Origin of the sequence: Amycolatopsis sp. WAC 04197, from assembly GCF_003947475.1 — a bacterium.
Lineage (GTDB): Bacteria > Actinomycetota > Actinomycetes > Mycobacteriales > Pseudonocardiaceae > Amycolatopsis > Amycolatopsis japonica.
Window position 1 is genome coordinate 1 of sequence record NZ_QHJK01000014.1, and the last position, 114,801, is coordinate 114,801.

Annotated in this window: 103 protein-coding genes and 1 riboswitch (1 of these 104 only partly in view); of the genes, 46 read left to right on the forward strand and 57 right to left on the reverse strand. The window is 69.4% G+C overall.

All coding sequences use genetic code 11. From position 1 onward, the window contains the following. Positions 1-557 precede the first annotated feature (557 nt). The 4 genes from DMC64_RS37385 to DMC64_RS37400 form a co-directional block, all read right to left on the reverse strand. Positions 558-1,310: a 16S rRNA (uracil(1498)-N(3))-methyltransferase gene (locus tag DMC64_RS37385; RefSeq protein WP_125737391.1), complete on the reverse strand. Its 753-nt coding sequence runs from the start codon at positions 1,308-1,310 to the stop codon at positions 558-560. A 3-nt stretch (positions 1,311-1,313) separates the two neighbouring features. Next, positions 1,314-2,477: a molecular chaperone DnaJ gene (dnaJ, locus tag DMC64_RS37390; protein WP_037342822.1), complete on the reverse strand. Its 1,164-nt coding sequence runs from the start codon at positions 2,475-2,477 to the stop codon at positions 1,314-1,316. 42 nt (positions 2,478-2,519) lie between these two features. Next, complete coding sequence (hrcA, locus tag DMC64_RS37395; protein WP_125737392.1) at positions 2,520-3,545, reverse strand: heat-inducible transcriptional repressor HrcA; 1,026 nt, start codon at positions 3,543-3,545, stop codon at positions 2,520-2,522. Between the two features lie 80 nt (positions 3,546-3,625). After that, entirely contained in the window at positions 3,626-4,234 is a 609-nt protein-coding gene (locus tag DMC64_RS37400) for a DUF1707 domain-containing protein (protein WP_125737393.1), read from the reverse strand. A gap of 189 nt (positions 4,235-4,423) precedes the next feature. Here DMC64_RS37400 and DMC64_RS37405 point away from each other — a divergent pair, with 189 nt between their 5' ends. Next, a complete protein-coding gene (locus DMC64_RS37405; RefSeq protein ID WP_125737394.1) occupies positions 4,424-5,650 on the forward strand; it encodes a lipase family protein in 1,227 nt (408 codons plus the stop codon). An 87-nt stretch (positions 5,651-5,737) separates the two neighbouring features. On the opposite strand, the gene DMC64_RS37410 is transcribed toward DMC64_RS37405, so the two are convergent. Continuing rightward, on the reverse strand, positions 5,738-7,234 hold the full coding sequence (locus tag DMC64_RS37410) for a CoA-acylating methylmalonate-semialdehyde dehydrogenase (protein ID WP_125737395.1): 1,497 nt from the start codon (positions 7,232-7,234) through the stop codon (positions 5,738-5,740). A 143-nt stretch (positions 7,235-7,377) separates the two neighbouring features. Between DMC64_RS37410 and DMC64_RS37415 the strand changes: the two genes are divergently transcribed. Beyond that, positions 7,378-9,000, forward strand: coding sequence for a PucR family transcriptional regulator ligand-binding domain-containing protein (locus DMC64_RS37415; RefSeq protein ID WP_125737396.1), 1,623 nt, complete (start codon positions 7,378-7,380; stop codon positions 8,998-9,000). 59 nt (positions 9,001-9,059) lie between these two features. After that, positions 9,060-9,425, forward strand: a complete 366-nt coding sequence (locus DMC64_RS37420) for an SSI family serine proteinase inhibitor (protein ID WP_125737397.1) — start codon at positions 9,060-9,062, stop codon at positions 9,423-9,425. A 120-nt stretch (positions 9,426-9,545) separates the two neighbouring features. Here the strand turns inward: DMC64_RS37420 and DMC64_RS37425 are convergent, their stop codons facing one another. The 3 genes from DMC64_RS37425 to DMC64_RS37435 form a co-directional block, all read right to left on the reverse strand. Continuing rightward, on the reverse strand, positions 9,546-11,108 hold the full coding sequence (locus DMC64_RS37425) for a DUF4153 domain-containing protein (protein ID WP_125737398.1): 1,563 nt from the start codon (positions 11,106-11,108) through the stop codon (positions 9,546-9,548). Positions 11,109-11,178: 70 nt separating this feature from the next. Then, the gene (locus tag DMC64_RS37430; RefSeq protein ID WP_037342812.1) at positions 11,179-12,204 is read right to left on the reverse strand and encodes a HAMP domain-containing sensor histidine kinase; all 1,026 of its coding nucleotides are present in this window, start codon (positions 12,202-12,204) and stop codon (positions 11,179-11,181) included. Continuing rightward, entirely contained in the window at positions 12,201-12,884 is a 684-nt protein-coding gene (locus tag DMC64_RS37435; protein WP_305019782.1) for a response regulator transcription factor, read from the reverse strand. Before DMC64_RS37435 ends, DMC64_RS37430 begins: the two co-directional genes overlap by 4 nt. A gap of 241 nt (positions 12,885-13,125) precedes the next feature. Here DMC64_RS37435 and DMC64_RS37440 point away from each other — a divergent pair, with 241 nt between their 5' ends. The 4 genes from DMC64_RS37440 to DMC64_RS37455 are packed head-to-tail and all read left to right on the forward strand — an operon-like array spanning position 13,126 to position 17,875. Continuing rightward, complete coding sequence (locus DMC64_RS37440; RefSeq protein WP_125737399.1) at positions 13,126-14,697, forward strand: NCS1 family nucleobase:cation symporter-1; 1,572 nt, start codon at positions 13,126-13,128, stop codon at positions 14,695-14,697. Next, positions 14,648-15,490 (forward strand): nitrilase-related carbon-nitrogen hydrolase, encoded by an 843-nt coding sequence (locus DMC64_RS37445; RefSeq protein WP_073846488.1) that lies wholly within the window; start codon positions 14,648-14,650, stop codon positions 15,488-15,490. The genes DMC64_RS37440 and DMC64_RS37445 overlap by 50 nt, the downstream gene beginning before the upstream one ends. Beyond that, positions 15,490-16,875, forward strand: a complete 1,386-nt coding sequence (hydA, locus tag DMC64_RS37450) for a dihydropyrimidinase (RefSeq protein WP_125737401.1) — start codon at positions 15,490-15,492, stop codon at positions 16,873-16,875. Before DMC64_RS37445 ends, hydA begins: the two co-directional genes overlap by 1 nt. A gap of 10 nt (positions 16,876-16,885) precedes the next feature. Continuing rightward, positions 16,886-17,875 carry a TIGR03842 family LLM class F420-dependent oxidoreductase gene (locus DMC64_RS37455; protein WP_063274641.1) on the forward strand — a complete coding sequence of 330 codons (990 nt, stop codon included), beginning with the start codon at positions 16,886-16,888 and terminating at the stop codon, positions 17,873-17,875. A gap of 60 nt (positions 17,876-17,935) precedes the next feature. Here DMC64_RS37455 and DMC64_RS37460 read toward each other — a convergent pair whose 3' ends face one another. Next, positions 17,936-19,426, reverse strand: a complete 1,491-nt coding sequence (locus DMC64_RS37460; protein ID WP_125737402.1) for an FAD-dependent monooxygenase — start codon at positions 19,424-19,426, stop codon at positions 17,936-17,938. Between the two features lie 174 nt (positions 19,427-19,600). On the opposite strand from DMC64_RS37460, the gene DMC64_RS37465 reads away from it, so the two are divergent. Next, positions 19,601-21,064, forward strand: a complete 1,464-nt coding sequence (locus DMC64_RS37465; protein ID WP_125737403.1) for an alpha/beta hydrolase — start codon at positions 19,601-19,603, stop codon at positions 21,062-21,064. Positions 21,065-21,208: 144 nt separating this feature from the next. Here DMC64_RS37465 and DMC64_RS37470 read toward each other — a convergent pair whose 3' ends face one another. The 3 genes from DMC64_RS37470 to DMC64_RS37480 are packed head-to-tail and all read right to left on the reverse strand — an operon-like array spanning position 21,209 to position 23,725. Then, positions 21,209-22,444 carry a serine hydrolase gene (locus tag DMC64_RS37470; protein ID WP_125737404.1) on the reverse strand — a complete coding sequence of 412 codons (1,236 nt, stop codon included), beginning with the start codon at positions 22,442-22,444 and terminating at the stop codon, positions 21,209-21,211. 10 nt (positions 22,445-22,454) lie between these two features. Beyond that, the gene (locus DMC64_RS37475; protein WP_199755220.1) at positions 22,455-23,255 is read right to left on the reverse strand and encodes a siderophore-interacting protein; all 801 of its coding nucleotides are present in this window, start codon (positions 23,253-23,255) and stop codon (positions 22,455-22,457) included. 29 nt (positions 23,256-23,284) lie between these two features. Beyond that, the gene (locus DMC64_RS37480; protein WP_125737405.1) at positions 23,285-23,725 is read right to left on the reverse strand and encodes an SgcJ/EcaC family oxidoreductase; all 441 of its coding nucleotides are present in this window, start codon (positions 23,723-23,725) and stop codon (positions 23,285-23,287) included. 112 nt (positions 23,726-23,837) lie between these two features. Here DMC64_RS37480 and DMC64_RS37485 point away from each other — a divergent pair, with 112 nt between their 5' ends. Beyond that, positions 23,838-24,512, forward strand: a complete 675-nt coding sequence (locus DMC64_RS37485) for a TetR/AcrR family transcriptional regulator (RefSeq protein WP_125737406.1) — start codon at positions 23,838-23,840, stop codon at positions 24,510-24,512. Positions 24,513-24,515: 3 nt separating this feature from the next. Here DMC64_RS37485 and DMC64_RS37490 read toward each other — a convergent pair whose 3' ends face one another. Genes DMC64_RS37490 through DMC64_RS37510 form a run of 5 tightly spaced genes read right to left on the reverse strand, consistent with a single transcriptional unit; the run spans position 24,516 to position 29,428 of the window. Further along, positions 24,516-25,538, reverse strand: coding sequence for a GNAT family N-acetyltransferase (locus tag DMC64_RS37490; protein ID WP_125737407.1), 1,023 nt, complete (start codon positions 25,536-25,538; stop codon positions 24,516-24,518). Next, positions 25,532-26,575 (reverse strand): GNAT family N-acetyltransferase, encoded by a 1,044-nt coding sequence (locus DMC64_RS37495; protein WP_125737408.1) that lies wholly within the window; start codon positions 26,573-26,575, stop codon positions 25,532-25,534. Before DMC64_RS37495 ends, DMC64_RS37490 begins: the two co-directional genes overlap by 7 nt. Further along, positions 26,572-27,675 carry a hypothetical protein gene (locus DMC64_RS37500; RefSeq protein ID WP_125737409.1) on the reverse strand — a complete coding sequence of 368 codons (1,104 nt, stop codon included), beginning with the start codon at positions 27,673-27,675 and terminating at the stop codon, positions 26,572-26,574. The genes DMC64_RS37495 and DMC64_RS37500 overlap by 4 nt, the downstream gene beginning before the upstream one ends. Beyond that, positions 27,669-28,706, reverse strand: coding sequence for a GNAT family N-acetyltransferase (locus DMC64_RS37505; RefSeq protein WP_125737410.1), 1,038 nt, complete (start codon positions 28,704-28,706; stop codon positions 27,669-27,671). The genes DMC64_RS37500 and DMC64_RS37505 overlap by 7 nt, the downstream gene beginning before the upstream one ends. Then, the gene (locus tag DMC64_RS37510; RefSeq protein WP_125737546.1) at positions 28,703-29,428 is read right to left on the reverse strand and encodes a hypothetical protein; all 726 of its coding nucleotides are present in this window, start codon (positions 29,426-29,428) and stop codon (positions 28,703-28,705) included. Before DMC64_RS37510 ends, DMC64_RS37505 begins: the two co-directional genes overlap by 4 nt. A gap of 322 nt (positions 29,429-29,750) precedes the next feature. On the opposite strand from DMC64_RS37510, the gene DMC64_RS43715 reads away from it, so the two are divergent. From DMC64_RS43715 to DMC64_RS37530, 4 genes are read left to right on the forward strand one after another with little or no spacing between them, the layout of a single operon-like run. Continuing rightward, positions 29,751-31,985 (forward strand): glycosyltransferase, encoded by a 2,235-nt coding sequence (locus DMC64_RS43715; RefSeq protein WP_125737411.1) that lies wholly within the window; start codon positions 29,751-29,753, stop codon positions 31,983-31,985. Next, entirely contained in the window at positions 31,982-33,259 is a 1,278-nt protein-coding gene (locus DMC64_RS37520) for a hypothetical protein (RefSeq protein ID WP_125737412.1), read from the forward strand. Before DMC64_RS43715 ends, DMC64_RS37520 begins: the two co-directional genes overlap by 4 nt. Before the next feature lie 21 nt (positions 33,260-33,280). Then, positions 33,281-35,083, forward strand: coding sequence for a carbamoyltransferase C-terminal domain-containing protein (locus tag DMC64_RS37525; RefSeq protein ID WP_125737413.1), 1,803 nt, complete (start codon positions 33,281-33,283; stop codon positions 35,081-35,083). Continuing rightward, positions 35,080-35,772 carry a hypothetical protein gene (locus DMC64_RS37530; RefSeq protein ID WP_125737414.1) on the forward strand — a complete coding sequence of 231 codons (693 nt, stop codon included), beginning with the start codon at positions 35,080-35,082 and terminating at the stop codon, positions 35,770-35,772. The genes DMC64_RS37525 and DMC64_RS37530 overlap by 4 nt, the downstream gene beginning before the upstream one ends. Here the strand turns inward: DMC64_RS37530 and hemW are convergent. The 3 genes from hemW to DMC64_RS37545 form a co-directional block, all read right to left on the reverse strand. Then, positions 35,765-36,979 carry a radical SAM family heme chaperone HemW gene (hemW, locus tag DMC64_RS37535; protein ID WP_125737415.1) on the reverse strand — a complete coding sequence of 405 codons (1,215 nt, stop codon included), beginning with the start codon at positions 36,977-36,979 and terminating at the stop codon, positions 35,765-35,767. The two genes, DMC64_RS37530 and hemW, sit on opposite strands and share 8 nt — an antisense overlap. Positions 36,980-37,043: 64 nt before the next feature. Beyond that, complete coding sequence (locus DMC64_RS37540) at positions 37,044-37,400, reverse strand: hypothetical protein (RefSeq protein WP_125737416.1); 357 nt, start codon at positions 37,398-37,400, stop codon at positions 37,044-37,046. Between the two features lie 85 nt (positions 37,401-37,485). Beyond that, complete coding sequence (locus DMC64_RS37545; RefSeq protein WP_125737417.1) at positions 37,486-37,899, reverse strand: VOC family protein; 414 nt, start codon at positions 37,897-37,899, stop codon at positions 37,486-37,488. An 81-nt stretch (positions 37,900-37,980) separates the two neighbouring features. Between DMC64_RS37545 and DMC64_RS37550 the strand changes: the two genes are divergently transcribed. The 10 genes from DMC64_RS37550 to DMC64_RS37590 all read left to right on the forward strand — a co-directional run bounded on the left by DMC64_RS37550 (position 37,981) and on the right by DMC64_RS37590 (position 45,960). Continuing rightward, positions 37,981-38,553 (forward strand): TetR/AcrR family transcriptional regulator, encoded by a 573-nt coding sequence (locus DMC64_RS37550; protein WP_063272848.1) that lies wholly within the window; start codon positions 37,981-37,983, stop codon positions 38,551-38,553. 153 nt (positions 38,554-38,706) lie between these two features. Next, positions 38,707-38,793, forward strand: coding sequence for a putative leader peptide (locus tag DMC64_RS43720; protein ID WP_350573702.1), 87 nt, complete (start codon positions 38,707-38,709; stop codon positions 38,791-38,793). A 36-nt stretch (positions 38,794-38,829) separates the two neighbouring features. Next, positions 38,830-40,524 (forward strand): nitrite/sulfite reductase, encoded by a 1,695-nt coding sequence (locus DMC64_RS37555; protein WP_125737418.1) that lies wholly within the window; start codon positions 38,830-38,832, stop codon positions 40,522-40,524. Further along, positions 40,521-40,673, forward strand: coding sequence for a hypothetical protein (locus tag DMC64_RS37560; RefSeq protein WP_034316341.1), 153 nt, complete (start codon positions 40,521-40,523; stop codon positions 40,671-40,673). The genes DMC64_RS37555 and DMC64_RS37560 overlap by 4 nt, the downstream gene beginning before the upstream one ends. Continuing rightward, the gene (locus tag DMC64_RS37565; RefSeq protein WP_125737419.1) at positions 40,670-41,365 is read left to right on the forward strand and encodes a phosphoadenylyl-sulfate reductase; all 696 of its coding nucleotides are present in this window, start codon (positions 40,670-40,672) and stop codon (positions 41,363-41,365) included. The genes DMC64_RS37560 and DMC64_RS37565 overlap by 4 nt, the downstream gene beginning before the upstream one ends. 11 nt (positions 41,366-41,376) lie before the next feature. After that, positions 41,377-42,297 carry a sulfate adenylyltransferase subunit CysD gene (cysD, locus tag DMC64_RS37570; protein ID WP_037342770.1) on the forward strand — a complete coding sequence of 307 codons (921 nt, stop codon included), beginning with the start codon at positions 41,377-41,379 and terminating at the stop codon, positions 42,295-42,297. Then, entirely contained in the window at positions 42,297-43,559 is a 1,263-nt protein-coding gene (locus DMC64_RS37575; RefSeq protein ID WP_038517152.1) for a sulfate adenylyltransferase subunit 1, read from the forward strand. Before cysD ends, DMC64_RS37575 begins: the two co-directional genes overlap by 1 nt. After that, positions 43,556-44,305 (forward strand): sirohydrochlorin chelatase, encoded by a 750-nt coding sequence (locus DMC64_RS37580; RefSeq protein WP_125737420.1) that lies wholly within the window; start codon positions 43,556-43,558, stop codon positions 44,303-44,305. Before DMC64_RS37575 ends, DMC64_RS37580 begins: the two co-directional genes overlap by 4 nt. A 179-nt stretch (positions 44,306-44,484) precedes the next feature. Next, positions 44,485-45,108, forward strand: a complete 624-nt coding sequence (locus tag DMC64_RS37585) for a hypothetical protein (protein ID WP_037342765.1) — start codon at positions 44,485-44,487, stop codon at positions 45,106-45,108. A gap of 78 nt (positions 45,109-45,186) precedes the next feature. Continuing rightward, entirely contained in the window at positions 45,187-45,960 is a 774-nt protein-coding gene (locus DMC64_RS37590; protein ID WP_125737421.1) for an enoyl-CoA hydratase family protein, read from the forward strand. An 8-nt stretch (positions 45,961-45,968) separates the two neighbouring features. Here the strand turns inward: DMC64_RS37590 and DMC64_RS37595 are convergent, their stop codons facing one another. From DMC64_RS37595 to DMC64_RS37605, 3 genes are read right to left on the reverse strand one after another with little or no spacing between them, the layout of a single operon-like run. Further along, the gene (locus DMC64_RS37595) at positions 45,969-46,325 is read right to left on the reverse strand and encodes a barstar family protein (protein ID WP_125737422.1); all 357 of its coding nucleotides are present in this window, start codon (positions 46,323-46,325) and stop codon (positions 45,969-45,971) included. Further along, positions 46,322-46,801: a ribonuclease domain-containing protein gene (locus DMC64_RS37600; RefSeq protein ID WP_125737423.1), complete on the reverse strand. Its 480-nt coding sequence runs from the start codon at positions 46,799-46,801 to the stop codon at positions 46,322-46,324. Before DMC64_RS37600 ends, DMC64_RS37595 begins: the two co-directional genes overlap by 4 nt. 11 nt (positions 46,802-46,812) lie before the next feature. Continuing rightward, the gene (locus DMC64_RS37605) at positions 46,813-47,016 is read right to left on the reverse strand and encodes a CDP-alcohol phosphatidyltransferase family protein (protein WP_038517165.1); all 204 of its coding nucleotides are present in this window, start codon (positions 47,014-47,016) and stop codon (positions 46,813-46,815) included. A 59-nt stretch (positions 47,017-47,075) separates the two neighbouring features. Between DMC64_RS37605 and DMC64_RS37610 the strand changes: the two genes are divergently transcribed. From DMC64_RS37610 to DMC64_RS37620, 3 genes are all read left to right on the forward strand, one after another. Further along, positions 47,076-48,041, forward strand: a complete 966-nt coding sequence (locus DMC64_RS37610; protein ID WP_037342758.1) for a zinc-binding dehydrogenase — start codon at positions 47,076-47,078, stop codon at positions 48,039-48,041. Positions 48,042-48,224: 183 nt separating this feature from the next. Further along, the gene (locus tag DMC64_RS37615; RefSeq protein WP_037342756.1) at positions 48,225-49,268 is read left to right on the forward strand and encodes an alpha/beta hydrolase; all 1,044 of its coding nucleotides are present in this window, start codon (positions 48,225-48,227) and stop codon (positions 49,266-49,268) included. Positions 49,269-49,347: 79 nt separating this feature from the next. Then, the gene (locus DMC64_RS37620; protein WP_125737424.1) at positions 49,348-50,823 is read left to right on the forward strand and encodes an amino acid permease; all 1,476 of its coding nucleotides are present in this window, start codon (positions 49,348-49,350) and stop codon (positions 50,821-50,823) included. Here the strand turns inward: DMC64_RS37620 and DMC64_RS37625 are convergent. Further along, on the reverse strand, positions 50,798-51,850 hold the full coding sequence (locus DMC64_RS37625) for a nitronate monooxygenase family protein (RefSeq protein ID WP_125737425.1): 1,053 nt from the start codon (positions 51,848-51,850) through the stop codon (positions 50,798-50,800). The two genes, DMC64_RS37620 and DMC64_RS37625, sit on opposite strands and share 26 nt — an antisense overlap. A gap of 152 nt (positions 51,851-52,002) precedes the next feature. On the opposite strand from DMC64_RS37625, the gene DMC64_RS37630 reads away from it, so the two are divergent. Both DMC64_RS37630 and DMC64_RS37635 read left to right on the forward strand, forming a co-directional pair. Further along, positions 52,003-53,766: a family 20 glycosylhydrolase gene (locus tag DMC64_RS37630; protein ID WP_199755221.1), complete on the forward strand. Its 1,764-nt coding sequence runs from the start codon at positions 52,003-52,005 to the stop codon at positions 53,764-53,766. Positions 53,767-53,824: 58 nt separating this feature from the next. Then, positions 53,825-54,271 (forward strand): pyridoxamine 5'-phosphate oxidase, encoded by a 447-nt coding sequence (locus tag DMC64_RS37635; protein WP_125737426.1) that lies wholly within the window; start codon positions 53,825-53,827, stop codon positions 54,269-54,271. A gap of 50 nt (positions 54,272-54,321) precedes the next feature. On the opposite strand, the gene lepA is transcribed toward DMC64_RS37635, so the two are convergent. Then, a complete protein-coding gene (gene lepA / locus DMC64_RS37640; RefSeq protein ID WP_125737427.1) occupies positions 54,322-56,163 on the reverse strand; it encodes a translation elongation factor 4 in 1,842 nt (613 codons plus the stop codon). A 113-nt stretch (positions 56,164-56,276) separates the two neighbouring features. Between lepA and DMC64_RS37645 the strand changes: the two genes are divergently transcribed. Beyond that, positions 56,277-56,864, forward strand: a complete 588-nt coding sequence (locus tag DMC64_RS37645) for a class I SAM-dependent methyltransferase (protein ID WP_125737428.1) — start codon at positions 56,277-56,279, stop codon at positions 56,862-56,864. Here DMC64_RS37645 and DMC64_RS37650 read toward each other — a convergent pair. Together DMC64_RS37650 and DMC64_RS37655 are read right to left on the reverse strand one after the other, a co-directional pair. Further along, the gene (locus DMC64_RS37650) at positions 56,861-57,235 is read right to left on the reverse strand and encodes a VOC family protein (RefSeq protein WP_125737429.1); all 375 of its coding nucleotides are present in this window, start codon (positions 57,233-57,235) and stop codon (positions 56,861-56,863) included. The two genes, DMC64_RS37645 and DMC64_RS37650, sit on opposite strands and share 4 nt — an antisense overlap. A 23-nt stretch (positions 57,236-57,258) precedes the next feature. Further along, positions 57,259-58,164, reverse strand: a complete 906-nt coding sequence (locus DMC64_RS37655) for an EamA family transporter (RefSeq protein WP_125737430.1) — start codon at positions 58,162-58,164, stop codon at positions 57,259-57,261. A gap of 333 nt (positions 58,165-58,497) precedes the next feature. On the opposite strand from DMC64_RS37655, the gene rpsT reads away from it, so the two are divergent. After that, positions 58,498-58,758 carry a 30S ribosomal protein S20 gene (gene rpsT, locus DMC64_RS37660; RefSeq protein ID WP_005158599.1) on the forward strand — a complete coding sequence of 87 codons (261 nt, stop codon included), beginning with the start codon at positions 58,498-58,500 and terminating at the stop codon, positions 58,756-58,758. A 52-nt stretch (positions 58,759-58,810) separates the two neighbouring features. Here the strand turns inward: rpsT and holA are convergent, their stop codons facing one another. Continuing rightward, positions 58,811-59,794: a DNA polymerase III subunit delta gene (gene holA, locus DMC64_RS37665; RefSeq protein WP_016332404.1), complete on the reverse strand. Its 984-nt coding sequence runs from the start codon at positions 59,792-59,794 to the stop codon at positions 58,811-58,813. A gap of 135 nt (positions 59,795-59,929) precedes the next feature. Next, a riboswitch (SAM riboswitch) is annotated at positions 59,930-60,063 on the forward strand. A gap of 13 nt (positions 60,064-60,076) precedes the next feature. Between holA and thrC the strand changes: the two genes are divergently transcribed. Next, on the forward strand, positions 60,077-61,342 hold the full coding sequence (gene thrC, locus DMC64_RS37670) for a threonine synthase (protein WP_005158594.1): 1,266 nt from the start codon (positions 60,077-60,079) through the stop codon (positions 61,340-61,342). Between the two features lie 35 nt (positions 61,343-61,377). Here the strand turns inward: thrC and DMC64_RS37675 are convergent, their stop codons facing one another. From DMC64_RS37675 to nadD, 7 genes are all read right to left on the reverse strand, one after another. Continuing rightward, complete coding sequence (locus tag DMC64_RS37675; RefSeq protein ID WP_125737431.1) at positions 61,378-63,783, reverse strand: ComEC/Rec2 family competence protein; 2,406 nt, start codon at positions 63,781-63,783, stop codon at positions 61,378-61,380. Next, on the reverse strand, positions 63,780-64,502 hold the full coding sequence (locus DMC64_RS37680) for a ComEA family DNA-binding protein (RefSeq protein ID WP_037342737.1): 723 nt from the start codon (positions 64,500-64,502) through the stop codon (positions 63,780-63,782). Before DMC64_RS37680 ends, DMC64_RS37675 begins: the two co-directional genes overlap by 4 nt. A gap of 146 nt (positions 64,503-64,648) precedes the next feature. Then, a complete protein-coding gene (locus DMC64_RS37685; RefSeq protein ID WP_125737432.1) occupies positions 64,649-65,494 on the reverse strand; it encodes a DegV family protein in 846 nt (281 codons plus the stop codon). A gap of 10 nt (positions 65,495-65,504) precedes the next feature. After that, positions 65,505-66,233 carry a diglucosylglycerate octanoyltransferase gene (gene octT / locus DMC64_RS37690; RefSeq protein ID WP_037342735.1) on the reverse strand — a complete coding sequence of 243 codons (729 nt, stop codon included), beginning with the start codon at positions 66,231-66,233 and terminating at the stop codon, positions 65,505-65,507. A gap of 3 nt (positions 66,234-66,236) precedes the next feature. After that, a complete protein-coding gene (locus tag DMC64_RS37695) occupies positions 66,237-66,851 on the reverse strand; it encodes a histidine phosphatase family protein (protein ID WP_037342734.1) in 615 nt (204 codons plus the stop codon). Next, positions 66,848-67,252, reverse strand: a complete 405-nt coding sequence (gene rsfS / locus DMC64_RS37700) for a ribosome silencing factor (protein WP_037342733.1) — start codon at positions 67,250-67,252, stop codon at positions 66,848-66,850. Before rsfS ends, DMC64_RS37695 begins: the two co-directional genes overlap by 4 nt. A 22-nt stretch (positions 67,253-67,274) precedes the next feature. Further along, entirely contained in the window at positions 67,275-67,907 is a 633-nt protein-coding gene (nadD, locus tag DMC64_RS37705) for a nicotinate-nucleotide adenylyltransferase (protein WP_125737433.1), read from the reverse strand. A 161-nt stretch (positions 67,908-68,068) separates the two neighbouring features. On the opposite strand from nadD, the gene DMC64_RS37710 reads away from it, so the two are divergent. From DMC64_RS37710 to argS, 3 genes are all read left to right on the forward strand, one after another. After that, positions 68,069-70,174 (forward strand): RecQ family ATP-dependent DNA helicase, encoded by a 2,106-nt coding sequence (locus DMC64_RS37710; protein WP_125737434.1) that lies wholly within the window; start codon positions 68,069-68,071, stop codon positions 70,172-70,174. Positions 70,175-70,265: 91 nt separating this feature from the next. Continuing rightward, positions 70,266-71,552: an MFS transporter gene (locus DMC64_RS37715; RefSeq protein WP_038517199.1), complete on the forward strand. Its 1,287-nt coding sequence runs from the start codon at positions 70,266-70,268 to the stop codon at positions 71,550-71,552. Positions 71,553-71,622: 70 nt separating this feature from the next. Continuing rightward, positions 71,623-73,347 (forward strand): arginine--tRNA ligase, encoded by a 1,725-nt coding sequence (gene argS, locus DMC64_RS37720; RefSeq protein ID WP_125737435.1) that lies wholly within the window; start codon positions 71,623-71,625, stop codon positions 73,345-73,347. Here the strand turns inward: argS and DMC64_RS37725 are convergent. Continuing rightward, on the reverse strand, positions 73,342-74,616 hold the full coding sequence (locus DMC64_RS37725) for an NAD(P)/FAD-dependent oxidoreductase (protein WP_125737436.1): 1,275 nt from the start codon (positions 74,614-74,616) through the stop codon (positions 73,342-73,344). The genes argS and DMC64_RS37725 overlap by 6 nt on opposite strands. Before the next feature lie 92 nt (positions 74,617-74,708). On the opposite strand from DMC64_RS37725, the gene DMC64_RS37730 reads away from it, so the two are divergent. Then, a complete protein-coding gene (locus tag DMC64_RS37730; protein ID WP_125737437.1) occupies positions 74,709-75,338 on the forward strand; it encodes a TetR/AcrR family transcriptional regulator in 630 nt (209 codons plus the stop codon). A 15-nt stretch (positions 75,339-75,353) separates the two neighbouring features. Here the strand turns inward: DMC64_RS37730 and proB are convergent, their stop codons facing one another. From proB to DMC64_RS37755, 5 genes are all read right to left on the reverse strand, one after another. Beyond that, entirely contained in the window at positions 75,354-76,463 is a 1,110-nt protein-coding gene (proB, locus tag DMC64_RS37735; protein ID WP_125737438.1) for a glutamate 5-kinase, read from the reverse strand. Further along, entirely contained in the window at positions 76,460-77,923 is a 1,464-nt protein-coding gene (obgE, locus tag DMC64_RS37740) for a GTPase ObgE (protein ID WP_037342724.1), read from the reverse strand. Before obgE ends, proB begins: the two co-directional genes overlap by 4 nt. 113 nt (positions 77,924-78,036) lie before the next feature. Then, complete coding sequence (gene rpmA, locus DMC64_RS37745) at positions 78,037-78,294, reverse strand: 50S ribosomal protein L27 (RefSeq protein WP_007034782.1); 258 nt, start codon at positions 78,292-78,294, stop codon at positions 78,037-78,039. 38 nt (positions 78,295-78,332) lie between these two features. After that, positions 78,333-78,647: a 50S ribosomal protein L21 gene (gene rplU / locus DMC64_RS37750; RefSeq protein WP_005158538.1), complete on the reverse strand. Its 315-nt coding sequence runs from the start codon at positions 78,645-78,647 to the stop codon at positions 78,333-78,335. A gap of 173 nt (positions 78,648-78,820) precedes the next feature. Next, positions 78,821-81,877, reverse strand: a complete 3,057-nt coding sequence (locus DMC64_RS37755; RefSeq protein WP_125737439.1) for a translation initiation factor IF-2 N-terminal domain-containing protein — start codon at positions 81,875-81,877, stop codon at positions 78,821-78,823. 524 nt (positions 81,878-82,401) lie between these two features. Here DMC64_RS37755 and DMC64_RS37760 point away from each other — a divergent pair. Further along, entirely contained in the window at positions 82,402-83,832 is a 1,431-nt protein-coding gene (locus DMC64_RS37760; RefSeq protein ID WP_125737440.1) for a S8 family serine peptidase, read from the forward strand. A gap of 6 nt (positions 83,833-83,838) precedes the next feature. Here the strand turns inward: DMC64_RS37760 and DMC64_RS37765 are convergent, their stop codons facing one another. Genes DMC64_RS37765 through DMC64_RS37775 form a run of 3 tightly spaced genes read right to left on the reverse strand, consistent with a single transcriptional unit; the run spans position 83,839 to position 86,397 of the window. Continuing rightward, complete coding sequence (locus DMC64_RS37765; RefSeq protein ID WP_125737441.1) at positions 83,839-84,666, reverse strand: ABC transporter permease; 828 nt, start codon at positions 84,664-84,666, stop codon at positions 83,839-83,841. 1 nt (position 84,667) lies between these two features. Further along, positions 84,668-85,483, reverse strand: coding sequence for an ABC transporter permease (locus tag DMC64_RS37770; RefSeq protein ID WP_016332383.1), 816 nt, complete (start codon positions 85,481-85,483; stop codon positions 84,668-84,670). Continuing rightward, positions 85,483-86,397, reverse strand: a complete 915-nt coding sequence (locus DMC64_RS37775) for an ABC transporter ATP-binding protein (protein WP_125737548.1) — start codon at positions 86,395-86,397, stop codon at positions 85,483-85,485. The genes DMC64_RS37770 and DMC64_RS37775 overlap by 1 nt, the downstream gene beginning before the upstream one ends. 118 nt (positions 86,398-86,515) lie before the next feature. Here DMC64_RS37775 and DMC64_RS37780 point away from each other — a divergent pair, with 118 nt between their 5' ends. Continuing rightward, positions 86,516-87,526: a M14 family zinc carboxypeptidase gene (locus DMC64_RS37780; RefSeq protein ID WP_125737442.1), complete on the forward strand. Its 1,011-nt coding sequence runs from the start codon at positions 86,516-86,518 to the stop codon at positions 87,524-87,526. Between the two features lie 59 nt (positions 87,527-87,585). Here the strand turns inward: DMC64_RS37780 and DMC64_RS37785 are convergent, their stop codons facing one another. The 4 genes from DMC64_RS37785 to DMC64_RS37800 all read right to left on the reverse strand — a co-directional run bounded on the left by DMC64_RS37785 (position 87,586) and on the right by DMC64_RS37800 (position 92,679). Beyond that, the gene (locus tag DMC64_RS37785) at positions 87,586-90,930 is read right to left on the reverse strand and encodes a phosphodiester glycosidase family protein (RefSeq protein ID WP_125737549.1); all 3,345 of its coding nucleotides are present in this window, start codon (positions 90,928-90,930) and stop codon (positions 87,586-87,588) included. A 127-nt stretch (positions 90,931-91,057) separates the two neighbouring features. Further along, on the reverse strand, positions 91,058-91,801 hold the full coding sequence (locus DMC64_RS37790; RefSeq protein ID WP_125737443.1) for a maleylpyruvate isomerase family mycothiol-dependent enzyme: 744 nt from the start codon (positions 91,799-91,801) through the stop codon (positions 91,058-91,060). A 55-nt stretch (positions 91,802-91,856) separates the two neighbouring features. Then, positions 91,857-92,267, reverse strand: a complete 411-nt coding sequence (ndk, locus tag DMC64_RS37795) for a nucleoside-diphosphate kinase (RefSeq protein WP_005158515.1) — start codon at positions 92,265-92,267, stop codon at positions 91,857-91,859. A 64-nt stretch (positions 92,268-92,331) separates the two neighbouring features. Then, positions 92,332-92,679 carry a helix-turn-helix domain-containing protein gene (locus DMC64_RS37800; RefSeq protein WP_125737444.1) on the reverse strand — a complete coding sequence of 116 codons (348 nt, stop codon included), beginning with the start codon at positions 92,677-92,679 and terminating at the stop codon, positions 92,332-92,334. 112 nt (positions 92,680-92,791) lie between these two features. Here DMC64_RS37800 and DMC64_RS37805 point away from each other — a divergent pair, with 112 nt between their 5' ends. Continuing rightward, positions 92,792-93,685 carry an NAD(P)-dependent oxidoreductase gene (locus DMC64_RS37805; RefSeq protein WP_125737445.1) on the forward strand — a complete coding sequence of 298 codons (894 nt, stop codon included), beginning with the start codon at positions 92,792-92,794 and terminating at the stop codon, positions 93,683-93,685. Here DMC64_RS37805 and DMC64_RS37810 read toward each other — a convergent pair. Then, positions 93,639-95,195, reverse strand: a complete 1,557-nt coding sequence (locus DMC64_RS37810) for an alkaline phosphatase (RefSeq protein ID WP_125737446.1) — start codon at positions 95,193-95,195, stop codon at positions 93,639-93,641. The two genes, DMC64_RS37805 and DMC64_RS37810, sit on opposite strands and share 47 nt — an antisense overlap. A 274-nt stretch (positions 95,196-95,469) precedes the next feature. Between DMC64_RS37810 and DMC64_RS37815 the strand changes: the two genes are divergently transcribed. Beyond that, positions 95,470-96,714, forward strand: coding sequence for an HNH endonuclease signature motif containing protein (locus DMC64_RS37815; RefSeq protein ID WP_125737447.1), 1,245 nt, complete (start codon positions 95,470-95,472; stop codon positions 96,712-96,714). A 54-nt stretch (positions 96,715-96,768) separates the two neighbouring features. Here DMC64_RS37815 and DMC64_RS37820 read toward each other — a convergent pair whose 3' ends face one another. Genes DMC64_RS37820 through DMC64_RS37830 form a run of 3 tightly spaced genes read right to left on the reverse strand, consistent with a single transcriptional unit; the run spans position 96,769 to position 101,114 of the window. After that, a complete protein-coding gene (locus tag DMC64_RS37820; RefSeq protein ID WP_125737448.1) occupies positions 96,769-98,988 on the reverse strand; it encodes a P-loop NTPase fold protein in 2,220 nt (739 codons plus the stop codon). A gap of 54 nt (positions 98,989-99,042) precedes the next feature. After that, positions 99,043-99,441, reverse strand: coding sequence for a DUF4233 domain-containing protein (locus DMC64_RS37825; protein WP_034316250.1), 399 nt, complete (start codon positions 99,439-99,441; stop codon positions 99,043-99,045). Beyond that, entirely contained in the window at positions 99,438-101,114 is a 1,677-nt protein-coding gene (locus tag DMC64_RS37830) for a folylpolyglutamate synthase/dihydrofolate synthase family protein (RefSeq protein ID WP_125737449.1), read from the reverse strand. The genes DMC64_RS37825 and DMC64_RS37830 overlap by 4 nt, the downstream gene beginning before the upstream one ends. A gap of 70 nt (positions 101,115-101,184) precedes the next feature. Here DMC64_RS37830 and DMC64_RS37835 point away from each other — a divergent pair, with 70 nt between their 5' ends. Next, positions 101,185-101,814, forward strand: a complete 630-nt coding sequence (locus tag DMC64_RS37835; RefSeq protein WP_125737450.1) for a bifunctional 2-polyprenyl-6-hydroxyphenol methylase/3-demethylubiquinol 3-O-methyltransferase UbiG — start codon at positions 101,185-101,187, stop codon at positions 101,812-101,814. 107 nt (positions 101,815-101,921) lie between these two features. After that, entirely contained in the window at positions 101,922-102,797 is an 876-nt protein-coding gene (locus DMC64_RS37840; RefSeq protein WP_125737451.1) for an SGNH/GDSL hydrolase family protein, read from the forward strand. Positions 102,798-102,858: 61 nt separating this feature from the next. Here DMC64_RS37840 and DMC64_RS37845 read toward each other — a convergent pair whose 3' ends face one another. Then, on the reverse strand, positions 102,859-105,492 hold the full coding sequence (locus DMC64_RS37845) for a valine--tRNA ligase (protein ID WP_125737452.1): 2,634 nt from the start codon (positions 105,490-105,492) through the stop codon (positions 102,859-102,861). A 107-nt stretch (positions 105,493-105,599) separates the two neighbouring features. On the opposite strand from DMC64_RS37845, the gene DMC64_RS37850 reads away from it, so the two are divergent. From DMC64_RS37850 to DMC64_RS37865, 4 genes are all read left to right on the forward strand, one after another. Then, entirely contained in the window at positions 105,600-106,577 is a 978-nt protein-coding gene (locus DMC64_RS37850; protein WP_233629965.1) for a hypothetical protein, read from the forward strand. Positions 106,578-106,607: 30 nt separating this feature from the next. Then, entirely contained in the window at positions 106,608-106,925 is a 318-nt protein-coding gene (locus tag DMC64_RS37855) for a hypothetical protein (RefSeq protein ID WP_073846441.1), read from the forward strand. A 43-nt stretch (positions 106,926-106,968) separates the two neighbouring features. After that, entirely contained in the window at positions 106,969-109,281 is a 2,313-nt protein-coding gene (locus tag DMC64_RS37860) for an FdhF/YdeP family oxidoreductase (protein WP_125737453.1), read from the forward strand. 81 nt (positions 109,282-109,362) lie between these two features. Further along, positions 109,363-110,250: a hypothetical protein gene (locus DMC64_RS37865; protein WP_125737454.1), complete on the forward strand. Its 888-nt coding sequence runs from the start codon at positions 109,363-109,365 to the stop codon at positions 110,248-110,250. A gap of 6 nt (positions 110,251-110,256) precedes the next feature. On the opposite strand, the gene DMC64_RS37870 is transcribed toward DMC64_RS37865, so the two are convergent. Genes DMC64_RS37870 through DMC64_RS37880 form a run of 4 tightly spaced genes read right to left on the reverse strand, consistent with a single transcriptional unit; the run spans position 110,257 to position 113,954 of the window. Continuing rightward, a complete protein-coding gene (locus DMC64_RS37870; protein ID WP_125737455.1) occupies positions 110,257-111,660 on the reverse strand; it encodes an LCP family protein in 1,404 nt (467 codons plus the stop codon). A 48-nt stretch (positions 111,661-111,708) separates the two neighbouring features. Beyond that, positions 111,709-112,452, reverse strand: coding sequence for an SDR family NAD(P)-dependent oxidoreductase (locus DMC64_RS37875; protein ID WP_125737456.1), 744 nt, complete (start codon positions 112,450-112,452; stop codon positions 111,709-111,711). A 15-nt stretch (positions 112,453-112,467) separates the two neighbouring features. Next, positions 112,468-112,596 carry a hypothetical protein gene (locus DMC64_RS43590; protein WP_255355414.1) on the reverse strand — a complete coding sequence of 43 codons (129 nt, stop codon included), beginning with the start codon at positions 112,594-112,596 and terminating at the stop codon, positions 112,468-112,470. Beyond that, positions 112,593-113,954, reverse strand: coding sequence for an OFA family MFS transporter (locus DMC64_RS37880; RefSeq protein ID WP_125737457.1), 1,362 nt, complete (start codon positions 113,952-113,954; stop codon positions 112,593-112,595). The genes DMC64_RS43590 and DMC64_RS37880 overlap by 4 nt, the downstream gene beginning before the upstream one ends. Before the next feature lie 101 nt (positions 113,955-114,055). Here DMC64_RS37880 and fdhD point away from each other — a divergent pair, with 101 nt between their 5' ends. Further along, positions 114,056-114,801: the 5' portion of a formate dehydrogenase accessory sulfurtransferase FdhD gene (gene fdhD, locus DMC64_RS37885; protein WP_125737458.1), read on the forward strand. Its footprint extends 88 nt past the window's final position; 746 of the gene's 834 nt are visible here — the first part of the coding sequence; it begins with the start codon at positions 114,056-114,058; the stop codon falls past the right edge of the window.

Sequence of the window (114,801 nt, forward strand, 5' to 3'; positions counted from 1 at the left end):
CGCGTCGCCACCGAACTCAACGGACGCCCCCGCCAAACCCTCGGCTGGCACACACCCACCGAAGCCCTCGAAGCACTACTGTTCAACCAACAAACAATGCGTGTTGCAACCACCACGTGAATCCGCCCCTCCTTGAGGGACCCAGAGTCCCTCAAGGAGGCCTTCACGGACCTCGGACCCGCGATCGCCGCAGCCAAGGTCCAGTAGGTACTGAAGGCACCTTCGCCCTAACCCGACCCACCGTTGCCCCGGAGGCTCGGCCCCGGGGCAACACGCGAAACCGCGCGGCGGCGCGGATCTCGGGGCGCGGCAAGAGCGAAGTACTTGCGAAGGGGCTCGAAATGAAGATGCCGCGGCGCGGTGGGCCCTGGGGGTCGGCCCACCGCCGCCGCGGCTCCGCCGGACCGAGGGGGGAGGTGCCCGGCGGGGATTCACGCGCGCGACCGGGCTTCATCCCCAGTGGCGCGCCGAAACCGTGTGTTGCGCGTCAGTTAACGAGAGTAACGGCTGTTTGCGTGATCGCGCCATAACTCGCCGCAAATTAGTGGGGTGTTTTTTCACTTCCAGCGGTCGGTGAGAACCCCCAGCGCGCCGAGTGCCACGGCGGCGGCGGTGGAGGTGCGCAAAACGGTGGGGCCCAACCGGATGGCGGTGGCGCCGGCGTCGGTGAGGGTGTTCAGTTCTTCGTCGGTGATGCCGCCCTCGGGGCCGACGACGAGAAGGATGTCTCCTTGTGCCGGGAGTTCGATCTCGGTGAGGCGGGTGGTGATGCCGGATTCGAGGACGAGTGCGCGGGAAACGGTCTGCGCGAGTTCGGCGAGTTCGCGGGTGGTGGCGGGTTCGGCGACTTCGGGGACGTGGGCGCGGCGGGCTTGTTTGGCGGCGGCGCGCGCGGTGGTGCGCCAGCGGGTGAGGGCTTTGTCGCCACGGGCGCCTTCTTCCCAGCGGGCGACGCTGCGGGCGGCGCGCCAGGGGACGATGGCGTCGGCGCCGGCTTCGGTGGCGAGTTCGACGGCGAGTTCGCCGCGGTCGCCTTTGGCGAGGGCCTGGGCGACGATGACGCGCAGCGCGGGCGGCTCCTCGATCCAGTGTTCTTCGATGGCGAGGGTGAGCGCCGCGTCCCTGCCCGCCTGGACGGCTTCGACGACGCAGCGCGCCATGCCGCCTTCGCCGTCGGAGAGCACGAGACGTTCGCCGACGCGCAGACGGCGGACGGTGGCGGCGTGCCGGGCTTCCTCGCCGTCGAGGGTGGTGCGCCCGGAACCGGGCAGCGCGGCGGTGAGGAAGACCGGCAGTGTCGTCTCGGGCACGGGTTACCGGTGGTTCTTGGTGCGCAGCTTGGAGAACAGCCCGCCGGGCTTGGAGCCGTTCGAGGACAGCGAAGGCACGTCTTCGCCGCGCTGCTGGGCGAGTTCGACGAGGAGGTCGCGCTGGGCGTCGTCGAGTTTGGTCGGCACGACGACGTCGATGTGGACGTGCAGGTCGCCGCGGCCGTCGACGCGGCCGGAGGACCGCAGCCGGGGCATGCCCTTGGCGGTGAGCACGAGTTCGGTGGCGGGCTGAGTGCCCGGCTCGATGTCGAGTTCGTAGTCGCCGTCGACGAGGGTCTCGATGGGCACCGTGGCGCCGAGGGCGGCGGTGGTCATCGGGATCCGGAAGTTGCAGTGCAGATCGTTGCCCTGCCGGACGAACACCTCGTGCGGCGCCTCGTCGATCTCGACGTAGAGGTCGCCTGCCGGGCCGCCACCGGGGCCGACCTCGCCCTGGCCGGACAGGCGGATGCGCATACCGTCGCCGACGCCCGGCGGGATCTTGGCGGTGACGTTGCGGCGGGCGCGGACCCGGCCGTCGCCGCCGCACTGGCGGCAGGGGTCCGGGATGACCTCGCCGAAGCCGCGGCAGACCGGGCAGGGGCGGGCGGTGACGACCTGGCCGAGGAACGACCGCTGCACGGACTGGACCTCGCCCGCGCCGCCGCAGGTGTCGCAGGTCTTGGTGCCGGTGCCTTCGGCCGCGCCGGCGCCGCGGCACAGGTCGCAGACGATGGCGGTGTCGACGGTGATCTCGCGGTCGACGCCGGTGGCGCACTCCTCGAGGGTCAGGCCGAGGCGGATGAGCGCGTCGGAGCCGGGCTGCACGCGGCTGCGCGGCCCACGACCGCGGCCGCCGCCACCACCGGCGGCGCCGAAGAAGGCGTCCATGATGTCGCCGAGGCCGCCGAAGCCCGAGAACGGGTCTCCGCCGCCACCGCGGGCGCCGCCGTCCATCGGGTCGCCGCCGAGGTCGACGACCTTGCGCTTCTGCGGATCCGACAGCACCTCGTACGCGGTGGTCACCTCGCCGAAACGGTGCTGGGCGTCCTCCGACGGGTTGACGTCGGGGTGCAGTTCACGGGCCAGTTTGCGGTACGCGCGCTTGATCTCCTGATCCGTCGCGTTCTTCGCCACCCCGAGAATGCCGTAATAGTCCCTCGCCACCGTCTTCGCCTTCTCCTTCTGACTTCGACCTCACCGCCGCGTTCAGCGACCGGAGAGGATCTGCCCCACGTAGTTCGCCACCGCGCGCACCGCGGCGATGGTGTTCGGGTAGTCCATCCTGGTCGGCCCGACGACGCCCATCCCGCCCAGCAGCATGTCGTCCATGCCGTAGCCGATGGAGACCACCGAGGTGCTGCGCATCTGCTCGTCCTCATTTTCCTCACCGATGCGCACGCTGATCGCACCGGGGTTGCGGGCGGCCGCGAGGAGCTTGAGGACGATGACCTGCTCCTCGAGCGCCTCCAGCACCTGCCGCAGCGATCCGGGGAAGTCCGCGACGTTGCGGGTGAGGTTCGCCGTTCCACCGAGCACCAGCCGCTCCTCGGGGTGCTCGACCAGCGATTCCACCAGCACGGTACAGACGCGGGTGAGGCTGTCGCGCAGTTCGCCCGGCGACTTCTCGGGCAGTTCGGCGACCGCCGCCGCGGCATCGGAGAGACGACGGCCGGCCAGTGCCCCGTTGAGCACCGTGCGCAGCCTGCCGACGTTCTCCTCGGTGATGACGTCCCCGAGGTCGACGGTGCGCTGGTCGACGCGGCCGGAATCGGTGATCAGCACGAGCATCAGCCGGGCCGGGGTGAGCGGCACCACTTCCAGGTGCCGGACGGCGGAGTTGGTCATCATCGGGTACTGGATGACCGCGACCTGCCTGGTCAGCTGCGCGAGCAGCCGGACGGAACGGCGCAGGACGTCGTCCACATCGGTTCCGCTGTCGAGGAACGCGGTGATGGCCCGGCGCTCCGCCGAACTGAGCGGTTTGACCTCGGCGATCCGGTCGACGAACAGCCGGTACCCCTTGTCCGTGGGGATCCGGCCCGCACTGGTGTGGGGCTGTGTGATGTAGCCCTCTTCTTCCAGCGCCGCCATGTCGTTACGCACGGTGGCGCTGGACACACCGAGGTTGTGCCGGTCGACGATCGCCTTGGATCCGACGGGCTCCTGGTTGGACACGTAATCGGCGACGATCGCGCGCAGCACTTCGAAGCGGCGCTCTTCCGCGTTGGCCACCTGCACCTCCCTCGCTCGTCCTCACAACGAGTTTACGGAAGGCGGAGTGCCCGGCGAGCCACCGGACTTCTTTGGGCCCCTCAGCCGCGCCCCCGGAAGGAGCGCCGCCGCGGCTCCAACGGCCTCCGGATCACCTTCACCGAACCCCACCAGGCGAAACCCGTGACACGCAGCACCGGCGCGCCCGGCTCCGGACGCCGCCGCCCGGTCCCGCGGCCGGTGCCGAATCCGCCCATCAGGCCGAGTCCCCGGACGTCGAGGGCGAAGTCCTCGGGCACGACGATCTTGACGCCGCCCATCACCGCCACCGCCCTGATCGTGCAGGAGCCGGCGGCGATCCGGGCCCGCCGCAGATCGAGGCGCACACTGCCCCAGAACGCGCGGCTGACATGGCGCGGCGGAAGCGGTCCGTCGAATCGTCGCGTGGTGCCGGACATGACGGCGAACGAGCGTCGCCCGCCTTGCTCCTCATCGCCGGTGTGGGACAGGGCGAGCGCCCCGCCCGGCGACAGATCCGCGACGACGGGTTCGAATTCCGCGAAGGTCTTGGCCGCGTAGACCGCGTCCAGTCTCGTTTCCAGTTCACCGGCGGTGATCCGCCCCGAGCCCATGGCTTCGTACAGCAGTCGCGCGACGTTCTCACGATCGGAATCGGCCACCCGCATCGCCGACCGCTTCGGTTCTGACATGACCGCGACGATAACCGTGATCGGCGAATTGCGGAAATGACCCGGCCGCCGCACGGAAAGGCATGAGTGAAATCGGTTTCGCCACCCTGACGGGAATGACAATTCGACGACCGGCCATTGACCGCGCCGTACCGGAAGGTCTTCCATCTAGCTCACTTGCGGAAGTTCCGACTCAGTGTGGAGCGCACTATGACTTCTTCCTTCCGTCATGTCCTGATCGCCGCCATGACCGTGACTTTGGTCGCGGTGGGCGCGCCGGCCGCGAGCGCGGACTCCGATTCGGTATACGTTTCCTCTTCACCGCTTCCCGCCGGCCAGAACGGTGACGTGCTCAAATCGCAGCCCTCGACCTACAACGGGGCGAAATCGACCCGGATCCAATATCTTTCCCGGGACAACAAGGACAAGCAGGTGGCCGTGAGCGGTACCGTCCTGGTGCCGAACAATCCGTGGAACGGTCCCGGCGAACGGCCGATCGTGGCCTATGCGCCGTTCACCTTCGGCATGGGCCCGGACTGCGCCCCCTCGAAAACCCTCGCGGGTGAGGGCTCCTCGGATCTGGTCTCCGGTTTCCAAGGCGGTTTCGTCAACGCGTTGCTGGGCGCCGGATTCGCCGTGGCGCAGACCGACTACATCGGACCGTGGGTGGAAGGCAGCGGCGACCACCCGTACGTCGTCCGGCTGTCCGAGGCGCACACCGTGCTCGACGTCATCCGCGCCGCGCAGCGCCTGCCCGGAACGGGTCTTCCCGCCGACGGCCCGGTCGGTATCGCCGGCTACTCCGAGGGCGGCAGTGCCGCCGCGGCCGCCGCCGAACTCGCCGCCACCTACGCGCCCGAACTGAACGTCAAGGGCGTCTATTCCGGCGCGGCGCCCGCGGACAAGGCCGCGCTGTCCAAGTCGCTCGACGGCGGGATGTACGCCGGGTTCCTCGGTTACGCGCTGATCGGCATCAATCAGGCCTATCCCGAGGCCAGGTTGATGGACCTGGCCAACCCGGCCGGGGCCGATCTGTTCCTGAAGGCCCGGCAGACCTGCACGCTGAACGCGGTCTTCCAGTTCATGTACAAGCAGACCAGCTCGCTGACGAAGGAGGGCAAGCCGGTGTCCGCCTACCTGTCCCAGCCGCCGTTCGACGCGATCGTGGCGGAGAACCGGATCGGCACCGTCAAGCCCGCGATGCCGGTGCTGGTCGAACACAGCCCGATGGACGACGTCATCCCGGCGGCCGTCGGCAAGCAGATGGCGAAGGACTGGTGCGGCAAGGGCGCCAACGTCCAGTGGAAGGACCTGCCGACGTTCACGCCGTTCTTCTCCCACGCGCTGGGCATGACGACCGCGTCGGCCGACGCCGCCGAGTGGCTGAAGGGCGCTTTCAACGGTCAAGCGGGCAACGGCAACTGCGGCCGGTTCTGATCAGACCCGAAGTACATGAAGGCCCCCTTCCTTGCGCCTGGCGCAAGGAAGGGGGCCTTCATGTACTTCAAGAACGCGGCGCTGTCGTCAGCTGTTGCGCGGGAACCCGAGGTTCACCCCGCCCTGCGAAGGATCGGGCCACCGCGAGGTGACGACCTTCGTCCGCGTGAAGAAGTGGAACCCTTCCGGCCCGTAGGCGTGGCTGTCCCCGAACAGCGAGTCCTTCCACCCGCCGAACGAGTAGTAGCCGACCGGCACCGGGATCGGCACGTTCACGCCGACCATCCCGACCTCGACCTCGTTCTGGAACCGCCGCGCGGCCCGCCCGTCGTTGGTGAAGATCGCGGTGCCGTTGCCGTAGGGGTTGGCGTTGATCAGCTCCAGCGCCGCGTCGTAGCCCTCGGCCCGCGCGACCGCCAGCACCGGACCGAAGATCTCGTCGGTGTACACGGACATGTCCGGGGTGACCTGGTCGAACAGCGTCGGGCCGAGCCAGAAGCCGCCGTCCTCGCCGTCGACCTCGATACCGCGGCCGTCGACGACGAGCCGGGCGCCCGCTTCGACCCCGGCCTCCACATAGGACTCGACGCGTTCGTGGTGGGCGGCGGTGACGAGCGGCCCCATCTCCGAGGTGGGCCGCATCCCGTCGCCGACGCGCAGCCGCTTGATCCGCTCGGCGATCTTCGCGACCAGTTCGTCGCCGACCGGGTCGACCGCGACCACGACCGACACCGCCATGCACCGCTCCCCCGCCGAGCCGAAGCCCGCCGAGACGGCCGCGTCGGCGGCGAGGTCGAGGTCCGCGTCCGGGAGGACGACCATGTGGTTCTTCGCGCCGCCGAGCGCCTGCACGCGTTTCCCGTGCCTGGTCCCGGTTTCGTAGACGTACTTCGCGATCGGCGTCGACCCGACGAACGAGATCGCCTTGACGTCGCGGTGTTCCAGCAGGCCGTCGACGGCCACCTTGTCGCCGTGCAGGACGTTGAGGACGCCGTCGGGCAGGCCCGCCTCGGCGAACAGTTCCGCGATGAACACGGCCGCGGACGGGTCCTTCTCGCTCGGCTTGAGCACGACGGTGTTGCCGCAGGCGAGCGCGTTCGGCACGAACCACAGCGGGACCATCGCCGGGAAGTTGAACGGCGAGATCACGCCGACCACGCCCAGCGGCTGCGAGATCGAGTACACGTCGACACCGGTCGAGGCGTTCTCGCTGAACCCGCCCTTGAGCATCTGCGCCGCGCCACAGGCGTACTCGACGTTCTCGATCGCGCGCGCGACTTCGCCCGCCGCGTCGGATTCGACCTTGCCGTGTTCGCTGGTGACGATCTTCGCCAGTTCGTGACGCCGCGCCGAAAGCAGCTCACGGAAGGCGAACAGCACCCGGGTCCGCCCCGCCAGCGAAGTCCCGCGCCAGCCCGGCAGCGCCCGGGACGCGGCCGCGACGGCGGCGTCGACGTCGTCCTGCGCCGCGAAGGCGACCTTCGCCCGCACCTGGCCGGTGGCCGGATCGAACACGTCACCCGATCGTTCGCTCACGCCTTCGCTCGGTTTGCCGTCGATCCAGTGGTTGATGCGGTCGGTCACGGGTTCCGCCTTCCTGGTCCTGATACCTGCTCCCGGTCGAGTCTGGGTGCGCGCGCCACACCGACGCCATCGTCAACGTGTACGGACTCCCGGTCCCGCCCGTACAGTCTGTCTCCAGCGTTGTCGAACCGGGTGGGAGGCCGATGTACCCGACCGTCGCCGAGGTGCTCGCGCTGCCGGTGCTGCGTCAGGGCAGGCCCCATGTGGTGGCGGGGGCGGCGGGGCTGGACGCGCCGGTCCGCTGGGCGCACGTCGCCGAGGTCGCGGACATCGCCCCGTTGCTGCGGGGCGGGGAACTCGTGCTCACCACCGGGGTCGCGCTGCCCGACGACGGCGCCGCGCTGGCCAGGTACGTCGGTGACCTGGCGGGGATCGGGGTCTCCGGGATCGTCGTCGAACTGGTCCGACATTGGAGCGAGAAGCTGCCGCCCGCGCTGGTCGACGCCGCGGACCGCCACGGTGTTCCGCTGATCACCCTTTCGCGCGAGACGCGGTTCGTGTCGGTCACCGAAGCGGTGAACGGGCTGATCGTCGACGCCCAGGTCGACGAACTACGCGCGGCCGAGCGGGTCCACGAGACCTTCACCGCGCTCACGATCGCCGGGGCCGAGCCGGGGGAAATCCTGCGCGAGGTCGCGAGGCTCACCGAACATCCCGTCGTACTGGAGACGCTCTCGCACGAGGTCCTCGCCTATGACACGGCGGGGACCGATCCCGGCGAACTGCTGCCCGGCTGGCCGTCCCGGTCGCGCCCGGTGCAGGTCGGCGAGCGGACCGGCTACCACCAGGGCGCGGGCTGGCTGATCACCGTGGTCGGCGCGCGCGGGCACGACTGGGGACGGCTGGTCGTCGTCTGCGGGGATCCGCCGCCGCACCGGCACGTCGTGGTCGCCGAACGGGCGGCGTCCGCGCTCGCGGTGCACCGGCTGGTCGCCAAGGACACCGACAGCCTCGAACGCCAGGCGCACCGCGCGATCCTGACCGAACTGCTGGCGAACCCGGTGCCGCCCGCCGAACTGACCGCGCGAGCCTCCGCGCTGGGTGTCCCGCTGACCGGACGGCTGCTGGTCGGGGTCGCCGTGCGGCCCCGGATCACCGTGACCGCCAAGACCGCGCAGTCCACTCCGGTGCTGCTGCGCGAACTCGCCGAGGCGACCGTGCTCGCCGCGCGGCACGCCAAGGTGTCCGCGCTGGTGGCCACCGACGACACCCAGGTGCGCGCGTTGATCGCGCTCTCGCCGGAGGCGGGGGTCGACGCGGTCCTGCGACGGCTGGCCAACGACGTCCACGAGGCTCGCGCCGGCGCGCCCGCCGTGGTCGCGGTCGGGACCACGGGCAGCGGGCCCGCCGAGGCGCGGCGGACACTCGTCGAAGCCGCGCAGGTCGCCGCCGCGGCGCTCGCCGAGAACGTCGAACGCGTGCTCCACCGGCTCGACGACGTCCGGTTGCGCGGACTGCTGCATCTGCTGGCCGGCGACGAACGGATCACCGCGTTCGCCGCGCGGGAGCTCGGCCCGCTGCTGAGCCGGGACGCCGCGCAGGGCAGCAGACTCGTTCAGGCGTTGAGGCATTACTGCGAGCACGGCGGCAACAAGTCCGCGGCTGCCGCCGCCGCGCACACCTCCCGTACCGCGTACTACCAGCAGCTGGCCCGGATCGAGCAGGTCCTGGGCGTGCGGCTCGAAGATCCGGAGTCGATGCTCTCGCTTTATGTCGCTTTGCTCGCCCACGACATTCGAAAAGCGGACGACCACACGTCCGGGTGAGCAAATCTCACCCGAGCGTGGAACACAGTGATCGGGCCACGTCAGCCGATAGGGTTGATATGGCTTTCTTCGAACCGATCGGCGCCTGCGTGCTCGCGCTGGCCTGTATGGCCCCGGCGCAACCCGCCGAATCCACGTTTCAGCTGACCAGCCACGACACCAGGGGCCGGATCGGCACCGTCTCGCTCACCTGCGGGCCCACCGGGGGCTCCCACCCCACGCGCGGGAACGCCTGCGGCAAACTGTCCGAAGTGGACGGAAAGTTCGAGAAGCTCCGTCCGGAACCGCGGGCCTGCACCCTCGAATACTCGCCGGTGGACGTCTCCGCGGTCGGCAAATGGCGCGGCGAACCGGTCACCTTCCGCACCTCGTACGCCAACCGGTGCGTCGCCGACGCCGAGTCGGCCGGCGTCTTCACCTTCTGACCACGGCACTTCCGACGAGGTGACCGCCGGACCTCCCCCTCGGTGGCCCGGCGGCGCCGTTCACCGCCGCCTTGATCGCCCTCACCCCCAAAGAGGGCGATCAAGGCCGTGGGTCACCACTCAAGGACGGATCACGTACCGGCAGCCGGTCCCGTCCTTCGCGGTGACGGGGGTCTGACGCGCGAGGGACCGGCTCAGGTTCCATTCGCGCCAATCATCTTCCGGGATTTCCCGCACGACCGGTCCGAGCACACAGGACCGCAGCGGCTCGGGGAGCCGGTCGGCCGACGGCACCACGTCGGCGGAAAACCGTGACAGGTAAGTGGTGTCGAGTGTCTTGCCGTGCGCGAGCCGGTCGATGTTGCGGTCGGCGATGAACCGTTCCGGATCGAGCACGGCCAGCCCCAGCAGTGCCGCGACGGCCGCTCCGATGGCCGCGCGCGGCAGCCAGGCCGACCGCAGCGGGATCAAGGACGCGAGCACCAGCACGAAGATCAGGCCGATCCAGAGCTCGCAGACCTCGACCAGCAGCCGCAGCACGGTGAACCCGTACGCCTGCTGGTATGTCCACATGCGACTCAACGCCGACGCGACCAGCACCAGGCTGAGCACGCTCAACGCGCCGAGCAACCCGCGCTGCCAGGCACGATCGGCCACCGAAGTCTTCGGCGCCCAGCGCAGCGCGGCGGCGACCAGCAGCAGGGTCAGCACGGTGATGGCGGAGAGCTGCCAGAACCCGCTCCTGGCGTACTCGGCCGCCGTCAGGCCGCTCGTGGCCAGCAGGTATTCGGTGCCGCCGAACAACACGACCAAGCGGACCACGACGAAACTCGTGAACAGCAGCACCAGCACACCCAGCGGCAGCGTCCATTCGAGCCGGTGCGCCAGCCGTTTGCGCGGCGCGTCTTCGGCGACGGGCAGCGGGGGCGCCGCCAGCAGGTAACACGCCCCGGTGACGGCGAACGCGGCCACCACGAACAGGAAACCCCAGCGCACGAAGGTTCCGGGGTTCAGTTCGGGGATCACCGCGTCGACGACGCTCGCGAACGCGGCGTCCGCGCCCCGCAACAGCGGGACGAACACCAGCAGCAGCAAGGCGCTCGCCAGTACCGGCACGAGGAACCTCGGCCGTGTCCGGCCTTCCTGTTTCTTGCCGAGCTTCGTGAGCCCGCGCCCGACCCACGGGATCGAAAGCAGCGCTTCGATGGGGACCGCGAAGACGTCGTAGAAGATCGTGTTCACGGTGCGTTTCCCGACCACGGCGAGGGATCCCGCGACGAAGGCCGCCAGCACGCACAACACGTTCAGCCACACCGACGCGCGGAACATCCCGACCGCGAGCAGGCCGAGGGCGGCCACCGCCCACACCGCGTTGACCGGCCCGAAATGCCGCTCGGCGTCACCACGGGCGCGCTTGTCGGCGAAGTAGACGGCCACCGCGAAGGCGAGCCCGGCCACGAACCAGCCCGCCCCGGGGTCGTCCGGCATGACGACCGCGGTGACGAGCCCGGCCGCGACCGCCGCGGGCAGCACGGAGGCGGGCAGCGGGACGATCGCCGACTTCGGCGGCACCCGCGGTCGCATCAGCACCGGCACGGGCGGCACCGGCGGGGCGGGCGGCAGGGTGGTCGTCGCCGAGGGCGGCGACGTGTGCGCCTGCTTCTCCTCTTGCTCTTCGCTCATCGAATCCTCCAGTTTGCGAAAGCACATCACGTTGGCCGTGCGCGGCCGCCCGAAAGAAGCGACCGGGGAACTAGGGAACGGGGATCACGACGCGGATGACACAGCCCGGCCGTCCTTCGGGGGTGACGACGGCGATGCTGCCGTCGTGCAGGTCCACCACCCACCGCGCGATCGCGAGCCCGAGGCCGGTGCCCCCGCCGCCGGCCCGCTCACCGCGGGTGAACCGCTCGAACACGCTGTCCCGCTCCCCAAGCGGGATTCCGGGGCCTTCGTCCTCCACCTCGATGACGACGTCGGCCTCGCGGGCCTCCGCCCGCACCCGGACCTCTCCCCCGGCGGGTCCGTGCCGGACGGCGTTGTCGAGCAGGTTGACCACGACCTGGTAGAGCCGGCCGCGGTCGGCGACGGCGGTCGCGCCGGGCGGCTGGACGTCGACGGAGAACCGCACGCCGCGGCCGGTGACCCCGGCTTCGGTGGCGACCTCCTCCAAGAGCAGTTCGAGATCGAACTCCTCCAGCTGCAACGGGAAGGCGCCCGCGTCGATCCGGGAGAGATCCAGCAGTTCCGAGACAAGCCTGCCGAGCCGTTCGGTCTGCTGCAGCGCGGTCTTCAGCGTCGCCGGATCGGGTTCGGCGACCCCGTCGACCAGGTTCTCCAGCACCCCGTTCAGCGCGGTGATCGGAGTGCGGAGCTCGTGGGAGACGTTCGCGATCAGCTCGCGGCGGCGCTGATCCGAGGCGTCCAGGTCGGCGGCCATCTGGTTGAAGGCGTGCGACAGCTCGCCGACCTCGTCGCGGGCGGTCGCGCGGACCCGCCGGGTGTAGTCGCCCTTGGCCATCGCGCGGGCCGCGGCGGTCATCTCCCGCAGCGGCCTGGTCATCCCGTGCGCCAGGATCTGCGAGGTGACCACGGCCAGCACCATGGCCGCGATCGTGGTCCGCGGCGGCAGCCAGCCGATCTGCCAGTTGAAGAAGGCGAACGCGATCCCGCCCGACGACACCAGCAGGATCGCGAGCTTGAGCTTGATCGAGCGGACCGGGTCGAGCGGTCTCGGGAGCGCGTCGACCACGCGGCCGAGCAGCGGGCGGAGCTTCACGATCCCACCTCCAGGGCGTATCCCACGCCGTGCACGGTGCGGATGAGGTCGGCGCCCAGTTTGCGGCGCAGCGCCTTGATATGGCTGTCGACCGCGCGGGTGCCCGAACCGGTGCCCGCGACGTCCCAGTCCCACACCTCGCTGAGCAGCCGTTCCCTCGGCTGCACCGCCCTCGGGCGTTTCGCGAAGTGGACGAGGAGGTCGAACTCGATCGGCGTCAGCTGGGCCTGGGTGCCCGCCCGCGTGACCCGCCGCTGGTCGACGTCGATTTCGAGGTCGCCGAGCACGATCTTCGTGCCCGCTTCCTCGCCCTCGGCGCGCGCGGACCGTTCGACACGGCGCAGCAGCGCGTGCACCCGCGCCGAGAGCACCCGCATCGAGAACGGTTTGGTGAGGTAGTCGTCCGCGCCGACGCCGAGACCGATCAGCATGTCCGTCTCATCCGAGCGGGCGGTCAGCATGAGCACCGGGACCGGGCGGCGGGCCTGGATCCGGCGGCAGACCTCCAGCCCGTCGAAGCCCGGCAGCATCACGTCGAGCACCACCAGGTCCGGCTCCCGTTCGGCGTCGGCCTCGACACCGGAAGGGCCGTCGTGCGCCAGGTCGACCGAGAATCCTTCGGCCCGCAAACGCGCGGCGATGCTCTCCGCGATGGTCACGTCGTCCTCGACGACCAGCACCCGGCGTCCTCCCAGTTCCATGGGGATGACTGTAGGCATCGGCCGTGGAGACCATCCGGGTGAGCTGTGGAGATCCTGTGGAGATGTTTCGGCCGGTTTGCCGGATTGCTACGTCCGCGTGTGTGACGCAGGTCATGCACCAGTGGCCTTCGAACGCAATCGACAGTCTGCGTTCCGACACCCTCAACAGTGAACAGTCTGCCAGTCCCACCCGCGCGGCACGGGCGAGCACGATTCCGCAATGGAGCCGACGGCACGCGGTACGCAGCACGTGCATCCTGATGGCCGGGTGGAACTCGGCGAGGTCGAGTCCTTGAAGGACAGCCGCTTCTACAACGAAGAACTCGCCCCGGTCCCGGTCGAAAAGCGGACTTGGACCACGTACACCTACTTCGCGCTGTGGATGGGCATGGCGCACAACATCCCGTCCTACGCGCTCGCGGCGTCGCTGATCGCGCTCGGCATGGACTGGGTGCAGGCGCTGCTCACCATCACCATCGGCAACCTGATCGTGCTGATCCCGATGCTGCTCAACAGCCACGCCGGGACGAAGTACGGCATCCCGTTCCCGGTGTTCGCCCGTGCCTTCTTCGGGATGCGCGGCGCGAATCTGGCGGCGTTGCTGCGGGCGTTCATCGCGTGCGGCTGGTTCGGCATCCAGACCTGGGTCGGCGGCGAAGCGATCTACATCATCGTCGGACGGCTGGCGGGGTCCGGCTGGAAGGACTCCGCCGTCGTCCTCGGCCAGCACTGGACACTGTGGCTTTCGTTCGGCCTCTTCTGGCTGTTCCAGATGCTCATCATCTGGCGCGGGATGGAGGCGGTCCGCCGGTTCGAGAACTGGACGGCTCCGCTGGTGTCGGTCGGTTTCCTGATCCTGCTGGGCTACGTGCTGGTCAAGGCGGGCGGGCTCGGCCCGATCCTGTCCGAACCCGGGAAACTCGGCTGGGGGCCGGACTTCTGGAAGGTGTTCGCCCCGTCGCTGATGGCGATGATCGCGTTCTGGTCGACGCTTTCGCTGAACATGCCGGACTTCACCCGGTTCGGCGGCAGCCAGGGCAAGCAGGTCCGCGGCCAGATCCTCGGCCTGCCGACCACGATGACCTTCATCGCGATCGTCGCCATCCTGACCACCTCGGGCGGCAGCGTCCTCTACGGCGAGCAGATCTGGGATCCGGCGAAACTGGCCGACCGGTTCGATTCCCCGGTCGTCGTGGTGGTCGCGCTGATCGCGCTGGTACTGGCGACCGTGTCGGCGAACCTCGCGGCCAACGTGGTCAGCCCGTCCTACGACTTCTCCAACGCCTTCCCGAAGAAGATCACCTTCGCGGTCGGCGGGCTGATCACCGGCATCATCGGCATCGTCATCCAGCCGTGGCGGCTCTACTCCGACCCGAACATCTACATCTTCGCGTGGCTCGGCTTCTACGGCGGCCTGCTCGGCGCCGTCGCCGGGGTGATGGTCGCCGGCTACTGGGTCGTCTACCGCACCAAGCTGCGCCTGCGGGATCTGTACACCGAACGCGGCATCTACTGGTTCAACGGCGGCTGGAACTGGCGTGCGCTCGTCGCGACGCTGGTCGGCGCCGTGCTCGCGGTCGGCGGCGCGTACGGCGGGCCGTTCCCCGCCGACGGGCTGATCCCGTTCCTGAAACCCCTCTACGACTACAACTGGGTCGTCGGCCTGGCGGGCGCCTTCGTCGTCTACCTGCTGCTGTCCCTGCCCGAACGCAAGCGCACCACCGAGATCGAGGAGGATGCAAGTGAGCGACGTGGTCCGAGCCGGATTGATCCAGCAGCGGTGGACGGGTGACAAGGAGTCCATGATCGCGAACGCGGTCGATGCCATCGGCAAGGCCGCTTCGCAGGGCGCACAGGTCGTCTGCCTGCAGGAGTTGTTCTACGGCCCGTACTTCTGCCAGGTGCAGGACACCGACTATTACTCCTACACCGAAGGCATCCCCGACGGGCCGACGACGAAACTCATGCAGGAGGTCGCCGAACGCCACGGTGTCGTACTGGTCGTGCCGATGTACGAGGTCGAGCAGCCCGGCGTGTACTACAACACCGCCGCGGTGATCGACGCCGACGGCACCTACCTCGGCAAGCACCGCAAGAACCACATCCCGCAGGTGAAGGGCTTCTGGGAGAAGTTCTACTTCCGGCCCGGGAACATGGGCTACCCGGTGTTCGACACCGCCGTCGGCCGTATCGGCGTCTACATCTGTTACGAACGGCACTTCCCGGAGGGCTGGCGGGCGCTGGGCCTGGCCGGGGCGAAGATCGTGTTCAACCCGTCGGCGACCAGCCGCGGCCTGTCGGAGTACCTGTGGCGGCTGGAGCAGCCCGCGGCCGCGGTCGCGAACGAGTACTACGTCGGCACGATCAACCGTGTCGGGGTGGAACCCTTGGGCGACAACGACTTCTACGGCCAGTCGTATTTCGCGGACCCGCGCGGCCAGCTCGTCGGCGAAGCCGCGTCCGACACCGAGGAGGAGATCGTCGTCCGCGATCTCGACATGGGCAAACTCGCCGAGGTGCGGGATCTGTGGGCCTTCTACCGGGACCGGCGTCCCGACAGCTACGGACCCCTCGCGGAGGCGTGATGACCACCCTCATCAGCGGCGGGCAGGTGCTGTCCACGATGGGCGCTTCGGCGGCGGACGTCCTCGTCGACGGCGAGACGATCTCGGCCGTCGGCGCCCCCGGGACGCTCGGGCCGGCCGACTCGGTGATCGACGCCACCGGGAAGTACGTCATGCCCGGCGGGATCGACGCGCACACCCATATGGAGATGCCGTTCGGCGGAACGCATTCCGTCGACACCTTCGGCACCGGGACGACGGCGGCGGCGTGGGGCGGGACGACCACGATCATCGACTTCGCCGTCCAGGCCAAGGGCACCTCACTGCTGTCCACTATGGACAAATGGCACGAGAAGGCCGACGGCAACTGCGCCATCGACTACGGCTTCCACATGATCGTCTCCGACGTCAACGATTCGTCGTTGAAGGAGATGCAGGCCTGTGTCGACGGCGGGGTGGGCAGCTTCAAGATGTTCATGGCCTATCCCGGGGTCTTCTACTCCACGGACGGCGAGATCCTGCTGGCCATGCAGAAGGCGCGCGAGATCGGCGCGACGATCATGATGCACGCGGAGAACGGCATCGCGATCGACCAGCTGGCCGCGCAGGCGTTCGCGGCCGGGAAGATCGACCCGGTGCAGCACGGGCTCACCCGCCCGCCGGAGCTGGAGGGCGAGGCGACCTCGCGCGCGATCCAGCTGGCCAAGGTGACCGGGGCGCCGCTGTACATCGTGCATCTCTCGGCGTCGCAGGCGCTGGCGGCGGTCGCGGAGGCGCGGAACGACGGGCAGAACGTCTTCGCGGAGACGTGTCCTCAGTACCTGTATCTGTCCATCGAGGACTTGGCGAAACCCGATTTCGAGGGCTCGAAGTACGTCGCCTCTCCCCCGCTGCGCGAGAAGTCGCATCAGGCGGATCTGTGGCGCGGGCTGCGGACCAACGATCTGTCGGTGGTGTCGACGGATCACTGTCCCTTCTGTTTCAAGGACCAGAAGGAACTCGGCCGTGGCGACTTCCGCGCGATCCCCAACGGGATCCCCGGCGTCGAACACCGGATGGACCTGCTGCACCAAGGGGTCGTGGCGGGCGAGCTCACGCTCGGACGCTGGGTCGAGACCTGTTCGACCACGCCGGCGCGCATGTTCGGGCTGTACCCGCGCAAGGGGGTGATCGCGGCGGGGTCCGACGCGGACATCGTCGTCTACGACCCGGCGGCGAAGCAGACCCTGTCGGTCGAGACGCATCACATGAACGTGGACTACTCGGCCTACGAGGGCATGGAGATCACCGGCAAGGTCGACACCGTGCTCTCGCGCGGGCGCGTGGTGGTGTCGCCGTCCGGTTTCTCGGGCAGTACGACGCACGGGAAATTCCTCTCGCGCGACCTGAACCAGTACCTGAACTGAGGCGGTGGCCGTGGATTTCGGGATTGTTCTCCAGACCGATCCGCCCGCGCGCGACCTCGTGCGGCTGATGAAGGCCGCCGAGGACCAGGGGTTCCGCTACGGCTGGACCTTCGACTCGTGTGTGCTGTGGCAGGAACCGTTCGTCATCTACTCGCAGATCCTCGCGGCGACGTCGTCGATGATCGTGGGCCCGATGGTGACCAGCCCGGCCACGCGGGACTGGTCGGTGATGGCGTCGACCTTCGCCACGCTCAACGACATGTACGGCAACCGGACGGTGTGCGGGATCGGCCGCGGCGACTCGGCGCACCGGGTGGTCGGCATGCCACCGTCCACTTTGGCCACCGTGCGCGACTGCATGCACGTGGTCAAGGAGCTGGCCGAAGGACGCGAGGTCCTGTTGCGGGACAAGCCGGTGCAGATCCCGTGGATCCGCAACGGCAGGCTTGAGATGTGGATGGCGGGTTACGGGCCGAAGGCGCTGAAGACGGTCGGCGAACACGCTGACGGCTTCATCCTGCAGTGCGCCGATCCCGCTATCGCCCGGTGGACCATCGGTTCCGTCCGCGAGGCCGCTCGCGCGGCGGGACGGGATCCGGCCGGGATCACGATCTGCCTCGCGGCCCCGGCGTACGTCGGCGACGATCTGGCGCATCAGCGGGAGCAGCTGCGCTGGTTCGGCGGGATGGTCGGCAACCATGTCGCGGATCTCGTGGCGCGGTACGGCGATTCCGGGCCGGTGCCGCACGAGCTCACCGACTACATCCGTGAGCGGCAGGGCTACGACTACTCGCACCACGGGCGGGCGGGGAACCCGTCGACCGACTTCGTCCCGGACGAGATCGTGGACCGGTTCTGCCTGCTCGGGCCGTCGTCGGCGCACGTCGAACGGCTGGAGGAGCTGGCTTCGCTCGGTGTCGACCAGTTCTCGCTGTACCTCATGCACGACCAGCGCGAGGAAACCCTGAAGCGCTACGGCTCGGAGGTCATCAACCGCTGACACCCGCATTTCGTCCTCTGAATGCGTTCTCCCGCATTCAGAGGACGAAATGCGTGGGGGTCAGGCGCCGAACCAGGCGGCGAAGGACTCACGCAGGCCTTCGGCGTCGTCGCCCGCCCAGGCGACGTAGCCGTCCGGGCGGATCAGGAGGACGTCGGCGGGCCTGTCCTCGGCCTTCGCGGTGTGGACGTCGGCGCGGCCTTGCGCGAGTTCACGCAGATCGGGCCGTCCCGCGAGGTCGAGCAGCACCGGCCGCGCCCCGCGCAGCAGCTCGGCGACGCTGGTCGCCCCGTCGTCGGTCTCCAGCGCGAGATCCGGGACGAACATGCCGGCGAGCGCGTGCGAGGAACCCGGCATCGGGTAGCGCGTGTCGGTCCCGGCGACGTGGGAGGCCAGCCGTCGCGCGGCCGACTCGTCGTCCAGCAGTTCCTGGAAGACCGCGCGGAGCGCTTCGGCGGCTTCGTCGTGCCCCCGCCGCAACCCCACCTGCGCCCGGGACTGCAGCAGCGCACGCGCACCGGCGGCGTGCCGTTCCGCGTGATAGGTGTCCAGCAGTCCTTCCGGTGCCCGGCCCTGGATCTCGGCGGCCAGCTTCCAGGCCAGGTTGACCGAGTCGGACATGCCGACGTTGATCGCCGTGCCGGTGGAGGGCAGCAGGTGGGCCGCGTCGCCCGCCAGCAGGATCCGGCCTTCGCGGTAGCGCTCGGCCTGGCGGGCGGAGAACTGGTAGCGCGAGAGGCGGACCGGCTCGCCCAGCGGGACGTCCCCGCCGAGCACGCGGCGGATGCTGTCCCCGAGTTCGGCCAGGGTCATCGGCACGTCGTCGTCGATCTCGCCGGGATCGTCCTCCGTGGTCTGGATGAACACGATCCCCGGCGTCAGCGATCCGAGCGCGAACACGCCGGTGTCGGTGCGGGTGAAGCCCGCCTTGATCCGGCCCAGCTCCGGCGTCTCGATGTCGCCGTTGTCGTGCACGGTCAGTCCCTCGGGGATCTTGACCTGCCCGATCCGGTTCACCTCGGGATAGGTGGTGCCGGGGAAGCCGATCCCCGCCATCGCCCGGACAGGGCTGCGCCCGCCGTCGCACCCCACCAGATACGGGGCGGTGACCTCGTACGTCCCGTCCGGGCCGCGCACCTCGGCGGTCACCGACACGTCGTCCTGACGCACCCCGACGACCTCGTGCCCGCGACGCACTTCCGCGCCGAGCTCCGTGGCGTGCTCCTCCAGCAGCCGCTCCAGAGACTGCTGCCGTACCGAAAGCGCCTTCAGCGGCGGCTCGTCGAACCGCGTGAGGTCGACGTGGACCCCACCGAAGGGAAAGCGGTGCGGCGGCACGGGATCGGTGACGAGCCCCCGCACCTTCTCCAGCAGGCCTCGATGGTGCAGCAGGTCCAGGATCTGCCCGCTGAGGCCGTGGGCCTTCGGAGTCTTCCCCTGTTCCGGCCGCCGTTCCAGGACCAGCGGGCGCGCACCGGCCAGCCGCAGTTCGGCGGCCAGCATCAGACCGGTCGGGCCGGCACCCACGATGATCACGTCGACGTCCGTCAAATCTTCACTCCTGTTCGGCCTGTACTGGCTACGGCCGAGGATTCTGCGGTATCACCGGGGTCTTGCCGCAAGCCCCCGGGTGCGCTATATGTTGAACATGGAGGGGCGTACCCCACCATCTTTCCGGGTACAGGCACCAGGGATCGCGCGCCCGCGAGGCGAGACGCTGGCCCGATGACCAGAATCCGCGTCGCCGCCGCGCTCACACTTTCCGCACTCGCCGCCCTCACGATCACGCCCGCGGTTTCGGCCGCGCCGAGAGGTCTCGCGTGGGGCGCCTGTCCGTCCGGCTCGCCCCCGGGCTACGACTGCGCCGAGATCGAGGTCCCGTTGTCCTATCAGGACCCTGACGGCTCGCGGATCACCATCGCGCTCGGCCGTCTCCCGGCGACGGACCGGAAGCGCAAACGCGGCACCCTCTTCACCAACCCCGGCGGCCCCGGGAACCAGGGCCGCTTCAGCAGGTTCCAGACGCCGTCCCTGCACCGGCAATTCGACATCGTCGGCTTCGACCCGCGCGGAGTCGGCGCCAGCACACCGGTCCGCTGCTTCACCAGCGACGCGGAAACCGCTCCCCTCAAACGCATCCTGGGTACCTTCCCGATCACCGCCGAGCAGGAGACCCGGCATTTCGCCGACGCCCGCGAGGTCACCGCCTCCTGCGGCCGCAACGCCGGGCCGCTGCTGAACCACCTGTCGACCGCGAACGTCGCCAGGGACCTCGACCGGATGCGCCAAGCCGTCGGCGAGCCCCGGCTGCGTTACTACGGGCTTTCCTACGGCACCTACGTCGGCGAGGTGTACGCCAACCTGTTCCCGCATCGTGTCGGCGCCTTGGCACTGGACGCCGTCGACGATCCGATCGCCTGGTCGACCGGGTACCGCCCGGAGGACGCGAACGTCCCGTTCAGCACCAGGCTCGGCGGTTTCCGGGACGCGGACCGCGCGCTGCAAGCCTTCCTCGACACGTGCGCGGCCGACGTCCGGTGCGCGTTCCGCGAGCCGGGGGTTGATCTGCGGGCCAAGTACGACGCGCTCCTCGACCGGCTCGAAGCCACACCGGGACCGATCACCTACCAGGAGGTCGTCCGGCGGACCCACAACGCGCTGACCGACGAGGCGAATTCCCCGGCGCTGGCCGAATTTCTCCAGTCCGCGACGAAACCGGTCGCGGCCAAGGCCATCGCGACCCCGTTCGATTCCGCGATGGGTGGCGGCGGGACGATCTGCGCAGACACCACGAACCCGCGTGACCCGGCCGCCTGGCCCCGCGCCGCCCGCGCGGCCGACCGGGAAGGCCGCGGTTTCGGTTCGTACGACACGTATCTCTCCCTGCCGTGCGCCTTCTGGCCCGCCACCGACGACGCGCGGTACACGGGACCGTGGAACCGGCCGACCGCGCCGATCCTGTTGCTGGCCAACGGCAAGGGCGATCCGGAAACCCCGTACGCCGGGGCGAAGCGCACCCAACGCATCCTCGGCGACGCCCGGCTCCTGACGCTGGACGCGTGGGGGCACGGCGCCTTGAACCGCAGCGCCTGTGTCGACGCGGCCGTCGACGCCTACCTGACCCTCGGACGCCTTCCGGCACGCGGCGCCGTCTGCGCCCCGGATCACGCGCCTTTCGACGCCAGGTAGGGCCAGGGCGGTGTCCTCTTACAGTCCGCAGGAGGCGGAAGCGTCGCGAGGGCAGGTGAGGGGTCGGTACGGGTGGTCGTGAGTGTTTCGGGTCGTTCTAACGACACTCGCCACTCACGACCCCCTGGACCGACGGGCTCCCCCTCAGTCGACCAAGGCCTGATACACCAGGTTCCTCAATTCGACGCGGATCGGGTACGTCGACGACGGCAGCAACTGGGTGAAGAAGAGGACCGTGATGTCCTCGTCCGGATCGACCCAGAACGCCGTGCTCGCCGCGCCGCCCCAGGCGAACTCGCCCGCGCTGGCGAGGGTCTTGGCCTTCACCGGGTCGTCGAGGACGGAGAAACCCAGCCCGAAGCCGAAACCGTCGTACGGCGCCTCGGAGAACCCGGTCCGGCCGCAGGTCTCCAGATCCACGCCGCCGGGCAGGTGGTTGGTCGCCATGAGCCGGAGCGTGCGCGGGCCGAGCAGGCGGACACCGTCGAGTTCGCCGCCGCGCACCAGCATCTGGGCGAACCGGTGGAAGTCACCCGCCGTGGAGACCAGCCCTCCGCCTCCCGAGAAACACGTGGGCGCGACCCGGCCGAGTGCGCCCATCTCGTCGTGACGGAACGGCTCCTTGGTGACCGGATGCGGCACGTAGAGCGCGGCCAGCCGGTCGAGATCGCCGGCGGCGGCCTGGAACCCCGTCTCGTGCATGCCGAGCGGGGTGAAGATCCGCTCGGCGAAGAAGACGTCGAGCGGCTGACCGGAGACGACCTCGATCAGTCTGCCGAGGATGTCCGTCGCGACCGAATAATTCCATTCCGAACCCGGCTCGAACAGCAGCGGCAGCCGCGCGATCGCCTCGGAGACACCGGCCAGGTCGAGCCCTGGCGCGGTGCCGAAGTCGAAGCCGGCGTCGCGGTAGGCCGCGTCGACCGGATGCGTGCGGTGGAACCCGTAGGTGAGCCCCGCGGTGTGGGTGAGCAGATGCCAGAGGCGAATCGGTTCGGTGGCGGGCACGGTCGCCTGCTTCACCGACGAGCCTCCGGCGAAGACGCGCGGCTCCGAGAACTCCGGCAGCCAGCGGGAGATCGGATCCTTGAGATCGATGAGCCCCGCTTCGACGAGCATCATCGCGGCGACCGACGTGACCGGCTTGGTCATCGAGTAGATGCGCCAGATCGTGTCGGTCTCGACCGGCAGCCCGGCCTCGAGGTCGCGCTGCCCGTTCGCCGCGAGATGCGCGACCTTCCCGTTCCTGGTCACCACGGCCAGATACCCGGGAAGCCGGTTCCGCTCCAGGTATCCGTCGAAATGCTTGTCGATCCGGCGCAGCCGCTCCGCGTCGAAACCCACCTCGGCCGGGTCGACGTCCACCTTCAGCTCGATCATGCGACCGAGGCTACGCGTTCCGCTCGGCCTGTTTCTCCAGCCGCCACGCCTCGTCGGTCTTCCCGATCCGCCAGTATCCGGAGATCGACAGCAGGTCGCGCCGCATCCCCCGGTCGTCCAGCAGATGACGCCGCAGCTCCCGGACGAACCCGGCCTCGCCGTGGACGAACGCCTGCACGACACCATCGCGCCACTCGAGCGCGCGGACGGCGGCCGCGAGGTCGTCGCCCCGGCTCCGGTGCAGCCAGGTGATCCGCGCGTCGCCCTTGGTGGTCAGCGACTGCTCTTCGCCCGCGTCCTCCACGAGGATGAACGCGTGCACGGGAACACCCGCCGGCATCGCCTCGAGCGAAGCGGCGATCGCCGGCAGGGCGCTCTCGTCACCGGCGAGCAGATGCCAGTCCGCCTCCTCGCCCGGCGCGTACGCCCCGCCGGGTCCGGAGATCAGCAGTTCGTCGCCGGGCTTCGCGGCGGCGGCCCACGGTCCGGCGACCCCCTCGTCACCGTGGTGGACGAAGTCGAGCACCAGTTCGCCGAGATTCGGGTCGAAGGCCCGGACGGTGTAGGAGCGCATCCGCGGCCACTGCTCACGCGGCAGCTCTTCGCGGATCCGCGCCAGATCGAACGGCTCGGGATAGGTGACGCCGGGCACCCGGAAGTGCACCTTGACGTAGGCGTCGGTGAAGTCGTTGGGCCGGAACGAAGCGATCCCTTCGCCCCCGGCGACGATCCGGACCATGTGCGGGGTGATCCGCTCGGTGCGCAGCACCCGCAACCGGGTCGTCGACACCGCTCTCCTCGCCTCGGCCATCCACACTCCCTTTTAAGACTTAGGTGAACCTAACCGAGCGTACGCCTCTCCCCGCCCGCCGGGGCGCCCGCGGCCGGATCGCTCACCCGGGTGTTCTGGAAGGACGCGACCCGCCAGCCGCCGGGCTCCTCGACGAGGACGTACGTCAGCGTCGATTCCCGGCCCGGCTCGGGTGCCCCGCCCGAGAGCGACGATCCGCCGCCGGACACGACGATCGCGACGTCCGGCCGGACGAACCGGACCTTCGGCTCACCGCCGCCCGAGACCAGTTTCGATCCCCGGAGCGGTCCCTCGAACAGGGCACGGTGCGCGCTTTCGATGATCGCGCGGCCCGGCATGTTCATCCCGAAGAAGGTCACGTAGTCGGCGTCTTCGGTGAAATGCGAGGCATACGCGGCCGCGTCGCCCTTGTTCCACGCGTCGGCGAGCTCGCCCAGCACGGCCAGCACTTCATTCTTTCGTTCGGTCATGGCTTCCTCCAGTTAGACGAACACCGTTCGTTTGACGAACACTGTTCTACAGACGAACGGCGTTCGCGTCAAGTAGAGTTCCCGGCGAACCCCGGATCAGGAGGCGAACGAAGTGAGCAGGCCCCGGCGTCGCGCCGAGAAACCCGTGCTGTCCCAGGAGCTCGTGGTGAAGACGGCACTGGACCTCCTCGCCCGCGAAGGGCTGGAGGCGGTGAGCATGCGGTGTGTGGCCAAGGCGCTGGAGACCGGCCCGGCGTCGCTCTACGCCCATGTGGCGAACAAGGAAGAGCTCCACGAGCTGATGGTCGACCACGTCCTCGCCTTCGGCCCGTTCCCCGAACCCGACCCGGATCGCTGGGTCGAACAGGCGAAGGATCTGCTGCGCGACAACGTGCGCGCGCTGACATCGGTCCCCGGGATCGCCAAGATCGCGTGGGCCATCCCCGTCCCGGTCGGCGCGAACGCCCTTCAACAGGCCGAAGCGATGCTCGCGGTCCTGCGCGCGGGCGGTCTCGATCTCAAGCGGGCACTGTTCGCCGCCGACGCTTTATGGCTCTACGCCAAGGCTTTCGCCTACGAAGGCGCCGGCTGGCAACACGGCGACATCGACCTCGCGGAGCAGGAACAGCGCGGCAGGCGGATGGTCGAGTACATGACGTCGTTCCCGCCCGGCGCCTTCCCGAATCTGCTGGGTGCGGGCGAGTACTTCACCGCGGAGACCGCGCAGGAGCGGTTCGAGTTCGCGATCGACCTCTTCCTGCGCGGCTTGGCCTCCGCCGCCTCGTGAGGCTCAGAGCAACGCGACCGCGGCCGCGTACTGCGGCACCAGACGCGCCCCCAGCGATGCCTTCATCTCGGACATCTTCTTGCCGAACACCACCTGCGGCCGCCCGGCTTCGAGCGCCCAGCGCACCGCTTCGCCGTAGAAGTGGAAGTAAAGATCGGGCCGTCCGCCGAGTTCCCGCGGCAGCGCCGCCCAGTGCCGGGCGATCGGCAGCGTCGGATGGTCGAGCAGGGTCGCGACGGCGACCGCCCGGCCGGTGGCGGTCTCGCGGTACTCGATGACGTGCACGTCCGGTTGCCGCAGCAGTCTGCCGAGATAGCCCACGAACGCCGGCAGCGGCACGATCGGCACGTCGTGATGTTTGGTTTCGTTGTACCGCAGCAGTTCCGCGATCTCGACGGGATCGGCCTCGGCGCCCGGGCGCACGCGCACCGTGAGCGACGGATCGGCGTCGAAAGTGCGGAAGATCTTGCGCAGGTTCTGTTTGCGTTTCCTGGCCAGCGAGTGCATCCAGTCGTCCCGGCTCGAGAACGGCGTGACGTCGAGTACGGCGACGTCCTCCGTGCGGCGCACCATCTTCGGCCCGCCGCGGACACTGTCCACTCCGGACTCGCCGACCTGGCGCACCAGCAGCGCGCGCAGGCCGAACCCGAGTTCCTCGCGCATGGCGGGGACGAAGGTGTCCAGCAGCCTGCCGACGCCGCCGTCTTCGTCCTCGCCGTCGAACCACCAGCCCGGCATCGCTCCCGCGCCCGGGGAGCGGACGTCGAGCCCGCCGAGCCGCCCCCGTCCCGCCGTGCGGGCGAACCGGTGCCGCCGGGTGAGCCCGGTGACCCACGCCGAACTGACCACGCCCCGCGGTTCGCCGTCTTCGAGCAGGACCGTGACGGGCTGTTCGGTGCGCGCCGCCCACGCCTGGGCGGTGAGCACCTCCCAGCTCCAGTCCGCGCGCAGCCCCGCCTTGCCCCGCAACGACTTCCAGTACGCGGGCTCCGGGTCACGGCGGGGGTCCAGCACCTCGATCACCATCGCGTCACCGGTCTCGGCACGATGACCCCGAGCAGCGGGACCGGCTGGAAACCGAGCGTCGCCTTGAGGTCGGTCAGGCCCCGGCCCATCGAAAGGGATTTCCGGTTGCCCTCGATCATGTAGCGCACGTTCCGGACGACCGCCTCGAAGTAGAGGTGCTTCGGACGTCCCTCCTCCGGGGCGAGCGCGGCCCAATGCTGGTGCAGCGGCGCGACGGGGTGGTCGAGCACGTTGGTGAACGCGAGCAGCCTGCCTTCGCCGTCATGGTAGGTCGAGGTGATGACATCCGGCCTGCGCACAAGTTCACCGAGGTATTCGGCGGTGACCGGACCGCGCCGGTCGAATTTCACCGGCCCCATCCGCTCGCGGTGCTCCCGCAGCATGGTGGCCAGTTCCAGCGCGTCGAGGTCGGTGCGGGCGGCTTCGGTGCGGACCACGACGTCCGGGTCGGCGGCGATCTTCTTCGACTGGCCGCGCAGGCTCAGCCGCCTGCTGCGGCGCAGGGACGCCAGCCAGCCGTCGACGTCGACGAACCGGTTCTCCAGCACCGACGTCGGCATCGTGTCGCGAACGGGCCTGCCCCGTCCGGTCAGCATGTCGAGCGACTCCGGCGGGACGGTGCGGTAGACGACGCCGAGGCAGCCCGGCCCGGTGAAGCGGCCGACGGCCCGCTCGAACCGGCGCATGATCTCCCGCCGGTCGGCCGCGTCGAGGCCGTCGGCGAACAACCACGGCGGATATCCGGAAAGCCACGCGTGTTGCACCTCGACCCAGCGCGGACCCAGCCGCGCGATACCGCGCACGGCACCGGGACCCGCCGGGGAGATCGGGGTGCACAGCATCGCCAGCACGGCGGCGACGATCTCGCCGCCGTCGCTGATCACGGTGAGCGCGGTGGGGCTGGGCGAAAAGCGGGACTCCACCCGCAGCAACCCGTAGTCCCACGGGACCGGGGCCTGCTGCGCGTCGAGGAAACCGGCCCAGCCCTCGGGTTCCGGATCGGTCCGCGGGTCGAGCACCCGCACGTCCCAGGTCATCGGCCCAGCACCGGTCTCGGTACGGCGACCGACACCAGGGACCTGGTGCCGAAGCCGAGCGGGGTCTTGTTCTCCAGCATCGCCCGGCCCGCGGTCAGTTCGGGGCGCCGATGCGTGATCATGTGCTCCACTCCCCTGGCGTAGAAGTCGACATAGAGCCCTTTCCGTCCGCCTGCCGCGCTCGGCGGCGCGGCCCATTGGTGCAGCGCGCATCCGTCGTCGGCGTCGAACAGCGTGCCGAAACCCAGCAGCCGTCCGGATCCGTCACGGTAGGTACGGGTGACGACGTCCGGACGGCGGATCAACGCGTCCAGATAGGACGGTGCGATCGGGCTCCGGGTGTCCATGTGCAGCCCGCCGAACCGCGACCGCTGCCCGCCTGCCCAGGCCCGGTCGTCCTGCCTGCGCCGGTGGGCGTTGAGCAGGACGGCGAGTTCGTGGCAGTCCAGGTCCCGGCGGGCGGCGGCGGCCTCGGTGTGCAGGTTCCCGTCTTCCCGCAGTTCGTACAGTGTCTTCCGGGTCTCGTCGCCGAGCGTCCGTTCCCAATCGTCCACAGTGGAGTAGTCGTTGGTCAGCACGGCGGCCGGGTCGATCTCCCGGGACATCCGGCCCGGGCCGTCCAGCGCCGGAAGGAGCTCCGGATTCATCGCCCGGTAGATCAGGCCCAGCAGTCCCGGGCCGAGGTGGGCGCACAATGCCCGTTCGAACCGGCGCACCACTTCCCGCCGCTCGGTCTCGTCGAGCCGCTCGTCGAGTACACCGGCGGGATAGCCGCTGAGCTGCCAGAGATAGGCCTCGGCCCAGCGCGGGCGGAACCGTCCACCGAGGACGGACAACGGCGCGAAGTCGCCCGCCCGCCAGCTCCGGCACACCATCACGGTGAACGCGCCGACGATCGTCCCGTTCCGGCGCAGCACCGCGAGCACCGCGGGGTTCTTCGCCATCCAGGCTTCCCGGCGCAGGACGTCGTACTCCCAGACCGGCCACAGCTTCGCCCGCCGCTGGAAACCACTCCAGCCCTCGGGTTCGGCCGCGGTCCTCGGATCGAGCACCTCGGCCTCGAACACGGTGCTTCTCGCCGCCACCTTCATCGTCACCATCCCAGTACCGGTCTCGGCACGGCCGCGGCGTACACCGGGCGCGCCCGGAAACCCAGCGTGGCCTTGAGTTCGGGTAGTCCGCGCCCGGCGGTGAGCTCCTTGACCCCGCGCCGCGTGGCGTACCGCATGGCGTGGATGTAGGAGTCGAACAGCAGCCCCCGCCGCCCGCCTTCGTCCACCGGCAAGGTGCCCCAATGCTGTTTCGCCGGGCTGTCCGGATGATCGAGCAACGTGTTCACCGCGAGCAGCCTGCCGTCCGCGCCGGTGTAGGTCAGCGTGTGCACGTCGGGCCGCCGCAGGAACCGGTGCAGGAACGCGGCGGAAGGCGGCGTCCTGGTGTCGAGCGGGAGCTTGCCGTGCCGGTCACGATGCCCCTGGATGAGGGTCGCGACCTCGGCGCTGTCGAGGTCTTCCCGGCCGGCGCCACCGACGACCACCACATCCGGATCGTCGGCGATCCGGCGCCGCTGCCGTCGCAACCCGCCCCGCCGCGACTTGGGCAGCGAGGCGATCCATTCGTCTTCCGAGGCGAACCGGTTTTCCAGCACGGCCACGGAATCGACGGCCTTCACCAGCCGCCCGCGGCCCTGGAGGTCCTGCGCGAGGTCCCGACCCAGCGCCCGGTACAGCACTCCGAGCAGGCCGGGGCCGAGCCTCCGGCACAGGGACCGTTCGAAGTCCCGGATCAGCGGACGGCGATCGGCGGCGGAGACCTCCGGCGCGAACGCGAGCCCCGGGTAGCCGCTCAGCCAAGGCTGGCACACCTCGGCCCAGAACGGGCGTAGCAACCGGTGTCCCGGCGTCGGCGCGAAGCGGTACCGCAGCCGGGGACGGCACACCAGCACCGAAAACGCCGCGACGATGCCGGCACCGTCCGAGACGGTGGCGAGCACCGGCGGGTTCCGCGCGGTCCAGGCGTCGAGCCCCATCACCTCGTAGTCCCACACCGGATGCAGGCGGGCGGCGCGGGAGAACTCCGGCCAGCCGACGGGAACGGGATCGGTGCGGGGATCGTGGAAACCCGTCTTCACGTGAGCACGACCGGCGTCCCGTGTCGCGGGCACGGCGCGATCTCACCACGGACGCCGCCGGCCGGGAGCACGTCCACGAACCGCGGGGAATCCTGGCGCAACAGCGTGAACGCGAGCCCGCCCGTCGTCGGGCGCGCGTAGACACGCGGCCAGTCGAGGTGCCAACGGCCGCAGTCCTCGATCGCGCCCAGATAACCGAGCGCCGGATCGTGGAGCACCCCGTACGGCCCGGAGTCCATTGTGTCCAGTTCCCGTCGCGGTACGGATTCGACCCGGTACGCACGGTCTTCGGGCAAGGCGGCGGCGAAGACGGCCAGCTGCTTGTCGTCGCCGACCGCGAGCACGCGACGGCCGCGGCGAAGCGCGGAGGACACTTCCGCCAGCACGCCCGGCGCCGGGACGTCGGGATCCACCACACAGCAACGAACCCCGCGCGGCAGGTCCGAAGGCGGCCGCACCCCGTCCCCGCCGAGCACCACGACCAGTGCGTCACCGCTCACCGAGCGTGCCTTACGCAGCACGGGACCCAGGCCCCGGCTTGGTTCGATCCGTTGCGTGCCACCGGCGAGCGGAACCAGATCGACGATCTTGTGCACCGCTTCGGCCAGTGGCGCCGCGCCCGAATCCGTCCCGGTGCGACCGGGTACCAGCACGGGATCCGTTCTGCCGTCCAGAGCCCAGCGTTCCCGGTAGAACGGCACCGTCGCGAAGGCCGACCGCACCGACCGCCGGTAGGCGGCCCGCCAGGCAGCATTCACCCCCACAGTCCACATGGCGCGCAAGCCTGCGTCATCACCGGCGGTTTGGGAATACCCCGCGTCGGATTCATCCGGTTTTCGCCCGACTTCCCACCTTTTCGACTGAGCTGAAAGGACGAACTTGCGGATTCCCCTAGCGGCAGCAAAGCGAGTCTGCCTATAACACGGGAACTTTCGATCCGGCACGACCTGCCGGACGCCTGGGGCCAAGGGGACTCATGAACCGTGAAAACACAACGCGTGACGCTACGAACACAATAGCGCACTCATCGCAGGGATTCGACAGATGAGCTGGTCGACCCCCGGCCCGGCGGAAAGTGGACTCACCGTAGTCGTCCCGTGCTTCAACGAAGTCGACAACGTCGAGCCCTCCTACCGGGAGATCGTCGCCGAGTTGGGAAATCTCCCCCTCGAACTGCTCTATGTGGACGATGGGAGCACGGACGGGACCCTGGACGTCATCCGGGCGCTCGCGCATACCGACCCCCGGGTGCGCTATCTGTCCTTCACCAGGAACTTCGGGTTCGAAGCGGCCTTTTCCGCCGGTTACCGGTACGCCGGGAAACCGTGGCTCCTGCACATGGACGCCGATCAACAGTTCCCGGCCTCCGAGGTGGGGAAATTGATCATGGCCGCCGAGGCCGGCAACGACGCCGTTTTCGGTGTTCGCACCAATAGGCAAGATCCCTTACTAAGACGGTGGGGCACCGCCGCCTTCCATTTCGTCGGCCGCCGCGTCCTGCGGATCGAAATCCCGCCCGGCGCGACGGCGTTCCGCCTGGTGCGCACGGAGCTCGCGCGCAAGATCGTCGATCTCCGGCTGGGCACCCCGTACTTCCTCGCCACCGTGCCGAGGCTGACCAGCCGCTACACCACCGTCCAGGTGGCACACCGGGCCCGCGAACGCGGTGAGTCCAAAGTGGGCTTCGGTTTCCTTTCCTCGCACGCCATCGAGTTGTTCGTCGGCTTCACCCGGCGGCTGACGACGATGGCCTCGACCACGGCGGTGCTGGCCGCCGGGATCTCGGTGCTCGCCGGGATCGCGGCCGCCACCGGGCTGCTCGGGCTGACCGCCGCTTCGGCGCTGACGTTCGTCATGTTCTCCGTGCTGCTGACCGTGCTCGCGTTGTCCGTCCGCTACCTGGTCGTGGTCGGCGCGGGGCAGGCGCGGCCACGGCAGTTCTACATCAGGGAAGCCAGCTTCCCGGTCGACGAGGACGACCGGCTCTACTCCTCGGCCACGGCCGAGATCCATCCTGGGGAAAGGCAAGCGGGAGTGAAGAACACCGAAGACACGGCGGCGGTACGGAGCCTGGTGATCCTGGGCGGCGCCGACGGTTCGGTCAGCACGTACCACCGGGCGCGGGAACTCGGTTTCCGCACCATCTGCGTCGACGTCCGCGCGAGCGCGCCCGCGGTGGCGCTGGCCGACGAGTTCGTCCAGGTCAGCGTCCGCGCGCCGGAACAGATCGCGGCGGCGCTCGAGGGACGGGACGACATCGCCGGGGTGCTCTGCCCGGCCAGCGACGTCGGGCTGCCCGCGCTCGCCTGGCTCACCCGGCACTGGAACCTGCCCGACCCGTTGCCCGAAGCCGCCGTCGCCGCGTCCGTCGACAAGTCCGTCTTCCGCGAACTCTGTGACCGGCTGCGTCTGCCGACCTATCGCAGCGTCGGCGGGAAGCCCGGCCCGGACCTCGCGCTCGCCGCGCAGCAACTGCGATTCCCGACGCTGGTGAAACCGGTCGACTCCTCCGGCAGCCGCGGTGTCGTCTCCTGCGCGAGCCCCGGCGGCCTCACCACCGCGTTCTCCGACTCCCTCGCGTTCTCGCCGTCCGGCAAGCTGGTCGTCGAGGAACACCTCGACGGCTCGCACTACACGATCGAAGCACTCGCCGTCGACGGCCGGATCGTGTTCCACGCGGTCACCCGGCGCACGCTGACACCACCGCCGTTCTTCGTGACGGCGTCGCATCTGCTGCCCGCCGGACTGCCGCCGGTGGTCGACCGCGCGCTCCCGGTGATGCTGACCGCGTTGTGCGCCGAACTCGGCTACCGCACCGGGCCGCTCACCCTCGACGCCGTCCTGGGCCGTGACGGGAAGTTCTACCTGATCGAGATGGGCGCCCGGATGGGCGGGAACGGCCTGGCCGAGGCGATCGAGCACAGCACCGGCGTCGACCTGATCGCCGCGGGGATCGCCGCCGCGACCGGCGGCGAGGTCGTGCTCTCCCCGCGCGACCCGCGCCCGACGCTCATCCACATCCTCGCCTCCGACCGCGGCGGCCGGATCGTGCGCATCGAGGGCGTCGACGAGGTCCGCGCCATGCCCGCGGTGCACAACCTGGAACTGTTCGCGGAAGAGGACACCTACGTCAAACCGTACGAGCAGGCCGGTTACAAGATGGGGTACGCGGTGCTTTCGGCGCCGACCGTGCCCGACGTGCTCGCGGCGGAGGACGAGCTGCGCGGCACGCTGAAGTTCCTGCTCGACGAGCAGGGTGCGGCGGTACCGCTCCCTTGACCGGCACTTCGCTCACCGGCGCCGGCACCGCGTCCATCGCGGCGCCGAAGCCGTCCATGGTGCTCCGGCTGCTCGCAGGTCGTGGCGTGTTCCGGCTGGCGATCCAGGCGATGGGCCTGGTGCTCGTCACCGCGTGGGGCGCGCACGACTACGGCCGGTTCGCCACCGCGCTCGGGCTGATGACGTGGCTCAACTTCGTGCCGTCGGCGGCGGAGAAGTCGGCGTTGAAGTGCTTGCCGCGCCTGAGGATGACGCGGGACGCGGTCGCGGCGCTGGCCATCCGCGTCGCCGTCGTCCCGGTACTGGTGGTGCTGGCGGCGATGGCGGTCGCGCTGATCGTCGCACCGGATTCGGACGCCGCGCTGTACCTGACGGCCGCGGGCTGGTCGATCTCCGGTGGCCTGCTGATGACGGTCTCGGGCCTGCACCGCTTCACCGGAAAGTCCACTTTGGACGCTCTGGCGTTCACCGCGGGCGCGCTGGTGGTCGGCGCCGTGACGGTGGGCACGTGGTTCGTCCGCTGGTCGCCGTTGACGCATCTCGGCCTGTTGCTCGGCGGGATCCTGGTCATCCTCGGCTTCTCCGCGGCACTGCTGCCGAAGAAATGGCTGCGGGTGGAAAGGATCGAGGGACACCGGCTCCTGCCCGCCTTCGGCCGGACCACCGTGCTGCTCGGGCTGACCGAGGTGCTGGACGTCCTCGCGACGTCGACGGTCTTCGGCGTGCTGGCGCTGGCCGGGCGGACCGTCGACAGTGGACCGTTCTACGTCGCCCTGCTGGCCAGCAGCGCGTTCTGTTCGCTGCTGTTCTATCAGCTTCGCGTGCACCAGCCGGCGATTTCGGCGCGGCTGCGCGGCAGTGGGGCGGCGGCGGGCCGATCCCGCGCGGTCGACCTGCTGAAACTGGTCGAACGGGGCGCGCTCGCGTTCCTCGTCCTGGCGGGGATCGCCCTCGCGATCCCGGCGGCCCGCGCGGTGCTGACCGCCGAAGACACCGTCGGCGCATACGTGGTCCTCGGCGTCTTCGTCCTGGTCGAAACGGTGCTGTTCGCCGTCCGGCTCTACGCGGGCTTCCTGATCGAAAACACCAACAGCAAGGTCCTCACGCTCACGGCGTCGGCCTCGATCGCCGGGCTGATCGCCACCCCGCTGGCCGCCGCCGCGCTCGTCCCGGCGATGGGACCGGTCGGCGGATTCGCCGCCCTCGTCTTCGCCATCGGTGTCCGGGCGACCGTCCTCCGTCGGCTGCTGCGCCGCCACCACCCCGAACTCTGAACGTCGCACTGGAGAAGGAACATGTACGTACTGGGAATCAGCAGGGTCCACGACTCGGCGGCCGCGCTCGTGCGCGACGGCGAGATCATCGCTTTCGCCGAAGAGGAACGCTTCACCCGCAAGAAGCACGACGGGGACTTCCCCGCCGAGGCGATCAAGTTCTGCCTGGAGCGCGGCGGGATCACCCTCGCCGACGTCGACCACGTCGCCTACTACTGGCAGCGCTGGCGTGAAGGCATCCACGCGGCGAAGGTGTTCGCGAAGTACTTCCCGGCCACGCTGGAGGTGTTCCGCAACCAGAACGGCGACGAGGGCGGCTCGTCGGCGGGCATGGTGGAGACGTTCAAAACCGGTGGCGGCAAAGGGGTCGACGACTACCACGTCGGCGGCGCGGTGCTCGCGCACATCAAGCGGTCCTTCACCCTCGAACGCGACGTGAAGGAGGCCGTGGGCTGGACCGGCCCGACGAAGTTCAAGACGCATCTGGTCGACCACCACAAGGCGCACGCCGCCAGCGGGTACTTCATCTCGCCGTGGGAAGAGTCGGCCGTGCTCACCTTCGACGGCATCGGCAGCGACGGCACCGCGACCTATCTGGGGCACGGCAAGGGAAACCGGATCATCGACATCCGGCGGATCAAGTTCCCGCATTCGCTCGGCGCGATGTACGCGGGCGTCACCGGCTATCTGGGCTTCTACCCCACCCGTGACGAAGGCAAGATCATGGGGCTGGCCCCGCTCGGGAACGACACCTACGTCGACGCGTTCAAGCAGCTGATCCACCTCGACGACGACGGCGGGTACGAGCTCGACCTGAGCTTCTTCGGGCACCACCGCACCGGCAAGCACGTGATGGCGAAGAAGTTCACCGACCTGTTCGGCCCGGCGAGGCCCAAGACCCGGGTCACCGCGGAGAACCCGGTGCCGCAGCACTACTGCGACATCGCCTACGCGCTGCAGGTCACCCTGGAGGAGGCCGGGCTGCACATCGCGCGCTGGCTGCAGCGGGAGACCGGATCGCGGCGGCTGTCCGTCGCGGGCGGCGTCGCGCTGAACAGCGTGATGAACGGACGGATCCTGCTGGAAACGCCGTTCGAGGACTTCTTCGCCCAGCCCGCGGCGGCCGACGACGGCTGCGCGCTCGGTTCGGCGCTGGAGGTGTCGGTCGGCAAGTACGGCAAGCCCCGTCCTCGCGACGGCTACACCTACACCGGCCCGGACTACACCGAGGCGGAGATGGAACTCGCGCTGCAGGACGCCGGGGTCCGCTACACCAAGGTCGACGACATCGCCGCGCACACGGCGAAGAAGATCTCCGAGGGCAAGATCGTCGGCTGGGTGCAGGGCCGGATGGAATGCGGGCCGCGCGCGCTCGGCAACCGTTCGCTGGTGGCCGACCCGCGCGACCCCGACTCGAAGACGCGGATGAACGAGAAGGTCAAGCACCGCGAGGCCTTCCGGCCGTTCGCGCCGTCGTGCCTGGCGGAACGCGCGGGCGACTGGTTCGTCAGCGACTACCCGTCGCCGGTCATGCTGCTGGTGTTCGACGTCCTGCCGGACAAACGCGACGAGGTCCCGGCCATCACGCACGTCGACGGCACGGCCCGCGTGCAGACGGTGACCGAAACGGACAACCCGTTGTACTACCGGATGATCAGCGAGTTCGAGAAGCTCACCGGCGTACCGATGGTGGTCAACACCTCGTTCAACGACAACAACGAACCGATCGTCGCCAGCCCGGCCGACGCGGTGGCCTGCTACCTGAAGACCGACGTCGACGCCCTCGCCCTCGGGCCGTTCTGGGCAGAGAAGGACGACCTGTGACCGCCACCCTGCCCGAAACCGACGGCTGGATCCCCGCGCTCTACCGGCGGCGCAAATGGCTGTGGCTGGTGGCCGCCGTCCCGGCCGTGGTGACCGCGCTGCTGATCATGGTGATCCTGCCGCCGGACCAGACACTGGACAACGTCGCGGAATGGGCGTTCAAACTGTGCCCGTTCGTCTTCGCGGTCGTCACGGTGGCGCTCTTCCCGCGCACCAAGTGGGGTCCGGCGCTGATCGTGCTCGCGGTGTTCGTCTACATGTCCTATTTGGACACCGAGCTGATCATGCGGATCCAGGCGTTCGCCAGGAACGCGGCCACCGACGAGGACGCCTTCCAGCCGGTGTACCAGTTCGAGCTGTTCATCGTGACGTTCATCGTCCTGTTCGGGCTGATGGCGTACCGGCTGGGCGGCGGCCGGACGGCGAACGTGCTCAAGGCCGGTGTCGCGTCGATCCTCGTGGTGATCTCGGGCGCGAACGACCTGACCTTCTGGGCGCTCAACGACGTCTGGTCCGCCGGGACGAAACCGACCGAGCTCAAATGGGCCTCGCATATGATCGTGTTCCTCGGCGGGCCGCCGAGTGTCCCGGTCGCGGTGCTGTTCATGCTGGTGCACCTGGCGCTGGCGGCGGTCGTGGTGGCGCTGCCGGTGGGCAGATGGGTCGACCGGGCGCTGGGGCTCAGGTGAGCCGGCGCACCAGCCCGTCGGCCAGCAACCGGCCGCGGTCGGTCAGCACCGCACGACCCTGACCGTCCAAAGCGGACTGTTCCAGCAATCCCTCGGCGGCGGCGGCACGGGCTTCGGCCCGGCCGTCGTCGTCGAGCGCGTCGAGCGGGAGACCTTCGGACAGCCGGAGTTCCAGCATCACGCGTTCCAGGTGCCGGTCTTCGTCGGTCAGCAGTTCACGGCCCGCGGCAGGTGATTCACCGGCCGCGAGGGACGCGGCGTAGCGGGCCGGATGCTTGACGTTCCACCAGCGGACGCCGCCGACGTGGCTGTGCGCGCCCGGCCCGGCGCCCCACCAGTCGCCGCCGCGCCAGTACCCGATGTTGTGCCGGCAGCGGGCTTCCTCCGAGGTCGCCCAGTTGGACACCTCGTACCAGCGCAATCCCGCCGAGGCGAGGACGCGGTCGATCATCTCGTAATCGGCGGCCAGCACGTCGTCGTCCGGCGCGGGCAGTTCGCCGCGGCGGATGCGGCGGGCGAGCGCGGTGCCCTCTTCGACGATCAGCGCGTACGCCGAGACGTGGTCGACACCGGCGGCCAGCACCGCGTCGAGCGAAGCCTGGAGATCCTCGATCCGCTCCCCCGGCGTGCCGTAGATGACGTCGAGGTTGACGTGGTCGAATCCGGCGGCACGCGCTTCCTCCGCGGCCGCGACCGGACGGCCGGCGGTGTGCACGCGGTCGAGGATCTTCAGCACGTGCCGCGCGGCCGATTGCATCCCGAGGGAGATCCGGTTGTATCCGGCGTCACGGATACCCGCGAAGAATTCGGGCGACGTGGACTCCGGATTGGACTCGGTCGTCACCTCCGCGTCCGGCGCGAGCCCGAAGACGTCGCGAACGGCGTCGAGAACGCTTCGCAGCCCGTCGGCGCCGAGAAGAGACGGAGTGCCGCCGCCGACGAAGACGGTGTCGACCGCGGGCGGCGCCTTCAGCACACGCGCGGCCAGGTCTAACTCGCGCTTGAGGCCTTCGAGCCACGACTGCGGCGACGAATCGCTGTCCAGCTCTCCGGCGGTGTAGGTGTTGAAGTCGCAGTAGCCGCACCGGGTCGCGCAGAACGGGACGTGCACGTAGACGCCGAACGGTCGCGTGCCGAGCCCTTCCAGCGCGCTCTCGGGGAGCGCGGATTCGACGGGCGTGGTGGTTTCGGGCAGCAACGCGGGCACACCCCAGTGTCCCCCACGCCGTGAAGGCCTCCTTCCCGGGGGAAAGAGGCCTTCACGGAACGCGTCATCGGTCGGCGATGCGCACCTTGACCGAGGTCGACCGGGAGCCGTCGTCGAACCGCACCCAGACGAGGGTCTCCATGTTCAGCGAGTAGTCGTTGACCACGTGGTCGACCGACCAGTCGCCGTGCTCGTCCGTGACGGCGTCGCGGCTCATGGCGACCTCGACCAGCACCGTATGGGACAGGTGTCCCCGGGCACCCGGCGAACAGCCGACCGCCTCGAAGCGGTACGAGTCGCCCTTGTGCAACACCGCCCCTTCCTCGGGCGAGACCAGTCTGCAGCCCTGCTGAGCCCCGGAAGCGGTACCCGGGATCAGCAGGGACGCCAGCACCATCGCGGCGACCACCCATCGGCGCATGCGCAACTCCTCCGTCCTTTGTGGATCGGAGACCGAAGCTAGCGCCGACGGCGTCCCCGCGCGGCCCCACTCACCCGAAGCGGTATTACGCCAACCCGTTAGCGGCCAGCCACTCCGCGGACGGCGGGATGGCCTCGATGATGTCGATCAGGAAGCCGTTCAGGTCCTCGATGTAGAAGTGCCGCTGACCGAATTCCTCGTCGACGAGTTCCGTCACGATCTTGACCCCCTCCCCGCGCAGGCGCTCGTACTCGCCCGCGGCGTCTTCGACCATGAGCCCGACCATCGATCCGGCCGCTTCCTGCGCCCGCCAGGGCTCCGGCGTGGACTTGTGCCCCCGCTTCACGAAGCTCATCTCATAGCCCGGCGCGCCGACGTTGAGGCTGGAGAACCAGTCCAGCTCGATCGTCACCGTCAGCTGCAGGTGCCGCTTCCACCAGGCGGTGGTCTCGGCGATGTCCTCGACGACCACACAGGCGCCGAAACCGTTGAGTTGCATCCGGTGTTCCTCCCAGTTCTAACCACTTGATGCGTAGTACTATAGACATAGTGGTTTGACTGAGGCAAGGAGAATGTCCCGATGCGACAGAACCCGGAGCGCCGGACCGCGCTCACCGACGCCGCCATCACCGTCCTCGCCCGCGAGGGCGCACGCGGCCTCACCTACCGCGCCGTGGACGTCGAGGCGGACGTGCCGCCGGGGACGACGTCCAACTACTTCCGCAATCGGGACCAGCTGCTCGGCGAGGTCGGCGTCCGAGTGCAGGAGCGGCTGTCGGCACCGGCCGAGGTGATGGCGAACCCACAGGCCGAGTCGCCGTCCCACGACCGGGTCGGCGTCCTGCTCGGCGAGCTCATGGGACGGCTGACCGGTCACCGGGAGCCTTATCTCGCCTTGCTCGAACTCCGGCTCGAAGCCACCCGGCGCCCGGATCTTTCGGCCGAGCTGACCAAGACCGTCCGCGAAGGCATCGACATGAGCGTCGACTGGCACGTCGCGGCGGGGATGCCGGGCGGGCGGGCCGAAGTGCTGCTGATGTACCTCGCGCTGACCGGGCTCACCGTCGAGCGGCTCACCCTGCCGGAGGTGCTCGCGGACGTCACCGACGAGGAGGTCATCCGGATCATCGTGGACCGCGTCCTGCCCTCTTGAGTCGTGCGCGTTCTGCGTCACAATGCCGGGCCACGAAGCCGGGCTTGACCGGCGAAGCACGCCTTTGACCAGGCAAAACAGTCGCCTTCGGACCCTGTTCCCAGTATTCGGACCGGCCTAGACCACATAGTGGGCGCGTGGCACGCTGAATGAATGACCCGCGCCGGAATCAGCCTCGTGGCACGCCGCCACGTGGACCTCCGTCGTGTGGCGAGCGCGCTCTGTGCGACGAACCGCTGACTCCCCGCCACCACCACGATCAGCCGGAGGATTCCCATGTCGTCGCCCACGCGCGAGACCCCTGCCCGCACGCCCCGGGTCAAACAGAAACGGGGCGAGGGACAGTGGGCACTGGGGTATCGCGAGCCGTTGAACCCCAACGAGCGGTCCAAGAAGGACGACAACCCGCTCAACGTCCGGGCGCGGATCGAGAACATCTACGCCCGCGGCGGTTTCGATTCGATCGACCCGGGTGACCTCCGCGGCCGGTTCCGCTGGTTCGGTCTCTACACCCAGCGCAAGCCGGGGATCGACGGCGGCCGTACCGCGACGCTGGAGCCCGAAGAGCTCGACGACCGCTACTTCATGCTGCGGGTGCGGCTCGACGGCGGCGCGCTGACCACCGAGCAGCTGGCCGTGCTCGCGGAGATCTCGCAGACCCACGCCCGCGACACCGCCGACATCACCGACCGGCAGAACATCCAGTACCACTGGATCCAGATCGAGGACGTCCCCACGATCTGGTCGAAGCTCGAGAACGCCGGGATGACCACGATGGAGGCGTGCGGCGACAGCCCGCGCGTCATCCTGGGCTCTCCCGTCGCCGGTATCGCGGCCGACGAGATCATCGACGGCACCCCCGCGATCGACGAGATCAAACGCCGCTACATCGGCGATCCGCGCTACTCGAACCTGCCGCGCAAGTTCAAGACCGCGGTCTCCGGGCAGCAGGACGTCGCGCACGAGATCAACGACGTCGCCTTCGTCGGCGTGAACCACCCCGAACACGGCCCCGGCTTCGACGTCTGGGTCGGCGGCGGCCTGTCCACCAACCCGATGATCGGGCAGCGTCTCGGCGCCTGGGTCTCGCTCGACGAGGTCCCGGACGTCTGGGAAGGCGTGATCAGTGTCTTCCGCGACTACGGCTACCGGCGGCTGCGCGCCCGTGCGCGGATCAAGTTCCTGGTGAAGGACTGGGGCGTCGCGAAGTTCCGCCAGGTGCTGGAGGACGAGTACCTCAAGCGGAAGCTGACCGACGGCCCGGCCCCCGAGGTGCCCGCCACCCAGATCGACCACGTCGGCGTGCACCCGCAGATCGACGGCAAGTTCTACGTCGGCGCCGCGCCGGTCGCGGGCCGCGTCTCCGGCGCCACCCTGCTGGCGGTCGCCAAGGCCGCCGAGCGGGCCGGGTCGAACCGCGTCCGCCTCACCCCGCACCAGAAACTCGTGGTCCTCGACGTCCCCGAGGCCGAGGTGAACGGGCTGAAGACCGAACTGGCCGATCTCGGCCTGCAGACCGAGCCCTCGCCGTGGCGGCGCGGGATCATGGCCTGCACGGGCCTGGAGTTCTGCAAACTCGCGATCGTCGAGACGAAGGCCCGCGCGATCGAACTGGTCACCGACCTGGAGAAGCGTCTCGCCGACATCCAGGCCGAGATCGAGAACCCGGTGACCGTGCACCTCAACGGCTGCCCCAACTCCTGCGCCCGGGTCCAGACCGCCGACATCGGGCTCAAGGGCCAGATCGTCACCGACGAGGACGGCAAGCAGGTCGAAGGCTTCCAGGTGCACCTCGGCGGCGGGCTCGGCCTGGACGCCGGATTCGGCCGGAAACTGCGCGGGCACAAGGTGACCGCGGCGGAGCTGACCGCGTACGTCGAGCGGGTCGTGCGGGCGTACCTCGCCGGCCGCGAACCCGGCGAGCGGTTCGCCCAGTGGGTCCTGCGGGCCGACGAAGGCGTCTTGCAATGACCGAACGCGCGACCCCGTACTACTGCCCTTTCTGTGGCGATGAAGACCTCCGGCCGGAGGAAGGCGGCTCGTGGCTGTGCTCGGGCTGCCGCCGGGTCTTCACCGTGAAGTTCCTCGGACTGTCCTTTCCGGAGGTGTCGCAAGGATGACCGCCACTGCCGACTACAAGACACTCGCCGAACGCGCCTCGAAGGAGCTCGCGGAGGCGACCGCGACCGAGGCCCTGCGCTGGACCGCGGAGACCTTCGGCGACGACTTCATCGTGGCGTCGAACATGCAGGACGCCGTCCTGATCGATCTGGCCACCCAGGTCAAACCCGACGTCGACGTGCTGTTCCTGCAAACCGGCTACCACTTCCCGGAGACCATCGGCACCCGTGACGCGGTGCAGGCGGTGTACCCGGGCGTGCGGATCGTCAACGCCGAAGCCGAACAGAGCGTCGCCGAACAGGACGCGGAGTACGGCCCGAAACTGCACGAACGCGACCCGAACCAGTGCTGCCACCTGCGCAAGGTGATACCGCTGCGGAAGACGCTCGCGAAGTACTCGGCGTGGGTGACCGGCGTCCGCCGCGTCGACGCGCCGACCCGCGCGAACACCCCCATCGTCACCTGGGACGACCGCAACGGGCTGGTGAAGATCAACCCGATCGCGCCGTGGTCCGACGACGAGTTCAACGGCTACATCAGCGAACACGGGATCCTCGAGAACCCGTTGGTGTCCATCGGTTATCTGTCGATCGGCTGCGCGCCGTGCACCGCGAAGGTCGCTCCGGGTCAGGACCCGCGCAGCGGCCGCTGGGCCGGGCAGGGCAAGACCGAATGCGGCCTGCACGGGTGAGAAGGGACGAAATGACCACGCTCGAACCGGCCGCTGACGCTGCCCAGGACAACCTGGCGGCGCTGGAATCCGAGGCCATCCACATCTTCCGCGAGGTGGCGGGTGAGTTCGACCGGCCGGTGATCCTCTTCTCCGGCGGCAAGGACTCGACGCTCCTGCTGCACCTGGCGATCAAGGCGTTCTGGCCCGCGCCGGTGCCGTTCCCGTTGCTGCACGTGGACACCGGGCACAACTTCGACGAGGTGATCGACTTCCGCGACCGCGTGGTCGAGCAGCACGGGCTCCGGCTGGTCGTGGCGAAGGTCCAGGACTGGATCGACGACGGCAGGCTCGAAGAGCGCGCCGACGGGATGCGCAACCCGCTGCAGACCACACCGCTGCTCGACACGATCGCCGAGAACAAGTTCGACGCGGTCTTCGGCGGCGGGCGCCGCGACGAGGAACGCGCCCGCGCCAAGGAGCGGATCTTCAGCCTCCGCAACGCTTTCGGCCAATGGGAGCCGCGACGGCAGCGTCCGGAACTGTGGAACCTCTACAACGGCCGTCACCGCCCCGGCGAGCAGGTCCGCGTCTTCCCGCTGTCCAACTGGACCGAGGCGGACGTCTGGAACTACATCGCGCGGGAGAAGGTCGAACTGCCGTCGATCTACTACGCGCACCGGCGCGAGGTCTACCAGCGCGACGGCATGTGGCTGGCCGAAGGGCCGTGGGGCGGGCCGCGGCCGGACGAGGTCGTCCGGGAACTGACCGTGCGCTACCGGACCGTCGGCGACGGTTCGTGCACGGGCGCCATCGAATCGACCGCCGCCACGGTGGACGAGGTCATCGCCGAGGTCTCGGCCTCCCGGCTCACCGAACGCGGCGCCACCCGTGCCGACGACCGGATGTCGGAGGCGGCGATGGAAGACCGCAAGCGGGAAGGGTACTTCTGATGTCCAGCCTCCTCAGGCTCGCGACCGCGGGCAGTGTGGACGACGGGAAGTCGACCCTCGTCGGGCGGCTCCTGTACGACACCAAATCCGTCCTCGCCGACCAGCTGGACGCGGTCACCCGCGCCAGTGTCGACAAAGGACTGTCCACTCCGGACCTCTCGCTGCTCGTGGACGGCCTGCGCTCGGAACGCGAGCAGGGCATCACGATCGACGTGGCGTACCGGTACTTCGCGACGCCGAAGCGCAGTTTCGTCCTCGCGGACACGCCGGGCCACGTGCAGTACACGCGGAACACGGTGACCGGGGCGTCCACCGCACAGCTCGCCGTGCTGCTGGTCGACGCACGGAAGGGCGTCATCGAGCAGACCCGCCGCCACGCCGCGGTGCTCGCGCTGCTGGGTGTGCCGAACCTGGTGCTGGCGGTGAACAAGATCGACCTCGTCGGTTACGACGAAGCGACGTTCACCGTGATCGCCGAGGAGTTCGCCGAGCACGCCGCTTCCCTGGGCTACGAACGGGGTTCCGTGCTCGCGGTGCCGGTTTCGGCGCTGGTGGGCGACAACGTGGCCGAGAAGTCGGACAAGACCCCGTGGTACTCGGGCCCGACCCTGCTGGAGCATCTGGAAACCGTTCCGGTGGCGCCGGATCCGCACGATTCGGCGTTCCGTTTCCCGGTGCAGTACGTGATCCGGCCGCGCACGGCCGACCATCCCGACTACCGCGGGTACGCCGGGCAGATCGCGGCGGGCACCGTGCGGCCGGGTGACGAGATCGTCGTTCTCCCGCAAGGGATCCGCAGCCGGGTCGAGGCCATCGACACCGCCGACGGGCCGCTCGCCGAAGCCGGCGCGGGCACCTCGGTGACCCTGTTGCTCGCCGACGACGTCGACATCTCGCGCGGTGACCTGATCGCCGCCGCCGACCGGCAGCCGACGGTGACCGACGAGATCACCGCGACCCTCTGCTGGCTCTCAGCCAAGGCGCTCAAACCGGGCGCTCGGGTGCTGGTGAAGCACGGAACGCGGACGGTGCAGGCCCTGGTCGGCGAACTCCACGCCCGCTTCGACGAGCAGACTCTGTCCAGTGTGGACGATCCGGCCACCTTGGAGCTCAACGACATCGGCCGGGTGACCCTGCGGCTGGCCGAAGAGATCGGCGTGGACGACTACGGCGTCAGCCCCCGGACGGGTGCGTTCCTGGTCATCGACCCGAAGGACGGCGACACCCTCGCCGCCGGCCTCGTCGGCGAAAGGTTCGCATGACCCCACCCCGCACTCCGCCCCTGGTCGCCGTCGCCCACGGCAGCCGCGATCCGCGGTCCGCCGCGACCATCCGCGCCCTGCTCGACGTCTCCCGCGGGCTGGCACCGGGTCTCGACATCCGCGAGTCCTTTTTGGATCTTTCGGAGCCGCTGCTCACCGATGCCCTTCGCGGCCTGTACGCCGAGGGGCACCGCGAAGTCGTCGTGGTGCCCCTGCTGCTCGGCGTGGCCTACCACGCCCGGGTCGACCTGCCCGCGCTCGTCGCCGAGGTGACCGCGGACTGCCCGGGCCTCGACGTGCGGGTTTCCGGAGTACTGGGCATCGACCCGCTCATCGAGACGGTCGCGCTGGACCGGCTCGCCGAAGCGGGCGCCGATCTGGACGACCCGGGCCTCGGTGTCCTGCTGGCCGGTGTCGGCTCGTCGAACGTGGCGGCGAACGACGCCGTCGCCGGGATCACCACTCGCTGGCATCTGCGGCGCGGCCTGCTCGCGACCCCCGCCTTCGCCAGTGCCGCGCAGCCGGACGTGCCTGCCGCCATCGCGCGGTTGCGGCTCAACGGAGCGCGACGGCTCGCGGTCGCGGGCTGGTTCCTCGCACCGGGACTGCTTCCGGACCGGATCGCGCGCCTGGCCCGCGAAGCCGACCCGTCCGTGATCGTCGCCGGGCCGCTGGGGCCGGATCCGCGGATCGCCGGGCTCGTCCTGGACCGCTACGACGTCGCCGCCGCCCGGCTCGCCGCCTGAGTAGCACGACCCGTCCCGTACGGGCGCTTGATACCGATTTTCGGTGGGTTCCGTTCCCAGTTCCGTGACACCCCGCGTATGGGAACGGAGATTTCTTGACGAGTTACTTAACTTGCCGGTAACTCTCTAATCGCTGCGCAGCTCCCTCTCTCCCCATCGAACCCCCAGGTAGGTGGAACATGAAGGCTGCCATCCGTGCCCTCGTCTGCGCTTCGGCCGTACTCGTCCCGATCGCCGGTCTGGCCGCGCCGGCTTCCGCGGCGACCACCGTCGTCTTCGACTGCGAGGCGAAGCCGCCGCTCGTCGGCAACAAGTACCTCAAGCTGAACCAGGACGCGGACGTCACCGCCCCGGCCACGGTCGCCCCCGGTGCCGCGCTCGACATCGTCATCGACCCGGCGCCGAACACCGTCCCGGCCGAGGTCAGCGGCTACCAGGTCAAGAACATCAAGGACTTCTCCCTGAAGATCCCGATCCCGGCGAACTCGACCTGGGTGGGTGCCGACCTCGCCGGCGGCTCCGGCATCGGCTCGACCCCGCCGAAGATCACCGTCTCCGGCAGCGTCGCGACGCTGAGCTTCCCCGGCCCGATCGCGGGCGGCTCGACGTTCGAACTGCCGACCGTGACCGCGCATCTCACCGCGGGTTCGTCCGGCACCATCGAGACGAAACTGGGCGGCTCCAGCTACAGCGACCCGGGTCTGACGTTCACCGCCGTGGTCAGCGCCGGTTTCGACGTCTCCGCCCCGACGGCGTGTTTCCCGAACCCGAGCCCGACGTTCACCACGACGACGATCGGCTGACCCGTGCCTGCGCCACCGTCGTGACGATGGTGGCGCAGGCCACTGCCCGGCCCGACTTCGCCCGTGCGAAGGTGGGGCATGGCTGACGAACTGGTGCACTACGACGTGGTGGGCGGCACCGCCACGATCACCTTGGACTCCCCGCACAACCGCAACGCGCTCTCCGCCCAGCTGCGGCGTGAACTGAGCGAATCGCTGGACAAGGCACAGGCGGACGACGCGGTGCGGGTCATCGTGCTCACCCACACCGGTCCGGTGTTCTGCGCGGGTATGGATCTGAAGGAGGCCCGCGGCGCCGGTGCGGGTGCCCAGGGCGTGAACGAGTTCCCCAAGATCCTCGAGCAGCTGTGGACCAGCCCCAAACCCGTCGTGGCCAGGCTCGCGGGCCCCGCCCGGGCAGGCGGGATCGGCATGGTGGCCGCGACCGACATCGCCGTCGCCGTGCTCGAAGCGACCTTCGCCTTCTCCGAGGTGCGGATCGGCGTCGTCCCCGCCGTCATCTCGCTCACCGTGCTGCCGCGGCTCAACGCCCGCGCCGCGCACGAGCTGTTCCTCACCGGTGACACCTTCGACGCGAAGCGCGCCGTCGAGATCGGCCTGCTGAACTCGGCCGTCCCCGCCGACGAACTCGACGACGAGGTCGCCCGCTACGTCAAGGCGCTCGCGCTCGGCGGCCCGAAGGCGCTCGCGGCGACGAAGGAACTGCTCAGCAAGCCGCGCCCGGCGACACCCGCCGAAGGCTTCGAAGCCATGAACAAGCTGTCCGCCGGGTTCTTCGCGAGCGAAGAAGGCCAGGAGGGCATCACGGCCTTCGCGCAGAAGCGCAAGCCGAACTGGGTCCCGGAGGCATAGGCCGTGTCCTAGTCCGGCAGGACGACGGTGAGGCGCCGGGAGTCCGTCCGATCGCCGGACGGCCCCAGCGCCCGCTGCGCGTCGGAAAGCACGCTGCGGACGGCCAGGTACGCCTTGGGATCACGCTCCCGCAGCCCCGAGGAACCGGCCCAGATCAGGACGTGCTCGCCGGGCGGGAGCCAGGACAGGTCGGTGAGGCAGTCGTAGAGCGCGTCGAGGTTCTTCCCGAAGTAGTCCGGGAACGACAGCGCCTCCGCGATCGCGTCGAGCGCCGAGTCCTTGTCGACCGTCCGTGTGCCGTCGATCAGGTGCGGATACGCGCCGCGGGCGAACGCCTTGTCCGCCGCGTCCTTGCCCGCGCTCATCGGCTCGGATCCACTACGACGAAGGACTTGTAGTGGTCCTCGGTGTAGTACAGCTCCTTGCCACTGCCGGTCACGAGCCGCCTCGCCCCGCGATCCGGGCTGCCCGGCGTCTTCACCGTGTACTCCCGGTAGTAGCCGGAACCCTTGGCGGGCAAGACCTTCTCCCGGTTCTGGAAGGTGACGTCGTCGTTGCGCGGATACGGGTACGGCCCGCCCGCTTGGATGAGCTTCCAGGTGTCGGACGCCTGCGAAGGAAGCTTCGTCAGCGGCTTGACCGGGAGACCGGAATCCTCGCCCGCGACCTTGCCCTTCGCCCCGCTCGCCGCGGCGTCGCCCGACGGCGCGGCCGAAGCGGACGAACTCGCCGGAGCGCTCTTCGTGTCGTCACCGCTGATGCCGTCCTTGACGAACCAGCCTGCGAGCACCAGCACGATCAGGCCGATCAGGGCGGCGGTGATCCGCCTACGGTTGAACATGGTGTGCCAGCTTAGGACGGCCGGTCGGAGTCGTTCGCATCGCGGGCGGTGCCGAAGCGCCGGGCGACCTTTCCGAAGACCGTGTCGAGTACCCAGGCCGCGACCAGGCACAGCGGCACCACGACCGCCATGACCAGCACGAACTGTACGGGGAACGGGGCCTGCGCGAGCCACAGTTCGACGCCGTCCCACCAGTCCGCAAGCCCATTGAACACATTGTGAGCCTACGCTCGCATCGAGTGCCGCCACCGGTCAGGCCATGTAGGTTGCTGGCATGTTCGCCGTTTACGCTTCCGAACCCAACGCCGAAAAGCCGCTGGACTCGCTGGTGATCGGCGAGCGGCCCGAACCCGAGGTCCCCGAAGGCTGGGTGCGGGTCAACGTCAAGGCCGCCAGCCTCAACATGCACGACCTGTGGACGTTGCGCGGCGTCGGCATCAAACCCGAGCAGTTCCCGATGATCCTGGGCTGCGACGGCGCGGGCACCCTCGACGACGGCACCGAGGTCGTCGTCCATTCGGTGATCAACGCCCCGGGCTGGCAGGGCGACGACACCCTCGACCCGAAGCGCACCCTGCTCACCGAGAAGCACCAGGGCACCTTCGCCGAGCAGGTCGTGGTGCCGGCGCGCAATGTCGTTCCGAAGCCGTCGGGCCTGAGCTTCGCGGAAGCCGCGACCATGGGCACGGCGTGGCTGACCGCGTACCGGATGCTGTTCGTGAAGTCCGGGCTGCGGCCTGGGCAGACGATGCTCGTCCAGGGCGCCTCTGGCGGCGTCTCGACCGCGCTGATCCAGCTCGGGCGTGCGGCCGGTTTCCGGGTCTGGGTCACCGGGCGTAGCGAAGAGAAGCGTGCGCTGGCCGAGAATCTGGGCGCACATCAGACCTTTGAGTCCGGCGCGCGGTTGCCGGAGCGGGTCGACGCGGTCTTCGAAACCGTCGGCAAGGCGACCTGGTCCCATTCGGTGAAGTCGCTGAAGCCGGGCGGCATCATCGTCGTCTCGGGCTCGACCAGCGGCCCGGACGCTCACGCGGAGTTGCAGCGCGTGTTCTTTCTGCAACTGCGCATCGCGGGTTCGACCATGGGGACCAGGGACGAGCTGAACGATCTCCTCGCCTACCTGGAGCTCACCGGGGTCCGCCCGCAGATCGGCGCCGAACTGCCGTTCGCGGAAGCCGAAACCGGGTTTAAGAACATGCTCGACGGGGAAACTTCAGGGAAGGTCGTCTTCACGCATTGATCGGAGGGGTGAGTCCGCCCCCTCCCCGTGATCAAGCGCGCACACAAGCGCACGTCCGCGCGTTCCACGCAGGTCAAACAGCTATTTCGCGGTCTTGTCAAGTGTCAAGAACGTTATGACTTGGCGAGCTTCTTACGACCAAAGTTCGACCAAAATCCGACCTCTCGCGGTTAGCCTGGAACCATGACCGCATCGCAGCGGCCCGAACCGGCGGACCCCGGGGGCCGGACCACCACCGACACCGACCCGATCCGCGTCTCGTTCCGGCGCTACGCCGGTGTCCGCACCAGAGTGCTCGAAGTCGGGCCGCAGCCGGTGGAATCCACCGACCGCGCCCCTCGGCGGATGCTCGGCAAACGGGCCACGGCGCGCGGGCAGGTCAAGCCGACCGCGCCGAGGCTGGTGCTGCTGCACGGCTACTGCGACAGCGCCGACACCTGGCGCCCCGTTCTGGAGCTGCTCGCGGCCGCCGGTGTTCCGGCGGTCGCGGTCGATCTGCCCGGATTCGGTGACGCTCAGCCACTGCGGCCGGGCCCGATGCTGCCGCAGCTGGACGCGTTCACCGCGGCCGTGGTCAAGGAGCAGGCCGTACTCGGCACGGTGGTGCTCGCCGGCAACTCGCTCGGCGGCACGATGAGCCTGCGGGCCGCGGAGAACCACCGGCTGCCGGTCGCCGGCGTGGTGTCGATCGCCGCGCCCGGTTTCGTGGACAGCTGGCTCATCCGCACCGTGGCCAGGTACCCGCTGCCGCTGCGGATGTACTCGGCCCTGCCGCTGCCGATCCCCGGCTTCCTCGTGCGCGCCGTCGCCGAGCAGGTCGTCCCCCGGCTCCTGTACGCCGACTCGGCCGCAGCCGACGCCGCCCAGGTGCGCCGGTTCACCTCGTTGTTCCCCGACTACCGCTCCACCACCACCAGGCTCGAACAGGCGCGGCAACTCGTCGAGGAGCTGGCGAACGCGTACCGGCTCGAAGAGGTCCGTGTCCCGCTCCTGGTGGTCGTCTGCGGCAAGGACAAGCTGGTCAGCGCCGCCTCCGGACGGCAGCTGCACGCGCTGGTCCCGCACAGCAGGCTGATGGTGCGTGAGGACTGGGGCCACTGCCCGCAGCTGGACGACCCCGTCGAGATCTCGGAGCTGCTCACCTACTTCTCCGCCGGCGCGTCCAGGCCGTCGAAGATCGCCGCTCGCGTGGCGGCCGAAGTGAGCGAGGACACCGTCGCCGGATAGGTGCGATCGCTCGTCTGCCAGTACGGTGCCCTTCGGACTGTGACCCAGTCCGAAGGGCACAACCTGTTGGGAGACGACGATGTCCGCACCGCGCAGCCTGGGCTCGGGATCCGGGATTTTCCGCCGTAAACCGATCGATCAGATCCAAGAACTCAGTGGGGGCGGAGGGCTCCAACGCACGCTGGGCCTGCGGCAGCTGACCGCGATCGGCGTCGGCGGCATCATCGGCGCGGGGATCTTCTCCCTGGCCGGCGCGGTCGCGAACAAGACGGCCGGACCCGCCGTGCTCATCTCGTTCCTCATCGCGGGTATCGCCAGCGCCGCCGCCGCGTTCTCCTACGCCGAGTTCGCCGGGCTGATCCCCCGTGCCGGGTCGGCCTACACCTACGGCTACACCGTGCTGGGCGAGATCGTCGGCTGGTTCATCGGCTGGGACCTGCTGCTGGAGTACACCGCGATCGTGGCGGTGGTCGCGATCGGCATCTCCGGCTACTTCAACGAGCTGCTGGGCTACCTGAACATCGAGCTCCCGACCTGGATGCTGGGCGCTCCGGGCACCGAAAAAGCCGGTGTCGAACCGGGTTCCTACAAGATCAACCTGTTCGCCGTGCTGCTGTGCCTGCTGATCGCCTTCATCCTCAACCAGGGCATGAAGAACGCGGCCCGGTTCGAAACGCTGCTGGTCTACTTGAAGGTCGGCCTGGTCCTGCTGGTGATCGTCGTCGGTGTCTTTCACATCAACAGCGACAACTACTCGAACTTCTTCCCGTTCGGCCTCAGCGGCGCGTTCACCGGAGCGGCGACGGTGTTCTTCGCGGTCTTCGGATACGACGCCATGTCCACCGCGGCCGAGGAATCGACCGACTCCCAGAAGCACATGCCGAAGGCGATCATCTACTCGCTCGCCATCTCGATGGTGCTCTACGTGCTGGCCTGCCTGGTCCTGACCGGCATGGTCAACTACAAGGACATCGACAGCGAGGCCGCTTTCTCCAGCGCCTTCGCGGGCCTCGGGATGAAGTGGCTCGGCCTGATCATCGCCGTGGGCGCGATCATCGGTATCACCACGGTGCTGTTCACCTTCCTCATGGGCGCGAGCCGCGTCGGCTACTCGATGAGCCGCGACGGCCTGCTGCCCAAGTGGTTCGGCAAGACCCACCCGGTGCGCAAGGTGCCGAGCCGGATGACCTGGGTGCTCGGTATCGCGTCGGCGGTCATCGCCGGTCTGCTGCCCATCGGTGAGGCCGCGGAACTGACGAACATCGGCATCCTGCTCGCGTTCGTCGTCGTCTGCGTCGCGGTGATCGTGCTGCGCTACAAGCAGCCGGACCTGCCGCGCTCGTTCAAGACGCCGGGCATGCCGATCGTGCCGATCATCGGGATCGTCTTCTCGATCTGGCTGATCACCTTCCTGAACCCGGAGACCTGGCTGCGGTTCGCGGTCTGGTTCGGCATCGGCCTGATCATCTACTTCGCCTACAGCCGCCGTCACTCGGTGATGAACACGAACAACGGCGACGCGAAGCAGGTCAGCGGAGACGACTCAAACGCGTAGCGGCTTCGCGGGCTTCGGCCTGGAGGCGTTCGACGATCGACGCCGCCGGGCCGGAGCCCGCGAGTTCGTAGGTCTGCCCCGCGTAGAGGGACATGATCTCCGGGTCGCCCGCCTTGCCCGCCGCCGCGCGGATCGGCTTGGTCAGGTTGTTGACCTCCGGATACGCCGACGGCGCGGTGGCCGAGAAATCCGCGACCGCGCGATTGACCAGTGACCGGGCGGGACGTCCGCTGAACGCCCGGGTGAACGCCGTCGGCCTTCCCCCGTCCGCCAGTGCCTGCCGATGCGCGGGCTGGGTCCCGGCCTCGTCCGCCCGCAGGAACGCGGTACCCAGCTGCGCCGCGACGGCCCCCGCCGCCAGTACCGCCGCGATGTCGGCCCCGTGCACGAGCCCACCGGTCGCGACGAGCGGCAGATCCGTCCGCGCCGCGACCAGCCGGAGCAGGCTCAGGACGCCATACTGCGCGCCCCCGCCTTCGACTCCGGGCTCGTCGGCGAAAAGCCCTCGATGCGCTCCGGCCTCGAACCCCTGGACCACGAGCGCGTCCACACCGACGGCCACGGCCCGATCGGCTTCCGCCGGGCTGGTGACCGTGACGGCTACCTTGCTCCCGTTGGCGTGCAAGCGTTCGACGTCCTCGGCCGACGGCGTGCCGAAGGTGAAGGAGACGACCGGCACCTTCCGCTCCAAGACGACCTCGAGCTTCGCGGCATAGGCGTCGTCGTCCCAGCGCGGCTCACCGGGCTCGACGCCGAGGCGCTCGGCCTCCGCACGCCAGCGCTCGATGTGCGCACCGAGATCCGCTTCGGCGGCGGAGCCACCCGATACGAAGAGGTTCACGCCGAACGGCTCAGCGGTCAGCTCGGCCGTCTTGGCGATCCGGTCCGAGAGGGCGTCGGCGCTCAGATAGCCCCCGGCCAGGAAGCCGAATCCACCCGCCGCGGTCACCGCGGCCACGAGCTCGGGAGTGGTCGGCCCGCCCGCCATCGGGGCCGCGATCACGGGGAAACGCAAGTCTTCGAACACGTTTCCGACGATAGTCCCGTCGCGGCGACACGCATTGTGACGTTCGAGTCACTCCAAGGTTCGCTCGTGGTGGTCTAGACCTTTAACGGCGAAAATGCGACGATCGGACGGCCGTGACGCACGTCACGCCCTCGTCCCCCTTGGAGGCCCCGGTGAAGACCTTGAGAGCGCGGCTGGGTCGCGCCTTCGTCGGGGTGGCGCTGCTCGCCGGCGCCACCACCGCTGCCGCCCCGGTCGCCGACGCGGCCACCCCGCCGCTGCAGGCGATCGTCCCGGTCCCGGTCTCGGCCCAAGCGGTCACCGGCTCCGACCACACCTTGACCGCGAACACCAAGATCTACACCCAGGCCGGGTCGGCACAGGCCAAAGCCGTCGGCGAATACCTCGCCGGGATCTTCCGCACGTCCACCGGCTTCCCCCTGCCCGTCGCCGACGCGCCGTCCGGCACACCGGCCGACGGCATCTCGCTCCTCCTGTCCGGCGCGGACACCCGCGTCGGCGACCAGGGCTACCAGCTGAACTCCACGTCCGCGTCGGTCATCCTTCGCGCGACGACGGCACAAGGTCTCTTCGGCGGCGTCCAGACGCTGCGCCAGCTGCTGCCCGGCAAGATCGAAAGCCCCACGGTGCAGCAAGGTCCTTGGACGATCCCCGGCGCGAACATCCTGGACTACCCGCGCTTCGGCTACCGAGGCGCGATGCTCGACGTCGCCCGGCACTTCCACCCGGTCGCCACGGTCAAGCGGTACATCGACCAGCTGGCCCAGTACAAGATCAACAACCTGCACCTGCACCTCGCCGACGACCAGGGCTGGCGCATCCAGATCGACAGCTGGCCGCGGCTGACCACCTACGGCGGCAGCACCCAGGTCGGTGGCGGCGCCGGCGGCTACTACACCAAGGCGCAGTACACGGAGATCGTGAACTATGCGGCCTCGCGGTTCATCACGGTCATCCCGGAGATCGACATGCCGGGCCACACCAACGCCGCCTTGGCGTCGTACGCCGAGCTGAACTGCAACAACACCGCCCCTCCCCTGCGCACCGACACCGCCGTCGGCTACAGCTCGCTCTGCATCTCGAAGGACATCACCTACACCTTCGTCAACGACGTCATCCGTGAGGTCGCCGCGCTGACGCCCGGCCCGTACTTCCATCTCGGCGGCGACGAGGCCCAGGCCACCAGCGACACGGACTACCGCACGTTCATGAACCGGGTGCTGCCGATGGTGGCCGCCGCGGGCAAGCAGGTCGTCGGCTGGCACGAGATCGGCAAGGCCACCCTGCCGACCACAGCGACCCCGCAGTTCTGGGGCACGACGACGTCCAGCACGGAGGTCTCCAACGCCGTCGCCCGCGGCAGCAAGGTGATCCTGTCGCCGGCGAACAAGGCGTACCTGGACATGAAGTACAACTCCAGCACGCCGATCGGGCTCTCGTGGGCGGGCTACATCGAGGTCCAGGACGCCTACAACTGGAACCCGGGCGCCTACCTCTCCGGTGTACCCGAATCCGCCGTCCGCGGCGTCGAATCCCCGCTGTGGACCGAAACCGTGGTGACACCGGCGAATATCGACTACCTCGCCTTCCCCCGGCTCCCGGCGCACGCCGAACTCGGCTGGTCGCCGTGGTCGACGCACGACTGGAACACCTTCCGGGTGCGCCTCGGCGCGCAGGCGCCGCGCTGGCAGGCGCAGGGCCTCGACTACTACAAGTCGAGCCAGGTGCCCTGGGAAACCGGATCCGGGAACCCGGGCACCTGCACGCTCCCCGCGTGGGACCGTGCTTCGGTCTACACCGGTGGAGCGACCGTCTCCCACAACGGGCACAAGTGGACGGCCCAGTGGTGGACACAGGGCGAAGAACCCGGAACGACCGGCCAATGGGGTGTCTGGCGCGACAACGGCACCTGCTGACCCGCCCCGTGGTCCCGCTCGGCCCCTGCGCCGGGCCGAGCGGGACTACGGTGGTCCCATGGCCGCAGACCTCGAACTCGTCCGCACTCTTTCCTTGCGTGAAAACGGACTCGCGACCGTCTCGACGGTTCGCTCGGACGGCACCGTCCATTCCTCGGTGGTGAACGCAGGGGTCTTCGAAGACCCGGTCACCAAGGCGCCCGGAGTCGCCTTCGTGGCGATGGGCGGGGTGAAGAAACTCGACCTGTTCCGCCGGGCGGGCCACGCCACGATCACCTTCCGTCGCGGCTGGGAGTGGGCGGCGGTCCAGGGAAGCACCCACCTCCTCGGCCCGGACGACCCGGATCCGGCCTTCGACCCCGCCGGTCTCCCCAAGCTGCTGCGCGAGGTCTTCATCGCGGCGACGGGGACCCACGACGATTGGGACGAGTACGACCGTGTGATGGCCGCCGAACGCCGTGTCGCCGTCTTCGTCACCGCGAACCGGATCTCCGGGAACCGCTGATACGAAAAGGCCGCCCGGACGGTGATCCGGGCGGCCTTCGCGAGTATCGGCTACTTCTTCTTGCTGCCGGCGTCCTCAGTGGACAGAGCGGCGACGAAGGCCTCCTGCGGGACCTCGACCCGGCCGACGGTCTTCATCCGCTTCTTGCCTTCCTTCTGCTTCTCCAGCAGCTTGCGCTTACGCGAGATGTCACCGCCGTAACACTTCGCGAGCACGTCCTTGCGGATAGCGCGGATGGTCTCGCGGGCGATGATCCGCGACCCGACGGCCGCCTGGATCGGCACCTCGAACTGCTGCCGCGGGATCAGCTCGCGCAGCCGCGTCGCCATCCGGTTGCCGTAGCCGTACGCGGCGTCCTTGTGCACGATCGCCGAGAAGGCGTCGACGGTCTCCCCCTGCAGCAGGATGTCGACCTTGACCAGATCCGCGATCTGGTCGCCGCCCTCTTCGTAATCGAGCGACGCGTAGCCGCGCGTACGCGACTTCAGCGTGTCGAAGAAGTCGAAGATGATCTCCGCGAGCGGGATGTTGTACCGCAGCTCGACGCGGTCCTCGGAGAGGTAATCCATCCCCAGCAGCGTCCCGCGCTTGGCCTGGCACAGCTCCATGATCGTGCCGACGAACTCCGACGGCGCCAGAATGCTCACCTTGGAAACCGGCTCGTGGACCTCGGAGATCTTCATCCCGGACGGCCAGTCCGAGGGGTTCGTCACCACGACCTCGCTCTTGTCCTCGAGCACGACGTTGTAGATGACGTTCGGAGCGGTCGAGATCAGGTCGAGGCCGAATTCGCGTTCGAGCCGGTCCCGCGTGATCTCCAGGTGGAGCAGGCCGAGGAAACCGCAGCGGAACCCGAACCCGAGCGCCACGGAGGTCTCCGGCTCGTAGGCGAGCGCGGCGTCGTTGAGCTGGAGCTTGTCCAGTGCCTCACGCAGTTCGGGATAGTCCGAACCGTCGACCGGGTAGAGGCCGGAGTAGACCATGGGCTTCGGCTCGCGATAGCCCGCGAGCGGTTGCTCGGCGCCCTTGCGCTCGGAGGTGACGGTGTCGCCGACCTTCGACTGACGGACGTCCTTCACGCCGGTGATGAGGTACCCCACCTCGCCGACCCCGAGCCCCTTGCTCGCCTTGGGCTCCGGCGAGATGATCCCGACCTCGAGGAGTTCGTGCGTGGCGCCGGTGGACATCATCTTGATCCGCTCGCGCGGCGTGATCTTGCCGTCGACGACCCTGATGTAGGTCACGACGCCCCGGTAGGTGTCATAGACCGAGTCGAAGATCATCGCGCGGGCTGGCGCGTCCGCGTCGCCGACCGGCGCCGGCACCTGCCGCACGCATTCGTCCAGCAGTTCGGTCACGCCAATGCCGGTCTTGGCCGACACGCGGAGCACGTCCGAAGGTTCGCAGCCGATGATGTGCGCCAGCTCGGCCGCGTACTTGTCCGGGTCGGCCGACGGCAGGTCGATCTTGTTCAGCACCGGGATGATGTGCAGGTTCTTCTCGAGCGCCAGGTAGAGGTTCGCCAGCGTCTGAGCCTCGATCCCCTGCGCGGCGTCGACCAGGAGAATCGCCCCTTCACAGGCCTCCAAGGCCCGGGAGACCTCGTAGGTGAAGTCCACGTGGCCCGGGGTGTCGATCAGGTGCAGGACGTGGTCCTGGCCGTCGACCTTCCAGGGCAGGCGCACGTTCTGCGCCTTGATGGTGATCCCGCGTTCCCGTTCGATGTCCATGCGGTCGAGGTACTGAGCGCGCATGGCCCGCTCCTCGACCACGCCGGTGAGCTGCAGCATGCGGTCGGCCAGGGTCGACTTGCCGTGGTCGATGTGCGCGATGATGCAGAAGTTCCGGATGAGCTCCGGGGGCGTGAAGGTCGTGTCGGCGAACGTCGTCAACGGGTTTCCTCGCGAAGGTCGGGGTGTGCCACCTCTATGGTCCCATGCCGCTCCGGGTGCGAGTGGGGGTCATCCCCGATGCGGCCCGTGATGAGCTGTGGTGCCCTCGAAGTATGAGTACTTCACTGTCCCAAATGCTCGACCGGACGTTCGGTCGTCCCCGGGGACTGCTCGGCCGGTTCGGCGGGCGGGCGATGGCGCACGGCAACGCGTCCACCGAGCTTCGCGTCGTCGAGCTGGCGTCGATCGAGTCCACCGAGACCGCCCTGGTGGTCGGCCCCGGCCCCGGAATCGGCCTGCAGGCCACGGCCGAACGCGCGGCCCGGACGATCGGTGTCGACCCGTCGCAGGAGATGCTCGCGCGATCCCGCCGCCGCTGCGGCGACGAAGTGGAGCTGCGGCAGGGCACCGCGGACGCCACAGGTGAGCCCGACGACAGCGTCGACGTGGTCCTGAGCGTCAACAACGTGCAGCTGTGGGACGACCGGCCGGCCGGGTTCGCCGAACTGTTCCGGGTGCTGCGCCCCGGCGGCAGGCTGCTGCTTTCGTCGCACGAGAAGTGGTTGCCGGTGTCCCGGCACGAGCTGGCCGACGAGGCGGCCGCCGCCGGTTTCGTCGATCTGCAGACCTGGACCTGGGACCCGCCGGGCTTCGGCGCCTCCCTCGCCGCTCAGCTGCGCGCGATCAAGCCACTCGCCTAGCGCGGGTCGGTGCGCAGTGGATGCTCACGCGGCACCTCGACCAGCACGATCCTGGTGCCGTCCGGGTCGGCGATCCACGCCTCGTCCAGCCCCCAGGGCTCGCGCCGCGCGCCGCGAACCGGTTCCAAGCCCTTCTCCGCGAGTTCCTGGAGCGCCGCGGGCAGGTCCCGGACCTGGAGCCACAAGGCGACGTCAGGCGTCGGGCCGGTCTCTCCGGTACCGACGATCTCGATCGACCCGTTCCCGGCGAAGAACACCGTCCCGCCGGGGAACTCCTTGTCGACGGCCAGGCCCAGGGTGTCCCGATAGAACGCCGTCGACACGTCGAGGTCCTTCGGGTGGATCAGCACCCTGCTGCTCAGCACGTCCATGGCTCAATCCCTACCGGATGGGTTCAGGCCATCGCAATCGCGGCGATACCCGCCAGCACCACCACCGACCCGGCCAGCCGGCGGACGGCGTTCGCCTCCCCTAGGACCAGCCAGGCGGCGATACCGCCCAAGACGATGCTCAGCTCCCTCGCGGGCGCGACGAGGCTCACCGGGGCGACCTGGAGGGCGTAGAGCACCAGCAGGTAGGCGACGGGCGAGAACACGCCGACGATGACGACCTCGCGCTTGTGCTCGCGCCAGAGCCACGAGATCTCCTCGCGGTCCTTCAGCGCGTACGGCGCCATGAGCAGGCTCTGCACGATCGCGCCGGTTCCGAAGTACACGATCGGCGGGACCCCGAGTCCGGTGACCGAATGCGCGTCCCACAGCGTGTAGGCGGCGATCGTGAGACCGGTCAGCAGGCCGTAGAACAGGCCCTTGCGGCGAGCGACACGGTCGGCGGCGTCGGCGTGGGCCGGTGCCCGCCCGGTCCCGATCACCAGCACCCCGGCGACCACGAGGAACGCGCCCACCAAGCCGAGGATCCCCGGCCGCTCGCCGAGCAGCACGACGGCGGCGAGCACCGAGATCAGCGGCCCGGTCCCGCGGGCGACGGGATAGACGACGGACAGATCGCCGACGGCGTATCCCCGTTGGAGGACGATGCCGTACGTGACATGGAACACGGCGGTGACCACGGCGGCGAACAGCCAGGTCCACTGTGGACGTTGTGGTTCCACGGCCAGCGAGACCGCCATGACGGGGACGAGCAGGATCGCGGAAAGGCTGTAGTACGCCCAGACGAACCTGGCTCCGCCGCGGCGGATCCGCTTGGCGGCGAGGTTCCAACCCGCGTGGACGACGGCGGCGATGACGACGAAGGACAGAGCGGTGGCGTTCACAGCGGACCTTTCACGTTTTCCGCGCATGCGGAAAACCCGGTCCTCCAGGCTTTTGTCCCGTCAGATGAACGGCGGCGCTTCCGGCTCCGCCGATGGTGCCGCTCGGACCGGTCCCGTCTGCCCTGATTGTGTGTTTTCGCTGAACGGGCAGGCGGCGGAACCCTAGGCACTACGATCTTCACCGTACCGTAAGCAGCCCTCCCGAGGCTGGCGCGAGCCGTGCCGGGACGGCTGTTAAGCTTGCCTTTCACCGTCGTGTGGCATTCCGTCATGGAGGAAACCCGCGCCGCTCCCACGAGCACGCAGGGCCGGTCACAGCGCGGCGGTGAAACCACCGAGAGATTCAAGAGGAGCGCCCCCGTGGCCAACATCAAGTCGCAGATCAAGCGCATCACCACCAACGAGAAGGCGCGTCAGCGCAACCAGGCGATCCGGTCCTCGGTGAAGACCGCGATCCGCAAGTTCCGCGAGGCCGCCGACGCCGGTGACAAGGCCAAGGCCCTGGAGCTGCAGAAGGACGCGGCCAAGAAGCTGGACAAGGCCGTGACCAAGGGCGTCATCCACGCCAACCAGGCCGCCAACAAGAAGTCCGCGCTCGCGAAGCGCGCGAACTCTCTCTGATCGGCTTTCGAAGGGCCCCGGCGACTCGCGTCGCCGGGGCCCTTCGCCGTTCTCAGCGGCTTGTGCCGTGGGCGTCGACGACCTCCAGGACCGCGCGCTCCAAGGCGTACTCCGGGTTGGCCGCCACGCCCTTGACCTCGGCGTTGAGCCGGGCGACCACGCGCATCGCGGTGGCCAGACCGTCCTGCCCCCAGCCGCGGGCCTGCCCCTGCGCCTTGCGCACCTTCCAGGGCGGCATCCCCAGCTCGCCCGCCATCTGATTCGGGTTGCCGCGACCGGCGCCGGACACCCGCGCGATCGTGCGGACGGCGTCGGCGAGCGCGTCCGCGACCAGCACGTGCGGTACGCCCAGCTGCATCGCCCAGCGCAGCGACTCCAGCGCCGCCGCCTTGTCGCCGGCGACGGCCTTCTCGGCGACGGCGAAACCGTTCACGTCCGCTCGGCCACGGTGGTAGCGCCGGACGGCCTGCTCGTCGACCGCCCCGCCGGCGTCCGCGACGAGCTGGGTCGCCGCCGACGACAGCTCGCGCAGATCCGAGCCGACGGCGTCGATCAACGCGAGCACGGCCGCACCGTCGATCTTCCCGCCGACCCGGCGGACCTCGTTGCGGACAAAGGATTCCCGCTCGGCGGCCTTGGTCAGCTTCGGGCATTCGACGACTTCCGCGCCCGCCTTTTTCAAGGCGGCTGGAAGCCCTTTCGCGGCCTTGCTCCGGCCGCCTCCGCTGTGCACGACGACGAGCACGATGCCGTCGGCGGGCGCCTTGACGTAGGCCATCACCCCGTCGGCGAGCTCCTGCGAGATGTCGTGCGCGGATTCGAGGACGATCACCCTGCCCTCGGCGAACAGCGAAGGGCTGACCATTTCCGCGAGCGCCGGGACTGTGAGGTCCGACACCCGGATCCGGGTGAGATCCGCCGTCGGATCGGCCGCTTTGGCCGCGTCCGAAGCACTGCGGACCGCACGTTCGATCAGCAGCTCTTCCTCACCGAGAACCAGGACCAGCGGCGATGGGGCGGAAGCTTGCGTCGTCACGGTGACGATCCTGCCACTCGTCCTCTCGTGTGCTTTGTCCGGTGATGTGTTCCGGGCACGGTGGCCCCACCTGAGGCTCATGTCGTACGGTGTTGGCGAGGCGACGCGCTGACGCGCGTGCCGACAATCGAATACCGCTCATCCAGAGGGGCAGAGGGAACGGCCCGATGAAGCCCCGGCAACCGGCGTCAGCCTGTCATCCCGCGATCGCGGGATAGCTGACGAACACGGTGCCAATTCCGGCCCGCCACCGGCGGGGCAGATGAGGAAAGGAACCTCGCGATGACCGCAACCCTCGGCACGACCTCCACCACCAAGACCCCGGATCTCGGACCGGCCGTCGAACTGGTGTCGAAGGAAGAGGGACACCGGCAGCCGCTCGCCCCCGAATTCGTTTCCGCCGAGGACTTCTCGCCGCTCGAAGTCGCCTACGACTTCGGCCGCGTGCGCCGCGAGGACATCGAAGCCGGACCGAAGAACATCTGGCGCTACAAGAAGCTCCTTCCCGTTCCGTCGAACGTCGAAGAGATCCCCAACACCGAACCCGGCGCCACCCGGCTCATCCAGGCCGACAGGCTCGCGAAAGCCTTGGGCGTCAAGAAGGTCTGGGTCAAGGACGACACCGGGAACCCCACCCACTCGTTCAAGGACCGCGTGGTCGCCGTCGCGCTGGCCGCCGCCCGCGAATTCGGATTCGACGTGCTGGCCTGTCCGTCGACCGGCAACCTGGCCAACGCCGTCGCCGCCGCGGCGGCCCGCGCGGGCTGGCGGTCGGTCGTGCTGATCCCGAAGACCCTCGAGCGCGCCAAGATCCTCACCACCGCCGTGTACGACGGCGACCTGATCGCGGTCGACGGCAACTACGACGACGTGAACCGGCTCGCCACCCAGCTCGCCGCCGAGCAGGAGAGCTGGGCGTTCGTCAACGTGAACGTCCGGCCCTACTACTCGGAAGGTTCCAAGACGCTGGCCTTCGAGGTCGCCGAACAGCTCGGCTGGCGGCTTCCCTCCCAGATCGTGGTGCCGATCGCCTCCGGTTCCCAGCTCACCAAGGTGGACAAGGGTTTCCGCGAGTTCGGTCAGCTCGGCCTCGTCGACGAGACGCCGTACAAGGTGTTTGGCGCGCAGGCCACCGGCTGCTCCCCCGTCTCGGCGGCCTTCCGGGCCGGTCACGACGTCGTCCAGCCGGTCAAGCCGGACACGATCGCCCGGTCGCTGGCGATCGGGAACCCGGCCGACGGCCCCTACGTCCTCGACGTGGTCAACCGCACCGGTGGCGCGATCGAAGACGTCACCGACGAAGAGGTCGTCGAGGGCATCCGGCTGCTCGCCCGCACCGAGGGCATCTTCACCGAGACCGCGGGCGGCGTGACCGTCGCGACGGCCAAGAAGCTCATCGAGACCGGCAAGCTCAACCCGGACGAGGAGATCGTCCTGCTGATCACCGGCGACGGCCTCAAGACCCTCGACGCCGTCGAGGACAAGATCGGCCCGAAGGCCACCGTCAGCGCCTCGGCCGACGCGGTCCGCGAAGCTCTGGGTATCTGAAGGGCGCTGGGCATCTGAGTTCCCGCCGGCCCGCCTCAGGAACGAGGCGGGCCGCGGGGCTCACCCCGGCGTACCAGGGCGAGGCCTCGCCCGTCCGCGACCACCGCGGTGTCGCCGTCCGTGTCCGTCCTGGCGACCGACGCGCCGACGGCCACCAGGCTGTCCAAAGTGGACTTGTTCGGATGACCGTAGGTGTTTCCGGCACCGACGCTCACCAACGCGGCCCGCGGTGCGACGGCGTTGAGGAAATCCGGTGCCGTGTAACGACTTCCGTGATGCGGGACCTTCAGGATCTCGGCACGCAGATCGGCGCCCTCGGCCATCAGGTCGGACTGCGCGGCGAGCTCGATGTCGCCTGTCAGCAGCATCCGGCCCGCCGGGGTCCCGGCGCGCAGGACGACCGAACCGTTGTTGATCACCGTGCCGTCCTGTTCACGGACCGAGCGCCGGGTGACATAACGCGGTCCCAGTACGTCGAGTGACAACGCCTGCCATTCCAGCCGTTGTCCGATCTCCAGCTCCAGCAAGGGAATCCCGCGCCGCGCGGTCTCGTCCGCGACCTGCTGCCACGCCCAGGCCGGAGCCCGTCCCGAGCCGACGGCGACCGCACCGACCGACCGGCCCTCGAAGACGGATCCGAGACCGCCGATGTGGTCGGCGTGCAGATGACTCAGCACGATCAGCGGCACGCGGTCCACGCCGAGCCTGCTCAGGCATTCGTCCGCCGGACCCGGTTCCGGCCCGGTGTCGACCAGGACCGCCCTCCCCTGCTCACCCGTGGCGAGGACGACGGCATCGCCCTGTCCGACGTCACAGGCGACGGCGTTCCACGCCGGCGGTGGCCACACCGGTGCCAGCACCCGCACCGGTACGAAGACGACCAATCCGGTGGCCAACGCGATCGCCAGCAGGATCCGCCCGTGCCGCAACCGGATGACGACGAGCAGCACGGCGAGCAGTCCGGCCGCCAAAAGCCCGCCCCACCAGCCATCCGGCCAGTCCACGACGGCTCCCGGCGCCCGGGCGCCGTGGCGGGCCACGGTGATGAGCCAGCTCGCCTCGGGTTCGGTCAAGCGGACCAGCAGCCGTCCCGCCGACGGCCACCACGGTCCGAGGGCGGTGGCGAGCACGCCGAACACGGTGGCCGGGGCGACCACCGGCGCGGCGAGCACGTTGGTCAGCACCGAGACGAGACTGACCGATCCCGCCATGCCCGCGATGACCGGCGCAGTCATCACGAACGCGGCCAGCGGGATGGCCAGCCCCTCGGCGTAACCGGCCGGAACGCCGCGTCCGACCAGCCACTCCGCCCATTTCGGCGCCAGCAGTACGAGCCCGGCCGTGGCGAGCACCGAAAGCGCGAACCCGAAGTCGGCGGCCATCGCCGGATCGGCCACCACGAGCCCGGCCACCGCGAACGCCAGCGCGGGCAGCGCCGAACCCCGGCGCCCCAGTGCCAGCGCCAGCAGCCCGACCGCCCCCATCACCCCGGCGCGGAGCACGCTGGGCGCGGGCCCGGCGAGGACCACGAACCCGGCCAGCCCCACGGCGGCCGCGGTGGCGGACGTCCGCGGCCCGACCCGGAGCACTCTCAGCAGGAGCAGGATCGAGCCGCAGACGATCGCCACGTTCCCACCGCTCACGGCCATCAGGTGGGACATGCCGGAGTCGGTGAACTCGTGTTCCACCCTCGGGGAGAGCGTGCTCGTGTCCCCCACGACCAGTCCGGGCACGAGACCGGCCTCTTCCTCCGGGAGGACGGCGCACAGTTCCCGGAGCCCGGTGCGCAGCGACTCCGCGGCTCGCTGCCACCAGGGCGCCGGTCCGGCGTCCGACGGCGGGCCTCGCACCGAGAGGACCGCGACCGTCAGTTCGGCCCCCTTCGCCGGCGCGAGCCGCCCGGAGGCGGTGACCTGCTGCCCGGGCAGCAGGTCCTTCCACCCCTCGGCGGGAGCGAGCAGGAGGATCCGGCCGGCCGAATCCACCGCCCGCTCGCCCGTCACCGCGGCATCCACCGTCGCGGCGATGACCACCAGGCGGGTGCCCGCCCGGCGATCGGCGTATCCGGCACCGCGGACCGGACGTGGCCGCTCGGTGACCACCACCCTCGTGGTGGCGTCACTCCCCCGTGCGGCGGCGGCACGGAGGTCGTCGTGCTCGGCGGCCCGGATCCGCAGCGCCACCGGGCCGGCGGTGAGCACGCCGAGGACCGCCAGGGCACCCAGGCCCGCCACCCACCGGGACGCCGTCCGGCGGGCACGGACACCGGCGATGATCGCGAGCACCACGGCGGCCGCACCGCAGAGCATCGTGATCCACCAGCCGGCGAGAAGTCCGGAAAGAGTGCCGAGCCAGGCCGTCGCCGCGGCCGGTAACAACCGCAGGTCCTGACCTCGCCACGACGTGGTGTCCACTTCGGACGGATCGGCGGACGGGTTCATCCGACGGACACCAATTCCCGGAATTTTCGATACTTGCTTTCGCCGATCCCTTCTACGTCACGGAGTTGCTCGACGGTGGTGAACCCGCCGTGCCCGGACCGCCAGTCGATGATGCGTTTCGCCATCACCTCGCCGACCCCGGGCAGCGTGTCGAGTTGCTCGGCCGTGGCCGTGTTCAGGTCGAGCTTCCCCGTCGGTGCCGCCGTTCCGGCCGCGGCCGGAACGGGGACACCGACGGCCACCTGCTCACCGTCGGTGAGCCGCCGGGCCAGATTCACTCCGGTCAGATCCGTTCCGGGCTGTGCCCCACCGGCCGCCGTGAGGGCATCGGCGACCCGTGCGCCCGGAGGGATCGTGACCAGGCCGGGTCTGAGTACCCGGCCGACGACGCTGACCACCAGAGGCGCCTTGCCCGCCGCGGCGGGGACGTCTCCGGCGGCCTTCGCCGACGGCAGGGGCGGCACGGTCTCCGCCCCTGGCCGGTGTCCGAACAAGGCGATCGCTCCGGCCACGATCACGGCCACCGCGATCAGCACGGCCACCACGGCGAACCACCGCCGGTTCACCGGAATCCCGTCCGCCGTGAACCGGGCGGGCACCCAGCGGCGTGCGAGCCTGCCCGCGGGCGGGCCCTGGGTGGGCGACGACAGCTGCGCGGCCAGCCACGCCAGCCTGGCGTTGACGGAGGGACCCGGTGACCGGGCGGTTTGGTCGAACACGTGAACGACGCTACGGAGCGGGGACGGCGGGCGGCAGTGGAGAATCCCGAGGCTGTGGACAAGTGGGGTGTTGTGGACAACTCGGCCGCGGCCGAGGCCGGATCACCGTTTTCCGTCGGGACCGTATGGGACGCTGGCGGGTTTCCCTAACCCACGCGCTGGATCACCACACCGAGCACCCCGGGTCCGGTGTGGGCCCCGATGACGGCGCCGATTTCCGAGACCACGCACCCTTCCGGGCAGTCGATGGACTCCTCGAGCCGGTTGGCCAGCTCGACGGCGCGCTCGGGCGAAGCCAGATGGTGGACGGCGATATCGGCGAGCCCGCCTTCGGCCGCCTTCACGGCGAGTTCGACCAGCCGCGCCACCGCGCGATTCATCGTCCGCACCTTTTCCAGGGGCTGGATCCGGCCTTCGGACATGTGGAGCACCGGTTTCACCGCGAGCGCCGTGCCGAGCAGGGCGGCCGCGGGGCCGATCCGGCCGCCGCGGCGCAGGTATTCGAGGGTCTCGACGGCGAACAGGGTCTCCGAGCGGCTCACCGCGTCGACCGCGGCCGCCTCCACCTCGGCCGGATCCGCTCCGTCCGCGGCGGCGCCCGCCGCGCGCAAGGCGGCGAACCCGAGTCCCATCGCGGTGCTGCGCGAATCGACCACGCGCACCTTGTCCGGTCCGACCTCCTGGGCCGCGAGCACCGCCGCCTCCCAGGTCCCCGACAGCTCCCGGGACAGGTGGACCGACACGACGGCGTCCGCGCCCTCGGCCAGCGCCGCCCGGAACTCCTTGACGAACTCGGCGGGTGTCGGCCGGGAGGTCGTCACCAGGCTGCGTTTGCCGAGCGCCTCGGCCAGGGCCGCGGGCCCCATCTCGACGCCGTCGAGGAAGACGACGCCGTCCACGAGGACATGCAGCGGGACCACCCGGATCCCGTTCCGTTCGGCGAAGCCTTCCGGCAGGTGGGCGGTGGAATCCGTGACTACGGCGACCGACACGGCAGCCAGCCTACGTTGCCGAGGGGCGGAGCACCGGGGCCATCAGGCGGGCCATTTCCGCGCCGACGGCGGCATGTCCTTCCCACCCCCAGTGCATCCCGTCCGGATTGCCCCGTCCGCTCAGCACGTGGTCGCCGACGACGGCCCCGAGATCCAGCAGCGGGACGTCCGCGCGACGACCCCACGCGGCGATCGCGGCCGCGGCACCGGCGCGGGCGGTGTGCACGCGGCCGTAGGCGTCGGACCGGTGGACGGACGGCAGGATGCCGAAGACCGGCAGGTCCGGTCGCAGCGCCCGCAAGGCACCGACGGCGGTGTCGAGGTACTGGACGGTGAGCTTCGACGGCAGGACCGCCGGACGTCCTCGAAATGCGATCGCGAGCCGCGGCTGGGCGGCGAGATACGCCTTGCGCGCCACTCGCCGCAGCGGGTCGGGCCGCAGGTACCGCAGTCCGGTGCGCAGGTAGGTGGGCAGGGGCGAGGGCAGCGTGTCCATACTCCCGACGGCCAGGACGACGGCGTCGACGTGATGGAGATCCGCCCAGACCCGCGGGTCGCCGATCAGCGACCACCAGGCGTCACGGGCGGTCCAGCCGAACCCGGCGACGAGGTCCACGCCGCCACCACCGAGTGCTTCGGCGGCGACGTTGGGCCACAGGCGCGCGTCGTCGGCGGCGTGCGGGCCGTCCGGACCGTGGAAACTGAGGGAATCGCCGAACACGAGCAGGCGCGGGGCCATGGATCAGCCGGTGATTCCCGCGTTGTAGGCGGCCAGGCGCCAGTTGCCGTCACGCCTGGTCAGCTCAACCCAGTGGCAGTTCGCGATCCCGCCCAGCGACGGCCACGACTCGACCGGCAGGCCGAGCAGTTTCGCGGTCAGCGCGATGATCAGGCCGCCGTGCGTGGCCAGCAGTACCGCGTCGCCCGCGTCGGAATTGGCCTGATCCAGGTCCGCGACGACCTCGAGCGCGCGTTCGGCGACGTCGACCCGCGACTCGCCGCCGGGCGGCGCCCAGGTCGCGTCGACGCGCCAGCGGGCACGTTCGCCGGGGTACGCCTCGTCGACCTGCTGGCCGGTGAAGCCCTGCCATTCACCCAGGTGGGTTTCCCGCAGGCGCTTGTCGATGCGCAGCGGGACGCCGATGGCCTCGGTGAGCACCGTGGCCGTGTCGGTCGCGCGGCGCAGATCCGACGCGATCACCAGATCCGGGGAGAACCGGGCGAGCGCGGGAACGGCGAACCTGGCCTGGTTCCAGCCGACCTGGGTCAGCGCGGAGTCCAGATGCCCCTGCATCCGGCCCGCCGCGTTGTAATCGGTCTCGCCGTGGCGCCAGAGCACCAGCCGCCGCGGGCTCACGAGGCGCCTTGCGCGTCGGCGGGGTCCTCCTCGGCGGGTGTCTCCAAACCTTCGACCTCGATCCGCGGGCAGTCCTTCCAGAGCCGCTCGAGACCGTAGAAGGAGCGCTCCTCCTGGTGCTGGACGTGGATGACGACGTCGACGTAGTCCAGCAGGACCCAGCGGCCTTCGCGGGCGCCTTCGCGGCGGACGGGCTTGTGCCCGTTGAGCCGCAACTGCTCCTCGACGTTGTCGACGATGGCGCCGACCTGGCGCTCGTTGGGCGCGGACGCGATGACGAAGGCGTCGGTGATGACAAGCTGGTCGGACACGTCCAGCACGACCACGTCGCTCGCCTTCTTGTCCGCCGCCGCATGGGCGGCCGCTACGGCCAGCTCTCGTGCCTCGGACGTGGCTGTCACAGTTCTCCTCAAACAGATGGCTTTACTCGCGGGTGCGCCCGACGAGGGTACCCGGTGGGGAACCCCGGTCTTTGCGATAGAGGTCCTTTTTGGCGATGTAGCGCACCACGCCGTCGGGGACGAGGTACCAGACGGGCTCCCCGCCTTCGACTCGTTCACGGCACGCGGTGGACGAGATCGCCATCGCGGTCACCTCGACCAGGCTCACCTTCCCGCTCGGCAGATGCTGCGAGTTGAGGCGGTAACCAGGCCTGGTGACGCCGATGAAATGCGCGAGGTCGAACAGCTCGTCGGCGTTGCGCCAGGTGAGGATCTGTTCGAGCGCGTCCGCGCCGGTGATGAAGAACAGCTGGTCTTCCGGGTACTCCGTGCGCAGGTCGCGCAGGGTGTCGACGGTGTAGGTCTGCCCGACGCGGTCGATGTCGACGCGGCTGACCGAGAAGACGGGGTTGGACGCCGTCGCGATCACCGTCATCAGATAGCGGTCCTCGGCACGGGTGACCACCCTGTCGGACTTCTGCCACGGCTGACCGGTGGGCACGAAGATGACCTCGTCGAGCGCGAACCGCGACTGAACCTCACTGGCCGCGACGAGGTGCCCGTGGTGAATGGGGTCGAACGTGCCGCCCATGACCCCGATCCTGCGTGGTGACATGGGTCGTGAGCCTATACAGCGCGCGAGGCTTCACGCTCGGGTCGCCGGACCCACCGACCAGGCGTGATCTGGATCACATTACAGTCGGTTCCATGGATGAACGGTCCGTTCACGACTTCCCGGTCGCGACTTCGTCGGTGGCATGGGGTAGAGGTGGGGACGTGGACACATCGACTCTCCGGGATCGCGCCGAGACCCTCCTCCAGTCGTTGGCGGGCGAGGGCGCCCGGCTGCGTGACGACCAGTGGACGGCCATCGAGGCGCTGGTCGCGCACCGCCGTCGCGCGCTCGTCGTGCAGCGCACCGGCTGGGGCAAGTCCGCGGTGTACTTCCTGGCCACCGCGTTGCTGCGGGAGCGGGGCAACGGCCCGACCGTGATCATCTCGCCGCTGCTCGCGCTGATGCGCAACCAGATCTCCGCGGCGGCGAGGGCGGGCATCCACGCGGCGACGATGAACTCCGCGAACCCGCAGGAGTGGGATCAGGTCCAGGCCGCGATCGCGGCGGGCGAGGTCGACGTCCTGCTGGTCAGCCCGGAACGGCTCAACAACCCGGACTTCCGGGACACCGTCCTGCCGAAGCTGACCGCGAGCGCCGGCCTGCTCGTGGTCGACGAGGCGCACTGCATCTCGGACTGGGGGCACGACTTCCGGCCGGACTACCGGCGGTTGCGGACACTGCTGAAGGACCTGCCCGACGGCGTCCCGGTACTCGCCACCACCGCGACCGCGAACGACCGCGTGGCGACCGACGTCGCCGAACAGCTCGGCATCGGCAACGGGGGCGACACCCTCGTCCTGCGCGGCAGCCTGGACCGCGAAAGCCTGCACCTCTCGGTGGCCAAGCTGCCCACGTCACAGGCCCGGCTCGCCTGGCTGGCCGAGCATCTGGAGGAACTGCCGGGCTCCGGCATCATCTACACGCTCACCGTCGCCGCCGCCCACGACGTGGCGGGCCTGCTGACCGAACGCGGCTATCCGGTCGCCGCCTACACCGGGAAGACCGATCCCGCGGACCGGCAGGCGGCCGAAGACGATCTGCTGAACAACAACGTCAAGGCGCTGGTGGCCACCTCGGCGCTGGGCATGGGGTTCGACAAGCCGGATCTGGGCTTCGTCGTCCACCTCGGGGCTCCGTCCTCCCCCATCGCGTACTACCAGCAGGTCGGCCGTGCCGGACGTGGCGTCGATCGCGCCGAGGTGATCCTGTTGCCGGGCCACGAGGACAAGGACATCTGGGCGTACTTCGGCTCGCTCGCGTTCCCGGACGAACTACGGGTGACCCAGGTGCTCAACGCGCTGGCGTACGCGGACCGTCCACTCTCGACACCCGCGCTCGAACCGTTCGTCGAGCTGTCCCGGTCCCGGCTGGAGATGGTCCTCAAGGTGCTGGACGTCGACGGCGCCGTCCGCCGGGTGAAGGGCGGCTGGGAAGGCACCGGCGAGGAGTGGCGGTACGACAAGGAACGCTATGCGCGGGTGAGCGCGGCGCGCACCAACGAGCAGAACGCCATGCTGGCCTACCTCGAAACCGACGGCTGCCGGATGGAGTACCTGCGGAAGCAGCTGGACGATCCGGAGGCGACGCCCTGCGGACGGTGCGACAACTGCACCGGTAAGCATTGGGACACCGCGATTTCCGACGACGTCGTCGACGCCACCCGGCAGCGGTTGCGTCGTCCGGGGGTCGAGGTGGCGCCGCGGAAGATGTGGCCGACCGGGATGGCGGGGCTGGAGGTCCCGCTCTCCGGACGGCTGCCGGCGGGCGAGCAGGCCGAAACGGGCCAGGTCGTCGGTCGGGTGACCGACGTCGGCTGGGGCACGCGGCTGCGCGAGCTCGTCGGACCGTCCGCAGTGGACACCGAACTCCCCGACCCGGTCTTCCAAGCCTGCATCGAGGTACTCAAGGGCTGGCAGTGGTCCGAGCGTCCGGTCGCGGTCGTGGAGGTGCCGTCCGCCACCCGGCCCCAGCTGGTCCACAGTCTGGCGACGAAACTGGCGTCCATCGGGCGGCTGAACTACCTGGGCGCCATGACTTCGACGGGGCCGCCCCCGCGTCAGGCGAACAGCGCGCAGCGGCTGGCCGACCTGTGGAATCGCCTCCGCCTTTCCGAAGGGCTCGCCGCCGAGGTCGCCTCGACCGAGGGTCCGATCCTGCTGGTCGACGACCTGATCGACACCGGATGGACGATGACCCTGTCCGCCCGCTTGCTCCGCCAGGCCGGAGCTCGCGCCGTTCTGCCGTTCGCGCTCGCGAGCACTTCGTAACCGAGGATCCCGATCCCGACATTCGACAGGTTCTTTCCCGCGCGGGAACTTTCTGGCAAGGTTCCGTCCACGCGCGAGTACGGAGGTGCCGATGGCGGACGCAACGACGGAGCGGCTGAGGCATCGGCTCCCGGTGAAGAAGTTGTTCGCCGCCAGCGTCGGGAACGCGCTGGAATGGTTCGACTGGACCATCTACGCGACCTTCAGCATCTACTTCGCCAGCGAGTTCTTCCCGAAGGGCAATGAAGCGCTGGCGTTGATCAACACCTTCGCCACGTACGCGCTGGCGTTCTTCTTCCGGCCGCTCGGCGGGATGTTGCTCGGCCGCTTCGCCGACATCAAGGGCCGGAAGCCCGCGATGATCCTGACCATCGTGCTGATGGCGGGCGGTTCGGTGGCCATCGGTCTCCTGCCGACGTTCGACCAGGTCGGCTGGCTGGCCCCGATCCTGTTGCTGCTCGCGAGGGTGGCGCAGGGCCTGTCGCTCGGCGGCGAGGTCTCCAACGCGTCGGCGTACCTCGGCGAGATCGCGCCACCCGCCCGCCGCGGGCGGTACTCCGCCTTCTTCTACATCTCGACCGGCTCCGCCGTCCTGATCGCCTCGATCCTCGGCTTCGTGCTCGCCAGGACGATGTCCAAGGCGGATCTGACGGCGTACGGCTGGCGGATCCCGTTCCTGCTCGGCGGCGTTCTCGGCATCATCGGCCTGTGGCTGCGCCGCAGTCTCGCCGAGACCGAGATCTTCGAGGAGAAGAAGTCGACGGCGCGCCGGGTCGAGCGGCCGCTACGCACCACCCTCCGCGAGCACCCGCGGGCCGTCGTGCAGCTCGTGGGTTTCTCGATGCTGTCGACCCTTTGCTACTACACGTTCTTCAGCGCGCTGACCTCGTTCGCGGTCAAGACCCGCAAGGCCGACGACGTCGACGTGTTCCTCGCGTTGTCGATCGCGACGGCGTTGTTCGTCGCGCTTCAGTACCCGATGGGCGCCCTGTCGGATCGCTTCGGCCGCAAGCCACAGCTGCTCGTCTGGGCGGCGGCGACCGCGATCCTCATCGTCCCGCTGTCCACTTTGGTCCGGCCGGGCCTGCCGGGTCTGCTGGTCGTGTTCTGCGTGGGGCTCTGCCTGTACACGGCGATGACGTCGATCGCGCCCGCGATCATGAGCGAGCTGTTCCCCACCGAACTGCGTGGCCTGGGCATCGGCGCCTGGTACAACCTGACCGTCGCGTTGTTCGGCGGGACAGCTCCCCTGGTGCTCACGGCACTGTCCGACGCCGGGCTCTCGACGCTGTTCTTCTGGTACGTGGCCGCCGGAGCGGTGATCGCGTTCTTCGTCATCCGGACCCTGCCGGAGACCAAGGGCAGCGACCTGCGCTGAAACTCCGTCGCCGACGACGCGGGTAGTGGCTACCCTCGCGCTCCTACGACGAGCGCGAAGGAGGGACACCGTGTTGTTCGGCGATGTAAGCGAGGAATTGGCGCGACGCGTGGTGAAAGCCCTTCGCTACGTCACCGACTTCGAACCGCCGTCAGCCCTGGTGCGGGTCTCCGCGCAGAGCGGCGTCGACTATCAATGCGATCTCGCGATGAGCCTGGGTAAACGGCTCGGCAAACCGCCGAGGGAGATCGCCGCCGACATCGCGGCGCGGCTCGACGTCGCCGATCTCGCCGAACCTCCGGAGGTCGCAGGGCCGGGCTTCCTCAACTTCACCCTGCGCTCGTCGTGGCTGGCCGAACGGACGACCGCGCTCAACGGCGACCCACGGCTGGGTGTCCCGGCGACGCCGCGGCCCCGCCGGATCGCCGTCGACTACAGCAGCCCGAACGTGGCGAAGGAAATGCACGTCGGGCACCTCCGGTCGACCGTCATCGGCGACGCGATCGTCCGGCTGTCACGGTTCGCCGGACATGAGGTCGTCCCGCACAACCACCTCGGCGATTGGGGCACTCCGTTCGGCATGCTGATCGAGCATCTGCTCGACGAACGCCCGTCCGGCCCGTACGCGATCGGAGACCTCAACGGCTTCTATCGGGCCGCCCGGGCGAAGTTCGACACCGACGACGGCTTCGCGACCCGCTCGCGTGAGCGGGTGGTGCTCCTGCAAAGCGGTGACGAAGAGACGTTGTCGCTGTGGCAACGTCTGGTCGACGAATCGACACGGCATTTCACCCAGGTCTACGAACTCCTCGGGATCGGCCTGGCGAGTGAGGACGTCTACGGCGAGAGCTTCTACAACCCGTTGCTCGCCGCGGTCGTGGACGACCTGGACGCCGCCGGGCTGACCGAGATCAGCGACGGCGCGGTCTGCGTCTTTCCCGACGGTTTCCGCAACCGGGAAGGCGATCCGCTGCCGCTCATCGTGCGGAAGCGGGACGGCGGTTACGGCTACGCGGCCACCGATCTCGCGACCCTGCGGTACTGGACGGAACAACGCGAGGTCACCGATCTGCTCTACGTCGTCGGCGCGCCGCAAGCACAGCATTTCGCGATGGTGTTCGCCGTGTGCCGGGCCGCCGGCTGGCTCCGCGAGGAGCACCGAGCCGAGCACGTCGGGTTCGGCTCGGTACTCGGTGAGGACGGCCGCGCCATGAAGACCCGGGCGGGCGAGTCGGTCCGGCTTTCCGACCTGCTCACCGAAGCGGTCTCCCACGCCGCCGAGGTCATCGACGACCGGGCCGACCTCTCCCCCGAAATCAGGGAAGAGGTCGCCGAGGCGATCGGGATCGGCGCGATCAAGTACGCCGACCTTTCCGGCGATCGCGAACGTGACTACGTCTTCTCCTGGGACCGGATGCTCGCCAAGAGCGGGAACACGTCGGTCTATCTGCAGTACGCCAACGCGCGGATCCGTTCCGTGCTGGCGAAAGCGGATCAGGACCTCGCCGGCGCGCGGGTCTTGATCGGCCACCCCGCGGAGCGTGCCTTGGCACTCGCGCTGACCCGCTTCCCCGAAGCGGTCGGCGCGGCGACCGCCGGACATCTCCCCCACAAACTGTGCACTTATCTGTACGAGACCGCGGTCGTCTTCTCGCGGTTCTACGAACAGTGCCCGGTGCTGGACGCCGAAGGCGACGGCGTCCGCGACTCACGACTGCTGCTGGCCGAACTCACGTCGAGGACGTTGACGCTGGGCCTGTCCTTGCTGGGCATCTCCACCCCCGCCCGGCTATGAGTCGCCGTGGTCGCTGAAGACCTTGCGCTTCAGCGGAGGGACCGCCTGGAAGAAGCGGAACATCCCTCGCGCCATCGTGCGACCCGCCCGGTTTTCCGACACGAACTGGCGGGCGCTGCGTTCCGAGTCGCGCACCGCCGCGAAGCCGTAGTCGCGCATCCTCTGCTCGTAGTCGGCGACCGCGGAGCGCACCGCTCCGGTCTTGCGGGCTTCGACGAGGTTGCGGCACAACAGTTGCGCGTCCCGGAGCGCGGTGTTCGCACCGATCCCGCGGAACGGGGTCATGCTGTGGATCGCGTCGCCGAGCAACGTGACGTTGCTCGTCGGCCATGGCTCGACGGGTTTCGAGGTGAAGATCGGCAGCCGGGAGACCGCCTGCTCAGGCGAGCCGGCGACCAATTCCTTGAACGCGGGATCCCAGCCGTCGATCAGGTCCAGCACCAGAGCGCGCAGCGCCGCACCGTCCAATGAGGACAGGTCGCTCGGGTAGCGCCGGTCGTCCGCCGCGTACGCCCACATGATGTAACTCGAGGTGTTGTCGAACAGAACGGGGTCGTAGTCCGCTGTCTCGTCGTTCACCGACGCGGCGCCGGCCAGCTCGTGCGGCGCGGTGAACAAGCCCGCCCCGGTACGCGGCATCACCATGCTCGGACCGTCGGTGAGCCGGGCGGGCAAACGCTTGCGGGTCTCTTCGGTCAGCGGATGTTTGCCCGCGATCGCGATGATTCCCGTGTCCACTCGCTCGGCGTCGGGAAGGAACTGTTTGCGCACGCGGGAATTGGCCCCGTCGGCGCCGATGACCAAGTCGGCTTCGACGGTGCTGCCGTCGGCGAACTCGCAGACGACCACCTCGCCTTCACGGCGGTAGCCGACGAACTCCTTGCCGTGGTGCAGAACTCCTTCGAGCCCGTCCGACAGCACCTGATGCAGGCTGATCCGGCTGACCGAATGATGGTTCGACGCGGGATCGGGGCTCGACGTGAGCTCGGCGTCGATCACCATCAGGTCGCGCAGCCGCTCCGTCACGAAGGAGAACGGGCCGCTCGTGGTGCCGGCGGTGTCCAGGAACCGCTGCCAGAGCTCGGGCGGCAGGCATTCGTGCAGGGCCGCGGCGCCGTGCGGGTTGATGTGCACGCGATAGCCCTGCAGACGTTCGGTCCGGGTGCGGCTGCGTTCGTGAACGGACACGTCGATTCCCGCCTCGCGCAGCCCTTGCGCCAAGCAGAGACCGCCCGTTCCGCCGCCGATGATCGCGATTCTCGTGGTCATGGGGTTTCTCCTCTCTCCGCCGACAACTATCAACCATACGGATGATAGTGTCAACCGTACGTTTGAAAGAGTCAGCGGCTAAGCTGAACCGCATGTCCGAAGCCGCCCCACGCAGCCCTCGCCGCGCCCCCGTCGAACGCCAGCGCGATCCCGAGCGCACGAAGGCCCAGCTCCTGGAAGCGGCGAAGGCCGAGTTCGGCGCGAAGGGCTACGCCGCGGCACGGGTCAGCGAGATCGCCGCGAAAGCGGGCGTGAACAAGCAGCTCATCTCGTACTACTTCGGCGGCAAGGAAGGGCTGTACAACGCGCTGACCGCGACGATGTACGGCGACTACGCCGCGGTCGCCGACCACGAGAAACCGTTCGCGGAGGTCGTCCGGTTCTTCGCCAGGTCGGGAGTCCGGGATCACGACCTCGCCAAGCTGTTCCTCTGGGAGAACCTGACCGACGGCGCCCCCGACGCGATCGGCGTCGAGGGGCAGCGCGAATTCCTCCAGCGGCAGGTGGAGTACGTGCGAGCGCGTCAGGCCGCGGGCGATTTCCCCGCTGACCTGGACCCGGCGTTCCTGCTGGTGATCTTCATGGCCGCGTCCAGTGCCGCACTGGCGCTGCCTCGCGTCGTCCGGGCCGTCTCGGGCCAGGATCCCCAGTCGGCCGAGTTCGCCGAGGCCTACGGCGAACAGCTGGCGCGCCTGGTCGGCCACCTCGCCGATTCGCCCTGACGCCGGGCCTGGGCCCTAGCGCCGGAGGGGAACGAGGTCGTCCGCGTGGACGACCTCGCGACGCTGCTCCGCGGGCAGGTCGTGACTGGAGCGGCCGATGAGGTCGGGCAGTTCGCCCGCGTCGAAGGCCACGACGCCACGCGCCACGGTCCGCTGCCGGAGATCGACCAGATCGACGACGTCGCCCGCCTGGAAGTCGCCGTCGACGCCGGTGATCCCGGCGGCCAGCAGGGAGCGACGGCGGCGGACGACGGCCGCGACCGCGCCGTCGTCGAGATGCAGTTTCCCGGACGCGCCCGCGGCGTAACCCAGCCAGAACCGGCGGGCCGACAGCCGGGAGTCCGCGGCGGCGAACGCCGTGCCGACCTCGGCGGTGGTCAGGGCGCGGGCGGCCTCGGAAGCGGCGGCGAGCAGGACCGGGATCCCGGCGCCGGCGGCGGTGCGGGCGGCGGCGAGCTTCGACACCATGCCGCCGGTGCCGAGCCCGGAACTCGACATGCCGACGGTGATGCCGTCCACATCGGACTCCCCGGCGACTTCGGCGATCTTGCGGGTCGCGCCGTCACGGGGGTCCCCGTCGTACAGACCGTCCACATCGGACAAAAGAACGAGTGCGTCGGCGCCGATCAGGTGCGCCACCAGCGCGGCAAGCCGGTCGTTGTCGCCGAAGCGGATCTCTTCGGTGGCCACGGTGTCGTTCTCGTTGACCACGGGAACGGCGCCGAGGGCCAGCAGCCGGGTGAACGTGTTCTGCGCGTTGCGGTAGTGCGCACGGCGCACGACGTCGTCCGACGTCAGCAGAACCTGGCCCACCGTCAACGAAAACCGGCCGAACGACTCGGCGTAGGCGTGGGCCAGCGCGAGCTGCCCGACGCTGGCCGCGGCCTGCTGGGTGGCGAGGTCACGCGGTCGTTTGCCGAGCGAGAGCGGCGCGAGTCCCGCGCCGATCGCGCCCGAGGACACCAGCACGATCTGCGTGCCGCGGGAGACCCGGTCGGCGATCGCGTCCACCAAGGTGTCCAGCCTGGCCACGTCGAGACCGTCACCGGCGGTGGTCAGTGCGGAGGAACCGACCTTGACGACCACACGCTTCGCGTCGGCGATCGCCACCCGGGTTGAGCTCACTCGTCGTCCATCTCGTCTTCGTCTTCGACGCCGTCCGGACCGTCACGACGGATCCGGCGGGCCTCCTTGCGCTCGGCGGCACCGACGCGGCTGGTGTTCTCCAGCCGCACGTCCGTGCCCCGGCCCGACAGGTGCACCGCGACCCCGGCCGGGGTCGACGGCTCCCATTCGAACTGGACGTCGCCGATGGTGACGGGGCTGCCCGGTACGGCGCCCTTGCGTGCCAGTACTTCCTCGACACCCAGCCGGTTGAGCCGGTCCGCGAGGTAACCCACGGCTTCGTCGTTGCCGAAGTTGGTCTGCCGGATCCACCGCTCCGGACGGGAGCCGCGGATGATGAACGCGCCTTCCTCCTCCGGGTCGAGTTCGACGGTGAAGCCCGCGTCGTCGACGGCCATCGGCCGGAGCACGACCTTCGCCGGCTCGGGGGCGGGCTGGTCGGCGCGGTACTTCTCGACGACGGCGGCGAGCGCGTAGGTCAGTTCCTTCAGCCCCTGCCGCGACGCGGTCGAGATCTCGAACACGCTGAGGCCGCGGGCCTCCAGTTCCGGGCGCACGAACTCGGCGAGTTCGGCGGCGTCCGGGATGTCGATCTTGTTCAGCACCACCACCCGCGGCCGGTCGGCGAGGTCGCCGCCGAGGCTCGGGGTGTAGCGGGCCAGTTCTTCTTCGAGGGCGTCGATGTCGGACAGCGGGTCGCGGCCGGGCTCGAAAGTGGCGCAGTCGACGACGTGCACCAGCACGGCGCAGCGTTCGATGTGACGCAGGAAGTCGAGGCCGAGCCCCTTGCCCTCGCTCGCGCCCGGGATCAGCCCCGGCACGTCGGCCATGGTGAACACGGTCGATCCGGCGGTGATCACGCCCAGGTTCGGCACCAGGGTGGTGAACGGGTAGTCGGCGATCTTCGGCTTAGCCGCGGACAGCACCGAGATCAGCGACGACTTGCCCGCGGACGGGAAGCCCAGCAGCCCGACGTCGGCGACCGAACGCAGCTCCAGGACGAGGTCGCGGGTCTCCCCCGGCTCGCCCAGCAGCGCGAATCCGGGCGCCCGGCGAGCCTTGGAGGCCAGCGCCGCGTTGCCGAGGCCGCCACGGCCACCCTGGGCGGCGACGAAGGTGGTCCCCGGCCCGACCAGGTCGGCCAGGATCTCGCCGTCCTCGGTCATCACGACGGTGCCGGACGGGACGCGCATCTCCAGCGTCTCGCCCGCCGCACCAGCGCGGTTGCCGCCCTGGCCCAGCTTGCCGTTGCCGGCGCGGGCGTGCGGGCGGAAGTGGAAGTCGAGCAGCGTGTGGACGTTCGGATCGACGACCAGCAGCACGTCGCCGCCGTTGCCGCCGTTGCCGCCGTCCGGGCCGCCGAGGGGCTTGAACTTCTCGCGGTGCACCGAGGCGCAGCCATTCCCACCGTCGCCGGCGGCCAGATGGATCACCGCTCGGTCCACGAACCGGGACGCCATGACTTGCCTCTATTCACTCGCGAAAAGAAAGGGGGATACACAAAACAAACGAGGGGTGGGCCCGGATATTCCGGCCCCACCCCTCGTCAGAGGTTCTAACTCGAAGCCGGAACTCAGGCTTCGGTCGGCACGATGTTGACCGTCTTGCGGCCACGCTTCTCGCCGAACTGGACCGCACCGGCGGCCAGCGCGAACAGCGTGTCGTCGCCGCCACGGCCGACGTTCACGCCGGGGTGGAACTTGGTGCCACGCTGGCGGATCAGGATCTCGCCCGCGTTGACTTCCTGGCCGCCGTAGCGCTTGACGCCCAGCCGCTGCGCGTTCGAATCGCGACCGTTGCGGGAGCTGGACGCACCCTTCTTGTGAGCCATGGCTCAATCCTCTTTCTGACGAAGATCCGGAGAAAGTCCTACTTGGAGATGCCGGTGACCTCGACGCGGGTCAGCTTCTGCCGGTGACCCTGGCGCTTGTGGTAGCCGGTCTTGTTCTTGAACTTGTGGATCCGGATCTTCGGACCCTTGGTCTGCTCGACGACCTTGCCGGTGACCGAGACCTTCGCCAGCGCGTCGGCGTCCGTGGTGACGTCGCCACCGTCCACGAAAAGGACTGCGGGGAAGGTGTGCTCTGTACCCGGCTCGCCTTCGAGCTTCTCGACCTCGACGACGTCGCCGACGGCCACCTTGTACTGCTTGCCGCCAGTCTTGACGATCGCGTACGCCGACACGGAAGTCTCCTGCTTACTCGACAACGGGTGGGGGCTTGCGTGATCGGCCCACCCAGAAGTTCTCTGTGGGTGGTCCAGATGCTGCGCAAGGTGCCCGCTCTAGGTGGCGGGCCGTTCTACAGGTTACGTGGGGCTCCCCGGTGCGATCACACCGGGGTGCCCCTAGGTGTTCACTAGCTCTTTTCTGACGCCTTGACCGGCGGACCGGCCGGCCGTGAGGCCGCCCGTCGCGGACGACGGCGGGTGGTGGAGCGCACGGCCGGAGCCGGAACGTCCACCTCGGGCTCGGGCTCCTCCTGAGCGGGAGGAGTCTCGGGCTCGGAAACCTCTTCTGTCACAACAGCCTCAGGAGTCACCGGCACCTCGGGCGCTTCGGGCTCCGGGCCCGATTCCGCGACGACGGCGACCTCTTCCTCGCGCACGGCCGGAGCCTCGTCGTCCGGAGTCGTCACCGGCTCACCGGCGAGTTCCGTCGCGGGCGCCTCGGCGACCGGCTCGGAGACCGGCTCAGCGGCCGCCTCGGCCGCCTGCTCGACGGTCGCTTCGGCCACGGGCTCCGAAGCCTGCGGGGCGTGCCCGTTCAGCGCGGCGCCCTCGACGTTCTCGGTGACCTCGTGCGAGTGCTCGCCCTTGGCCGCCTTCGTGGCGTTGGCCACGGCCTGGACCGCCGAAACCACCGACTCGCGCTGGGCGGGCGGAGGCGTTTCGACCTTGGCCGCGGCGGGCTCGTTCTGGCCCTGCCCCTGGTCCTCACCCTTGCCCCGGCCGCGGGACCGGCGGGAGCCCTGCTCCTTGCCGCCACCGCCGCCGTTGCCGTGGTTGTGACCGTTGCCGCCGCCACCGGTGCGCTGCGGCTCGGTCGAGACGACCACGCCGCGCCCCTTGCAGTGCTCGCACGGCGTCGAGAACGCCTCGAGCAGCCCGGTGCCGATCTTCTTGCGGGTCATCTGCACCAGGCCGAGCGAGGTGACCTCGGCGACCTGGTGACGCGTGCGGTCGCGGCCGAGGCATTCGGTCAGCCGTCGCAGCACGAGCTCGCGGTTGGATTCGAGCACCATGTCGATGAAGTCGATGACGATGATGCCGCCGATGTCCCGGAGCCGGAGCTGGCGGACGATCTCCTCCGCCGACTCCAGGTTGTTCCTGGTCACCGTCTCCTCGAGGTTGCCACCCGATCCGGTGAACTTGCCGGTGTTGACGTCGATGACCGTCATCGCTTCGGTGCGGTCGATGACCAGGTAGCCACCCGAGGGCAGCCAGACCTTGCGGTCCAGTGCCTTGGTGATCTGCTCGTCGATGCGGTGGTCGGCGAAGGCCGAACCGGTGCCCGTGTACCGCTTGACGCGATCCGCCAGGTCCGGCGCCACGTGCTGCACGTAGTTGTAGATGGTGTCCCAAGCCTTGTCGCCCTGGATCTCCAGCTTGGCGAAGTCCTCGGTGAACAGGTCGCGGACGACCTTGACCAGCAGGTCCGGCTCTTCGTAGAGCATGACCGGGGCGCTGTTCTTCTTGCCGCCGTTGCCGGCTTCGGCCTTCTCCTTGATGACGTCCCACTGCGCCTTGAGGCGGCGGACGTCCCGGTCCAGCTCCTCCTCGCTGATGCCCTCGGACGCGGTGCGGATGATCACACCGGCGTCCTCGGGGACGATGCGCTTGAGGATGTCCTTCAGGCGGCGGCGCTCGTTCTCCGGGAGCTTCCGGGAGATACCGGTGGCGCCGCCCGCGGGCACGTAGACCAGGAAGCGGCCCGGCAGCGAGATCTGCGTGGTCAGCCGGGCGCCCTTGTGCCCGACCGGGTCCTTGGTGACCTGGACCAGCACGGAATCGCCGGTGGAGAGCGCCTGCTCGATCTTGCGGGCCTTGCCCTCGAGACCGGCGGCGTCCCAGTCGACCTCGCCGGCGTAGAGCACGGCGTTGCGGCCGCGGCCGATGTCGATGAAGGCGGCCTCCATCGACGGCAGCACGTTCTGCACGCGGCCTAGGTACACGTTGCCGACGATCGAGCCGGTGCCCGACGACGTCACGAAGTGCTCGCACAGGACACCGTCCTCGAGCACGCCGATCTGCGTGGACTCGCCCTTCTCGGCGACGACCATGGTGCGCTCGACCGACTCGCGGCGGGCGAGGAACTCGGCCTCGGACAGGATCGGCGCACGACGACGGCCCGCCTCGCGACCGTCCCGGCGGCGCTGGCGCTTGGCTTCGAGCCGGGTCGAGCCACGCACGCTGCGGACCTCGTCCCGCGCGGGGCGCTCGGTCTCGGCGGCCTTGGCCTGGCGCACGTGGACGACCGTGTTGGGCGGGTCGTCGCTGGTGGCCTCGGCGGTGTCGTCGTCCCCGCCCTTGCGACGACGGCGGCGACGGCGGCGCTTGCTGCCGTTGTCCGAATCGCCCTCGTTGTCCGAATCGGACTCGGTGGACGCTTCTTCGGTGCTCTCGGCGCCGGCCTCTTCGGTCTCGGCGTCCTTGTCCTTCGCGCGCTGCTGACGGCCGCGCGGGGCTCGCGCCTCTTCGGACTGCTCGTCCTCGTTCTCGGACTCGGCCGAGCCCTCGTCGCCGCCCTTGCCCCGGCCACGGCCACGGCGTCCGCGACGACGGCGGCGACGGCCGTTGGCGTCGTCACCGTCCTCGTCGGTGCCCTGGCCTTCGGCCTGGTCCGCCTGCGTCTCGTCCTCGTCGGAAGCGGGTTCCTCGGTCGGCGCGAAGGCGGGCTCCGGCTTGCGGGCGGGCTTCGCCGCGACGGGCTCCGGCGGCAGGAACACCGGCGACGGCGCGGCGAACACCGGGACGTGCACGGCGGCCTTCGCGGGCCTGGTCGTCGGCTGCGGCGGCTCCGGGGTCACCGGGGCGGCCAGCGCGGGCGGAACGCGCCGCGAGGGGGCCTCCACCTGCGGAGCGGGCTCCGGCTCCGGCTCGGGCTCAGCCTCGGCCTTGACCTCGGGCTCGGGCTCGGGAGCCGCCGGGGCCTCTGCGACGGGAGTCGTTTCGGGCTCGTCTCCGCCCGCGAGGGCTTCGGCGAGCTTGAGTGCCACTTCGCGGGTGACGCTGGACTGCGCGCTGCGCACGGTCTCGCCGAGCTCACCGAGCTTGGCCATCAGTTCACGGCTGTTGGATCCCAGCAGCTTCGCCAGCGCGTGCACCCGGATCCGGGGCGGCAGTTCGCCCAGCTGGCCTGCGCTGGGTGTGGCGGTATTCCCGCCGGTGACGGCGGGTGTGTCCGCGTTCGACATATATCTCCTCCGCCCCCGGGCGCGTCGGCTGGCTCTCACCGGCTCGACGCGGCCGCGCAGGGGCCCCTTTCTGTTCGTTCCGCCGTGGTGGTCACCAGCAGCGGGAATCCTTGCCCGGACCGCGACGGCGCCGGGGTTGTCCGGGCGCCGCGTACGGCTGAAGGTCTGCTCGGCGGAGCGCTGGCCACGTTCGCGACATCGGGCCGCCCGCCACGTCGTCGAGCCGCATACAGCGGCGACGCGTGTGGAGGATGTGCAGCACACCACCGGGCCACGAGACCGCGAGCGCCACCTCTCACGTGTGCCCGTCGGCCAGTGGCCACCGCGAGTATCCCACACCCCGGCCCCACTCCGGTGTACTCGGTGCCACAGACCTGGCTCCCGGGCGCGCCGCGGCCACCGGCCGAGCGAACTTCGCGGGAGAGCTTGTCGACCCGGCCGAGGGTGGCTAGCGTGCCGCTCGGGGGTACTGACGCGTAGGCAGCGGTGCCCCCGTCGTCCGATGTTCTCCGGTGGGAGGTCCGGTGTCCCTGCTGGGGCGGTCCCTGCGAGCGGCCGTGTGCGCCTTCGTGGTGCTCTGCGGTTCGGTCGCCGCTGTCGCGACGGCCGAGGCCGAGTCCTCGTGTCATCCCCAGGGACGGGCCCTGCGTTACGTCGTCGCCTTCGACAAGGGCACCTCCGAAGCCGAGGCCAGGGCGGCTGTCGCCGAGGGCTGCGGCAGCACGACCGTCTACTACCCGCAGATCGCCGTGGCCGTGGCGACCTCGGCCGACCGGGACTTCGCCGAGCTGGTCCGGCCGGCCGCCGCGTTCAGCGCGCAGGCCGAACGGCTGGCCGTGCAGCGGGCCAACGGCACGTCACCGGCCAGATCCGCGCCCGCCCGCGCCGAACTCGAACCGACGGATCCGGCGAAGGTGCCCTCCGCCGACCGCACCGGCGAGCAGTGGGACATGCGCGCGATCGGCGCCGACAAGGCCCACGCGATCGAACCGGGCAGCCCGGACGTCGTCGTCGGCGTCCTCGACTCCGGCGTCGACCCCACCCACCCCGACCTGGCGAACGCCCTCGACCCCGGCAAGTCCGCGGGCTGCCTGACCGGCGCGCCCGACCGGAACTGGGCCGCGACCACGTCAGTGCACGGCACCCACGTCGCGGGGATCATCGCCGCCGCCGACGACGGCAAAGGGGTCACCGGGGTGGCGCCCGGGGTGCGGATCGCCTCGGTGAAGGTGATCGACGATCGCGGGTACGCCGACCCCGAAGCCGCCGTCTGCGGGCTGATGTGGGCCGTTTCACAGGGCATGGCGGTGACGAACAGCAGCTACTTCGTCGATCCGTGGTCGCTCTCGTGCGCCCACGACGACAAACGGGGCGTCGTGAACGAGGTCATGGCCCGCGCCGTCGAGTACGCGACCTCGGCGGGCACCCTCAACGTCGCGGCGGCGACCAACGAAGCCGCCGAGCTGGTGCCGTCCCCGCGTTCGGGTGCCCGGCGCCAGGCCGAAGGCTGTCAGGCGCTGCCCGCCGGTCTGCGGGACGTCGTCGCGGTGTCGTCCGTGAGCGAAGAGCGGGTCAAGGCCGGGTACAGCTCGTACGGCCTCGGCGTGATCGACGTGACCGCTCCGGGCGGCGAGGCCGGGCGGTGCGTGCTTTCGACCGTTCCCGGCGGGTACGCGCCGCTGTGCGGGACGTCGATGGCGGCGCCGCACGTCGCCGGTGTCGCGGCGTTGCTCGCTTCGAAGCATCCCGGCTACAGCGCCCGCCAGCTGCGGCGGACGCTGGACGCCCACGCCACCCCGATCGCGTGTCCCGCCGACTACGACCTGACCGGTGACGGCTCGCAGGACGCGTACTGCACCGGGTACGCGGGGTTCAACGGCTTCTACGGGCACGGCATGGTCGACGCGCTGGCCGCGGTGGCGCCCCGGCGGACGGGCTCGAACCCGGCCCGCTGACCCGGGTCAGCGGAGCAGGAGTTTGCCGAACCGCTTCGAGGACGCGTAGATCCCGACCGCCGCCAGCGCCACCAGGTACGCCACGTTGCCGACCATGCTCCACGACAGAACGCCTGCCGAAAGCCCGCGCATCAGCTCGATGCCGTGGTACAGCGGGAAGATCTGCACGATCCACTGGATCCCCGCCGGGTACACCGAAAGCGGGTAGAACGTCGTGGAGAACAGGAACAGCGGCATCAGCACGAGGTTGATGTAGTCGAACTGCGACACCGACCGCAGGAAGGTCACCAGCACGATGCCGATGGCCGAGAACGCCATCGCGATCAGCAGCGCCGCCGGGATCATCAACAGGGCCCACCACGACCCAGGCAGCCCCATCACGGTCATCACGCCGAGGAACGTCGCCGAGTAGATCCCGCCGCGCAGCACCGACCAGCCGACCTCGCCGAGCGCGATGTCCAGCGGCCCGATCGGGGTGGCGAGCATGGCGTCGTACAGCTTGGCGTACTTCAGCTTGAAGAACAGGTTGTACGTCGAGTCGAGGATCGCGCCGTTCATCGCCGACGCCGCGAGCAGGCCGGGCGCGACGAACGCGACGTAACTCATCGCCTGGCCGCCGGGCCCGACGACCTCGCCGACGAGCTTGCCGAAGCCGAGCTGGAAGGCCATCAGGTAGAACAGCGGCTCGAAGACGCCGGACACGAACAGCATCCAGGCGTGCGAGTACGTCAGGAAGGTCCGCTCCAGCACCGCCGTCGACCGGCCGCTGTACAGCGCGGACGGCAGGATCCGCAGCAGCACCCCGCGCCGCGGGGCTTCGGTGAGCACCGCCATTTCAGACCACCAGCCGTCGGTAGAAGTACTTGTGCGCCAGCGCCCAGCCCACCCCGGCCAGGACGACCAGGAAGGCGAGGTGGCCCAGCGTGGCGAGCGGGCCGACGGTGCCGAGGCTGACCGCCCTGGCGGCCTCGTTGCCGTGCCACAGCGGGGAGATCCAGGCGATCCACATCAGCGGGGCCGGCAGTTCGGAGATGGGGAAGAACGTGCCGGAGAACAACGTCATCGGGATCAGGATGAACCGGAACACCAGGCCGAACCGGGTGCCCTCGTCGTAGGTGGTCGCGGCCAGCGCCATCACCGGGGTGCCGCACGCGATACCGGTGAGCGTGCCGATGAGGATGACCGCGAGCACGCCGAAACTCGTCCACGAACCGAAGAGCGCCGCGATGACGGCGTAGATCGTGCCGGCCAGGGTCAGCCGCAGGCTCACCCACATGATCTGGCTGCCGAGCACCTGTCCCGGCGTGATCGGGGTGGCGGTGACGGCGATGTAGTCCTGCTGCCATTTGAACCCCGACAGCACCGGGTAGCTCGACTCCCCCACCGCCAGCTGCGCGGCGCCCGCCACGAGCAGCGCCGGGGCGACGTACTCCAGGTACGAGAAGCCGCCCGTCGCCGCGCCCGCCTGCACCTGCGAGCCGAAACCGAGCCCCATCGCGGCCAGGAACAGCACCGGCTGCAGGCCCGTCGAGTACAAAGTGGACACCCAGTACCGGCGGTACCACATCCAATGGCCCTCGACCCGCAGCCAGGCTCCCGCCCAGCGCGAGACCACGCGGCCCGTCGACGCCTTCGTCTGCGCTGTGGTCATCAGTCCACCAGCGTCCGGCCGGTGCGGCGGAGGAAGACGTCCTCCAGCGAACTGCGGCGGACCAGGCTCGACAGCGGACGCAGCCCTCGCGCGTGCGCCTGTTCGAGGGTGGCCTCACCGGTCATCGTGTAGAGCAGGACGCGGTCCGGCAGCACCTCGACGCGTTCGGCGAGGCCCTCGATCCGCTTCGCGGCCGCCTCCTGCTCGCCGTTCGGGAAGCGCAGCTCCACGACCTCGCGGGTGGAATACCGGCTGATCAGATCCGCGGGTGAGCCCTCGGCGGCGATCCGGCCGTTGTCCATCACGACCAACCTGTCGCAGAGCTGTTCCGCTTCGTCCATGTAATGCGTGGTGATGATCAGCGTGGTCCCGCCCGCCTTGAGCCGGAACAGCCTGTCCCACAACAGGTGCCGGGCCTGCGGGTCGAGACCCGTGGTCGGCTCGTCGAGCAGGAGCAGCTCCGGGTCGTTGACCAGGGACCGCGCGATGGTCAGCCGCCGCTTCATCCCGCCGGAGAGCGAATCGACCTCCGCGTTCGCCCGGTCGGTGAGCTGGGCGAACTCCATCAGCTCCTCGGCCTTGTTCCGCACGTGCGCGCGGGAAAGCCCGAAGTAGCGGCCGTAGATCTGCAGGTTCTGCCGGACGGTGAGCTCGGTGTCGAGGTTGTCCTGCTGCGGCACCACGCCGAGCCGGGCACGGATCTTCGGCCCTTCGACGTCCGGATCCATCCCCAGGACCCGCAGGTCGCCGTCGGTGCGCGGGGAGACGCTCGCGATCATGCGCATGGTGGAGGACTTGCCCGCGCCGTTGGGCCCGAGGAAGCCGAAGGCCTCCCCCGGGCGGACCTCGACGTCGATCCCGCGTACGGCCTCGAAATCGCCGAAACGCTTGACCAACGCCTTCGCCTGCACCATCGCCGGTTCGTGCTCCGAGTCACCCACGGTAGGCACCCTAGGACCTGCCACCGACAAAATTCGACCGGTTTATCCGGGCCCTTGTCGGCCGTTGCCCGCTCGTCGATACTCACCGACCATGAGTCTCAAGCCCAAAATCGCCCTGTTGTCCGTTTTTGTCAGCGCCGGGCTCCTGGTGGCGCCCGCCGCGCAGGCGGCCGAGACCCGTGCGGCCACTGTGGACCCGCGGCCGTCCACCGCGAAGCTGGCCTTCGAACTGCACAAGCTGGCGGCGCTCAGCCACGGCAAGATCCGCGTCGACAAGATCGGCCGCAGCAACGAGGGCCGTCCCGTGTGGGCGGCCAGGGTCGGCCACGGCAAGACCCGGATCCAGTACGTCACCCAGCAGCACGGCGACGAGCCGCTCGGCACGCCCGCCGCGCTCGAGTTCCTGCGCGAGGTCGGCGTGGGGAACAGCGCGTGGGCGCGGAAACTGCTCGCGAAGGTGACCGTCGACATCGTCGTGCGCGCCAACCCCGACGGGCACGAGCGCGACTGGCGCTACAACTACGACCCGGACGCCACTCCCGAATACGGCGAGAAGGGCAAGGGGTACGACATCAACCGCTATCACGACCCGGCCGTCGCGCCGAAGGACAACCCGGCCACCGAAGCGGGCCTGATCCAGCGGAGGAACGCGGAGTTCAAGCCGGACATCATGGTCGACTACCACATGCAAGGCCGGTACCAGGACGCGAACGGCAAGGAGATCACGGCTTCCACGCTGTGGCCGACGAATCCGGGCGTGAAACCGTCCGATGTGGACTTCGCGAAGCAGATCGCGGTGGTGGTGCAGCGGTCGATCGACGGTAACGGCGGCTACGTCTCGCAGTACCCGGGCGGCTCGTATCAGGGCATCGCGCGCAACGGGTACGGGCTGCTCGGCAACGGCAGCGTGCTGATCGAGCTGAGCCTCATCCCCGAGCGGGAGCAGCAGCAGATCCAGGACGCGCGGGCCTCGATGCTCGCGATCGCGCGGGCCGCGGCCGACGGTTCGGTGCGGACGGTGGACCCGGCCGGCGCCGACGCGATCCCGCCGCGGGGGCCGGCGCTGCCGGGGACGGTCGAAGAGGCGCACGAAGCCGCCTGACGCGTGCTAGGAACGGTCCTTTCCTTGCGAAATTCGCAAGGAAAGGACCGTTCATTGCATCAGCGGACGGTGACCGAGAGGCTTTTCGTGACCCCGTTGACGGTCACCGAGAGGTTCGCCGTCCCCGGCCGCAGCGCGGTCAGCACCCCGCTCGCCGGATCGAACGACGCGACGTCCCACGGCATCGCGGGCAGGAATCCGCCGGCCACATGCGTGCCCCAGCCGCCCTTCCAGTCCGCGCTCACCGGGTACGAGACCGGAACCTGACGCGCTCCCTGCGTCACCACGGCCCGGACGTCCGCCTTCTCCCCGCGCGCCAGCGACGAGGGCCCGGACAGCGTCAGCGCGTCGACGTTCGGCCGCGTCTCGAACCGCACCGGCTGCGCCTTGTCCCCCGGCTCGAACCGGACCATCGTCCAGCCGACGAACCCGCCGTCACCCGGCGCCGCCGCGGGCGACTTCCCGGAGTTGCCGTTCACCAGGTACGGCACGCCGTCGACCCTCGACAGGTTGAAAACGCCCGCGTGCGAGGCGATCGCGGCCGTCTGCTTGCCCGTCTCGCGTTCGAAGGCGGTCAGCCAGCCGGTCAGCATGGCGGCTTCCTTGCGGTCGGCCAGCTGCGAATTCCCGGCGGGGCCGGGATCCTTCACCGGATGGTGCATCGCGACGACCACGCCGCGGATCCGGCGGTCCGCCTTCGCCCCGTCCAGTGCCTCGCGCAGCATCCGGATCTGGTCGAATCCGCCCGCGCGCAGTGATCCGCGCGAGGAATCCATCAGCACCAGCCGGATCCCGGCGACGTCGGCGACGCGATGGGTCTCCCCGAACGCCGCCTGGAACTCCGCGAGCCCGTGCCCGCCGTCGGCCTCGTGGTTGCCCGGCACGTAGTACCAGGGCGCCTTGCCGACGAGTTCTTCATCGATGATCGAGCGGGCCAGCGCGAAATCGGCGGCCGTGCCCCGGTCGACGAAGTCGCCGTTGATCAGCACGAGATCCGGTTTCGCCGCCACCGCCTCGCGCAGCGCGCGCCGCGCCTGGGCGACCAGCGGGCCGTCCGGCTGGTCGGCGGTGAACTGCGCGTCGCTGACCACGGCGATCCGCAGGCCGCCGATCGCGACGCCGTCGGTGATCAGCGCCGGGTCACGCGGTGCCGGGTCGGCGGGGACGGCTGCCGCGGGTGCGACCTCGAAGGTGAGGTCGTCGAAGACCAGCCGTCCTTCGTACTGCTGGTCCGGGACGTTCTCGACGGCGTAGAACTTCGTCAGCCGCTGCCCGTCGGGGAGTCCGGCCGGGATCGCCGCGCGGACGTAGCGCCAGCCCGTCCAGTCGACGCTCAGCGACAGGTCCACGACGGACGGGACGTTGGCGGCGTCACGGAGTTCCGCGCGCAGCCAAGCACCCTTCGCGTCGCCGTTGACCCACAGGCCGACACGCTGGGTGCCGGGCGGCAGCGCGAGCGGCGACGCCGAGTTGACGTAGGCCGCGCGCGTGGCGTTGGTCCCGTTCAGCCGGTAGTCCAACGCGAGACCGCGTCCACCGTCACGGCCGGGCGCCTCGGAAAGCGCGGCACCGACGACGGCCGGGAAGACGCTGGCGGTCCAGCCCGCGGGGCCGTCCAACGGTGCGGCGACCCGGGATTCCGTGCCGACCGAAGCCGCCAGATGCGTCACCTTCCCGCCGGCGGTGGCGGTGATCGCCGAAGCACCGGAGGCATTCAGCGCGGTGACCGCGAACCCGTCACCGGACGGCTCGATCTTCACCACGGCGGGGTCGTAGTCGAGTTTGACGTCGTCGGGCTCGATCCACGTGCCGTAACCGTCGGCGTCGTAGCCGAAGACCTTGAACGTGCTCTTCGCGCCTTCGCCGGACAGCGCGACCTGCTCGGTGCTCGTGCCCAGCCGGACGGGTGAGCCGAGGACGTTCAGCGTGGTCTTGCCCATGACGCCGCCGCGTTTCGCGTAGACATCGACGTTGGCGGGGGCGTCGGGCCGGAGCCGGTCGGCGTGCGCGGTGAACACGCCACCGGTCACGGTGCCGCGGAAGGGATCGGTGCTGAGCCACTGGACCTTGCCATCGACGCCGGCACCGGTCTCGTCGTGGCCCCCGGCGACGAGCTTCCGCGTCAGCCCGGAAAGCACACGCGTCGCGTCCGTGGTGTCCTGCGCGGGAGCGGGCGCGAATCCGGTCAGCCGCCCGCTTCCCGGCACGGTGGCGACGCCGATCCCGTTGGGCACCAGGCGTTCCCCGCCATCCGACGGCGCATTGCGCACCAGCGGCGACTTCTCGCCCTCCCCACGGGCGAGCATCGTCGAGGATCCGCCGCCGTCGAGGTTGAGGGCGTCGTCCGCGCCGAGCGACTTCATGTGCCGGGCGAGTTCGAGTTCGGTCATGCCGCGGCTGTCCGCCTGGCGGCCGTCGACCGTGGCCAGCCACATCTTCGTGCCGTCGGCGGAGAACCCGACCGCGGTCCGGGGGTGCATGGCGACGTTGTCGACCGGCTGGACCGCGCCGTCACGCAGCAGGACCTTGTTCCCGCCGACCGAGACGGACAGCTTGCCCGCGTCACTCTTCGGCGCGTACGCGACGCCCACCTTGTCACCGGGCTTCAAGCCGGACAACGCGTCGACGCCGCCGTCACGGGCGAGCAGGATCGTCGCCCCCGCGGCGATCGGGCCGTCGGCGGGCTGCGGCCGCACCTGGGTGACCACGCCGCCGGAGACCTCGATCTCGACGACGCTCCGGGCGCCCGCGACCGAGGTCCGCCGCGAGGACGCGCCCCACAACGGCGTGTAGACGCCGATCGCGTCGCCGCTCAGCACCGGGCTGTTGAAGTTCGAGGCGGGCACGACCTTGCCGTCGGGCAGGGTCACCGACGCTTCGAGGAACACCTCCGCGAGCCGCGCCTTGCCTTCTTCGGTGATCGACGCGGTCAGGTTGTGGCCGCGCGCGGGTGCCGTCTGGAGTTGCCCGGCGTCGACGCCGACGCCGATCGGCGCCCCGCTGGCGTTGATGTCGAAGAAGTCCCCGTTGACCCCGGCGACCGCACCGGACCTGGCGACCTGCTGCGAAAGCGGCGTCCGCGCGGAAACCGTGCCGGGGCTGAGGTACGTCGGCTTGAGGGTCTTACTGGTGAGATCGACGGCGAGGGTGTCGCCGCGGATCCAGCCCGCCGGGTCGTACCGGTCGAACTCGGTGAGACTCAGCCCCGGCGCCACGCGCGAAGTCGCGCTGGTGGTGACGAGACCGTCGTCGGGCGCGGCCACGGCGTACGCGGACGGGCCCTCCTTCGCCGAAGAGGCCGCCGGGGCGGCTTCGACGGGCACCGGACCGAGTGGAGCGGCCAAGGGATCGGCGTGCGCCGGTGTGGCGACGAACGATCCGGGCAGCAGGGCAGCGAGCAACAACAGGCGTGAATTTCTCACGGATTACCCCACGATCGAGTGACAGGCAGCATCGCTCAGCACAGCGGACGCGGACCGCCAGGAGAAGACCCCGAGGTGAACGTGAACCGAACGGCGTAGGGCGCGAAGGTCAGGGCGTGAAAGGCCCGGCGAGGAAGGTCTTCGCCGCCGCGGCGTCACCGGTGATTTCGATATCCGCCCCGTCGAGCTCGATCCGTTGCCACAGCAGCAGGTCCAGCGCTTCCGCGGTGCTTTCGACGACGGCGCCGGCCGCTTCGGCGGAATCCGCCTGCCGCGAGCCGGGGACGTCGGTTTCACCCGGCGGTGTGATCAACCAGGCGTGTCCGGTGTCGGATGTCTTCAGCAGCAACGGAACGGTGACCACGGGCGGGGTGTGCCAGCGCTTCACCTTCGGCAGCATGCCGAGGAGGACCTCGTCCGCGCCGTCGGCGGCGATGGCCGGGTCGAGGGTGTATTCGGTCCCTGCCGCGCGGTGGGCGTCGAGCAGGTGCACCGCGGTCTCGTGGACCTGGCGGCGGAACCAGAAGGCCTTGGTCTTGGCGGCGGCGGTGAAGTTCCAGGCGCCGTCTTCGGGGGATGCCTCGCGCAGTGCCTCGATGAGCTCTTCGGCGCTTTCGCGGTACCAGGCGGCGAGGTCCGTGCCGGGTTCGTCCTCGAAGCTCTGCGGGGCGAGTTCGCCGGTGCGCACGATGCCGGCCGCCCAGCGGTGGACGTTGCCGAGGTGGACGACCAGGTCACGCAGGCGCCAGTCGCCGCAGCACGGTACGGGCGCGGTGTGGTCGCCGGTGCGCGCCACTTGCGCGAAACCGGTGGTGAGTTCCCGCAGTCGTGCCAGGTACTCGTCCGGTGTCATCGACAACCCCCAGGTCCGTGGGTGACGCGGTCTTCCCGCGCCACCCACGAGTGTGTCAGACCTCGGGGAACCAGAGCTTGAGCTCGCGCTCGGCCGACTCCGGGGAGTCCGAACCGTGCACCAGGTTGTACTGGGTCTCCAGCGCGAAGTCGCCGCGCAGGGTGCCGGGGGTGGCCTTCTCGACCGGGTCGGTGCCGCCGGCGAGCTGGCGGAAGGCGGCGATGGCGCGCGGGCCCTCGACGGCGATCGCGACCAGCGGGCCCGAGGTGATGAACTCGAGGAGGTCGCCGAAGAACGGGCGCTCCTTGTGCTCGGCGTAGTGCTCCTCGGCGACCGAGCGCTCGACGGTGCGCAGTTCGAGGGCGGCGAGCTTCAGGCCCTTGCGCTCGATGCGAGCGATGACCTCGCCGACGAGGCCGCGCGCGACGCCATCGGGCTTGACGAGGACCAGCGTGCGTTCAGTCACGGCGGTATTTCTCCTTGGGTGGGATTCGTGCTATTCGCCCGGAGCCTACTGGGTGCTTCTCCGCTCACTTCACGTCGGACCAGGGAATGGCCTCGATGCGCTCGAGGTGCTCCTCGCCCCACTCCCCGAGCGCGGCCATCGCGGTGTTGAGGGAATCCCCGAACTCCGTCAGCGAATACTCCACCTTCGGCGGAACCTGGTGATACACCTCGCGATGCAGCAGCCCGGTGGTCTCCATCTCGCGCAACTGCAGGATCAGCACCCGTTCGCTGATGCCGGGCACCGCGCGCCGCAGCTCCCCGAAGCGCAGCGGGCCGTCCTGGAGCGCGAACAGGATGAGCCCTTTCCATTTGCCGCCCATGACGGCGATCGCGGCGTCGAGGCCGCAGGTGAACGCGCGGTTCTTGGTCATCGTGTCACTTACCTTTTTGTCGGTACCCGGCAAAATAGTAGGTACTTGATCGAATGTACGCGACCGCCCAGCATGGAGTCATCCCGAAGATTTCCTTTGACTGGAGCGAAAAATGCCGAAGACACCGGTGACCGTCGTGGGCCTCGGCTCGATGGGCTCGGCCCTCGCGGGCGCCTTCCTCGCGGCCGGGCATCCGACCACCGTGTGGAACAGGACGGCCTCGAAGGCCGATCCTCTCGTCGCGCGGGGAGCGATCCTGGCCGCGACGGCCGACGACGCGGTGCGGGCGAGCCCGTTGACCATCGCCTGTTTGACGACTTACGAAGACACGCGCGCGGCCTTGGAAGCGGCCTCGTTGACCGGACGTGCTTTGGTCACCCTGAACAGCGGCTCGCCGGCAGAAGCACGCCGGATGGCCGAATGGGTGACGGGTCGCGGCGCGCGCTACCTCGACGGCGCGATCAAGAACGTGCCGTCGGCCGTGGGAGCGCCGGACACCCTGCTGTATTACGGCGGCGACAAGACCGTCTTCGACGAGCACCGGGAAACGTTGCGGGTGCTGGGCGGCGACACCGTCCACCTCGGCGAGGAGACCGATCTCGCGGCACTGTACGAAACGGCCGTCGGCGGCACCCTGTTGCCCGCGCTGGTCGGGTTCTTCCAGGGTGCCGCCGCGTTGCGGTCGCGTGGCCTCGAAGCGGAGACTCTCCTGCCGTACGCCACCAAGTGGTTCGAGATGATCATCTCGGTGCTTCCGATGTACGCCAAGGAAATCGACAGCGGCGACTACTCGGATCCGGCGGCCTCGGTGAACATCTTCCACGCCGGCGCCGCCGCCGACCTCGGACTGGCCGAGGAAGGCGTCGACGTCGGCTGGCAGCGGCCGATGCACGACCTCGTCCGGCGGGCCGCCGAGGCCGGGCACGGCGATCTCAGCATCGCGGTGCTGACGGAACTGCTCAGCGTTGGGGCTGCAGGGTCTTCGACCACAGGGACGCGCCCGTAGCGTCCCTCAGGTCGACCGTGAGCGCGCCGCTCCGTCCGTCGATGTTCACCTCGCCGAAGTGCTGGAAACCGTCGGCGGGCGAGGTGTTCGCGGCAGGCGGGGCGTGCACGAACACCGCTTCCGGCCCGAAGGTCGGGTCGAGCTTGTTCGGGCCGAACGCGCCGGCGTTGAGCGGGCCGGAGACGAACTCCCAGAACGGGTCGAACTCGGTGAAGGAAGCACGATCCGGCGAGTAGTGGTGCGCCGCGGTGTAGTGCACGTCGGCGGTCAGCCAGACGACGTCGCGCACCCGGTGCCGCGAGATCTCCCGCAGCACCCAGGCGAGCTCGGTCTCGCGGCCGCCGGGAGCGCCGGGCAGGCCGTTGGCGACACCCTCGATGGCCTTGCCGTCCGGGACGGTGAGGCCGATCGGGAGGTCGGCCTGGATGATCTTCCAGGTCGCGGTGCTGCGGTCGAGCGCGTCGACGAGCCAGCGGGCCTGGCGATCGCCGAGGATGCGGCCCGGCTTGGTCTGATCCGAAGTGTTGGCGTCCTTGTAGGTCCGCATGTCCAGCACGAAGACCTCGGCGCGCGAGCCGTGCCGGAAGTTGCGGTACACACGGCCGTCGACGGCCTGGCGGCGGTCGATCGGGTGCCATTCGTGGAACGCCTGGAACGCCCGCGCGGCGAGCACGTCGACGCGCTTCTCGGTGTATTCGGGACGGTCGTTGAGGATTTCCCCCGGGTACCAGTTGTTCACGACTTCGTGGTCGTCCCACTGGACATAGGCGGGCACATTCGCCGTGAAGCGCTTGAGGTTCTCGTCGAGCATGTTGTAGGCGAACTGGCCGCGGTACTCGTCGAGCGTCTCGGCGACCTTCGACTTCTCCGGGGTGACGATGTTGCGCCACACCCGCCCGCCGGGCAGCGCGACGGTCTCGGTGAGCGGCGCGTCGGCGTAGACCGTGTCTCCACAATGGAGGAACAGGTCCGGGCGGCGCTCGGCCATCGCGCGATAGATCGTCATACCGCCGAGTTCGGGATTGATGCCCCAGTTCTGCCCGGCGACGTCACCGGACCACAGCAGCCGGACGTCGGAGCGGCCGACGGGGGCGGTGGTGAAGCGGCCGGTGAGGGCCTCGCTGCGAGTACGGCCGTCGAGGTCTTCCGCGGTCACGCGGTAGTGGATTTCGGTCCCCGGCATGAGCCCCGCGACACGGACCTTGCCCGTACCGCCGGTCTCCGGGCTCATGACCGGACCGCGCACGCGGCGCGCGTGCCGGAACGACGGATCCCGGGAGACCTCCACGATCAGCCGCGACGGCCGGTCGGCGCGCGACCAGACGATGCCGGACCCGGTGGTGACGTCGCCGGACTGGACACCGTGGGTGAGCACCGGGCGGTCACGGCGGAGCAGCGGAACCGGGTTCGCGGTCGCGGTTTCCGGGACGAGCAGGCCGCCCGCGACCGCTCCGGCGCCGGTGAGACCGGCTTTGAGCAGCGTGCGGCGGTTGTGGTGGGTTGCGGTCATGGCGCGGTTCTATCCCGCGGCCACGGCCGGTGGGCCAACGGCGGTTTGCGCGGTGATGAACGAACGGACGGTAGCCATTCCGGCGTTCTCCGCGACTCTATTCGGCTTGGCGCGCTTCGTGCGTTATAGCCAGCGAAGGACGCTTTCGCCGCCGAGAAGCGACTAAGAATGCTTCGCGAGACAAAGAGCCCACCCGAGGAATATGAACCAATTTTCGCGCGTTTTGCTAACTTTTGACTCGAATTCTTGTTCGATTCCTTGGTATTCTCGTGGGGTGTCCGGACAACGTATCCTCGAACCGCCGCAGGAGCTGTGGCGTGCCGGTGCGCGGGAGCTGGCGCACGGTGTGGTGGAGCGATTGTCGGTGGCACGGCAGGCGTTGGCGGAGGTCGGGCAGTTCCTGGTCGAGATCGAATCCCGCGGTCCGATGGAGTTGTTCGGGCACGGGTCGACCGCCGGTTGGTTCGCTGAGACCGCGCGGATCAGCCCGAAAGAAGCCGGTGACACGGTGGCCCGCGCTCTGGCTGTGAACGAGAGCCGGAATCTGGATGGCACTCCCGCTCCGGCGTTCGCGCCGATCGCCGGTGCCGCCGCCGCGGAGGGCGACCTGGGACATCAGCAGCTGGATCCGATCCTCGCGGTGCTGAGGAAGATCCCGGCCGAGGTCTCAGCCGACGACCGGACCGGCGCGGAGCAGATCCTGGTGACGCTGGCCCGTCATGCCGGGCCGCAGGAGATCGCCAATGTCGGCGCCGACCTCTTGGCCCATCTCGATCCCGACGGGAACGAGCCCAAGGACGAGGACCTGAAACCCCCGTCGCGCGAGGTGTATTTACGGAAGCGTGACGATGGGTGGTGGCGGCTCAACGGCCTCCTCGACCCCGAGTTCGGGGCCCGCGCCAACGCCCTGTTCGAAACCTGGGGACAGCGAAGACCCGTCGACGAGGACGGCAACCGCGACCCCCGCACCCCAGGCGAACGCAACGGCGACGCACTCTTCGACGCCATCCACTACGCGATGACCAACGACAAAGCCCCCACCCTCTCCGGAGACCGCACCACCGTCGTCGTCACCATCCCGCTCGAAACCCTGACCTCCGGGCTCGGGGCGGCCTGCGTCGACGGGGTCGCTCAGATCACCGCCCGGCACGCCCGGATGCTGGCCTGCGACGCCAAAATCATCCCCGCCCTCCTCGGCAGCGAAAGCGAACCCCTCGACATCGGCCGCGCCGCCCGCAGCGTCACCCCCGCCCAACGCCGGGCCTTGAACCTGCGCGACCACGGCTGCGCGTTCCCCGGCTGCCGACGAAGACCCAAACACTGCGAAGCCCACCACATACTTCCGTGGGGACAGCTCGGCGACACCGATCTGAACAACCTCTGCCTACTCTGCCGCTACCACCACATGGTCATCCACGGCCAATCCGGCTGGAAAGTCCACATCACCAACGGCCGACCCGAATTCATCCCACCGCAATACCTCGACCCACTCCAAACACCCCGCCACAACCACCGCTGAACCCGAGGGAGCCCGCCGACCACATGGCGACGGGCCCTTCGGTATGCGCGGAAGTCAAGACTCGACGGCACCGCAGCACTGTTCGATCCGGCCCTGATACAACGGCCCGCCCATCGTCGAGGCCACGACCTCGCGCACGGAGGCCGAGGCGGCCACTTCGCGCAGACGCTCCGGGAAGTGATCACTCACCAAGGCCGGATCCAGGATCCCGGCGACCGAAGACGGCTCCGCTTCCAAGTGATCGAAAAGATCCGGCCAGCGGACACGGACGACACACCACAAGGCCAGCGTGTCGGTTCCGACCGTGTTGCCTTCCAAGGTCCTGATGGCCCGATGAGCGGTGTAGGTGTTGACGAACTGATTGAATCCGCGTGGCGTATCGCTGATCAACGGCGCGAACTTCCGCAGCCAGTGCTCGGTTCGTTCGCGCACCACGGGCTGCGCGAGCGCACGGGTGGCGTCACCGACCAGTTCCGCCTTCGCTGCTGCCGACGCCTCGTCGAGAATGTCGAGGATCTCTCTTTCCCGGCCGGCCTCACCGCGCAGACGACCACGCAGCACAGCCGCCTCGCTCTCGATTTCCGAGTTCCCGCCTTCGGAGATCCGCAGAAGCCGATCGATGTAGAGCCGCCGCAGCGCGGTCGTGAACGACGGCATGGGGACCGTTATCTGAAAGAGCTTCTCGAGAAACAGGTAGCCAAGTGACTTACCGGGACGGGCTACACAATGCTCGAACACCGGATACTTCGACTCGTAGCTCTTGCGAAGCCACGCTCCGTCCGCGGCGACGACGAACAAGGGCGCGCTCGCCGCGCCCGGCGCGTTACGGAAGACGGTCTGGACGGTGTCGAGCAGGCCGACGACCTCCTCATGCCCGCACCGGTCCAGATCGTCGATGAGGAACAGCAACGGTTTCCGGGTACGGCCCAGTAGCCAGGAGAAATGCGCGGACACCTCCGCCATCGGGTTCGTTCCCGACTCTTCGAAGAGTTTCGCGCCACGAGCCGAGTTCCACAGCAGAAAGCGGCTCACGACGAGCGCGCCCGCCCAGAACGGGATCATCGCGGCCACCACGGTGCCGACGACCTTGGCCGCCTCGCTCCAGCCCCCGGCCGTGCCCTGTCGCGGCCACAGCCAGAACGCGAGACCACCGACGAGCAGTACCAGGACCAGGACCGCGAAGGCGTAAGGGGCACCGGTCCGGTGCGCTCTGGCGAAGACTTCGGCCGACCTGAGCCATCGCCTCCCCCACCAACCTCGGTCCGCGGCGATCGCGTCTCTCGCCGCGGTCAGCAACGTCCACCACGGACGCCCCAGCCGAGCCTGCCGCCACGCGTCGAACTCGACGAGCACGAAAGTGCCGTCCAGCCTCCGCCTCAGGAAACCGAGCAGCGTCGTCTTCCCCGTTCCCCATGCTCCGTCGACGTGGACCAGGAAGGAAACGTCCGGTCGGCGCCTCCGAGCGTCGGTCAGCCGAAGGGCGAGCACTCCAGCGAGTTCGTCGCGATGCAGGAAGTCCTCACGCGCGGTGGCGTCGGCGGCCCACTCGACGTCGGAACCCGGAGTCGTGCCGTGCACCGCAGGACTGCCGGCCACCCGGAGATGCTCGGCCGCAGGCGTCACGTAGTACCTCGCCCGCTGCACGGGCGTGACCGCCTCTCGCCCCAGGAACGCCCCGAACTCCGCTGCCGTCACCACGCCGTCGCGATCGGCGTCGGCGCGGCCGGTACGCAGGCCGTCGACGAGGGCGTCAGCGAGGACACCGGCACTCCAGGCAGGCCCATTTTCGTGCTCTTGCAAGGCATTCGTGGCGGACACGGTCACGATCGCCCGCTCACCCGGAAAGTCCTCTCCGATCCACATGACCGACTCGGCGAAGGCGCCGGAGTACGGGAAATCGAAGATCAGCACGAACTTCCGGCAGTAGCTGGTCTCCATGTAGTGGCGAAGCGCCCGAGAAGACATCGCGCTGGTCGCGGCATACCGCGCATCGGTGTCTGTCGAGGCGAAATACCACTCGCCTTGCCCCTGAACCCCGCCGCCGATGAGATACAGCAGCAGGACGTCTTCCGGCCCCGCCGCGGTGAAGAAGCGGTGGATCACACTGAAGACCGTGGTGTTCGACTGCTCGGAAAGCGATGCCACCTCGAAGCCACCGATGGCTTCATCCCCGAACACCGCGGCCACTTCCACGGCCTCGGTCGTGACGTCCAACCCCTCGAACGAGGGATCGGTGAAGCGGGAACTTCCGACGATCAACGCTTTCCTGGCCATCCATGGCTCCCGTCCCGGTGAACATCCACCGAGTCGGCCTGGATGGCGACGCCGTTACTGCGGTTGCTGCTGCTGACTCGGCAACGTCCCCGCCGCCATCCGCCGCGCCACGTCCCGCCGCAGCCACAGCAGCCACAGCCAGATCCCGAGGAAGATCACCCCGAGGATCGCCACGGCGGGCAGCGCGACGAAGAACGCGATCAGCGCGACCTGCAGCACCAGTACCGCGGGCACCGCCCAGGGCTTCTTCAGGAAACCGCACAGCACGATCAGCGCGACCGCGATCACGATCACCGACCAGCCGGTGAGCGAACCGACCCCACCGCCGAGTTTCGCCACCACCGGCAGCGCGAGCGCGACGGTGATGCCCTCCATGATCAGCGAACCGGCCATCACCCCGCGGAAGGACTTCATCGGGTCCTTGGCGGGCGGCTTCGGGGTCTCGTCGGTCACGCCGGCTCCTTACCGAACAGGGTCCTGGCCTCGCCCGCGGTGACGACGGAGCCGGTGACCAGCACGCCGCCGCCCGCCAGCGGTTCCTCGGGGTCGTCGCTCTGCTCGACGAGGCCGATGGCGGTCTCGATCGCGGCGTCTAGGCTGGGTTCGGCCACGACGCGGTCTTCGCCGAAGATCGAGATGGCGACGTCGTTGAGTTCGTCGAGCGGCATCGCGCGCGGGGACGAGTTCTTGGTGACGACGATCTCGGACACCACCGGTTCGAGGGCGTCCAGGATGCCGCGGGCGTCCTTCTCCGCCATCACGCTGACCACGGCGGCGAGGCGGCGGAAGGCGAACTCCTCGGCGACGGTGGTCGCGAGCGCCTTGGCGCCGTGCGGGTTGTGGGCGGCGTCGAGCAGCACGGTCGGGGCGGCGCGGACGCGCTCCAGCCTGCCGGGGGTCTCGACCTCCGCGAAGGCCTCACGGACGGCCTCGATGACCAGCTGCTTGTCCTTGCCCGCGCCGAAGAACGCTTCGACGGCGGCCAGCGCCAGAGCGGCGTTGGCGGCCTGGTGCGCGCCGTGCAGCGGCAGGAAGATCTCGTCGTAGACACCGCCGAGGCCCTGCAGTTTCAGCATCTGCCCGCCGACGGCGACCTCGCGCTCCAGCACGCCGAACTCGCTGCCGGCGCGGGCGACGCTCGCGTCGACCTCGATGGCGCGTTCCAGCAGGATCTTCTGGACTTCCGGCTCCTGCTCGGCGATGACCGCGACGCTGCCGGGTTTGATGATCCCGGCCTTCTCCACCGCGGCTTTGGCCGGGGAGCCGCCGAAGTACTCGACGTGGTCGACGCCGATCGGCGTGATGACGGCGACGTCGCCGTCCACGACGTTGGTGGCGTCCCAGGAGCCGCCGAGCCCGGTCTCGATGACCGCGGCTTCGACGGGCGCGTCGGCGAAGGCCGCGAACGCCATCCCGGTCAGCACCTCGAACTTGCTCATCGGCACCGCGTCCTGGCCACCGGCGTTGTCCACCATGGTCACGTACGGCGCGACGTCGCGGTACAGGTCGACGTACGCGGCGGCGGAGATGGGGGCGCCGTCGAGCGCTATCCGCTCGGTGACCAGCTGCAGGTGGGGGCTGGTGTACCGGCCGACGCGCAGACCCATGCGGGTCAGCAGCGCGTCGATCATCCGGGTGGTCGAGCCCTTGCCGTTGGTCCCGGCGACGTGCAGCACCGGGTAACCGCGGTGCGGTTCACCCATGAGGTTGACCAGGGCCGCGATCCGGGCAAGGGACGGCTCGATCTTCGTCTCCGGCCAGCGCTGGTTCAGCTCGGCCTCGACGGCGAGCAGTTCGCGGCGCGCCTGCTGCCCGTTGGGGTCCGACGGGGCGAACTCGTCACCCTGGTCGTCCAGTTCGTGCAGTTCGACGTCCTCCGGGGCGACGAGGTCCGGCACGGGGCCGAGCGCGAGGTTGTCCCCCAGCTGCCCGATCCCGCCGATACCGCCCCGTGCGCCGCCGCCCGCCTGGTACGCGGCGTCGGGTGCGTCCAGATCCGGGTCGGTGTCGTCGGACGGATCGTGGGCGCGGGCCCCCAATTCGTCGACACCGGCGAAACTGTCCAGATCTGCCAGGTCCGGGGATTCCCTGAAATCTTCGGAATCCCGGCCGTCACCTCGCGGCACGAACTCTCCTCTTACCCTTGCTGCCTGTCACGCCGAGTCTACGTGCGGCTTTTCCTGGCACTCTCGACGCATGGGGTTCAACCACAACGACCACTATCACCCGCTGCTGCTCGACCAGCTGCCTCCCGGCCCCGGCGTGGCGCTGGACGTGGGCTGCGGCAGCGGACGGTTCGCGCGGCGGCTCGCGGCCACCGGGATGCACGTCGAGGCGATCGACCGGTCCGGTCCGATGATCGACCTCGCCCGCGCCGCCGGCTCGCCGGGACCCGGCACGATCTCGTACCGGCAGGCCGACGTGGTCGCCGAAAAGCTGCCGGACGAGGCGTACGACTTCATCTCCTGTCTCGCGATGCTGCACCACGTGCCGTTCGACACGGTCACCAAGCTGCGGGACGCGCTGGTCCCCGGCGGGGTGCTCGCCGTGCTCGGCCTCGGCAGGCCCAGCACCGTCGGCGACTACGCGCGCGCTCTCGTGGCCTCACCGGTCAACGCGCTGGCCAGGGTGATCGTGTACGCGGGCGAGCGGCTGAACGGCGGCGCCGACCCGCTGCCGACGGCGCCGATCGTGGAGACCTTCCCGCCGATGAGCCGGATCCGGCGCGACGCGGCCGGCCTGCTGCCCGGGAGCAAGGTCCGGAACCTGCTCTTCTACCGCTATCTGCTGGTCTATCGCAGACCGGAAGACGATCACCCGATGTGACACCCCAAGCGGGTGAAACCGGCGCTCGACCACCCGATCGGCGGCGCCGACCGGGGCGGATCCGGTTCATTTTTGAGAGGCCATCCAGTCCGGAGATCGGGGTCCTCATGCGCTACAGACGCGTCCTGTTCGCGGCCGTCTCGACCGTCGTCCTGCTGATCGCCTCCGCCACGGCGGCCACCGCCACCACGCGGTCCTACCGCGATTACGTCGCGCTGGGTGATTCCTACACCTCCGGACCGCTCATCCCGCTCCCCCGCCTCGATCCGCTCTTCTGCGGCAAGTCGACGCAGAACTACCCGTCGATGCTCGCCGCGGCGCTGCGGGTCCGCTCCTTCACCGACATCAGCTGCGGCGGCGCCGACACCACCAACATGACGCAACGCCAAAGCGTGACGCTCGGCAGCAACCCGCCCCAGTTCAGCGCCCTGCGCGCGAACACCGACCTGGTCACGGTCGGTATCGGCGGCAACGACTACGGCGTCTTCGGCACGCTCGTCGGCACCTGCCCGTCACTGCGCGCGAGCGATCCCACCGGGAACCCGTGCCAGGAGCGGTTCACCGTCGGCGGTGTCGACACCATCAAGGCCAAGATCGCCGACACCGGCAAGAACGTCGAGAAGGTGCTGGCCGGAGTCCACGCCCGCTCCCCGCGCGCGGACGTGCTCGTCATCGGCTACCCGCGGATCGCGCCGGAACGCGGCTACTGCCCGAAGATCCTGCCCTTCGCCGAGGGCGACTACGCCTGGCTCAACGACGTCGAGAAGGCGCTGAACTCGGCGATCGAGAAGGCCGTCGCGGCCGACGGCAAGGCGACCTTCATCGACACCTTCGGCCCGTCCGCCGGGCACGACGCCTGCGCGCCGAACGGGGCCGCGTGGATCAACGGGCAGCACACGAAGCTGCTCGCCGCGGCGGCCTACCACCCGTACCGCACGGGGATGGCGGGCGTGACCGGAGTGATCCTCCGTCACCTTCGCTGAATGTCATGAAAGGGTCGTTCAAGACATTTTTTGTCCTGAACGACCCTTTCATGACGTTTGGTCAGGAGGCGGGAAGGGCGGCCAGCCGGGCGTTGATGCGCTCGATATCCGCGACCGCGGTCTCCTTGCGGGCCCGGATCTTGCCGATCACCGGCTCCGGCGCCTTGTCGATGAAGGCCTGGTTGCCGAGTTTGGCCTCGGCCTGCGCCAGTTCCTTCTCCGCCGCGCCGAGGTCCTTCTGCAGGCGCTTGCGCTCCGCGGCGACGTCGACCGTGCCGGACAGGTCCAGCTCGACGGTCACCACACCGGCCGACAGCCCGACCTCGAGCGACGCGCTCGGCGCGAAGCCTTCCTCCGGCTGGGTGAGCCGGACCAGCGAGCGGATCGGCTCGTCGTGTCCGGTGAGCTCGGCGAACCCGTCGCCGGACAGCCGCGCCGCCACCTTCTGGCTGGGCTTGAGGCCCTGGTCCGCGCGGAACCGGCGCACCTCGGTCACCAGCTTCTGCACGTCCGCGATCCGCTTGTCCGCCACGGCGTCGGCGTACGACGCGTCGGCCACCGGCCACGGGGCGATCACCAGCGATTCGCGGCCGGTCAGCGCCGTCCACAGCTTCTCGGTGATGAACGGGATGAACGGGTGCAGCAGCTTCAGCACGGTGTCGAACACGTGCCCCAGCACCGCGCGCGTCGCCGTCACGCGGGCCTCGTCACCCTGGAAGACCTGGACCTTCGACAGCTCCAGGTACCAGTCGCACAGCTCGGTCCAGGTGAACTGGTAGAGCGTGTCGGTGGCCTTCGCGAACTGGTAGTCCGCCAGGTATCTGGTGACCTCGTCGACGACGTTGCCGAGCCTGCCGAGGATCCAGCGGTCGGCCTCGGTGAGTTCGGCGGCCGGGGGCAGCGGGGCGTTCGCGTCCGCGCCGTTCATCATCGCGAACTTGGTGGCGTTCCAGAGCTTCGTGGTGAAGTTCCGGGAGCCGGCGACCCATTCCTCGCCGATCGGCACGTCGGTGCCCGGGTTCGCGCCCCGCGTGAGGGTGAAGCGCAGCGCGTCGGTGCCGTACTTGTCCATCCACTCGATGGGGTCGACGCCGTTGCCCGCGGTCTTCGACATCTTCTTGCCGAACTGGTCGCGGACCATGCCGTGCAGCGCGATGGTCTTGAACGGCGCCTCGCCGGTGGCGTAGAGGCCGAACATCATCATCCGCACGACCCAGAAGAACAGGATGTCGTAGCCGGTGACCAGCACCGACGTCGGATAGAACTTGTTCAGGTCCGGGGTCTTCTCCGGCCAGCCGAGGGTGGAGAACGGCCACAGGCCCGAGGAGAACCAGGTGTCGAGGACGTCCGGGTCCTGGGTCCAGCCCTCGCCCGAAGGCGGCTCCTCGTCCGGTCCGACGCAGACGACCTCGTCGTTCGGGCCGTACCAGACCGGGATGCGGTGACCCCACCACAGCTGACGCGAGATGCACCAGTCGTGCAGGTTGTCGACCCAGTCGAAGTAGCGCTTCTCCAGCTCCGGCGGGTGGACGTTCACCCGGCCGTCGCGCACCGCGTCGCCGGCGGCCTTCGCGAGCGGGCCGACCTTGACGAACCACTGCAGCGAAAGCCGCGGCTCGATCGGCTCCTTCGAGCGCTCGGAGTGCCCGACGCTGTGCAGGTACGGACGCTTCTCCGCGACGATCCGGCCCTGCTCGCGCAGCTTCTCCCGCACCGCGACCCGGGCCTCGAAGCGGTCCATGCCGTCGAACTCGGTGCCGGTGCCGTCGATCCGGCCCTGCTCGTCCATGATCGTGATCATCGGCAGGTCGTGCCGCTGGCCGATCTCGAAGTCGTTCGGGTCGTGCGCGGGGGTCACCTTGACCGCGCCGGTGCCGAACTCCGGGTCGACGTGCTTGTCCGCGACGATCGGGATCTTGCGCCCGGTGAGCGGCAGCTCGACCTCGGTGCCGATGAGGTGGGTGTAGCGCTCGTCGTCCGGGTGGACCGCGACGGCGGTGTCGCCGAGCATCGTCTCCATCCGGGTGGTGGCCACGACGATCGCGTTCTCGCCGTCGCCGTAGCGCATCGAGACGAGTTCGCCCTCGACCTCTTCGTGCTTCACCTCGGCGTCGGACAGCACCGACCGCAGCTCCGGCGACCAGTTGACCAGGCGCTCGGCGCGGTAGATGAGACCGTCGTCGAACAGCTTCTTGAAGATCGTGTTGACGGCCTTGGACAGGCCGTCGTCCATGGTGAACCGCTCACGGGTCCAGTCGACACCCTCGCCGAGGCGTTTCATCTGGGCGAGGATCTTGCCGCCGTGCTCGTTCTTCCACTGCCAGACGCGCTCCACGAAGGCCTCGCGGCCGAGCTCGCGGCGGCTGGTGCCCTCGGCGCGGAGCTGCTTCTCGACCAGCGCGTGGACCGCGATGCTCGCGTGGTCCATCCCCGGCAGGTACAGCGTCTCTTCGCCGAGCATGCGGTGGTAGCGGGTGATGGCGTCGATCAGCGTGTGCTCGAACGCGTGCCCGATGTGCAGCGAACCGGTCACGTTCGGGGGCGGGATGACTACCGTGAACGGCGGCTTGTCCGACGTGGGGTCGGCCGTGAAGTAGCCGGCGTCTACCCAACGCTGGTAGAGCGAGGCTTCTTCGTCGGCCGGGTTCCAGGTACCCGGAAGGTCGGTCTGCTGCGGCTGGGCGTTCTCGGTCACAGTTGACAAGTCTACGAACCCCCTCTATCGACTTCCTCACCGGCCGTAACGCCCGCCGTTCGCAGCCGATGAGGGGATGTCGTGACGCACTGGGGAGGGGTGGGTTCGTGGAGGACGCGCGGTTGGAGACGCATCCGGATCTGATGGATCCGGAGTGGCGCAAGCACGCGGAAGTGGACGCCTGGCTGGGCTCGAAGAAGGACCTCAAGAAGCGGCGGAAGCAGGCGTCGCGCCGCGGGTTCCGGGTCTCCGGCGGGCCGGTGTTCGTCCTGGCGCTGATCGCGCTCGTGGTCGCGGCGGTCGTCGTGCACCGGGTACAGGGACGCGGCGTCAACGACGTCCCCGGCTTCGGGCAGCCGCCGAAAGCCGCCCCTGTGTCGGGCGGGGTCGACCTCGACCGGCCCTATGACCGCACCCCCGCCGCGTACTGGCGCGAAGGCATCGCAGGGGTCATCGTGCCGCCGGGGCAGGCCGTCGGCGGTTTCACCACCGCGGAGGTCGACGCGGCGTACCGGACCGTGACGGAAGCCATCGCGGCGACTCGTCTGAGTTCCGGGGCGCTCCAGTACGCGGACGGCTCGGAGCTGCTCCGCTTGCTGGCCCCGAACGAACGCGTCCGGCTCGAACCGGCCCTCACCAGCCCGCTCACCGTCGAAAAAGGCAAGTACCTGACCCTCATCGGCCCGAACCGCCTGCTGCAGGTGAGCCCGCGCATGACCGGCTTCCTGACGGCGAGACCCGGCGAGAAGGGCGAACTGATCGTTCACGCGAGTTACACGACCGCCTACGCCTTCGACGCGCATCCTGGCGAGGCCCGGTCGCCGTCGGACATCGTCCCGTTCGTCCGCGACGAACAGGACTACGTGATCCGCAAAGCGCCACCGTTCGCCAAGGCCGACGCCGGCCTCAGCTTCGGCGAAGGCGCGGGTTATCACTCGAACATGGCGTGCGACGCGTTCAAGGCCGGCATCCTCGCACCCCAGTACGCTGACAAGAGCAAACCCGTCGACGGTGCGCCCGCGGTCGACGAAGTGGACACCTACGACCCGACGAAACCCCTGCCATCGACGGGCAACTGCGGTTAGCCGACCGAAATCCTGGGGAAGAGGACCGAGATGGACGAAGAGGACCGGCGGATCGAGACACATCCGGATCTGATGAACCCGGATTGGCAGAAACACGCCGAACGCGACGCTTGGCTGGGTGCGAAGAAGGAACTCAAGAAGAAGCGTCGTAAGCAGCAGAAGGCCGCCGCGAGCGGCTACTCAGCGCCAGGGACGAGCCGGTGGCCGGGTATCGCGGCGCTCGTCGGCCTGATCGTGCTGGTCGTGGCCGCGGTGACGGTGAACGCGGTGCAGGAACGCGGCGTCAACGAGACACCTTGGTTCCCGCTCGACGAAGCGCAGATCAGCCGGATCGTCACCAACGCCTGACCCCTCGGTCGCGCGCGAAGACGGCAAGGCGCACGATGGGGTCATGACCCGCGAAGCACCCGCGAACGACGTTGACGAGACACAGCTCGAGGTCGGGAAACCGAAGAGCTGGGCGGCCGGGATCCCCGGGGTCGCCGTCTCCCTGATGCGCGGCATGGAGCAGATGGGCGCCGCGCGCACCGTGAAGACGCTGCGCCTGCTGAACCAGCGTGACGGCTTCGACTGCCCGGGTTGCGCTTGGCCGGAGCCGCGCGAGGTCGACGGCGAGCACCGCAAACTCGCCGAGTTCTGTGAGAACGGCGCGAAGGCCGTCGCCGAGGAGGCGACGAAGCGCCGCGTCGGCCGTGAGTTCTTCGCCCGGCACTCCATCCACGAGCTGGCGGACAAGACGGACTACTGGCTCGGCCAGCAGGGCCGCATCACCGAGCCGTTCGTGCTGCGCGAAGGGGCTTCGCACTACGAACCGATCTCCTGGGACGACGCGTTCACGCTGGTCGCGGACGAACTGCGGGCACTGAGCGACCCGAACGAGGCGATCTTCTACACCTCCGGCCGCACCAGCAACGAGGCCGCGTTCCTCTACCAGCTGCTCGTGCGCTCCTACGGCACCAACAACCTGCCGGACTGCTCCAACATGTGCCACGAGTCCTCCGGCGCGGCGCTCGCGGCCACGACCGGGATCGGCAAGGGCTCGGTGTCGCTCGCCGACATCCACAAGGCGGACCTCATCGTGGTGGTCGGCCAGAACCCGGGCACGAACCATCCGCGCATGCTGTCGGCGCTGGAGGAGGCCAAGGGCAACGGCGCGAAGATCATGGCGGTCAACCCGCTGCCCGAAGCCGGTCTGATGCGGTTCAAGAACCCGCAGAACGTCCGCGGCGTGGTCGGCAAGGGCACCCCGCTGGCCGACGAGTTCGCCCAGATCCGGCTGGGCGGCGACCTCGCGCTGTTCCAGGCGATCGGTCATCTCCTGTTGCAATGGGAGCAGGAGACCCCCGGCACGATCGTCGACCACGCGTTCATCGAGTCGTCCTCCGAGGGGTTCGAGGACTACGCGAAGCATCTGCGGGAGATCGACTGGGACGAGGTCGGCGCCGCGACCGGGCTGCCGCGTGAGCAGATCGAGCGGCTGGCGCGGATGATCGCGACGTCGAAGCGCACCATCTACTGCTGGGCGATGGGGCTGACGCAGCACAAGCACGCGGTGCAGACCATCTCCGAGATCGCGAACCTGGCGCTGATGCGCGGCATGATCGGCGAACCGGGCGCGGGCCTGTGCCCGGTACGCGGGCACTCCAACGTCCAGGGCGACCGGACGATGGGCATCTGGGAGAAGATGCCGGAGTCCTTTATGGACAGTCTCGACGCGGAGTTCGGCATCAAGGTGCCGCGAGACCACGGTCACGACACCGTCGCCGCGATCCGCGCGATGCGGGACGGGCACGGCAAGGTCTTCTTCGCCGTCGGCGGCAATTTCGCTTCCGCCACACCGGACACGGAGCTCACGGAGAAGGCGCTCAAGTCGTGTTCCCTGACCGCGCACGTGTCGACGAAGCTCAACCGCTCGCACGTCGTGCCCGGCAGGACGGCGCTGATCCTGCCCACCCTCGGCCGCACGGAACGCGACGTCCAAGCCGGCGGCGAGCAGTTCGTCACCGTCGAGGACTCGATGTCGCAGGTGCACACCTCGCGCGGCAGGCTGGCCCCGGCCAGCGAGCATCTGCTCTCCGAGGTCGCGATCATCTGTCATCTCGCGGAAGCCCTGCTCGGTGCCGGGCACGCCGTGCCGTGGCGGGATTTCCACGCCGACTACGACCTCATCCGCGACCGGATCGCGCGCGTCGTCCCCGGCTGCCACGACTACAACGCCCGGGTGCGCGAACCCGACGGGTTCGTCCTGCCGCACGCGCCGCGCGATTCCCGGCAGTTCAACGGAACCGCGAACGGCAAGGCGAACTTCACCGTCTCCGAACTCGAATACCCCCAGGTGCCCGAAGGCAGGCTGCTGCTGCAGACGATGCGCAGTCACGACCAGTACAACACCACCATCTACGGCCTTTCCGACCGTTACCGCGGCATCGAGGACGCGCGGCGCGTGGTGCTGGTCAACCCCGACGACCTGGCCGCGCTCGGGCTGGCCGACGGCGCGATGGTCGACCTGGTCTCGGAATGGCGGGACGGCGACCGCCGGGCCCCGCGGTTCCGGGTGGTCTCCTACCCGACGGCGAAGGGCTGCGCGGCGGCGTACTTTCCCGAGGCGAACGCCTTGGTGCCGCTGGATTCGGTGGCGGACAAGTCGAACACCCCGGTGTCGAAGGCGATCGTGGTTCGGCTGGAGCCGGTGGCCGCACCTTAGGCTGCCCGCTTGGCGGTGTCGCGCGGCGCCGGACGGGGTCCACCGTGAAAGGGCCAACCCCTTTCGCGGAAAGGCCTTGCCATGTCACGAAGATCGACCTCGCGTTGCTTCGCCGCCCTGGCCTCGCTCCTGCTCGTCGCGGTGCTGCCCGGCGCGGCCACCGCCGCCGCGGGCGCACCGCCGCCGCTGCCGTTCGTCTCCCAGCTCGACCTGTCCTGCTACCGGACCGAAGGCTACAAACCACCGCCGACGGAGCTCACCCTCAAGCACCTCAACCCCGTGCTCGAGAAACTGCCGTTGGAGACGGTCAAACTCGGTGAACGCCAACAGCTGTGCGTGCCAGTCGCGAAGAACGGCGCGATCCCGCCGCCGGGGATCGTCGACTACGTCCGCTGGGTGGATCTGTCGTGCTACCGGATCGAAGGCCGCGCGGTGGACTTCCCGCTGACGCTGAGCCATCTGAACCCTGTTGTGCAGAAGCTCGGCATCCAGGATTCGCACGTGACCATGTTGTCGCCGGAGCAGTTGTGCGTCCCGGTCGCGAAGAACGGGAAGCTGCCGCCGCCGGAGATCCTGTCGTTCGTGCGGCATATCGACCTCGAGTGCTATGCCCTGCGTGTCCTCGGCATTCCCACCATCCCGTTCCCGCTGACGCTGGGCCATCTCAACCCGGTGCTGGCCGACCGGCCGAAGACGGACGTGAAGGTCGGCAACGCACGGCAAGTGTGCGTCCCGGTGGCGAAACGCGGTGACGAGATCCCGCCGGAGGTGCTCGGCACCGTCCAGTGGCTGGATCTGGCGAAGGCGGACGTCAGCACCGCGCCGAGCGTCGTCGGACCGCTCACGCTCAAGCTGACCCACCTGAACCCGGTGCTGAGCCACCTTCCCGGCGAAGCGGCCGTCATCACCGAGCCGGTCCAGCTCGGCCTTCCGGTCGCGAAGAACGGGAAGATCCCGCCAAGGGAGTGACGCGGCTCAGTCGATGCAGTCGGCGCCATCGGCCGTGATCGGCGGCTCCGCCAGCGCACCGATCGCGCCCCCGCCCGCGGAGACGCCCGGTCCTTTGTAGACCTGGCCGAGGACGACCTCGATCTGGCCCGCCGCGACCGAATCGGCTTTCTGGACGTCCAGTCCGCCGAGCAGTTTCGCGATCTCCGCGGCGGGCCCGGCCGCGTCGCTGTACCGGACGACCGAGGTCCGCCGTCCGGCTTCGGCCTTCGTGTCGCCCTTGCCGTATCCCTTCTCCGCCAAGAGATCCGAGACGCGGGCGGCGAGACCGTCCTTGCCGCTCGCGTTGACGACGTCGACCTTGGGCCCGGCGGGCGCCTGCGGGGTCGTGGGCTGGGCACCGATCAAGGAGGCGGCGAACGCGCGCACCTGGGCGGGATCGACCTGCACGGCGGTCCAGGTCGGATGCCGGGGGTCGTAGCGGTAGTCGGGGTTGACCACCGGAATGGTCTCGAACGCGATCCCGCCGCCGGACACCCCGCGCATCTGCCGCACGAAGTCGAGCAGATTCCACGAACCGTCGAGCACGACCGAACGCTTCACCGCGTCGATCAGGTCGGACACGCGCGCCGGGTTGGCGAGGGTCCCGCCGGAGAGCACCTGCTTCGCCAGTCCCGCGAGGAACACCTGCTGGCGGCGGACGCGGTCGAGGTCGCTGCGGGGCAGATTCTTGCGCTGACGGACGAAGGCGAGCGCGTCGGCGCCCGCGATCGTCTGCCGCCCGGCGGGGAAGTCCGCGCCCGAATCACGGTCCTTGGTGGCCTTCTTCAGGCAGACCTCGACGCCGCCGACGGCCTTGCTGATCTCGTAGAAGCTCAGCAGGTTGACCTCGGCGAAGTGGTCGATCTTGACGCCGCTGAGCTCCTCGACGGCCTTCAGGGTCGCCTTCCGCGCCGCGGTGATCGCCTGCTTGTTGATCTCGGCCTTGTCGGTCTTACCCGCCGCACGCTGCTCGTTCGCCGACGCGAACTTGGTCCGGCCGAAGATCTCGTTGATCTTGCTCTTGTCCTTCGTGCCCGGCTGCGCGACCCACGAGTCACGCGGGATCGAGAACGCCTTCACCGCCTGCTGGCCGTTGGGGATGCGGAGCACGATGAGCGTGTCGGTCAGGTCGTCGCCGTTCGCCCCGGCCCGCAGTTCCCGCAGGATCTCCGGCGGAAGCGGCCGGTCCTGGTTGTCGGTACGCGCGTCGCGCCCGACCAGCAGGATGTCCAGCGAACCGTCGGCGGGCTGCTCCCCCGGATCCGGCGCCTCGATCACGTCCTCGCGGGTGATGCCGTCGAGCGACTCCAGCGTCGTGTATCCGTACGCGGTCCCGCCGAACACCGCCACCGCGAGCGCGGCGACCAGGACCTTCCCCAGCTTGTGCACGTCCCATAGACGCGCGGGAGGCCGTCACCGCTGCATCAGTGATCCAGTTCACATCCTCAGATGCGACGCGCCGTTCAGGTCGAGGATCGCCCCGGACGCCCACGCGGCCTCGCCGGAAGCCAGGTAGAGCACCGCGGCCGCGACCTCCTCCGGCGTGCCGACCCGGCCGAACGGGCTCTCGCTTCGCGCGCCTTCGACCTTCGCCGCGACCCGGTCCGTCGCGGTGAAACCGGGCGCGACCGAGGTCACGGCGATCCCGTGCGGGGCGAGGGCGACGGCGAGCGACTGCCCCAGCGAGTGCAGCGCGGCCTTGCTCGCGCCGTACGCCGGGAACTCGGGCTCGCCCTTGAAGGCTCCCCGCGAGCCGATGTTGACCACGCGGCCGGGCGCGCCGCGTTCGATCATGTGCCGCGCCACGCAGTAGGTCACGTTCGCGGTGCCGAGCACGTTGACGTCGAGCATCCGCCGCCAGACCCGCTGCCAGTCCTCATAGGACACTTCGGCGACGGGATGGGCCGCACCCGCGGAGGGCGCGAAGGCGGCGTTGTTCACGAGGACGTCCACCCCGTCCACCAGTTCCTCGGCCTCGTCGGCGACCCGTTGTGCCACTTCGGGTTCCGAAAGATCACCTTGGATCAGGCCGTGTCCGGAACCGGGCAGCTCGTCGAGCGTCCGCTCGGCCTCCTCCCGCTTCGAGGCGTAGTGGACGGCGACACGGTCGCCCTTTTCCGCGAAGGCACGGGCGATCGCGCGGCCGATGCCGCGCGACGCCCCGGTGACCAGAACTCCCACGGAACCGACCCTACTTCAGCCGCCGAAGAGCTGGACCACCTTGCGGAACAGTTCGTAGACGCCGTAGGCGAACGGGAGCGCGACCCACAGCCACGCGAAGACCATCAGCCCGGTGCGGCGGCGTTCGGGTGCCTGTTCGGTCATCGGGCCTCACTCCTCGCGGGCTCGCCGGACGACGCCGGCTCGTGGTACTTCGGGTTGACCGGGCGCACCAGCTCGTTCGCGACGAAACCGACGACCAGCAGGCCGATCATGATGAACAGCGACGTCGTGTACAGATCCGGGCCGACCTTGCCCGCCGACTTCTGGCTGTCGGCGATGGCGTTGACGATCAGCGGCCCGAGTACGCCGGCCATCGACCACGCGGTCAGCAGCCTGCCGTGGATCGCGCCCACCTGGTAGGTGCCGAAAAGGTCCTTCAGATACGCCGGCACGGTCGCGAAGCCGCCGCCGTAGAAGGACAGGATCAGCATCGCGCACAGGACGAACACGAGCTTCGAGGCGTTGGTGGTCAGCGCGATCACCAGGTACAGCAGGGCGCCGACGCCGAGGTAGAGCCGGTAGATGTTCTTGCGCCCCACCAGGTCCGAAGTGGACGACCAGACGAACCGGCCGAGCATGTTGGTCAGCGACAGCAACGCGACGAACCCGGCCGCGGCGGCGGTGCCGACCGGCGTGGAGGTCTCGCGGAAGAAGTCCGCGATCATCGGCGAGGCCTTCTCCAGGATGCCGATGCCCGCGGTCACGTTGAAGCACAGGACCACCCAGAGAAGCCAGAACTGCGGCGTCCTGATGGCGTTGCGCGCCGACACGTTCGCGGTGGTGATCATCGCGTTGCCGTGGTCGGTCTTCGGTTCCCAGCCCTGCGGCTTCCAGCCGTCGGCGGGCACCCGTACCAGCAGGATGCCGAGGGTCATGAAGACGGCGTAGACCAGGCCGTGCACGAGGAAGGCGGTCGCGACCGTCCCGATGGACCACGGCGCCGTGCCCAGCATCTGCGAAGACCACGGGGAGGCGATCAGCGCGCCGCCGCCGAAGCCCATGATCGCGATGCCGGTGGCCATCCCCGGCCGGTCCGGGAACCATTTGATCAACGTCGACACCGGCGAGATGTAGCCGATCCCGAGCCCGATCCCGCCGATCCCGCCCCAGCCGAGGACGACGAGCCAGTACTGCGACGTCGCCACGCCGAGCGCGGACAGCAGGAAGCCCGAGCTGAAACAGACCATCGAGACGAACATCGCCCAGCGCGGCCCGTTGCGTTCGACCAGCGTCCCGCCGAAGGCCGCCGACAGCCCGAGCATCACGATGCCGAGCTGGAACGGCAGCGCGCTCTCCGTCCCCGTGAGGCCGAGGGTCTTCTCCAGCGGCGGTTTGAAGACGCTCCACGCGTACGCCTGCCCGATCGAGAGGTGGACGGCCAGCGCGGCGGGAGGCACCAGCCAGCGGCTCCAGCCCGGTGATGCGACGATGCGGGAACGGTCCAGGAAGCCGACAGCCATCCGGCGCCTCCGTACTCTGAGGATGTGCACTGGGAATGTATTACTTAATTCCCGACGTTGCAGTATCCGAGTGTCGAATAAGCGGTCAGAAGGGTGGACAAGTGGGCAGGGTGACGGTGCGGCGTCCGGTGCGGAAGATCTCCGCGACCAAGGACGTGCGGCGGCCCGACGCGCTCGCGGCCGAAGAGCCGCTGGAGATCCGCGTCGGCGGCAAGGCACTCGCGGTCACCATGCGAACCCCCGGCAACGACGTCGAGCTCGCGCACGGGTTCCTGTTGTCCGAAGGCGTGCTCGCCTCGCGCGAGGACGTCGCGGTCGCGCGATACTGCGATGGCGTCGACGACCAGGGCCGCAACACCTACAACGTCCTGGACATCGCACTGGCCGAAGGGGTCGCCCCGCCGGAGACCGGCGTCGAGCGGAACTTCTACACCACGTCCTCGTGCGGCGTCTGCGGCAAGGCCGCGCTCGACGCGGTGAAGCTGAAAAGCCGGTTTTCCCCGGCGAAGTCCGGATTCGCGGTGAGCACCGACGTGCTGGCGAAACTCCCGGACACCCTCCGCGCGCACCAGAAGGTGTTCTCCAGCACCGGTGGCCTGCACGCGGCCGCCCTGTTCGACGGCGACGGGAACCTCGCCGTGGTCCGCGAGGACGTCGGCAGGCACAACGCCGTCGACAAGGTGCTGGGCTGGGCGCTGCAGGCGGGCCGGATCCCCGCGGCGGACACCGGATTGCTGGTGTCCGGCCGCGCCTCGTTCGAACTGGTGCAGAAGGCCGCCATGGCCGGGATCGGGCTGCTGGCGGCCGTCTCCGCGCCGTCGTCGCTGGCTGCGGAACTGGCCGAAGA

Excerpts from the sequence above, each read along its gene's own strand:
- DMC64_RS37400 (WP_125737393.1), bottom strand. The coding sequence starts at position 4,234 with ATGTCAGAACCGAAGCGGTCGGCGATGCGGGTGGCCGATTCCGATCGT.
- DMC64_RS37405 (WP_125737394.1), top strand. The coding sequence starts at position 4,424 with ATGACTTCTTCCTTCCGTCATGTCCTGATCGCCGCCATGACCGTGACT.
- DMC64_RS37415 (WP_125737396.1), top strand. The coding sequence starts at position 7,378 with ATGTACCCGACCGTCGCCGAGGTGCTCGCGCTGCCGGTGCTGCGTCAG.
- DMC64_RS37420 (WP_125737397.1), top strand. The coding sequence starts at position 9,060 with ATGGCTTTCTTCGAACCGATCGGCGCCTGCGTGCTCGCGCTGGCCTGT.
- DMC64_RS37425 (WP_125737398.1), bottom strand. The coding sequence starts at position 11,108 with ATGAGCGAAGAGCAAGAGGAGAAGCAGGCGCACACGTCGCCGCCCTCG.
- DMC64_RS37440 (WP_125737399.1), top strand. The coding sequence starts at position 13,126 with ATGGAGCCGACGGCACGCGGTACGCAGCACGTGCATCCTGATGGCCGG.
- hydA (WP_125737401.1), top strand. The coding sequence starts at position 15,490 with ATGACCACCCTCATCAGCGGCGGGCAGGTGCTGTCCACGATGGGCGCT.
- DMC64_RS37465 (WP_125737403.1), top strand. The coding sequence starts at position 19,601 with ATGACCAGAATCCGCGTCGCCGCCGCGCTCACACTTTCCGCACTCGCC.
- DMC64_RS37470 (WP_125737404.1), bottom strand. The coding sequence starts at position 22,444 with ATGATCGAGCTGAAGGTGGACGTCGACCCGGCCGAGGTGGGTTTCGAC.
- DMC64_RS37475 (WP_199755220.1), bottom strand. The coding sequence starts at position 23,255 with ATGGCCGAGGCGAGGAGAGCGGTGTCGACGACCCGGTTGCGGGTGCTG.
- DMC64_RS37480 (WP_125737405.1), bottom strand. The coding sequence starts at position 23,725 with ATGACCGAACGAAAGAATGAAGTGCTGGCCGTGCTGGGCGAGCTCGCC.
- DMC64_RS37490 (WP_125737407.1), bottom strand. The coding sequence starts at position 25,538 with ATGGTGATCGAGGTGCTGGACCCCCGCCGTGACCCGGAGCCCGCGTAC.
- DMC64_RS37495 (WP_125737408.1), bottom strand. The coding sequence starts at position 26,575 with ATGACCTGGGACGTGCGGGTGCTCGACCCGCGGACCGATCCGGAACCC.
- DMC64_RS37500 (WP_125737409.1), bottom strand. The coding sequence starts at position 27,675 with ATGGTGACGATGAAGGTGGCGGCGAGAAGCACCGTGTTCGAGGCCGAG.
- DMC64_RS43715 (WP_125737411.1), top strand. The coding sequence starts at position 29,751 with ATGAGCTGGTCGACCCCCGGCCCGGCGGAAAGTGGACTCACCGTAGTC.
- DMC64_RS37525 (WP_125737413.1), top strand. The coding sequence starts at position 33,281 with ATGTACGTACTGGGAATCAGCAGGGTCCACGACTCGGCGGCCGCGCTC.
- DMC64_RS37540 (WP_125737416.1), bottom strand. The coding sequence starts at position 37,400 with ATGCGCCGATGGGTGGTCGCCGCGATGGTGCTGGCGTCCCTGCTGATC.
- DMC64_RS37545 (WP_125737417.1), bottom strand. The coding sequence starts at position 37,899 with ATGCAACTCAACGGTTTCGGCGCCTGTGTGGTCGTCGAGGACATCGCC.
- DMC64_RS37550 (WP_063272848.1), top strand. The coding sequence starts at position 37,981 with ATGCGACAGAACCCGGAGCGCCGGACCGCGCTCACCGACGCCGCCATC.
- DMC64_RS43720 (WP_350573702.1), top strand. The coding sequence starts at position 38,707 with ATGACCCGCGCCGGAATCAGCCTCGTGGCACGCCGCCACGTGGACCTC.
- DMC64_RS37555 (WP_125737418.1), top strand. The coding sequence starts at position 38,830 with ATGTCGTCGCCCACGCGCGAGACCCCTGCCCGCACGCCCCGGGTCAAA.
- DMC64_RS37560 (WP_034316341.1), top strand. The coding sequence starts at position 40,521 with ATGACCGAACGCGCGACCCCGTACTACTGCCCTTTCTGTGGCGATGAA.
- DMC64_RS37565 (WP_125737419.1), top strand. The coding sequence starts at position 40,670 with ATGACCGCCACTGCCGACTACAAGACACTCGCCGAACGCGCCTCGAAG.
- cysD (WP_037342770.1), top strand. The coding sequence starts at position 41,377 with ATGACCACGCTCGAACCGGCCGCTGACGCTGCCCAGGACAACCTGGCG.
- DMC64_RS37575 (WP_038517152.1), top strand. The coding sequence starts at position 42,297 with ATGTCCAGCCTCCTCAGGCTCGCGACCGCGGGCAGTGTGGACGACGGG.
- DMC64_RS37580 (WP_125737420.1), top strand. The coding sequence starts at position 43,556 with ATGACCCCACCCCGCACTCCGCCCCTGGTCGCCGTCGCCCACGGCAGC.
- DMC64_RS37585 (WP_037342765.1), top strand. The coding sequence starts at position 44,485 with ATGAAGGCTGCCATCCGTGCCCTCGTCTGCGCTTCGGCCGTACTCGTC.
- DMC64_RS37590 (WP_125737421.1), top strand. The coding sequence starts at position 45,187 with ATGGCTGACGAACTGGTGCACTACGACGTGGTGGGCGGCACCGCCACG.
- DMC64_RS37595 (WP_125737422.1), bottom strand. The coding sequence starts at position 46,325 with ATGAGCGCGGGCAAGGACGCGGCGGACAAGGCGTTCGCCCGCGGCGCG.
- DMC64_RS37600 (WP_125737423.1), bottom strand. The coding sequence starts at position 46,801 with ATGTTCAACCGTAGGCGGATCACCGCCGCCCTGATCGGCCTGATCGTG.
- DMC64_RS37610 (WP_037342758.1), top strand. The coding sequence starts at position 47,076 with ATGTTCGCCGTTTACGCTTCCGAACCCAACGCCGAAAAGCCGCTGGAC.
- DMC64_RS37615 (WP_037342756.1), top strand. The coding sequence starts at position 48,225 with ATGACCGCATCGCAGCGGCCCGAACCGGCGGACCCCGGGGGCCGGACC.
- DMC64_RS37620 (WP_125737424.1), top strand. The coding sequence starts at position 49,348 with ATGTCCGCACCGCGCAGCCTGGGCTCGGGATCCGGGATTTTCCGCCGT.
- DMC64_RS37635 (WP_125737426.1), top strand. The coding sequence starts at position 53,825 with ATGGCCGCAGACCTCGAACTCGTCCGCACTCTTTCCTTGCGTGAAAAC.
- DMC64_RS37645 (WP_125737428.1), top strand. The coding sequence starts at position 56,277 with ATGAGTACTTCACTGTCCCAAATGCTCGACCGGACGTTCGGTCGTCCC.
- DMC64_RS37650 (WP_125737429.1), bottom strand. The coding sequence starts at position 57,235 with ATGGACGTGCTGAGCAGCAGGGTGCTGATCCACCCGAAGGACCTCGAC.
- DMC64_RS37655 (WP_125737430.1), bottom strand. The coding sequence starts at position 58,164 with ATGCGCGGAAAACGTGAAAGGTCCGCTGTGAACGCCACCGCTCTGTCC.
- thrC (WP_005158594.1), top strand. The coding sequence starts at position 60,077 with ATGACCGCAACCCTCGGCACGACCTCCACCACCAAGACCCCGGATCTC.
- DMC64_RS37675 (WP_125737431.1), bottom strand. The coding sequence starts at position 63,783 with ATGAACCCGTCCGCCGATCCGTCCGAAGTGGACACCACGTCGTGGCGA.
- octT (WP_037342735.1), bottom strand. The coding sequence starts at position 66,233 with ATGGCCCCGCGCCTGCTCGTGTTCGGCGATTCCCTCAGTTTCCACGGT.
- nadD (WP_125737433.1), bottom strand. The coding sequence starts at position 67,907 with ATGTCACCACGCAGGATCGGGGTCATGGGCGGCACGTTCGACCCCATT.
- DMC64_RS37715 (WP_038517199.1), top strand. The coding sequence starts at position 70,266 with ATGGCGGACGCAACGACGGAGCGGCTGAGGCATCGGCTCCCGGTGAAG.
- DMC64_RS37725 (WP_125737436.1), bottom strand. The coding sequence starts at position 74,616 with ATGACCACGAGAATCGCGATCATCGGCGGCGGAACGGGCGGTCTCTGC.
- DMC64_RS37730 (WP_125737437.1), top strand. The coding sequence starts at position 74,709 with ATGTCCGAAGCCGCCCCACGCAGCCCTCGCCGCGCCCCCGTCGAACGC.
- obgE (WP_037342724.1), bottom strand. The coding sequence starts at position 77,923 with ATGGCGTCCCGGTTCGTGGACCGAGCGGTGATCCATCTGGCCGCCGGC.
- rpmA (WP_007034782.1), bottom strand. The coding sequence starts at position 78,294 with ATGGCTCACAAGAAGGGTGCGTCCAGCTCCCGCAACGGTCGCGATTCG.
- DMC64_RS37755 (WP_125737439.1), bottom strand. The coding sequence starts at position 81,877 with ATGTCGAACGCGGACACACCCGCCGTCACCGGCGGGAATACCGCCACA.
- DMC64_RS37765 (WP_125737441.1), bottom strand. The coding sequence starts at position 84,666 with ATGGCGGTGCTCACCGAAGCCCCGCGGCGCGGGGTGCTGCTGCGGATC.
- DMC64_RS37770 (WP_016332383.1), bottom strand. The coding sequence starts at position 85,483 with ATGACCACAGCGCAGACGAAGGCGTCGACGGGCCGCGTGGTCTCGCGC.
- DMC64_RS37775 (WP_125737548.1), bottom strand. The coding sequence starts at position 86,397 with ATGGTGCAGGCGAAGGCGTTGGTCAAGCGTTTCGGCGATTTCGAGGCC.
- DMC64_RS37780 (WP_125737442.1), top strand. The coding sequence starts at position 86,516 with ATGAGTCTCAAGCCCAAAATCGCCCTGTTGTCCGTTTTTGTCAGCGCC.
- DMC64_RS37790 (WP_125737443.1), bottom strand. The coding sequence starts at position 91,801 with ATGACACCGGACGAGTACCTGGCACGACTGCGGGAACTCACCACCGGT.
- DMC64_RS37800 (WP_125737444.1), bottom strand. The coding sequence starts at position 92,679 with ATGACCAAGAACCGCGCGTTCACCTGCGGCCTCGACGCCGCGATCGCC.
- DMC64_RS37805 (WP_125737445.1), top strand. The coding sequence starts at position 92,792 with ATGCCGAAGACACCGGTGACCGTCGTGGGCCTCGGCTCGATGGGCTCG.
- DMC64_RS37810 (WP_125737446.1), bottom strand. The coding sequence starts at position 95,195 with ATGACCGCAACCCACCACAACCGCCGCACGCTGCTCAAAGCCGGTCTC.
- DMC64_RS37820 (WP_125737448.1), bottom strand. The coding sequence starts at position 98,988 with ATGGCCAGGAAAGCGTTGATCGTCGGAAGTTCCCGCTTCACCGATCCC.
- DMC64_RS37835 (WP_125737450.1), top strand. The coding sequence starts at position 101,185 with ATGGGGTTCAACCACAACGACCACTATCACCCGCTGCTGCTCGACCAG.
- DMC64_RS37840 (WP_125737451.1), top strand. The coding sequence starts at position 101,922 with ATGCGCTACAGACGCGTCCTGTTCGCGGCCGTCTCGACCGTCGTCCTG.
- DMC64_RS37855 (WP_073846441.1), top strand. The coding sequence starts at position 106,608 with ATGGACGAAGAGGACCGGCGGATCGAGACACATCCGGATCTGATGAAC.
- DMC64_RS37860 (WP_125737453.1), top strand. The coding sequence starts at position 106,969 with ATGACCCGCGAAGCACCCGCGAACGACGTTGACGAGACACAGCTCGAG.
- DMC64_RS37865 (WP_125737454.1), top strand. The coding sequence starts at position 109,363 with ATGTCACGAAGATCGACCTCGCGTTGCTTCGCCGCCCTGGCCTCGCTC.
- DMC64_RS43590 (WP_255355414.1), bottom strand. The coding sequence starts at position 112,596 with ATGACCGAACAGGCACCCGAACGCCGCCGCACCGGGCTGATGGTCTTC.
- DMC64_RS37880 (WP_125737457.1), bottom strand. The coding sequence starts at position 113,954 with ATGGCTGTCGGCTTCCTGGACCGTTCCCGCATCGTCGCATCACCGGGC.